At 48.4% G+C, this 93,691-nt stretch carries 63 protein-coding genes; 26 read left to right on the top strand and 37 right to left on the bottom strand.

What is annotated here, in order from left to right:
- Positions 1 to 95: 95 nt before the first annotated feature.
- The 6 genes from DWU89_RS09075 to DWU89_RS09050 form a co-directional block, all read right to left on the bottom strand.
- On the bottom strand, positions 96 to 650 hold the full coding sequence (locus tag DWU89_RS09075; protein WP_115499335.1) for an RNA polymerase sigma-70 factor: 555 nt from the start codon (positions 648 to 650) through the stop codon (positions 96 to 98).
- Positions 651 to 832: 182 nt separating this feature from the next.
- Complete coding sequence (locus DWU89_RS09070; protein WP_115499329.1) at positions 833 to 1,807, bottom strand: family 43 glycosylhydrolase; 975 nt, start codon at positions 1,805 to 1,807, stop codon at positions 833 to 835.
- Positions 1,808 to 1,829: 22 nt separating this feature from the next.
- Positions 1,830 to 3,560 (bottom strand): RagB/SusD family nutrient uptake outer membrane protein, encoded by a 1,731-nt coding sequence (locus DWU89_RS09065; protein WP_115499328.1) that lies wholly within the window; start codon positions 3,558 to 3,560, stop codon positions 1,830 to 1,832.
- 23 nt (positions 3,561 to 3,583) lie between these two features.
- Positions 3,584 to 6,805 carry a TonB-dependent receptor gene (locus DWU89_RS09060; protein WP_115499327.1) on the bottom strand — a complete coding sequence of 1,074 codons (3,222 nt, stop codon included), beginning with the start codon at positions 6,803 to 6,805 and terminating at the stop codon, positions 3,584 to 3,586.
- Between the two features lie 48 nt (positions 6,806 to 6,853).
- Entirely contained in the window at positions 6,854 to 7,852 is a 999-nt protein-coding gene (locus tag DWU89_RS09055; protein WP_115499326.1) for a FecR family protein, read from the bottom strand.
- 135 nt (positions 7,853 to 7,987) lie between these two features.
- Positions 7,988 to 8,602: an RNA polymerase sigma-70 factor gene (locus DWU89_RS09050; RefSeq protein WP_115499325.1), complete on the bottom strand. Its 615-nt coding sequence runs from the start codon at positions 8,600 to 8,602 to the stop codon at positions 7,988 to 7,990.
- A gap of 139 nt (positions 8,603 to 8,741) precedes the next feature.
- On the opposite strand from DWU89_RS09050, the gene DWU89_RS09045 reads away from it, so the two are divergent.
- Positions 8,742 to 9,536, top strand: a complete 795-nt coding sequence (locus tag DWU89_RS09045; protein ID WP_115499324.1) for a phosphatidylinositol-specific phospholipase C/glycerophosphodiester phosphodiesterase family protein — start codon at positions 8,742 to 8,744, stop codon at positions 9,534 to 9,536.
- Positions 9,537 to 10,133: 597 nt separating this feature from the next.
- Here the strand turns inward: DWU89_RS09045 and DWU89_RS09040 are convergent.
- From DWU89_RS09040 to DWU89_RS08975, 14 genes are all read right to left on the bottom strand, one after another.
- Positions 10,134 to 11,723 (bottom strand): glycoside hydrolase family 43 protein, encoded by a 1,590-nt coding sequence (locus DWU89_RS09040; RefSeq protein WP_115499323.1) that lies wholly within the window; start codon positions 11,721 to 11,723, stop codon positions 10,134 to 10,136.
- A 201-nt stretch (positions 11,724 to 11,924) separates the two neighbouring features.
- Positions 11,925 to 13,610 carry a RagB/SusD family nutrient uptake outer membrane protein gene (locus DWU89_RS09035; protein ID WP_115499322.1) on the bottom strand — a complete coding sequence of 562 codons (1,686 nt, stop codon included), beginning with the start codon at positions 13,608 to 13,610 and terminating at the stop codon, positions 11,925 to 11,927.
- A gap of 15 nt (positions 13,611 to 13,625) precedes the next feature.
- Entirely contained in the window at positions 13,626 to 16,886 is a 3,261-nt protein-coding gene (locus tag DWU89_RS09030) for a TonB-dependent receptor (protein ID WP_244205883.1), read from the bottom strand.
- Positions 16,887 to 17,108: 222 nt separating this feature from the next.
- Positions 17,109 to 18,053, bottom strand: a complete 945-nt coding sequence (locus tag DWU89_RS09025) for a FecR family protein (RefSeq protein WP_115499320.1) — start codon at positions 18,051 to 18,053, stop codon at positions 17,109 to 17,111.
- Between the two features lie 31 nt (positions 18,054 to 18,084).
- Entirely contained in the window at positions 18,085 to 20,082 is a 1,998-nt protein-coding gene (locus DWU89_RS09020; protein ID WP_115499319.1) for a glucosidase family protein, read from the bottom strand.
- 111 nt (positions 20,083 to 20,193) lie between these two features.
- Positions 20,194 to 20,751: an RNA polymerase sigma-70 factor gene (locus tag DWU89_RS09015; protein ID WP_115499318.1), complete on the bottom strand. Its 558-nt coding sequence runs from the start codon at positions 20,749 to 20,751 to the stop codon at positions 20,194 to 20,196.
- A gap of 352 nt (positions 20,752 to 21,103) precedes the next feature.
- Positions 21,104 to 22,699 carry a glycoside hydrolase family 31 protein gene (locus tag DWU89_RS09010; protein WP_115499317.1) on the bottom strand — a complete coding sequence of 532 codons (1,596 nt, stop codon included), beginning with the start codon at positions 22,697 to 22,699 and terminating at the stop codon, positions 21,104 to 21,106.
- A gap of 10 nt (positions 22,700 to 22,709) precedes the next feature.
- On the bottom strand, positions 22,710 to 24,863 hold the full coding sequence (locus DWU89_RS09005) for an alpha-N-acetylglucosaminidase (protein ID WP_115499316.1): 2,154 nt from the start codon (positions 24,861 to 24,863) through the stop codon (positions 22,710 to 22,712).
- 63 nt (positions 24,864 to 24,926) lie between these two features.
- Positions 24,927 to 25,838: a glutaminase gene (locus DWU89_RS09000; RefSeq protein ID WP_115499315.1), complete on the bottom strand. Its 912-nt coding sequence runs from the start codon at positions 25,836 to 25,838 to the stop codon at positions 24,927 to 24,929.
- A gap of 51 nt (positions 25,839 to 25,889) precedes the next feature.
- The gene (locus tag DWU89_RS08995) at positions 25,890 to 27,461 is read right to left on the bottom strand and encodes a DUF4832 domain-containing protein (protein ID WP_115499314.1); all 1,572 of its coding nucleotides are present in this window, start codon (positions 27,459 to 27,461) and stop codon (positions 25,890 to 25,892) included.
- Position 27,462: 1 nt separating this feature from the next.
- The gene (locus DWU89_RS08990; RefSeq protein WP_115499313.1) at positions 27,463 to 28,647 is read right to left on the bottom strand and encodes a family 16 glycosylhydrolase; all 1,185 of its coding nucleotides are present in this window, start codon (positions 28,645 to 28,647) and stop codon (positions 27,463 to 27,465) included.
- Between the two features lie 88 nt (positions 28,648 to 28,735).
- On the bottom strand, positions 28,736 to 30,208 hold the full coding sequence (locus tag DWU89_RS08985) for a RagB/SusD family nutrient uptake outer membrane protein (RefSeq protein WP_115499312.1): 1,473 nt from the start codon (positions 30,206 to 30,208) through the stop codon (positions 28,736 to 28,738).
- Between the two features lie 34 nt (positions 30,209 to 30,242).
- Complete coding sequence (locus DWU89_RS08980) at positions 30,243 to 33,722, bottom strand: TonB-dependent receptor (RefSeq protein WP_115499311.1); 3,480 nt, start codon at positions 33,720 to 33,722, stop codon at positions 30,243 to 30,245.
- A gap of 156 nt (positions 33,723 to 33,878) precedes the next feature.
- Entirely contained in the window at positions 33,879 to 34,859 is a 981-nt protein-coding gene (locus DWU89_RS08975) for a FecR family protein (RefSeq protein ID WP_115499310.1), read from the bottom strand.
- Between the two features lie 432 nt (positions 34,860 to 35,291).
- On the opposite strand from DWU89_RS08975, the gene DWU89_RS08970 reads away from it, so the two are divergent.
- From DWU89_RS08970 to DWU89_RS08925, 10 genes are all read left to right on the top strand, one after another.
- On the top strand, positions 35,292 to 36,686 hold the full coding sequence (locus DWU89_RS08970) for a TolC family protein (protein ID WP_115499309.1): 1,395 nt from the start codon (positions 35,292 to 35,294) through the stop codon (positions 36,684 to 36,686).
- A gap of 2 nt (positions 36,687 to 36,688) precedes the next feature.
- A complete protein-coding gene (locus tag DWU89_RS08965) occupies positions 36,689 to 37,717 on the top strand; it encodes an HlyD family secretion protein (protein WP_115499308.1) in 1,029 nt (342 codons plus the stop codon).
- A 6-nt stretch (positions 37,718 to 37,723) separates the two neighbouring features.
- The gene (locus DWU89_RS08960) at positions 37,724 to 39,349 is read left to right on the top strand and encodes a hypothetical protein (protein ID WP_115499307.1); all 1,626 of its coding nucleotides are present in this window, start codon (positions 37,724 to 37,726) and stop codon (positions 39,347 to 39,349) included.
- A 346-nt stretch (positions 39,350 to 39,695) separates the two neighbouring features.
- Positions 39,696 to 40,313 (top strand): SIS domain-containing protein, encoded by a 618-nt coding sequence (locus DWU89_RS08955; protein ID WP_115499306.1) that lies wholly within the window; start codon positions 39,696 to 39,698, stop codon positions 40,311 to 40,313.
- A gap of 4 nt (positions 40,314 to 40,317) precedes the next feature.
- Positions 40,318 to 41,247 carry a carbohydrate kinase family protein gene (locus DWU89_RS08950; RefSeq protein WP_115499305.1) on the top strand — a complete coding sequence of 310 codons (930 nt, stop codon included), beginning with the start codon at positions 40,318 to 40,320 and terminating at the stop codon, positions 41,245 to 41,247.
- 68 nt (positions 41,248 to 41,315) lie between these two features.
- Complete coding sequence (locus tag DWU89_RS08945) at positions 41,316 to 42,380, top strand: tyrosine-protein phosphatase (protein WP_115499334.1); 1,065 nt, start codon at positions 41,316 to 41,318, stop codon at positions 42,378 to 42,380.
- A 125-nt stretch (positions 42,381 to 42,505) separates the two neighbouring features.
- The gene (locus DWU89_RS08940; RefSeq protein WP_115499304.1) at positions 42,506 to 44,278 is read left to right on the top strand and encodes a DEAD/DEAH box helicase; all 1,773 of its coding nucleotides are present in this window, start codon (positions 42,506 to 42,508) and stop codon (positions 44,276 to 44,278) included.
- A gap of 374 nt (positions 44,279 to 44,652) precedes the next feature.
- Positions 44,653 to 46,158, top strand: coding sequence for a M20/M25/M40 family metallo-hydrolase (locus tag DWU89_RS08935; RefSeq protein WP_115499303.1), 1,506 nt, complete (start codon positions 44,653 to 44,655; stop codon positions 46,156 to 46,158).
- An 89-nt stretch (positions 46,159 to 46,247) separates the two neighbouring features.
- Complete coding sequence (locus tag DWU89_RS08930) at positions 46,248 to 49,400, top strand: SusC/RagA family TonB-linked outer membrane protein (RefSeq protein ID WP_244205882.1); 3,153 nt, start codon at positions 46,248 to 46,250, stop codon at positions 49,398 to 49,400.
- 37 nt (positions 49,401 to 49,437) lie between these two features.
- Positions 49,438 to 50,829, top strand: coding sequence for a RagB/SusD family nutrient uptake outer membrane protein (locus DWU89_RS08925; RefSeq protein ID WP_115499302.1), 1,392 nt, complete (start codon positions 49,438 to 49,440; stop codon positions 50,827 to 50,829).
- Between the two features lie 28 nt (positions 50,830 to 50,857).
- On the opposite strand, the gene DWU89_RS08920 is transcribed toward DWU89_RS08925, so the two are convergent.
- A complete protein-coding gene (locus DWU89_RS08920) occupies positions 50,858 to 52,141 on the bottom strand; it encodes a DUF2851 family protein (protein ID WP_115499301.1) in 1,284 nt (427 codons plus the stop codon).
- Positions 52,142 to 52,252: 111 nt separating this feature from the next.
- Between DWU89_RS08920 and dapB the strand changes: the two genes are divergently transcribed.
- Genes dapB through DWU89_RS08900 form a run of 4 tightly spaced genes read left to right on the top strand, consistent with a single transcriptional unit; the run spans position 52,253 to position 55,874 of the window.
- The gene (gene dapB / locus DWU89_RS08915; RefSeq protein WP_115499332.1) at positions 52,253 to 52,969 is read left to right on the top strand and encodes a 4-hydroxy-tetrahydrodipicolinate reductase; all 717 of its coding nucleotides are present in this window, start codon (positions 52,253 to 52,255) and stop codon (positions 52,967 to 52,969) included.
- Positions 52,970 to 52,985: 16 nt separating this feature from the next.
- Positions 52,986 to 54,383 (top strand): signal peptidase I, encoded by a 1,398-nt coding sequence (gene lepB / locus DWU89_RS08910; RefSeq protein WP_115499300.1) that lies wholly within the window; start codon positions 52,986 to 52,988, stop codon positions 54,381 to 54,383.
- 4 nt (positions 54,384 to 54,387) lie between these two features.
- On the top strand, positions 54,388 to 55,242 hold the full coding sequence (gene lepB / locus DWU89_RS08905) for a signal peptidase I (protein WP_115499299.1): 855 nt from the start codon (positions 54,388 to 54,390) through the stop codon (positions 55,240 to 55,242).
- On the top strand, positions 55,242 to 55,874 hold the full coding sequence (locus tag DWU89_RS08900) for a WbqC family protein (protein WP_115499298.1): 633 nt from the start codon (positions 55,242 to 55,244) through the stop codon (positions 55,872 to 55,874). Before lepB (DWU89_RS08905) ends, DWU89_RS08900 begins: the two co-directional genes overlap by 1 nt.
- On the opposite strand, the gene DWU89_RS08895 is transcribed toward DWU89_RS08900, so the two are convergent.
- Positions 55,875 to 57,044, bottom strand: a complete 1,170-nt coding sequence (locus tag DWU89_RS08895) for an ATP-binding protein (protein ID WP_115499331.1) — start codon at positions 57,042 to 57,044, stop codon at positions 55,875 to 55,877.
- A gap of 273 nt (positions 57,045 to 57,317) precedes the next feature.
- On the opposite strand from DWU89_RS08895, the gene DWU89_RS08890 reads away from it, so the two are divergent.
- From DWU89_RS08890 to DWU89_RS08860, 7 genes are all read left to right on the top strand, one after another.
- A complete protein-coding gene (locus DWU89_RS08890; protein ID WP_115499297.1) occupies positions 57,318 to 59,033 on the top strand; it encodes a DUF6377 domain-containing protein in 1,716 nt (571 codons plus the stop codon).
- A 206-nt stretch (positions 59,034 to 59,239) separates the two neighbouring features.
- Entirely contained in the window at positions 59,240 to 62,455 is a 3,216-nt protein-coding gene (locus DWU89_RS08885; RefSeq protein ID WP_115499296.1) for a SusC/RagA family TonB-linked outer membrane protein, read from the top strand.
- Between the two features lie 22 nt (positions 62,456 to 62,477).
- Positions 62,478 to 64,193 carry a RagB/SusD family nutrient uptake outer membrane protein gene (locus DWU89_RS08880; RefSeq protein ID WP_115499295.1) on the top strand — a complete coding sequence of 572 codons (1,716 nt, stop codon included), beginning with the start codon at positions 62,478 to 62,480 and terminating at the stop codon, positions 64,191 to 64,193.
- Positions 64,194 to 64,261: 68 nt separating this feature from the next.
- Positions 64,262 to 65,065, top strand: a complete 804-nt coding sequence (locus tag DWU89_RS08875; protein ID WP_115499294.1) for a glycoside hydrolase family 16 protein — start codon at positions 64,262 to 64,264, stop codon at positions 65,063 to 65,065.
- A 4-nt stretch (positions 65,066 to 65,069) separates the two neighbouring features.
- On the top strand, positions 65,070 to 67,313 hold the full coding sequence (gene bglX / locus DWU89_RS08870) for a beta-glucosidase BglX (protein WP_115499330.1): 2,244 nt from the start codon (positions 65,070 to 65,072) through the stop codon (positions 67,311 to 67,313).
- A gap of 16 nt (positions 67,314 to 67,329) precedes the next feature.
- A complete protein-coding gene (locus DWU89_RS08865) occupies positions 67,330 to 68,583 on the top strand; it encodes a glycoside hydrolase family 5 protein (protein ID WP_115499293.1) in 1,254 nt (417 codons plus the stop codon).
- 4 nt (positions 68,584 to 68,587) lie between these two features.
- Positions 68,588 to 70,828: a glycoside hydrolase family 3 C-terminal domain-containing protein gene (locus DWU89_RS08860; protein ID WP_115499292.1), complete on the top strand. Its 2,241-nt coding sequence runs from the start codon at positions 68,588 to 68,590 to the stop codon at positions 70,826 to 70,828.
- Positions 70,829 to 71,040: 212 nt separating this feature from the next.
- Here DWU89_RS08860 and DWU89_RS08855 read toward each other — a convergent pair whose 3' ends face one another.
- A complete protein-coding gene (locus DWU89_RS08855) occupies positions 71,041 to 72,558 on the bottom strand; it encodes a potassium/proton antiporter (protein WP_115499291.1) in 1,518 nt (505 codons plus the stop codon).
- A gap of 146 nt (positions 72,559 to 72,704) precedes the next feature.
- On the opposite strand from DWU89_RS08855, the gene DWU89_RS08850 reads away from it, so the two are divergent.
- The 3 genes from DWU89_RS08850 to DWU89_RS08840 all read left to right on the top strand — a co-directional run bounded on the left by DWU89_RS08850 (position 72,705) and on the right by DWU89_RS08840 (position 76,065).
- Positions 72,705 to 75,362, top strand: coding sequence for a transglutaminase domain-containing protein (locus tag DWU89_RS08850; RefSeq protein ID WP_187574928.1), 2,658 nt, complete (start codon positions 72,705 to 72,707; stop codon positions 75,360 to 75,362).
- A 128-nt stretch (positions 75,363 to 75,490) separates the two neighbouring features.
- Positions 75,491 to 75,754: a hypothetical protein gene (locus DWU89_RS08845; protein ID WP_115499289.1), complete on the top strand. Its 264-nt coding sequence runs from the start codon at positions 75,491 to 75,493 to the stop codon at positions 75,752 to 75,754.
- Complete coding sequence (locus DWU89_RS08840) at positions 75,751 to 76,065, top strand: type II toxin-antitoxin system RelE/ParE family toxin (protein ID WP_115499288.1); 315 nt, start codon at positions 75,751 to 75,753, stop codon at positions 76,063 to 76,065. Before DWU89_RS08845 ends, DWU89_RS08840 begins: the two co-directional genes overlap by 4 nt.
- 14 nt (positions 76,066 to 76,079) lie before the next feature.
- On the opposite strand, the gene DWU89_RS08835 is transcribed toward DWU89_RS08840, so the two are convergent.
- The 4 genes from DWU89_RS08835 to DWU89_RS21260 all read right to left on the bottom strand — a co-directional run bounded on the left by DWU89_RS08835 (position 76,080) and on the right by DWU89_RS21260 (position 80,958).
- Entirely contained in the window at positions 76,080 to 76,322 is a 243-nt protein-coding gene (locus DWU89_RS08835; RefSeq protein WP_115499287.1) for a hypothetical protein, read from the bottom strand.
- On the bottom strand, positions 76,319 to 76,627 hold the full coding sequence (locus DWU89_RS08830; protein ID WP_115499286.1) for a nucleotidyltransferase domain-containing protein: 309 nt from the start codon (positions 76,625 to 76,627) through the stop codon (positions 76,319 to 76,321). The genes DWU89_RS08835 and DWU89_RS08830 overlap by 4 nt, the downstream gene beginning before the upstream one ends.
- Positions 76,628 to 76,903: 276 nt before the next feature.
- A complete protein-coding gene (locus DWU89_RS08825; protein ID WP_115499285.1) occupies positions 76,904 to 80,356 on the bottom strand; it encodes a GLUG motif-containing protein in 3,453 nt (1,150 codons plus the stop codon).
- A 209-nt stretch (positions 80,357 to 80,565) separates the two neighbouring features.
- The gene (locus tag DWU89_RS21260; protein WP_115499284.1) at positions 80,566 to 80,958 is read right to left on the bottom strand and encodes an endonuclease domain-containing protein; all 393 of its coding nucleotides are present in this window, start codon (positions 80,956 to 80,958) and stop codon (positions 80,566 to 80,568) included.
- Between the two features lie 944 nt (positions 80,959 to 81,902).
- Here DWU89_RS21260 and DWU89_RS08815 point away from each other — a divergent pair.
- Positions 81,903 to 83,873, top strand: a complete 1,971-nt coding sequence (locus DWU89_RS08815) for a helix-turn-helix transcriptional regulator (protein ID WP_147292110.1) — start codon at positions 81,903 to 81,905, stop codon at positions 83,871 to 83,873.
- Between the two features lie 3 nt (positions 83,874 to 83,876).
- Here DWU89_RS08815 and porN read toward each other — a convergent pair whose 3' ends face one another.
- The 10 genes from porN to DWU89_RS08765 all read right to left on the bottom strand — a co-directional run bounded on the left by porN (position 83,877) and on the right by DWU89_RS08765 (position 93,396).
- Positions 83,877 to 84,968, bottom strand: coding sequence for a type IX secretion system ring subunit PorN/GldN (gene porN / locus DWU89_RS08810; protein ID WP_115499282.1), 1,092 nt, complete (start codon positions 84,966 to 84,968; stop codon positions 83,877 to 83,879).
- A gap of 46 nt (positions 84,969 to 85,014) precedes the next feature.
- Complete coding sequence (porM, locus tag DWU89_RS08805) at positions 85,015 to 86,583, bottom strand: type IX secretion system motor protein PorM/GldM (protein WP_115499281.1); 1,569 nt, start codon at positions 86,581 to 86,583, stop codon at positions 85,015 to 85,017.
- Between the two features lie 6 nt (positions 86,584 to 86,589).
- Positions 86,590 to 87,654, bottom strand: coding sequence for a type IX secretion system motor protein PorL/GldL (gene porL / locus DWU89_RS08800; protein ID WP_244205880.1), 1,065 nt, complete (start codon positions 87,652 to 87,654; stop codon positions 86,590 to 86,592).
- 17 nt (positions 87,655 to 87,671) lie between these two features.
- Positions 87,672 to 89,099, bottom strand: coding sequence for a T9SS ring complex lipoprotein PorK/GldK (gene porK, locus DWU89_RS08795; protein WP_115499279.1), 1,428 nt, complete (start codon positions 89,097 to 89,099; stop codon positions 87,672 to 87,674).
- Positions 89,100 to 89,102: 3 nt separating this feature from the next.
- A complete protein-coding gene (locus DWU89_RS08790; protein ID WP_115499278.1) occupies positions 89,103 to 90,047 on the bottom strand; it encodes a PorP/SprF family type IX secretion system membrane protein in 945 nt (314 codons plus the stop codon).
- 42 nt (positions 90,048 to 90,089) lie between these two features.
- Positions 90,090 to 90,506, bottom strand: a complete 417-nt coding sequence (locus DWU89_RS08785) for a type II toxin-antitoxin system VapC family toxin (RefSeq protein ID WP_115499277.1) — start codon at positions 90,504 to 90,506, stop codon at positions 90,090 to 90,092.
- 4 nt (positions 90,507 to 90,510) lie between these two features.
- On the bottom strand, positions 90,511 to 90,762 hold the full coding sequence (locus DWU89_RS08780; protein ID WP_115499276.1) for a hypothetical protein: 252 nt from the start codon (positions 90,760 to 90,762) through the stop codon (positions 90,511 to 90,513).
- 264 nt (positions 90,763 to 91,026) lie between these two features.
- Entirely contained in the window at positions 91,027 to 91,248 is a 222-nt protein-coding gene (locus DWU89_RS08775) for a DUF2795 domain-containing protein (RefSeq protein ID WP_005633363.1), read from the bottom strand.
- A gap of 71 nt (positions 91,249 to 91,319) precedes the next feature.
- Complete coding sequence (locus DWU89_RS08770) at positions 91,320 to 91,883, bottom strand: cob(I)yrinic acid a,c-diamide adenosyltransferase (RefSeq protein ID WP_115499275.1); 564 nt, start codon at positions 91,881 to 91,883, stop codon at positions 91,320 to 91,322.
- Positions 91,884 to 92,604: 721 nt separating this feature from the next.
- Positions 92,605 to 93,396 carry an O-methyltransferase gene (locus tag DWU89_RS08765; RefSeq protein WP_115499274.1) on the bottom strand — a complete coding sequence of 264 codons (792 nt, stop codon included), beginning with the start codon at positions 93,394 to 93,396 and terminating at the stop codon, positions 92,605 to 92,607.
- Positions 93,397 to 93,691 lie beyond the last annotated feature (295 nt).

Genomic DNA, 93,691 nt, shown 5'->3' with positions numbered 1-93,691 from the left:
GCTTTTCTTTACACATTTTTATTTTCTAATTGTGTAAACTTTTTTCCGTACAAGTCAAACATGCAATAGAGGACCGATGTTTATCCGTTATTTATTCAAATATTCATAACAAAGAATAGATAAAGGACTTTGCGAAGAATGGCAAGGGCGGCGGTCAGGTGGTTTTCCACTGTCCGTTTACTGATATCGAGGCGCATAGCGATTTCGTCATTAGACAAACCTTCCTCACGGCTCATCCGATAGATTTTGCTTCGCTGGGGAGACATTCGATCGACCGTACGGTTGATGATCGATTGCAGTTCGCGAACGAACAAGGCTTCTTCCTCTGATTCGGCCGGAGAGGCTTCCTGCAGGTATTCGTTCGTATATTTTTCCGATACAATGAGACGGTCGAAGTAGTCGTACACGGTAAAACGCGCCATCTGGAAAAGGTAGGAGGAGAAAGAGCGGACATGTTTAAGTTTTTCGCGGTCTTTCCATAAAGAGCAAAACAAGTCCTGCGCCATATCGCGGCTGGCTTCCTTGTCGTGCGTCAAGCCGATAAGAAAATTCACCAACCTCGGCTGGTATCGGAAAAATAACCGCTCAAATGCAGCTACGTTTCCGGCTGCAATCTTCTTCAAGTCGTTTTGCTCTTCCGGTAATTTCATAATAAATGCGAAGTAGCGAAAAATATCAGAATAATCAAAACAAAAGGCCGAAAGCTTATCTGTCGCTGTTCCGGTTTTACTACGGGATCGTGAGAAAAACAAGTGTATAAAACAGATAAAGCCTATTATTCCTATGCTTCGAGAATTAGGAATAATAGGCCGAAAATACAATCTTTATTTACTTACTTCAGATAGGGTTTTCCATCTTTCCAGAAAACCTCTTCCTGTGTGATATACCAAGTTTTTCCATTATCGTTATTTCCCTGATAAAACAGATATGTCCGCCCATCCAGATCGGTAAATAAATGTGGATGTCCGGATTCACTGGAGTTCCATTCACCCGGTTTGCCATTCCGCAGAAAAGGTTCTTTCGAAAGGCGCTTCCAAACAATACCGTCTTCGCTTTCCGCAACACCTATTTGTTGGGGAGCGTTATTATAAGCTCCGGCATAGAACATAAACAGTTTGCCGTCTTTTTTTGCAATCGAAGCACCTTCGATACATTTGCCTTCCCACGGATATACCGGATACAGAATGGAGGAGTCTGCCGCCTGTGTCCAGTCTTCCCGGTTGAAACCGGTGTTAGCCGGTGCGACAGCGACACCCTGCATCTGGATGTCATAATCCTTATCCCGGGTTGCAAAGTAAAGAAAGTAACGGCCTTTAAATTCACACACTTCCGCATCTATGGCACGCCCGCAGGTCCAGTCTCCGGAAGGATGAAAGATCGGGTTCGTCGGATTTCTTTTAAAATGTACGCCATCATCCGAAACTGCGTGGCAAATGGCATCATTCTTTCCATTTCCATACGTCTGGTAAAACAGATGCACCTGTCCATCCTTCACCAATGCACCGGGAGCACATAGTCCTTTTTTCTCATAATCGGCACCGGGAGCAGGCGTTATCTCACCAGCCTTTGTCCAGTTAACCAGATCTTTGCTCTCCGCAATCCCAATATTCCAGCCGGAAGCCTCATCTCCCTTTTTAGGAGGAATGGAATGATACATCAAATACCGTCCTTTAAAGTTTACCACATGCGGATCTTTCGAGTAGGGAACCCCGACTCGGGAAGTATCGCCGTACATCATGCGAGGATGTTGAGCCTGCCCCCAAAGGGGCAGACAAAGTGCTAACAAAAATAATAAACGTCCAATCATTTATTTCGTTTTTAATGAATAATCAATTACCATAACCCGGATTCTGTGTAAACTCTTCCGGATTTGATACATTTGTGAGCTGATCACGAGGTATAGGCCGCAAAACATGATATTCTTTGAATTTTCCGGCTGTAGCCGGGCTCATCTCCGGGTTATTCATTCGTTCATATAACTTTCCTGTACGTTTCAAGTCATACCAACGATGCATTTCCCCCATCAACTCACGAGCCCGCTCATCCAAGATAAAGTCAATTGTTACATCAGCCGGTTTTATTTCCATCTCTGCCTCATGCCCCGGAATAGCCGCACGATGGCGTATTACGTTAATATAGCCAGCTGCTTTCTGAGAGTTCCCAGACAAAAATGCCGCCTCCGCCGCCAATAAATAAGTATCCGCCAGACGGAAAACAAACACATCACGGGAACCGGGGGTCCAGTTAACCTCCGGGCGTAAAGGATCCAAATGCTTTACCAGATAGGCATACATCTTATAATTGGTAAAGCGTGTATTCGACGGCCATTCCGCATCTGGATTGTCTACAGACTGAACATCCTTTTGAGGATCGATCTGTTCACGCATATATTCCGGCTGGAATACAAGCACAGGCCATACCTCTTTGATCTGTTCTTTTGTCCAGGGACGTTTAGGATCAATCATTGCCAATTCTCCTTTTGTCCAAACTTTTTCTTCCATCTTTTTCGTGAATGGGCTAAAGATACTTTCTTTTACCGAATTTTCGGTTACATTCCAACGTGATATAAAGCAATCCTCCCAACGCTTGTCAATTGTTTCATCAAATAAATTCAATGCATAATCGGTCGAGCGTTCACGGCTCCAGGGCCTGCCATATTCAATAACACGTTTCACTGCCGGATGCTCTTCCGAATATGCGGAGCAGAAATACATATGTGCGGTATTTCCATCCCCATTTAATTCTGCATTTTGCGTATATAAAACAGGGAAAATAACTTCTGAATTACGTTTATTATTAATATCCCACAATTCAGCATGGGACTTCACCAATGCATATTTTCCCGAATTGATTACCTGTTCTGCATAATCCAATGCTTTTTTCAAATCATCATCACTCCGTTTTACTGTAAGTAAGACTCTTGACAAATGATGCATTGCTGCATATTTGGTAATATGTCCGTATTCAGACACGGGATATGACTCAGGCAAATTGTCAATGGCAAATTCCAAATCCGAAATAATCTGTTTCCAAACTTCATCCGCATTTGTCTTATGTGCTTCCGTTTCAACAGATTCAGTGGGCTTCAACGGCATAGGAATATCATTAAACTGTTGAACCAGGTGATAATAATAATGCGCTCTGATAAACAGGGCTTCTGCCTGATAACGAATCCTTAAACTCTTATCCAAGCCGGGAATCTCATTATTCTCAAGAGCATCTAAAACAGAGTTGCACTGGTTGATAGACTTATAGCCATTATACCATAGGCTCCTAACATTACCATTTGTTGCATCTATCGTCCAGTTTCTCCATTGGTCACCACCATTATAAGCGTTCCAGATATCCGAAGGACCTTCACATAAATAGATCAAATATTCATTGATATACACATTCCTCAATGTAGAATACAATCCGTTCACACCATTTGTAACTCCCTCTTTGGTTGTGTAAAAATTACCGACTGTTACCTTGTTATATGCTGTCTCGTCCAAAAAATCACAAGCAGACAAAGCCAATAAAGATAACGAACCAATTAAAATCTTATTTAGTATTTTCATATTCTATATTCCTCATTAGATGATTAAAAAGTTGCATTCACACCAAAAACAAATGATGTCAGCGGGCGATGGTCCGTATAAGCATTACAGTTTTCCGGGTCAAGCCCAACATAATCACTCTTTGTCCATGTATAAGGATTCTCAACCATGAAATACATCCTGAATTTCTCACTGTAGAATTTCCGGGAGATATCCTTAGGCAGTGTATATCCTAAATTGATATTCTTTAAACGGATGAATGACAAATCCCGATAGGCATAATCACTGGAAGTCAATAAATCCTGCGGATTTGTAATGGCAGGCTTCGGACATTCATTTGCGGGATTATCCGGAGTCCAGAAATCAACATTCAAGTGATTATAACGGGTAGAGCCCGCCTCATCAGTCAAGATACCTAAAACCTGTCCGTATTTCTGACGCGTATAAAAATAGATATTCAAATCGAAATTCTTGTAGTAAAAGCCTGTAGATAAACCGGCTGTCCATTTCGGTATTTTATTATATGTAAATAAATCATCCTGATCATAGCTTCCATTATTATTTACATCTTCCACCTTGGGAGCTCCGGGTTCACGTCCATATCTTGCCGCCTCTTCTTCCTCGCCATACTGCCAAACTCCTGCATATTTATACAGGCGTTCCACATAAAGAGGTTCTCCGATAAACCATTTATTCCCCGGACTGTCTTCTTTTCCATTAAACAGTTCAACTATTTCATTCTTATTATAGCCGAAAGTAAGATCAACAGTCCATCTGAAATCTTTAGTCACGACAGGAACAGTGTTCAAGGCTATTTCTATACCGGAATTACGCGTTTTACCAACATTCTGCCAGGTAAATTCATAGCCAGTGTTGACCGGTAAATTACGTTTCATCAACAAATCGCTTGTATTCCGGATATATCCGTCAATCGAACCGCTAATCCGATTATTCAGGAATCCGAAATCTATACCGACATTATATTCTTCCGTACGTTCCCATCCTAATTGATTATTAGCCAATTCGGTAGGAAGATAGCCCATTGCCGATTGTTCCGTCGTTCCAAAATAATACACATATTTACCTAATGCACCCTGAGTTGCATATTCGGATATTGCCGTATTGCCGGAATTACCCCAGCTTAAGCGCAGCTTCAGGTTCGAAAGCCAATCGACCTCTTTAAGGAAAGCTTCATCATTCATACGCCAAGCCAATGCAGCAGAGGGGAAAAAGTCCCATTTATTACCTTTTGCCAAACGCGAAGAGCCATCATAACGGCCGGTCAAGGTCAACAAATAACGATCCTTAAACGTATAATTAATTCTTCCCATAAATGAAAGAAGCGCCCATTTTTTGATAGAAGAAAGACGCGTATAGACATCCGGTGCTTCATTTACATTATACCAAGAGCCAAAATACGGCATATCTTGTCCGGTCAGGCCCACCAACTCATTTCTGGATGTCTGCATATCGTGTACCAATGAGACATCAAACGCATGTTTATCCAGCACTTTCTTATAATTCAATACATTGGTGAAAGTAATCTGTTGCTCATTCGTCTTTTTAAATTCAGCAGAAGATGAAGCTAATTGCCGGGATTGCGAAGTAGAGCTCTTATAAACCCCATTCTCAATAGAGGATAAACCATACGTCAAACTCGTGCGAAATTTCAATCCTTTGATTATCTCCCAGTCCGCATACAGGTTTAAAAGGACACGACTACGTTTTTCTTTATTATCCACATTGTTCTTATCAGTATCGAACATAGGATTTGAGTGTAATACAGTCTGATACCAACCGCTATTATAAAAACGCAAATCTCCGTTCTCATCATAAACCTGCGTCAATGGATCGAGTACGGTACCGTATTTCCATACACTATTGTCCCCGTTATTGCGCGTCGTTAATGCCAACAATGAAGAATATCCGACCGTCAAATTCTTAGCCAATTCCATGTCACCATTGATACGGGCCGAGAAACGTTCATATCCCATATTATCAATAATACTCTGATCTTTATTATAACCTAATACCAACATATTACGGTTACGCCCATTTGACTGGTTAATGCTAACATTATGATCCGTCTTATATCCCGTACCGCTAAACATCAAGTCCTGCCAATCTACGAACTGCCCTGTATTCAATGCATTCAACTGAATATCGTCAAATATTTCCTTATCGGTCTTCCCGTAATTTGCCGCTCTTTTCCAGTCCGCATACTTTTCACCACTCATCATATCGTAATTCTTGAATGATTTGGATACACCGACATAACCATCATAGCTAACAGACAATTTAGCATCTTTACGTGCACGTTTAGTTGTAATGATAACAACACCGTTTGCTCCACGCGAACCGTAGATGGCAGTAGAAGAAGCATCTTTTAAAACGTCGATAGACTCAATTTCTGCCGGATTAATCTCATCTATTTTTCCGCCGAACGGCGCATCATCTACTACGATTAACGGATCATTACCCGCATTGATCGAATTATATCCACGAATCACAATCGTAGAAGACGATCCCGGAGAATTTCCCATCGTAATATCCGCCCCTGCAATCTTACCCTGCAAAGCCTGCATCGGGTCCTTCATTACAGCCTGGTTCTGAATCGATGAAGATGATATTTGCGAGACAGACCCTGTTAAGTCACGTTTTTTGACAGAACCGTAACCAACCACAACCACCTCATCCAACGCCTGCGTGTCTTCTTTTAGCTGCACATTCAAGGATGTTTGGTTTTTACCTATTGTGACGTCTTGATTCAGGTAACCGATATACGTCACACTCAACTTTGCACCTGCGGATACAGACAAAGAAAAGCCGCCGTCCATATCCGTAATCGTGCCGTTAGTCGTTCCTTTTTCCACCACATTCGCACCGGCGACAGGATCGCCGTTTTCGTCTTTCACGATACCTTTTACGATGATCTGTTTTTGCTGGGAAACGGAGGGTTCAGCATTTCCTTTCCTGGATATAACGATCATCTTATCCTGAATGGAATAGGTCAATCCGTTGTCCAATATGGCAGACAGCACTTCTTCCAACGACGCGTCGTTAAAATTGTGCGTGATCTGTTTTCGCTCATTTACTTCGTCTGTCTTATAAATGATGGAGTACTGTAGTTCTTTCTCTACTTCTGCCAATACAGCTTTTAAAGGAACATTCTTAAACTGCCGGGTGATCCGCTGTGCATTCATGGAGGTAGCTCCAGAAAGCATCAAGGCAAGGATCAAAGCCCTTCCTACATGTTTTCTATACATAAACCAATAAATTAAAGAATTAGATTTAATAATATATTAACAATTGCGCTATTGTTTCTTGATATAAATATCCCTGCCCCGCCGTTCGTAGCGGATCGGAATGATCTCCGAGAGAGCCTGGAAGACATCTCCGACAGTTTCTTCATTCCTAAGCGAGACACGGAAAGCGACCTCTTTCTCCAAGTTGTCATCCAGATGAATCCGAACGTCGTACTTACGGGATAAGCGGATTGCCAGTTCGTTGAGTGTGATTTTATCATATTCAACTCTTCCCTCCGTCCACGATTTATATTGGGACGCCTGCACTTTCTGACGGGAAAAGCTACCGTTCTGCTTATCGAGACTCAGTAATTCACCCGGTGCAACCGGTATATGTTTACCTTGATATAAGATATCGACCGCGCCTTCCAGTAAAGCCGTCTTTGCCTGCATATCTTCGGGATAAGACGACACATTAAATTTGGTTCCTTTCACCAATACACTATAATGATCGGTATTCACCGTAAAAGGCGTGCCATCCGACTGCTTCATTACCTCGAAATAGGCTTCACCGATTAAAAAGACTTCGCGGTTTTTCGTATTGAAATTACCGGCATAACGTAAAGAAGAACCGGCATTCAGCCATACGACTGTGCCGTCTGCCAGAATCAGCTTGCTTTTCTCGCCATAGGCAGTTTCCATTGCAAAGAGATTGCCGGCTACGTCTGTGGCCCGGTACTGGTAGAGACCGTATGTTCCTCCCAACAATAGGAGAAAAGCAATTGCAGCGACTGCGATAAATCGCTGCAATTGCTTGTGTTTAGTCCTAAACACACTGCTTAATGACTGACGTACCTGCATCCGGCGTTGTAACTGTCTCCATTCATTGGAAACTTCCGGGATAAGTTTACTGGAAAGCATCCATTCTTCTTCCCATCTGCGAAAAACATTCTTATTTTCAGGAACGGCATTTACAAACCGGAAAAGAATTTCTTCTTCGGAAGGAGAAATACGTCCTTCAAAATAACGTATTGCCAACTGATGATTATCGATCTCCTGTTCTTTCATTACTTTTGCTTTCTATATGATGTAACAACTCAATTAAATTCTACCCAACCTATGAGGTTTGAATTTTACAAAAAAAATTCCATACCAAGATAAATGTCTAATTATCCTGATATGAAAACGATGACTTCACCCGCATTAATCAGCAAGAAGCCAGGCCAATATCGCAATATATATATCCAATGGATATTTTTCCTTGAAATGTACGGAAAAGCGGGCTAAAGCTTTGGCTATATGTTTTTCGACTGCCGTAGTCGATATCTGGAGAGCATCCGCAATCTCCCGGTTTTTCATTTTCCTGAAGCGGCTCATCTCGAAAACTTCGCGGCAACGCGACGGCAGGTCATTCATTACGATCTTGACCTGTTCTTGCAGTTCTTTATACAGAAGGGTATGTTCAGGTCCCAGATTAAAATCCCAATAATAAAGTTCTTCCTGCCCGGCCACCGCATCCAAATGTTCCAGGCTATGTTGCTCGACCAGCCGCAGATGTTTCAAATAATTGAGACAGGCATTCCGCACCATTGCAAAAAGAAGGGACGAGACGGAGACTGCTTCTATCAGATCGCGTTTCTCCCAGAACTTCAGAAAACTTTCCTGGATAATATCCCGGACAGCTTCGTCGTCATTCACAAAACGAGCGGCATATCCCCGCAATCGAGGATAATAACTGTTGAACAGGAACTCGAATGCTTCGCCGTTTCCGTCTTTTATCTCCTGCAATAATATTTTCTCGTCTGTGAAGTTCTTCATATCAGAATTTCTGCTTATCCCATGAGCGATACCTTATCTCCCTGTTCATGGTTTATTCGATTGATCAAGGCAAATGTAAACAATATTCTTAGAAAACAAATAAAACTGTTTATCTTTACCCGCATAAATAATCAGCCATATGAAACATAGAATCATCTTACTATTCATCAGCCTGCTCTCTTATTCGTTGCAGGCCCAGACAGTCCATTACAATGCATTCTCCCACAATGATTACGAACGTACTCATCCGCTATTCGACGCTCTTTCGTTTAACTTCAACTGCGTGGAAGCGGACTTGTGGCTCATAGACGGGGAATTGTATGTATCGCACGACACGGTCGCCCCCAACCCGGATATCACATTTGATAAACTATATCTGCTGCCTTTGGTAGAACGGATCAAAAAGAACAATGGGAAAGTGTATCCCGGCAGCGACCGTCCGTTCTATCTGATGGTGGACTGCAAGACAGACGGCGAAGCGATGTATCCTGTCCTGAAAAAGAAACTGGAAGCATACGAATCCCTGTTTTGCCACGAAAAAGAGGGAAAATTGCAGGAGGCGGCTATCCTGTTCTACCTGTCGGGCAGAAGCCCGCGTAAAGCAATTGCCGCCGAAACCAACCGTTTCATCTTCCTCGACGGCACGATCGACGATCTGGGAAAAGGGATCCCGGCTGCATTAATGCCTGTTATCAGCGATAACTATTCAAAGTATATCAATTGGAAAGGCGATGGAGAAATACCGGCCGACAAACTCGAAAAAATGCGCGAATACATCCGCCAGACCCATGCAGAAGGAAAGCTCTTCCGCTGGTGGGGAGCGCCGGACAAACCTCTGTTCAAAAAACTCTTCATACAGGAAGGCGTAGACCTGATCGGAGCGGATGACCTGAAAGCGCTGGATGAGATACTTCAGCAAACTTCACGACAATAACGTTAGCTTATTGTATAAAACGTGTTTTTCAGGGTAAAAAAACATCCGAAACCAAACAAATGTTAATCCACTTTTCAGCCGTCAAAAAGGAGCTTTTTCTTATGATCCGGAACCTTATCACAGCGAAGAGGGACTTTATTGCTCTGATCCGGAACTTTATTGCCCTGAAGTCGGACTTCATATAGTACGAAGTCAACCTTCAGAGCGATGAAGTGCCGGGTCAAGGCAATTTTCTGCGCACCTCACGGCTACAAGTCCCTAAAATTTCCTTGGGATATTTGGAACGCAGTTCGTCTTCGTTCGCAAATATTCGATTCTCCGAGAGTTAAGGTTTATCACTTTGCTGGTGTTTCCGGCTTCCGGCAATCAAATTGCATGCTTTTCGGGACAGTCCCGGCACTTCATTCCTCCTATTGTCAGACGAGATGGCTAAAACCACAAAAAAAGTCAATCCAAAATCGATCAAGATTTCGGATGAAATAGAAAAATGGCAGAAATAGGGGTTATTGTCTATTTTTCAATTTGCAGAAGGTCTAAACATAAGAAGTTTTTAACCATAAATGATGATTTAGCGGTCTGTGCCCTGCTCGCATATCGCTATTTCGTCAACCCTTCAACGTGGAAATAATCCACATCAACAAATCCTTTTCCATCCGTAATGTCCGGGTTAATACAGAAAAGTCCGACCTTTGCACCAATCCATTGCCCTTTATCTATCTTCAATGTAAAATCGAGCGGAACGTATTCAAGGCTGTTTACGCTATATGAGTATCTACAGGTCGCGTTCGGAAATACATCGACCTTCAACCACAGACTTTCGGCATCATGCTCTACAGCTTCCAACTCCTTCGGAGGAAAGCCACAGGTCTCCTGCTTCCCTTCATACAACACGATCTCTTTTTTACCGCCTTGGTTCCGGGCACAAAGGTAAGTATGATAATTTCCCATCATGACGATCCCCGCTCTTTCTCCGTCCTGCAAAGCCGATATGTTCATTTTGGCCGTAGCGCTGAATTCAGGAGCCGGTAGTTTTTGCAATAGAAGATTACCGGAATAGTAGAGGTTACCCTCTTCCGTCGGAGAGGAAACCGCATACAAACGGATATTTCCTTTAGAAGCGGAAAGAGAATACCATTGGCTTTGCTCCATAGCTTGCCATTGCCATTGCAATCCCAACGACACGCCGTCAAATTCGTCAGAAGTCTGAGGCGTTTCGACCGGGCAAGTCACACCCACGTCCGGTTTCTTATGTCTGAGGGCCGGAATTCCACACCCTTCCCCCTTTTCGTCCAACCCGATTACAGGCCAATCATCGACCCATCGTGCCGGCTGTAAATGGACGATCCTACCGTAAGCGTTTTTATCCTGGAAATGAATGAACCACCATTCCCCTGTTTGCGTATCAACCAATCCTCCCTGATGAGGACCGTTGATCCCGTTGCCTTCTTTCAACACTTTCCTGGATTCATAAGGGCCTTCTATGCTTTTAGACCGTAACACGGTCTGCCATCCCGTAGAAACGCCTCCTGCCGGTGCCAAAATATAATACCAGCCGTTCCGTTTCATCATTTTCAATCCTTCTAAGACCGGATTCTCCTCATTATCCCAATATACAATCTTCCCGTTGTCCAGCAAACTAAGCCCATCTTCCGCCATCCGGTGAAGATAGGCCGGTCCCCCGCAAAGTTTACTCCTGATCAGATAAGCGTTCCCGTTATCATCCCAGAAAGGACACGGATCTTCCCATTGCGAGACTTTCAATATATTCTTTAAATTCCACTCCCCTGCCGGATCATCCGTACGGGCAACGAACAAACCTTCTTCCGGTGTGCAGAAATAGACATAAAACACTCTGTTATGATAACGTATCGAAGGAGCCCAGGAGCCTTGCCCGTGTGCCGGATATTTGTAACGGTCAAAGGGCAATCCTGAATATACATGATTGATAATCGTCCAGTTGACCAAATCTTTAGAATGCAACACAGGTATTCCGGGAGCACAGGTAAAACTGGATGCGACCATATAATAATCATCATTTACACGAATCACATCAGGATCGGAATAGTCCGCATGAATAATCGGGTTCGTGTACGTGCCATCGCCATTGTCAGGCAACCAAACCTGAGCACTCACACAAAAGGATCTCACCAGCAAAAGGCTTATTAACAACACTATTTTATTTCTCATGATCTGACTTTATATAAGGTATTTGCCAATAAAAAAGGGCTGCCGGAACTATCTGCGGATGTTCCGACATGCCCTTCCTCACAATTCAGGAATGCCGTATGTTTTCGTCAACCCGCAACACGTAATCATTTTGAACTTAGGATCGACACAGAATATTCTTTCGGGCACACCTTAAATTTGTAGTTTCTTATTCTTCCTCCATTATTCATATCCGGGATTCTGTCCCCAGCTGGAATTCGTTTCCAATGTATTCTTGGCGATAGGGAAGATACGGCGGAACTTCTCCTTCAACTCTTTTTGTGCATAAAGAGCGCGGAAAGGAGTCGGATCTTCGAACTTGCCAAAACGGATCAGGTCGTTGCGACGCCAAGGTTCGTCGAGCAATTCTCGTGCACGCTCGTCAAGGATATCATTCAAAGAAGGATTCTCCGTTGCTTGCGGTGCATTCACATAAGAACGTATCTGGTTCAACAGAGATTTTGGAGTATCGCCATTAGTACTCATCCCGCCACGCAGGATGGCTTCTGCTTTCATCAGCAGAATATCGGCATAACGGAATACAGGTGCATCCTGGCTCTGATTGTGGCCATCATCGGCTGTCATGTTCTTGTCGGGAAAGAACTTAATGGAGCGATAGCCCATTTCACGACCGATAAGGTCATTGCCTACATTAAGCTGGGCAACACCATTGGACAGTCCGTCGCGGATGTAAACATCACGTGTGAAGTTTACGCGATGGTCTACTTTTGCATCGGGATCCGAACCGGTGTAAAGTTCGTCCTCGTCGATCTTTGTAGTAGACTTGATGAACGGCTGGTCGGTCACATAGCCATCGATGCAGTATAAGTTCTGTTCTCCGCGCAGGATGACCTGATTACGTTCATCACCCTCCAAGTTGAACTTGTCTGCATATTCCGGATTCATACGCATAAGCCCACCAGGATTTGAAGGATACTTCCATCCCAATACTGCGCTGAACTGCTCATGGCCGTTTCTATAGCTCCAGTAACGCATAACTTTATTTCCCTGGAAGAGTTTGTGGTCGAAAGGAACGGCGAAAATGAAATCCTTTACTTGCGGACCATTGTCCGGCATGAACTTTCTGACGTAACCGGTAGCAAGGTTGAACTGGCCGCTGCTAATGATGTCATCGCACATCGCGATACATTCGTTCAACTTCGGATTAGCTTCCGTCGGTTCATACTTGGTTACGTCGTCATTCATATAAACCTGCCAGTTCAGATAGATCTTGGCAAGCAAGGCGTCAGCCACATAACGTGTAGCCTTGCCGTAAGTACTAGCATCAATTTCGCTCGGAAGCAAGTCACGAACGGCAAGAAGTTCTTTCTCGCAGAACTTTATCATCTCCGAACGTGGGGTACGGGTGTCAGGCACGTCGCCGAATTTTTCCATCAAAGGAACTGCACCAAAGTTATCAGTAAGGAAGTAATAGAAGTAAGCGCGCATGCATCGTGCAGCAGCTCCCAATTTACCATTGCGGTCTGCCTCATCTAATTGGGCAAGCACGGTGTTACACGAAACAATACCACCGAAGGCATCGTCCCATATCCCTTTCAAGTGTCCGGCATCCCCTTCCTGGTTCCACTGGTGCAGGGTTTCACGCACATAGATACCACCATCATACCAGTTACCATCCATAGACACACACATGGCAACATCGGAGCTGATGTTGTTAAGGACAAACCAGCCTTCACCAACTGCTACAGTGCGGGTATAAATGGAACCGGAGATAGCATCTACAGCTTGCTGTCCTGTCGGCAGTCCGGTATATTGCGACTTAATGTCGACATCAAGGTCTGTACAGCCACCCAAAATGAGAAAAACGCCGGCAGCAGCCGTTATTGTCTTTATATTGAAAGTTTTCATCTTATGTATTTCAATTTAGAAGTTAATATTTACACCAAACATAAAGGTACGTGTACGCGGATAAGTCATACGGTTATCGATGCCGGGAGCGCGTCCACTCAGTGATACTTCCGGATCTATGCCATCATAACCGGTTATGGTGAATACATTATTAGCCGTCACAGTCAGGCGCAGGTCATTAACCCAAGAGCCCACATTTCCAAAATCATACCCAAGGGAGAGACTTTGCAAACGAATATAGCTTCCGTTCTCGATATAACGGTTACTGATAATAGCTGAATTACCGTCGGTAACCTTCTCCGTAGAGCGGACGCTGCTAAGGAAGTTACGCGAACCGACTTCAGACATATTGGAAAGGCTTGCTTTCGACGCATTCAGGATATCGTTGCCGAATACGCCTGTGAAGAATGTGGTAAGACTCCACTTTTTGAATGAAACGGTGTTATTCCAACCCACTGTCAGGTCAGGCTGTGCATTACCGACAACGGCACGGTCTTTCTCCTGTGGAGAGGCAGTGGTCTCGTAAGAGCCATCTGCGTTAACCAGACGCTCACCAGTTTTGCCGTCATGTGCGTAGAAGACAGAACGGCCTTCATCGTTGTAGCCTGCCCATTCGTAAATGAAGAATGTACCGATAGGTTTGCCTTCGATAATACGCTGAGCACGATAGCCTGACTGGCCGCGAAGGTGCATTTCCGAATCGTCAAACTCGATAAAGTCACGCGAGAACTCATCATTGGATATCCTCTTGACATTGTTCTTGTTGTGAGAAAGGTTTAATGTCGTATTCCAGCGCCAGTCCTTTGTCTGAACAGGAACAGCATTAACAGTAAGTTCTACGCCTTTATTGGTGATCTCGCCTACATTGGCAGTCATCGTACCATAAAGATACTTGGCCGTAGAGACATTATAGTCAGCAATAAGATCTTTTGTATCCTTGCTGTAGTACTCGATAGTACCGTTCAAGCGATTCTTGAAGAAACCGAAGTCAACACCAACGTTGAACATACTGGTCTTTTCCCACTTCAAATCAGGGTTAGCATTACGTGCAGGAGCAAGTGCCTGGATTTGTTTGCCGCTGGAATCGGTAGTCCAGCCATTCGTTCCATACAGCTGTAAAGCGGAGAATACATCGAATCCTAAAGAGTTACCACTAACACCATAGCCTACCCGAAACTTCAAATCGTCGAATATATTGAGATTCTTGATGAAATCTTCTTCGCTTAAACGCCATGCCACACTACCGGAGGGAAATGTCGCCCAACGGTTGTTCTTACCGAAGGCTGAAGAGCCGTCACGACGTACAGAGGCCTGAAGCAGGTATTTACCGGCATAAGAATAGTTGAAACGTCCATAGTAAGAAATCATACGAAGTGTAGAAAGCAGCTGGTTCCCATAGTCATTACGTTCATTGTAATTAGACATTCCGAGGTTATGATAACTTAGCTGGTCGTCATAGAATCCGCGTGCCATTGCCTGAAAACCGTCATTGTCGTTGCTCTCTTCCCAAGAGTAACCGACCATAGCGCCTACTGTATGAACATCCCTGAATGTTCTATTGAAGTTCAGATATGTCTCGAACACTTTACGAGTATCTTCCATATTCTGGCGCAGGGCATACCCATTGTCTCCACGGTTACCAATGTATTTGCTGGAAGCGTAACGGTTGTAGGAATTGTTACTGTTCTGATAAGAAAGGCTTGCATGGTAGTCCAAACCGTCGATAATGTTCAACTGGGCTGTTCCGGTAGCAAGAATGCGCTTCGTCTTGTAGAAGTTCGTCTGCTCTTTGATCATAGAAACCGGGTTATAATACTGGTCGATAGCCAAGTTTTCAAACCAGGAACCATCCTCATTTCTCACCGGAGACGTCGGCATGTAATAAGCCATGGCGTCATAAGCGCTCTTTCCGTCGAATTCAGCCTTAATATCGTTACGTTGAGTCAAGCTCGCATTCAGGTTAAGCGAAAGGATCAAATGGTCTTTCAACGTTTTTGTCTGTACGAAAGAACGGCCGATGAAACGCTCGAGATCCGTATCCATTATGACACCCGAATTCTTCATGTAGTTGAAACTGGTCTGGAAAGTTGTCTTCTCATTTCCCCCTGACACCGACAGGGCATGATTATGACTAAAGCCTGTACGTTCCACTTCGTCCTGCCAGTTGGTATTGACCCCAAGGTCCTGCCCGCCGGCAATGTTCATATTGTTTTCTTTCATCCATGCGCGATATTCGTCGGCGTCCATCACATCATATTTCTTTGCCACTGTGCTTGCTGCCACATAGCCGGAATAGGTTACATTGGTACGTCCTTCCTTCCCTTTCTTCGTCGTCACTATAATTACGCCGTTGGCTGCTTTAGAACCATAGATGGCAGTAGCCGAAGCATCACGGAGCACATCGATATTCTCAATATCATCAGGAGAGACAAGAGAAAGATCGACGCCCGGAACACCGTCGACGATGTAGTACGGTTCTTGTGCCGCGCCTGAACGGAATGTGGAGGCACCACGCAGAGTAAGATGGACATTTTGCGCATTAGGGTTGGCATCTTGTGTGACCACAAGCCCCGGGACCTTACCTTGCAACAATTCACCCGGAGTCGTGTAGACACCCACATTCAGATCTTCGGAGGAAATTGTCGTGATCGAGCTGACCACATCCTTGCGCCGCATCGTTCCGTAACCAACGACTACGATTTCGTTCAAAGTCTGCATATCTTCAGTCAACTTAAAAGTCAGTGTAGACTGATTACCCACTTTCACTTCCTGTGTGTTATACCCGAGATATGAAACCTGAACAATTGCACCAGGGGCTACTTCCAACGCAAACTTACCATTTATATCGGTAATAATACCATTCGTTGTACCTTTCTCTATCACATTGGCACCGATAATCGGTTCACCCAGATAATCTGTTACAATACCGGTGATTTTCTTCTTCTGCTGAGTGACTTCGGCAACAGCAGGTACTTCTTTTACTTTATAACTGGACAAAACAACATAGGTACCTTTCTGCGAATAACTCAATCCTAACTGTGTAGAAAGGTTATCCAGTACCTCCTTTATGGATTTGCCAACTAAATTCACGGAAATCTTCTTGTTCACATTGACGCCGGCATCGTAAATAAACAAATACTCCGTCTGCTTTTCAATGGTGTTCAAATAATCTTTCAATGAAAGATTATCACCTTGTAAGGTGATCTTTTGCGATATCGCATTCTCCGCATGCAAGCAGAAAATGGCTGCAAATAAGAACATATAGGTTATTCTCATTATCCTAAATAAATGTTTATGCCGTGATTTTAGTGCAAGACAAAACCCCGACAAAGGAATTTTATTCATAACTTTGTAATATTAAAGATTAATACTTGTTTAAAAACATGTGTTAGTTGTAAGGCGATGAATGTGCGAGATTCATCGCCTTTTACATTACTCTCTCTTTCTGTTTATTCTTCATTCCATAGGCTTTTTCAGTTTTAAATTTAAGATTTACATTTACTTTATATAAATAACCGTATTATCGTCGTTGCGGGAAAAAGTAAAATGAGTACTACGTTGCAATACCTGCAAAATGAAATCCACACCATCCGAGATACGGCATTTACCACTGCATTTATAGTCATTCAGCTTTTTATTCTGAATGATGATACGGATATCATAAGTTCTCTCAAAACGCTCCATCAAATCAGCAAAACGAATATTCTCGAAACAGATCAATCCCTCCTTCCAGCGATAGTCATCCAGATTACGAATCGAATCGATCACCATCTCCCCATTCTTCCACTCGGCCTTTGTCATCGGAGAAAGCTGAATTTTAGCATCCGGCTTTATTTTATCCGTCAATTCAATAGAGCCTTCTAACAAAGCCGCCGAAAACTCATTATCCTGTTCATCTGCCTGAACATTGAATTTCGTACCCAAAACCTTTATATCACATTTCTTTGTCTGCACGACAAAAGGATGTTTGGCATCCTTGGATACATCAAAATAGGCTTCCCCTTTCAAAGACACATTACGCGACTCCTGAGTAAAAGAACCTGGATAGATCATTTCACTACAAGCATTCAGCCAAACATTCGTGCCGTCGGATAATATGATGTTCACCCGCTGCCCCGGAGGAACAACGATCTTATTCATGGCAATCGGAGGTGCCGTTTTCACTGCATTATTATATATATACAAAGTAGAGACTACCAGTATGGAAATCGCAACTGCAATCTTCAAGGATTCCCTGATAACAGAAAACAGACGGAAACGACGTACAGACGATGCCATATCGCTCTCCCCTGTCCTACGCAGCAACAAGATGTCAAAATACTTCCGTTCCCGGATCAGCTCTTCCCTGTTTTCATCGGAAGCATCCACCCAGTTACAAACAGCCTCTTCCTCTTCAAAAGAGGCTGTTCCTGCAAAAAAACGTTGTAAAACTTTTCTGTCCATATATTAATAAGCACCTCAGAAAAGAGACCCCCTAAAATTTTATACGAATATTTTCACCTTCTCTTATTTTCCGGTTACTGATGACTTTTCCATCGGTAGCAACGACGACTTGTAACTTGCCGTCAATACGCTTCACTTCAATATCGAATACTTTATCGAAAGCGCAGATCTTCCGCAAATTCATATGATCCCATTCCTGCGGAAGACGCGGAGTAAAGACGAACGAATTCAGGCCGGTCGGACGAATACCGAACATTCCTTCCGTGATAATCCGGCAATACAAACCGCTTTCGGCAGACAGATGTCGCTGACTTCCTTCCGGCCATGCCTCGATTGCATACGGAACATGTTCGCCCAGCAGGCGTTGATTCGAATAAAATTTCAGATAATCGGTTGCCTTTTCCGTTTCACCGCAAGCATACACACCCCGCAGGGCATACAGAGTCGAACGGTCCCAGAACGTTTCACTTCCGGCCTGTGTCAGCAAGCCGTTTTCCGTCCAAAGACGCGGAGAAAACAGAGCTTGTATGGTTGCATCTTTCCGGTCGTAAATTCCGACAGTCAACGGAATGCAAATCCAGGAACGCAGCACATCGTTACCTTCATAGTATTGATATGTATTGAAGCCTTCAACCGTTCCGCCAAAATAGCGATCGATATTCTTCTTCAAGATCTCCGCCTGCTTGGTATATCCAGCCAGCTGTGAAGCCTGTTTGCCCAGATCCTTACCCAGATAAACGGCCGAACGCAGCGCATCATAATAGAGGGAAGAGGTGCAAAGGTTCGCTTTCCCTGCCGGAAAACGTCCCTCCAATTCGTCGGCATCGGAAGCCACGACACCGCCTTCATTCAGGTTACGCCGGCAATATTCGAGTGTCCATTCAATCAAAGGCCAAAGTTTCTCTGCTTCGGCTTTATCCCCACGCGACAGCGCATAACGCGAAGCGCCGTAGGCAACCATGGCAGCATCACCGCGATCACCTGCTCCGGCCCAGATATCCGTGCCCTCGGCAATAATCGAACTGGGCAACGGCTTATATTCCGGATTCATAAAGCGGGCAAAATGTTCGTAAGAACACAACGCCGAACGATTCCCGATCTCATATCCCAGATAAGGGAAGAACGGATTGATATATTCCGCCTGGTCGTTTGCCCAGATAGCGGCATAGTAAGATTCTCCGCCGGGACCATGCATCAGGCCTCCCTTCGTATCATAAATACTTTCGGCCCCGCGTATCTTGGCAAAGGCAAACATGGTATTAATCACAGGATCGGGTGTTTCCAGTATCAGGTTATCCCAGAATCCGGCAATCAAACTTTGGCGTGCCTTCAATTCCCGGTCTATATCAAACACCTGTTCGTTTTCATTCTTTTTATACCCGGCAAAAGTAGCACTAAAAGAAAGCTCTTCACCCGGCTGTAGCTGACAGGCGGTCTGGCCTGCAATCGTAGCAACCAGTTTATAACTCCCGTCCACCCCTTTCGCCGCATCCGTTTCGACAACAGAACGGGAAGAAGGGATCTCGACCGATACCGCGGATTCGCCGACATTCCGCAATATATACTTTTCACAAAAAGCAGGACTTGCGACAGAAGGGAACAAAATACGGGTCAGTTCGAGTTTACCTTTACGGGGAAGCTGATATTCGCTTTGCACGACCATCGTTCCATTCAAGGTAATATCTTTCACTTTTTCATTTAAAAGAGACTGCCCGTTCACCTCGACCATATCCGTCACATTCCAGGCAAAACGGCGCATCAGGCTGGCATGCGTATTATTCGGAATCGTACGCAGCATCGGCCAGACCATGCTACGGTTCAACATAAAAGCCCCGTTTGCATCGACTCCGTAACGGAGGACGGTCGACACTTTCAACCCACTCATTTCGATATGATCTTCATGCGGTATTTTTTCATCCACCTGCCAAGTGATGCCACCGGCAGAATTAATCGTCCAACGGTCAGCGGCCGAAATGGAAATACAGCTAATCCACAGAAGGGACAAAAGGCAATAGATTCGTTTTCTCATATTATTTACAAATATTGGTGATGTGTTTTTCAAGTTCCATATATTTATAAGCACCTCAACAAAGATACCCCCTAAATAAACAGATTGTTTTTCCCGGAAAACGATTTTCTCTTACAGAAACAAGATTATTGTCATATAATCTTTCAGCTTCACCTTCAGTATCTTCAAGGCTTTGGATATATGAAATTCGACACTTTTGACCGACAGGGAGAAATGGGCGGCAATTTCCGGATAAGTCTTATTCTCATAGCGGCTCATGATAAAGATTTGCCGGGTTTTATCGGACATCATCGCCAAAGCCTCGTCCACCAGGCGTTGGGCCTCGTCACTGAAAATTTCCTGCGGGTCGCAGGCTTCGAGGGTGACAATACGCAGGTTAGTCACACGTTGCTGATGCTCCCGAAGACGTTGTTCCACATCTTCACGGACACGAAGGTGGCGGAGATAATTCAGACATTTATGTTTGATCGTTTCCAGGATATAGGCCGGAATATTCGAGTCGGAAGCAAGCGTATGGCGGTTTTCCCAATAGTACATAATTCCCTCGACAGCAATATCCTCAGCTGCCGCATCATCTTGAATATACGTGTTGGCGAAACGCACAAACAATCCATGATAATCAGCAAACAACTTATTAAAAGCTTTTATATCCGAGGTTGTTGTCTCCATGGCTTTTCTTTTGATCGATAAAGATATGACAATTTTTTGTAATTAAACATATTGCCCAAAAATCCATCATCAATTGCACCGCTCCAATCAAAGCCCCAGCCCCGAATGTAACATTTTGTTATTTTTTATCTAAGATGGCTTCCATCTGATTACAAACGGTGACATTCTGCACAAGAAGGGTTCCATCTGATTACAAAAAGATTTTTTCAAGATCAGAAGGTTTCCATCTATCTGTAATTTTTTCATTTTACAACAAGAAGGGCTCCGTCCAAGTACAAATTTTTCATTTTGTCCTTAGACGGAACCCTTCCGGTCGCAAATTTTTCATTTTGCAGTAAGAAGGCTACCCTCCCTACTTTATTTTCTCAAACCAGGATAAACGTTCCAGCGGTACCGTTACTTCGATTGTTTTCGGTCCCTTGAACTTTTTGCCTGTATCGTCCAGCCATACGCCTTTTGGCAACATGACTGTGCGGGTATGTTCTTTCGTCAGGACGGGAGCAACCAGATATTTGTCGCCCAACATAAACTGGTCCTTGCAATCGATGAAACCCTGATGCGGGAATACATATTCCATATGGCGGATGATCGGCTCACCGGTCTCGGCGGCATGATGGGCCAGTTCGAGGATATAGGTCCCCATCTTTTCGTGCAGATGCGCATAGTCGCGACAGATAGCCAAATGCTTCTCGTCGAGGATGCGCCAGGGGGCTACCGAGAATTGCATCATCGGCATCAACGCATGCACCTGGCAGGAACGGACGATCAGTTCCTGATCGAGCTTCGTCTGGTCCACACCTAAGAAAGAGCCGAACTGTCCTCCGCCGATCATATCCGGGCAAGCATACGCATAGCCCAGCAATCCGGCGGCAATCATATCCGGCACAAGGAGACCGACAGCCTTCCAGGAATAGTCTTTATCACCTAAGCGTTGCACCAATGCCTCACCGCCCATCTTCCATCCGGCACGATATTCATTGAACGGGAAGTCCAAACCGATCTTCGCCCAGTATTGGCACATATCTACCGAAGTGGCCGACTTATCGTAAAACTCCAGCTCCGGATCATTATAGTGCCCGATATCGCCGGCATCGAACTTGAATCCGTCCACACCGTATTTTTCCTGCATACCGCGCAACTGTTGTTTCAGATGTTCGGCCGCAGCCGGATTGCTCAGGTCATAGCAAGCACTGTATCCGTTCCACCAGGGAATGATCGCTGCGGCATTCGTCCCTTTCTTCTTGATCAGATACCCTTTCTGCTGAAGTTCGCGAAACTCGGGACTGTCCGGGCTGACAAACGGGCAAATCCAGAACATGATCTTGAAACCCTGACGGTGCAAACGGTCGATCATCCCTTTCGGATCGGGAAACCGTTCGGGCTTGAAGTCGAAATTACCGTAGTATTTCTGCCAGTTATCATCCACCATAAAGACGCCTACCGGGAATTTGTTCTCCAACACGTTATCCGCATATTTCAGGATATCCTCCTGATTCTGGTTGTACATCAGCTCGATCCAGGTATTATACTGCGGCATGGAGAAAAACAGCGGGTCCGGCAACTGTCCCGAAGGCGGGAAATATTTTGTAGAGGCCGCCATATAAGCATCCCGTAATGTCCGCCCCGCCAGGACCGGCTCCATTTTCTCATAATCGGAATAGAGACGCAGCTCCCCATTCTCCACCTTAAAAGAAAAAGGCTTGTCGCTCCAGATATACCGTCCTTCGGAAGAAAGCAGCAGCGGCACATTCTGGTTATTCAGGTTCTCGGCAGAGAGGTCGAACAGGCGCAAGTCCCCTTCAAAAGGCATCTTCGAGCCTAAGGCGACCATGCCGCCCCACCACTTTTCTCCGGCAAGAGAAGATATTTTCGATTCATACTTGCTTCCGGCAAAGCAGGGCAATGTCAAAAGAGCCAGTAAAAGAAGATAAATTGTTTTTTGATTCATGATATAATGATTAGTCAAATATTTCTGCAAATATACGTTTTACCGTCGGAATACAATCGCCTTCCGGTTCGCTCGGATAGGCATTTGTCGCTTTTGTCCAGGGTTCTTCGATTGCATAAAAATCGATTTCGGCAGGATTCTTGCCTTCCAACCGCAGCATCTGATAGTCGAACCAGGTTTTCCAGCGCATATAATAAAAGTCTTTCAAGATACCGTTCCATTCCCGATGAGCATAGTCGCGCAGGCCTCCGTCGTCGGCAGCATTGCGGTTCCCCCAGGTAGTTATCTGTACACGGGCATTCCATTCATACAGGTCCTTTTCTCCGGCAGTATTTCCAAGACTGCGGGCACGGCCGATCCAAGTTCCGACCTTAAACTCGGAACGTGTTCCCAACAGTTCATCCTGTAGAAGGATCAGCCGCAGGAAGCGGTCGGCAGCTTCTTTATACAGCACTTTGTCACCGGCGGCATAGGCCGCTTCCGCCACCTTTTCCGTCAGGCGTCCCCGCTCGGCGATCGCCTGGCGGACAATATCGACCAGATCATATTCGAAATTATTATTTCCTTTGAACTGATCGGCAACGGATACCATCAGGGCAGCAGCGCGGATCACATCGCTCGGATCATAATAATCCTTCATTTCCGACCAACTCGAAACCTCATACGGGTGTTCGGTTGGACGGGCACAAAATACGGATTCATGCGTTCCCTGCTGCGTATTTGCATCCGGACAGTTATAAATGGAATTGCTCAACAAGATCCAGGCCTCCTGCACGGTCGGATTACTTTTCCCATAACGGGCTGCCGTGTACTCCTTCAACCACTGGTCCTTGTCGAAATGCTGCGGCCGCCAAGGCAGCTCGGTCAACAGTTCGAACATAACCGGGTTGTTCTCGCTTCCTTCCATCGTCATGCCGACACCTTTCAAAGTCTTGCCGAACGGACTTTCCTTTGCTTTGTAGAACTCGTCGATCACATGTTTCATCTTCCCGTGCAATCCGACGTTACCGCCGTAGTTCAGCAACATACAGTAAATCCAATCGTGCTGCCCGAAACCGTCTTTCCGGTACCAGGTCGATTCGGGATCGCCCCACTGGGGACGGCTCTCGGCAAACAAATCCAACGCGATCAAATCGCCGGCTTCCAGATTCCCGATCATTTTCGGGCGAGGGTTCGCCTGCCATGCCTGGGCCACCCAGACAGCTTTCGGATTATTCTTCTTCATCGCCTGCATAATCGCTTTTCCGGCGGCGTCCAGATCCACACCGGCTACACTTCCGCCTTCATGGAACGGGTCCATGCTATAATAGTTCGCTTTGCCGTACAGTTTGTTCATCTCCTTATAATATAAGGAAGCGATCTCCTGGAAACGCGGATCTGTCGGTTGCAGGAATGCGGGACGGCGATATCCGTTCCACAGCCCCGGGTCCGAAACATTCAGCCCTAATTTTTCCTTTGCATTGTGGGGAACCATGCCGGAATAGCCCGGTAAGACAGGCTCGATGCCATATTCGCGCATCCGTCCGATGATACGTTTCTGAAGGGCTATCTGCTGCTTATACCAGCTGTCGGGATTCGGCCCGCCCCAACCTTCGAGGTTGTTCATCAGCCACCAGGCCTGAAAACCCGGACCGGCCACGAACTCGTTGATCTCCTCTTTCGTATAGCCCAGTTTGCTCAGCACATTCTGCCAGACGCCGTCTGTCCCGACCATTGCCAACGGCAGGTTTATACCGTGCAAGGCCATCCAGTCGATCTCTTTCTCCCACCGTTCCCAATCCCAGAACGCCATCGTATAGGAAAAGGTACAATAGTTAAAATCATACCGGTACTTCATATCCGTTTCACGACGTTCCTTCTGTTTCACAGCAGGCAGTACTTCAGGCAGTTTTGCCTGCATACCGTTCCAGGAAAGATGGACTCCGGCATAATATTTCAGATACCAGTTCAACCCGGAAGCGATACTCACATAGTTATTCCCTCGGATCACCACCTTGTCGCCTTTCTGGTCAAGTTCAAAAAAATCAACAGGCGATTTCACCTGTTCAATCACAAATTTACGCGACGCACCTTTATCAATGCGTTCCAACAGCCCTTCGATAGGAGAAGCGGCTTTCACGGCAAGCGCAATCAGCAACATGCCGAGGATATGAATAATTCTCATTCGAATATGTTTAGACAATCAATTATTATTACTACTTACAAGCCATTATTCCACTTTTATTTATCAGAAAATCGAATCCTCCGTCTCCGTAGTCAACAATTCCAGCGCCTTGATTCCCATCACCGAGTTCCCTTTCTGATTCAACCGGGGACTCCATACTGCAACCGAATAACGCTGCGGATAAATAGCGGCAATGCCTCCGCCCACACCGCTCTTACCCGGCAATCCGACCAGATAGGAAAACTCACCCGCTTCGTCATAAAAGCCGCATGTTTGCATAATGGCATTCATACGTTTGACTTGTGAAGAAGTTAGCTTAATTTCCCCATACTCAAAAGGAGAATAATGTGCGAAAGCTAAAAACGCATTGGACAAATCATGACAACTCATCTCTATGGAGCACTGCAAGAAATAGAAATGAAGTACTTCTTCTATCTCCCCCTCTATATTGTGATGGTATTTCAGCAGATTGGCAATCGCTGCATTCAAATAACTTTTCTCCCGTTCAGACCGGGCCACTTCCTCATTGTAGGAAATAGAGTCATTCCCACACAGGTTCCGGACAAAACGAAGGAAATCTTCTTTCGGATGCTTCAAATGCTTCAGCAATACATCGGCCAGTACGATAGCGCCGGCATTAATAAACGGGTTACGGGGAATCCCCTTCTCCACTTCCAATTGGACTAACGAATTGAAGGCTGTACCGGAAGGCTCTTTTCCTACCCTCCGCCACAGTTCTTCCCCTTCGAAACTAAGGCACATGGCCAATAAAAACACTTTCGATATACTCTGGATAGAGAAGCGGGTCGTCGCATTTCCTTGCATAAAGACCTCTCCCTGTACTGTGTTAATACACATACCGAATTGATCCGGATCGACGTTTGCCAATGCCGGGATATAATCTGCCTGCTTGCCAACCTGTGCATAAGGCTGTATCTTCAGATAGATATTCTCAAGAATTTGTTGGTAATCCATGTCTTAGTCTGATGTTATTAAAGTTATCCGCCGATTTTCAGGAAATACTGTTTATTGGATCGAGATATTATCCAACAATATGTTGACGCCATATTTTCCGTCAGGCGATACCCACCATTGCGTATCGCCATTCGCACAACGGATCGCAAAACGGTTATCATACAACAAACGGCCGGAACCGTCCGGAATCCAGAGGCCGAGGCGATACGTCCCTTTTTCCAGGCCGGCCGGGATTTGCAGATCGGTCGAAATCGTATGTATCAACGGAGTGCATGCGCTATTATCCGGTTCATACGGCTGCCAATCGTTCACATTCGCATCTGTCAAGGCCGTATGACAGACCTTGCCGGACATATCGACCAGAACCAAATAGACCGGATGCTCGTTAAACAAAGTCGAGAATCCCCGGTTAACCAGTGAGATCTCTACCGGATTCGCCTGGCCGGAAGCCAAAGCGGCAGGTGCTGTCATTTCCTGCAATTCGATACGATACCCAAGATGGTCACGAATATAATCGAACACATTCCGTTCTACTGCGGAACCATCTTTCTTTGTGAAATATCCATCCGATACCGGCATCTTGTTTTCTTCCAGGAATGTCCTGGAAACCGGAGTCTCCTTCCAGTACATCATAGAATATTTATCCTTCGTGTCCTTCTCTTTATAATTATGGATCGCGCTAAGCGAAGTGAAATGTTGCAGGAACAGGCGGCGCGCTGTCTGTAATCCGTCGATCACCCATCCGGCTTCGGGATTATCGGGGTCCTCGTTCATGCTCCAGGTTCCCCAGGGCAGTTCCCCGTCGACCGGCAGAAAAGGAGACTGCCGTACAATCTGCTCGTAAGCCGGTGTTCCCTCGGACATTCCGCCATCCCACTGGTGCTTCTTGATCACAATAAAATCGTCGTGGAAAGAGACACGCTTATAATCAGCCAAAGCCGGGTCCAGCAGGTTTTTATATTCAGGCACACGAATCTGCACGGCACGTCCTTCGGGTGTCATCCGGCAAATATGCTGCAATATGGTCCGTTTCGTATCGTCCGATTTCTCCAGGCCATGAAAAGAACTGTGCCATTCTCCCCAAGCACCGATCATGCCGGCTTGTACGACCTGGATCACATCTTTGTTCTTTTCGAGGAAAGGTTGGAGCTGCTCGGTATGACGGACGATATCTTCCAACGTCGGCCCTGTTGCCGCCCTTCCCATAAATTGGGTTTCGTAGGCAAAACGGAGTACTGCTTTTTTTCCAAGTTCACGCAATTTATCAAAGAAAACGTCCATCGTCCGGAAATCCGCCTCTGTCAAATCTTTCCCGACAGCACCTGTCAGATAGAAATAGGTTTGCACCAAAGAGACGCTGTCGGATGCATAAATATCAGACTGTTCTTCCAGATAAGAGGTGATATCCGGATATTTTTCCGGAGCCCAGACATAGTTCTTTTCCGTCACATCCAATGCCACTTCGAGCCGGAACCCTCTTTCGGGATTATATAGCCCTTCCATACCCGCCGGATCATCCGCATAAATGCCCCGGAAAGTACGATGCCGGACATCGGAACCGCAAGAGGCAAAGCTCCCAAACGTCCATATAGCTGCCAGCATCAGGGTTGTTATGTTTTTCATATCAATCGTTTTTAGTCGTTGTTATTATTAATGTAGCCTCCCGTCCTTTCAGCAAAACATCCGGCAGGCCGGTAATCTTGCCATTTACGATGACTGTTCCGGCTTCCTGCACCCGGCGAAAGGCTGTATCGCTCAACGGTTCCCATTCGACAAACTGCTGTGTAACCGTACCGTCGTTATAATGAACATTCACAAAAGAAGGCGTGTACAACAATTCACGTGTCACATGTCCGTCAATGTCGCGCAAGGTAGCTTTTCCTTCGGACACCTGCAAGCGTGCCGGCTCAATGGATGTGATTTGCAATTCATTTTCCGGTACAGCCCGGTAACCTTCAGGGATCTTCTTGTACATACGGATATAATCGATGTCGAAACTTTTCGGATACGGAACAGATGGATCATAAGTTCCGGTCCAACCGTTCTTTGCTTTCCGGTTATCATAGAAAGAGATAATCTGGATCAGCGGATAGGTTATCGCCGCTTTATGCGTCATCACCTGAATGCCATCCACATAGACGGTTACACCTTCAGGTGTCCAGTCAAAGCCATAGATATGAAATTCTTCCGCCAGTTTCTTATTAGCAAACCAGGGATGTTCCGTATGATACTTTATCGTCGAATCTTTCCAACTATGCACCGTTGACCAGATACGATCCACATCAGTTCCTAATATCTCGAAGATATCGATTTCGCAACTCTGGTTCGGATCATCTTCGAATCCGATCAACCACCAAGCGCAATGGACACCGCCTCCCGCCTGCATCTTGGCTCGCATCTCATAATATCCATACTGATTGATTTGCGTAGCTTCTGTTTTAATTTGATGAAGTGCTTTCCGCTTCGGATCATAGTGGTGCATACCGGTACGGCTGGCACTCATAAAACCGGAGATATACATACCTTTATCAAACTCATTTTTTGAGTTCTTATCGATTGTCAACCGGATTATGCCATCCTTCATTTCGTATGTCGGAGTACACACAGATCGGTCTTTCGGCCAAGAAGGCAAATATTCGGGAATCCATTTTGTCCGGTCGATCTCCTTACCGTCGAATTCATCATGGAAGATCAGCCGGTATCCCTCTTTTTCCAACGGGTTGGCCGGATAATCCTGTGCCTGTATGTGTAATAAGCCCAGCAAGAAAAAGCAGGTCAGAAATGTTCTGAATAGATATTTGTTACTCATGATATTTACTTGTTAGCAGAGAGAAAAAAGGCCGCAAATGAAGCGGCCCTTTCCCTAAAATTAAATATAGACACCAAAGAGAATCGGATTAATAACCCGGATTCTGAATGATCTTTCCTTTACCTTCGTTGATAACGGCCTGAGGCAACGGGAAGAGAACGAACTCGTCTTTCGTTGTCGTACAACCACGATCTCTTGCGTTCTGGATAAACTGTCCGTGACGGATCAAGTCGGAACGGCGAACACCTTCAAACCAAAGTTCATGTCCTCTTTCATCCAACACCTTCTGCAGGAAATCATCTACGCCTTTCACATCGCCCATTGCATACGGATTCAGTTTAGCACGAACACGAACCTGATTCAACAGATCCAACGCTTCGGAAGTGACAGCATTCCCTTTACGAACAATGGCTTCGGAAAGCAAAGTCAAAACGTCTGCATAACGATAGACAACTAAGTCGATCTGACTACCGTCACCTGTAGATTCGGGATCTTCGCCATACTTTACTGGAACTGCACCAGAATAAAGAGTACCATGTTTAGCAATATCTGATTCTTCATTAAAAAGAACACCGTCAGTACCTACATATTCGCCAACCAATACAGTCAGACGATCATCACCTTTTTCAAATGTATGATAGAAAGGCCAAGGCACCTTATAACCATCCCATTTCTGAATAGAGGTATTCTGAGTCGGATAGTTACCAGGCAGAGCATGGTCATGCCACAACTGCAGATTTGTACCTCTCGCTTCCGTGCAAGCAAAGATAATTTCTTTGTTTCCTTCATTTTCAAGCGTAAAGATATCAGCATAATTATCCATCAAACCGTAACCATATTCAGCCTTCATCAGCTCACGGCCACACTCTTCAGCTTTCGCCCAGTTCTTCTCATGCATATAATACTTCATCAAGACCGTATATGCCAAACCTTTATCGAAACGCCCGAACTCTGTTGTACGAGTCGGCAGGCCTTTCAATGATTCTGTCAATTCTGTTTCGATGAAGTTTGTCATTTCTTCCTGAGTTGCTCTCGGTTCTATGATCTCATCCAATGGGTTCTGTAAATCTTCCAATGTAGGAATTGGAATCGGACCATAGAAATCATACAACATGAAAGCTAACCAACCACGTCCCATATGAGTTTCAGCAACTAACAAGGCCTTCTTTGCATCGTCCATTTCCACATTCGAAATACGATCCAATGTCAGCGTCATTGTTCCCAAATATTTCGCATAATCCGTATAGTTGATAGTCGTATAAGAATGGTTGGGAGTCCAATTGTGAGTTGTCAGCGGAATCCAGCTATCATTTACCCAACAGCAGACAGCAATATCGGTTGACATATCTCCAATAACCTGGAAACTGTGAGCCGTACTGAACACACCGCTATATTCCGCACTACGGAAAGGAGCATAGACGCCTCCAACAACAAGTGCTTCCGCATCTTTCTCATTTGTTGGGAAAAAGTCCGGATTGATAGCATCGTATCTCTCCGAATCCAAATTAGTACATGAGGCTAATGCGCAACAGCACATTACTGTATATAATAATTTTTTCATGACTTTATCTTTATATTTTTATCTGTTTATACTATTAGAATGTGATATCCAAACCGAAACTATATGTACGAACATTCGGATAAGCCCACTGCAACTGTGACGGAGTGCTGTTGGCACTTGAGATATCTGTTTCAGGGTCAAGACCTGTATACGGAGTGATAATAAACGGGTTGTTTACATCGAAGTACACACGTACGTTTGACAAAATATGTTTGCTGGTCTTTATCGGAATGTTATATCCTAACGTAATATTACGGCAACGGATGAACCAAGTCTTTTCGTAATAATAGTCACCTGTTCCATAAGCGCTCTCTGTCTGGAAATAACCGGGCAGCGTTCCGCTTGTATTTACCGATGACCAAACATCACTGACAGAAGTCGGCTGGTTATAACCACGGCGCAAGTCATTTACGTTATTGCTAACCCAAGTTTTTTTGTAGCTACCGGCAGATAATTTATCAAACTGTCCGTAGAAATAGATATTAAAATCAAAGTGTTTATAACGGAAAGTATTGTTAAAACCGAACAGATAACCCGGGTCTGCAGAGCCATAAATTACTTTATCCGCATCGTCCAGTTTGCCGTCAGGTTTGCCGGTCTTCATCGGAATACCATGTTTGTCAACCTTGATAGAACCATCAGCTTCATATACATACCCATCGATATCTTTGATCTTTACCTGTCCTGGCAGTGCACCTGGCATATGATCGATTGTTTCACCCGGCTGAACCAGACCATCAGACAAATAACCGGAATAATAACGCATCCAGCCATTATATTCATCATAAGCACTCGGCTTCCAGTTCGGATCACGTTCTTTCCACTTATCACGATACAAAGAGAATGTCAAGTCAGAAGTCCATTCAAAATCTTTGTTGCGAATGTTAGTCGTGTTGATTGTCAACTCAAAACCCTGGCTCTGTGTCTTACCTACGTTAGCAATAATCTTGTTTACTTCATTATAAGAAAGAAGTTTACGCTCATTCAGCAAGTCAGAAATATTTTTATGATAATACTCAGCCGTTACATTGATGCGTCCGTCCAGGAAGCCCAAATCTAAACCGACATTCCATTCACGTGATGTTTCCCAAGTCAAAGCATTGTTACCCAGCTGATCCAGATAAACACCGTTAATCATGGAGCCACCGAAGATATTGTTGCGTTCTCCCAATTTGTAATAACTATATGCAACATCACCCACATTAGAGTTACCGGTTTCACCATAGCTTAAGCGCAACTTACCGTTAGACAAAACACTTTTCAACGGAGCCATAAAATCTTCTTCCAGGAATCTCCAGCCGGCAGCAACTGACGGAAAAACACCCCAACGGTTTCCCTCTGCAAAGTTTGAAGAACCGTCCGTACGGATAGTAGCTGTTAACAGATAACGATCCTTAAATGAATAATTCACACGACCGAAGAAAGAAGCCATACGAGATTTCGTTGCGCTTGAACCGACAGTCGGACGTTTTGCATTACCTGCTCCTAAGTTGTTATATAAGAAACCATCTGTAATAAAGTCATTACTTTTACCTGACAGCATTTCATATGTAAACAATTGATAGGAATGGCCTGCCAATACGCCAAAGTTATGATCGCCGATCTGCTTTGTATAGCTTGCCGTCAATTCCATCAAGTAGTCGGAGTTATCAGCCTGAGCCACATAAGCAGAACCATTTTCACGAGCTCCATATAAAGTGGTAGTCGGCATATACTGTTTACGTTTCTGATAGTTACGGTCGATACCGAAATTTGCTTTCAGCAGCAAATCCTGGATCGGACGAACTTCAAAGAAGACGTTTCCTAACAGACGTTCTTTCGTTGTCTTGTCTGTAATATCCAGCAGAGATACTGGGTTCGGAAGGAAAGAGGCATCCGAGTTCATGGAGAAATCACCATTCTCATCACGGATTGGCAGAGCCGGATTGAACTGGGCAGCAGAAACCAGGATACCCGAGTTTTCATTCTGTCCGTCTCCTAAAGGAATGTTATCATACTCATTACGTGAAACATTCAAGTTTACACCCATCTTCACATATTTACTCAATTTCTGGTCCAAATTAACACGAGCAGAATAGCGTTCCATCGCATTATTTTTGATTACACCGTCTTGTTTGAAATAATTGCCGGAAACCAAATATTTCGTATTGTCGTTACCACCGGTAACAGACAAGTTGTGAGAAGTCTGGAAACCTAAACGGGAAATTTCATCAAACCAGTTTGTATTGTTTGCCGGATTAGCAATCTGCGCGTCTGTATAAGTCGGAACAAAAGAAGTTCCAATCTCCGATTCAGACTTTCCACCATAAATGCCCACCTTATTCGTACGCAACCACAATTCACGGTTATAGTCATTGGTAGCCTTCATAAATTCGGAAGCATCCAGCATTTCATAAGACTTAGCGATGTCCTGTACGGAAACAGAACCTGAGTACTGTACTTTGGCAGCACCGCTCTTACCGCGCTTTGTCGTTACAATGATCACACCATTACCGGCACGCGCACCGTAGATAGCCGTAGAACTTGCATCCTTCAAGACTTCGATTGATTCGATATCGTTCGGGTTGATAGAACCCAGGATGTTATCTTTGTTTCCATCTTTATACTGGTTACCGCTACTCAAACCATCCGGTGCGCTTACCGGGAAACCGTCGATAATGATCAACGGATCGTTACCTGCCTTATCGGAAGAAGCGGCACCACGAACGCGGAAAGTAGACTGACCGCCCGGCTGTGCACTGATCGTGCTTACCTGCAAGCCGGCTGCCTTACCAGCCAATGCATGGCTGACAGTAGAAACAGTACCAACTGGCGTATCATCCATCTTAACGGAAGCAACAGCACCGGTCAAGTCTTTCTTCTTCATCGTACCATAACCGACAACAACAACCTCTTCCAATGCCTGCGTATCTTCCTTCAACAGAACGTTGATCACGCTTTGATTCTTTACAGCTACTTCCTGCGGAATATATCCGATAAAAGAAATCTGCAAAGTAGCGTTGGCTGAAACTTCAATGGAGAAGTTACCGTCTATATCGGTAGTCGTACCGTTAGTCGTACCTTTCTGGACAACGTTTGCACCGGCAACAGGACCGAACGCATCGCTTACAGTACCGGTCACTTTGCGATCCTGCTGTGCAGAAGCGGCAGAAGCCGGAGCCGTTTCGGAAGTCAGGACAATGTGACGGTCCTTAATTGTGTATTTCAAACCCGTTTTGGCGGCAATAGCATCCAATACAGTCTGAATGTTAGCGTTCTTTTCATTAATAGAAATCTTTTCATTCTTATTGATCTCTTCCAGATTATAGAAAAACAGGAACTCGGACTGCTTTTCAATCTGTTTCAACACTTTTTCCAATGTCTCATTCTTAGCTGAAACATTTAGGGTGGCAGTTTGTGCATAGGTGGAAGCAACCACGCTCGACAGACAAAGTGCCAGCATTAACACGGTTAATTTCATGATTTTTATAGTTCTTTTCAGATTAAGAGAAACAACTATACGTTGATTATTCATATTTTTGAATGTTTGTTAAGATTAAACATATTCCCACGGCAATGGGAGTTTAATTGATTCACACTTTTAGAAGAGAAGATCCGGCAAGATTTTCTCTTCTTTTTTGTTTAAGACTAACTGGTGTTCATTTTTTCTAAGATTAGCAATTGTTTTTATTTAGATTTCAGATATTGTGACATGATGATCGTCTATCTTATAGCGGATCGGGATGGACAGGTGGATGATTTCCATTATATCCTTGATGCTCTGCCCACGATAGAAAGTACCTGTAAACGTACGATGGTTCAGTTCTTCAGACTTGACCGTGAACTGGACGCCATAAACATGGCTTAGCCTGTAAAGGATTGCTTGCAAGCTCTGTTCAGGAAAATAATAATACCCTGTTGTCCACGAAACATACTGGCTGGCGTCTACAGGTTGCAGGGAGAAGGCTTGTGTTTTCCGATTATAAATAAATTGTTCGTTCGGTTTCAATACCGCCTGCTGAGCAAGGGCCGAAGTTGTCAATCGCACGGAACCTTCAAGCAGTGTCGTTGTCAAAAGCGAATCAGCAGGATAAGCTGTCACATTAAATTTCGTTCCGAGCGCTTCTATATCTTGTTCCTTTGTCTTGACAACAAACGGTTTATCCTTCTGTTTAGCGACTTCAAAATAGGCTTCGCCCTCCAGATAGACAACACGACGGGACTTCCCGTACTGAGCATCATAAGAAAAAGTGGTATGCGACCCCAAAGAAACACGCGACCCGTCCGGTAATTCCACGACATCCGCATTCAAACCGTCACCGCCTATATATCGGGTCGCCATAGTCTTCTCCTGCGAAGAAGACCACAAAAATAAAGATGAAGTGATCGCTGTTGCAATGATTGCAACAGCCGCATAAGTACTTATGCGCAGCCAGAAGGATTGTTTTTTATGCTGGCGTGACGTTCTCTTTTCAAGAAGTCGAAGCCAGCTATCTTGTATTTCAGATTTTTCACGGGATGGCGTACAGGCTTCATAAAGCGCTTTCGTTTCGAAAAACAGCTTTTTGTTGTCTGCGCTTTCGTTCACCCAGACATAGAAATTGTCTAAGTCCCGACCGTGCAGCCGTCCTTGCAGATATCCGATGATTAATTCTGAATGTTCGTTTTCCATTTTTACTTATTTATTAGACGCAGATACAAAGTCGACACATGGTTAACTTGGTTCTTACATTTATACAACGAACGGGAAAAGAAAAGTACTCACAAGAAAAACCACTTTTTTAAAATAATAAGAACAAAACATTACATGAAAATTATATTGATACATCCTATTCCTATTTTAAGTTTGTATATACAATTATTCCGACTTCCTCAATCCTATTTTGAATTTTTATTTGTAAATTCGCGCCGGACTTCTTAATCAATAGTGCTTGATATTCGGTTTCTCATCTTTTTGTATTCCCTGATGAGACTGTTTGTAGAGCATTGTGGCAGATGTAATGCTGTCCGAACTCTTAAGTTCATTATTAGCATTTCCAAGGGAATGATAAAGGTTAACAGTTAAAGGGAAAATAATGAACAACAATACATCTATTTTTATTTCATGAACAAACTTATGGTTTATTCTGCTTTGGCTGTCGCTCTGATGGCCAAAGGGACTTTTTTTGTGCCTATATGTGCGCAAGATAGGGCTGTGCAGTCAATGACACTCACAACACTTTACAACCTTGCTGACCAGCAGAGTCAAAAGGTGAGAGTGAGTGAGGTAGCTCTGCGGGCAGCCGATGAAGGGGTGGCAGCAGCCAAATCGGCTTTGCTGCCGAGTGTGGATTTGAGCCTTCAGGGCAGTTATACGGGCAATGCATTCATGCTGTCGCGAGGCTTTTCGACCAATGGGACGACTGATTACATCGTGCCGGGTGTGGGAGTTGTTCCCGTGGCAAACGGCAAACAGGACACTCCCCACTGGGGAAACAGTTTTACAGCTCAAGTGTCGCAGGTCGTATATGCGGGTGGTGCTATCCGTTCGGGTATCCGCATGGCGGAACTGGGCAAGGAAATGGCAGAACTCGATGTCGAGAAGAACCGCCAGGAGGTACGCTTCTTGTTGACGGGTTACTACCTTGACCTCTGCAAGCTGAACAATCAGATAGAAGTGGTTCGCCAGAATATCGCACTGACGCAGAAGGAGATTGAGCAAATGAAAGCCCGTCGTGAGCAAGGCACCGTCTTGCAGAACGACATCACTCGCTATGAATTTCAGCTGCAGGGGCTTGAACTCACTTTGACAAAGCTTACCGATGCTTCTACTGTCATCAACTATCAGTTGATGACAACACTTCATTTACCGGAGCAGACGGTTATAGTACCCGATAAGAATGAACTTGACACAGAAATAAATGCAATCTCGGCAATCGCTGCTCAAGATATATGGCAGCAGACAGCAGCGGACAACAACTTTGGCATCCGTCAGGCAACAGTTGCCACAAATCTTGCGGAGCAGAAAGTGAAGCAGGCAAAAGCGGAATCATTGCCTTCGGTAGCTGTTGTGGCAGAGAATCAGTTCTTTGGTCCATATACGCAAGACCTCATCCCGAAAGATTGTAATGTAAACGTGTGGTTCGTCGGGATAGGCGTAAAATTCAAACTTGGCAATCTTTGGAAGAACAAACACCACATCCGCAAGGCGCGTATAGAGCATCAGCAGTCGCAGGAAGCACTCGCCTTGGCGCATGAGGGAGTGGATAATGGTGTACAGGCAAGCTACACCAACCTTCTGACATCCTACACCGAGGTGAAGACGCAGCAGAAGCAGGTGGAACTTGCCAATCAGAACTACTCCGTGGTGCAAAATCGTTATCAGAATGACCTTGCGCTCCTTACTGATATGGTTGATGCCTCTAACATGAAACTCTCTGCCGAAATGGCACTGGTCAATGCCCGCATCGGTATGCTTTATAATTTCTATAAACTCAAATACGTAACAAATACTTTATAATAATGGAAAAGAACAAAATATGCACTTATATATATAATGCGCTCATCGTGCTTTGCCTTTTGGGCGGAGCTGTTTATGTGGCAAGTCAGTTCATACACTTCGGCAGTGGAGAATTTACCGACAATGCCCGTGTTCGTCAGAATGTCGTGCCTCAAAGCAGCCGTGTACAAGGCTTCATCCGTGAAGTACGCTTTACCGATTTTCAGCAGGTAAAAAAGGGGGACACACTCGTCATCATTGAGGATGCTGAATTTCGCTTGCGGCTGGCTCAAGCCGAAACAGACCTTATCCGTGCCGAACAGGGCTCGAAGGGAACGGCAAGCAGCATCGTTACCACCAAGACAAGCATGACCGTTACCGAGGCAGGCATCGAATCGGCACGTGCGCAGATGGAGAATGCCATGCGTGAGGATAACCGTTTCAAGAACCTCCTCAGCCAAGATGCCGTCACCCAACAACAGTATGATAAAGTACATACGGGTTATCTGAGTGCCAAGGCAGCCTATGAACAGGCAGTTCGTTCACGCCAGATGCAGTCGGCTGTTGTAGCCGAGCAGGGACATCATCTTTCTGCTTCGGAGCAGGGCATAGAACTGGCTCGTCGTGCTGTCGACCTCGCCCGCCTTAATCTTTCTTATTGCTACATCATTGCCACCTGCGACGGTACTGTCGGCACGAAGGACATTCATGTAGGACAGCTTGTCAATCCGGGGCAGACACTGGTGAGTATCGTTGACAAGGATGAACGTTGGATTGAGGCGAACTATAAGGAAAGCCAGTTGCCTCACATCAAGGTGGGCAATAAGGTGGAGATTACAGCTGACGCCGTTCCGGATGTGGAATATACGGGTACGGTGGAACGCATCTCCGATGCTACTGGCAGTGCCTTCTCACTCATTCCCATCGACAATGCCACCGGCAATTTTGTGAAGGTTGAACAGCGTGTTACCGTGCGCATCAAGCTCGACACGAACAGTGATGTTGCCAAGCTAAAGGGCGGTTATAATGTGGAATGTATCGTTAAGGAGTAATGCGTAATGGGACAATTAACAGAATTCTTTATGAAAAGTGCCGGCGGTCCTCCCCCCAGCATGGGCTTTTCCATGCCGATGATGAAGGAGTGGGTGCCTCGCCGTATCCAGCCCTGGCTGTACGTGCTGACCGCCCTTTGCTTTCAGTTCAGCGGAGGCATCTACCTCGGTGCACTGGATGGCATCCGTGGCACCACCAACTTCATGATTGAGGACGTACTCTTCCTGCTTTATGCCACCCTTGCGGGCATGGCTGTGTATTTCCCTATGCTCTTCCGCATGAAGTTCCGTTTCACCAACCGGCAGTTGCTTTGCGGTTCCGCCATTGTCCTTGGCGTATGCAACATGCTGACAATGTATTGCCAGTCGATGCCTGTACTCACGGTGGTGTGCTTCATTGCCGGAATGGCCAAGATACAAGGCACGTTCGAGTGTATGAGCAACATCCAGCTTTGGATTACCCCCCGACGCGATTTTGCCGTCTTCTTTCCCGTGCTACACATCATCCTGCTCACCGCTATAGAGGGCAGCGGATGGCTTGCTGCTTGGTTCGGTCATCATTTCACCTGGCAGATGATGCACGTCTTTACTATCGGCACCATGCTGTTCGTACTACTCACGCAAGTCATCTTCTGCCGCCCGTTCTGTCCCATGCCCCAGCGCCTGTCACTCAAAGGGATTGACTTTCAGGGAGCGTTGTTCATCTGTGGACTGATGCTCGTGGTATCTTACATCGTGGTGTATGGTGACTATTTCATGTGGTTCGACACGCTCCGCATGCGCCTTCTGCTCGGTGCAGCCATTGTACTTTCCGGCATTGTGCTCTACCGCCTTCGCTATTACCGTTACCCTTACGTCGAACTCAGTCTTTTCACACGTCGCAACGTTGTTCCCATTCTCATCGTTACCCTCTTTGCCGAACTTGCTTTCGGTGCTGAACACACAATGGAAGAGATACTTTACAGCGAAGTCATCCGACTGGAGGAGCTGACCAAAGAGGCGCAGTATATGTGGGCACTTCCCGGTATGTACGTTGGCATCTTGCTTGACCTCTTTTGGCTAAAAGTAAAAAAGTGGAAGGTATGGAAACTCTTCGGCATAGCTTTCATCTGCATTGCGTTATATGGTATGTTGATGTACTTTACGCTGGACATGAATGTCAATATCGAGCAGTATCGCCTTGCCATATTCTTGCGGGGATTTGCTTATGCCATACTTGCCCCCACATTGATGTGGGCTTTAGACGAATCAGTGCCCAGCCTTGAACAGTTTTTCATGGGCCTGTTCGTGTTCAATATCCTCCATATGTATCTGGCAGGAGCGGCAGGTTATGGCATTTATACCACCATCTTCTCGCACTTTATGAACGATGATATGATAAGTTACGGACAGCAACTTACTCTCACTCACTTGGATATGGCTCACTTTAACTTCGGCGAGTACGTTGGGCACGACTTCCTGCACTCCATGATGATGGTGGCAATGAAACAGGTATACGGCTATGTTATCTGGTTCGCCTTAGCTCTTGCAGCCCTCTTCCTGCTGTGCGACATTCCGGCAGTCCGTACAAATATCCGAAAAGTTCCCCGCTGGCCGGTTTATGCTATCGAGTATCTTGCAAGAAGGAAATAGAGATGTAATCCCTGCTCATTGTAGTGTGTGCTACATCAAAAATGAAACTGACTCTGATTGAAAGCCGAGTCAAGTCAAAATTTTAGCCTCAACGGCTGAAACAAAAGTCTCAACGGTCGAAACTAAAGTTTCAGCCGAGGAAACTAAAATTTCAGCCGATGAAACTAAAGTTCCACAGGCATGAAACTAAAGTTTCAATAGCACGAAACTTCTGAAACTTTAGTTTCAAACTTTCGAGCGGTTGAAACTTAGTATAAAAAATAAGAGGGGGACTGTGTACATATGATTAAAATAGATACTTTTGTACTTTCATATTACATATATAATAGTAACGATTTTAAAAGCTATGATAAACGAAGCAATCTCGTCCATCCTGCAGCAAGAAGCTGAAGCAGTACGCAACATTCCGATAACAGACGGCTATGAAGAGGCTGTGACGCTCATCGTGAAACACGTGCACGAACTCGGTGGCAACCTGATCACCAGTGGAATGGGTAAAGCAGGGCAAATCGCCATGAATATCGCCACCACTTTCTGTTCAACCGGTACGCCCGCCTACTTCCTGCATCCCAGCGAAGCGCAGCATGGCGACCTCGGCATCGTCCGTAAGAACGATGTCATGTTGCTTATCTCCAACTCCGGCAAGACGCGCGAGCTGCTCGAGCTGGTGGAACTGACACGCGGCCTTGTCCCCGAAATGCAGTTCATCGTTATCACCGGCAACCCCGACAGCCCGTTAGCAGCCGAAGCGACCATCTGTTTGCCGACCGGCGCCCCGAAAGAAGTTTGTCCGCTGGGACTGACTCCCACCACCTCGACAACCGTCATGACCGTGATCGGCGACCTGCTGGTAGTGGGAACCATGAAACGGATTAACTTCAGCTACGCCGACTATGCCAAACGGCATCACGGAGGCTACTTAGGTTCCAAAAGCCGCGAACAGTGCAAAACCGTAAACAAATAACAACATGAGAAAGGTAATCGGCATCGGAGAAACCATCCTGGATATCATCTTCAAGAACAACCGGCCCCATGCGGCTGTGCCCGGCGGCTCGACCTTCAACGGCCTGATATCTTTAGGACGCCTCGAAGTTCCCGTCTCCTTCATCAGCGAATTGGGGAACGACCGCGTCGGCGACTTTATCCGCGATTTCATGGTGGAGAACAACCTCTCCACCGAGTTCGTAGACCGTTTCCCCGACGGGAAAAGCCCTGTCTCGCTCGCTTTCCTGGATGACGACAACAATGCCAGCTACACTTTCTACAAAGACTACCCGAAGCAACGCCTCGACGTGCCTCTGCCGGAGATTAACGAAGACGACATCTTCGTCTACGGCTCCTACTATTCGCTGAACCCCGTCCTGCGCAAACGGATGGTGGAGTTTCTCGACTATGCACGCGAGCGCAAAGCGATCCTCTACTACGATCCGAATTTCCGCAAGGCGCATGCCGACGAAGCGATACGCCTCAGACCGACGCTGCTCGAGAACTTCGAATATGCCGATATCGTGCGCGGGTCCGACGAGGACTTTCTCAACATCTTCGGACAGGCAGACACAGAAAAGGTCTACACCGACCATATCCGCTTCTACTGCGACCGCTTCATCACTACGCACGGAGCCGACGGCGTCAACCTCTACTGCGGAGACTGCCGCCAGCACTACGATTCGCCCTCCATCCGCCCTGTCAGCACGATCGGAGCCGGAGACAACTTTAATGCAGGCATCATCTATGGTCTGTTAAAATATAATGTCCGCTACCGCGACCTCGCCAACCTCCCGAAAGAGACGTGGGCCAATATCATCCGATGCGGGATAGACCTGGCGACGGAAGTCTGCCAAAGTTATGACAATTACATTTCTAAAGAATTTGCTACCTCCTACCTCCGGCAGTCTTAAATATCATTAACCCGGGGTAGAAAGAAACTTGTTTTTCATTATCTTTGTAAGGTATGAGTAGTAGTAATATGATATTAGAACGATTTCTTTTCCTGTTTACCAGTGTGACCTTATTGGCAGGATGCAGCTCCGGCAGGGCACCTGAGATACACGCGCTCTGTCTGCGTGACGACATCGGTAACTACATTATTAAATGGGAAACCGATCCTCACACCGACGGGGCGATGAAACTGTATGTTTCCGACACTCCCGACTCTTTCGATATGTCCAATCCGTGCGGCTATGCCAACATCAACGACGGAAGGCTGACATATATCACCAACGACAACATCACCCGCAAATACTTCCTCCTGTCGTTCAACGACAAATATTACCGGACTGTCGGTGCCCGTTCCGTCCAGATGGACAGCGTGCAGAACCTGCGCGATATCGGCGGCTACTTCGATGAACACGGCAAGCGGAAGACACAGTGGGGCAAGGTATTCCGTTCCGGCGAACTCAAATCGCTGAGCCGCAACGACACGACCCGGCTGCAAAACCTGGGGATCAGGACTGTCATCGACCTCCGGGGAGAAGACGAGATAGCTCTCGCCCCTGAGAAATATGCCGGAGCAAACATCATCTCCATTCCTATTCCCGTAAGGGACAAGGAGCTTGTCCGCCACCGCCTGGAAGAAGGACGGATGCGCAAGGGAGACGGCCTTGTCTTCATGCAGGACACTTACCTGCGCTACGTGACGGAAGACAGCGAACAGTTCGGCAAAGCCTTGAAAGTTTTTCTCGATAAGGACAACTATCCGATCCTGGTGAACTGTTCATTGGGGAAAGACCGTGTCGGTTTCCTGACCGCGATGCTCCTGTCCGCCCTCGACGTGCCGGAAGAAACGATTATGAAGGATTATATGGTTTCCAACAGCAATATAAACATCGGACAGCTTGCCTGCATGGCACGCGATCTCAATACGGATGCCCAGGAAACGATTACAGTCCTGCTCAACGCAAACGAGACATGGCTCGACCTGGCTTTCAATAAGATTAAAAAAGAGTATGGCTCGACCGATAAATATCTGTCGCAAGGGCTGCATCTTTCGGAAAAAGAGCGTAATACACTAAAAGATATTATCCTATACTGAAAAGTATCCGAATTATTTGCGTACCTTTGTGCCCACTCTGAATTTATTATATATACATATATCACATTTTGAAAACATTTGAAGAATTAGGAGTTGCCGCACCAATACTGAAGGCAATTCAAGAAATGGGCTATGAATCGCCCATGCCGGTACAGGAGGAAGTGATTCCATTCTTACTGGGAGACGACAACGACGTAATTGCATTAGCGCAGACAGGTACAGGTAAAACAGCCGCATTCGGCCTTCCTATCCTGCAAAAAATCGATGTAGCGACATATCAGCCCCAAGCACTTGTACTTTGTCCCACCCGTGAGCTCTGTCTGCAGATTGCCGACGACTTGAACGACTATTCCAAGTATATCGACAACCTGAAAGTACTTCCCGTCTACGGAGGTTCGAGTATCGAGAGCCAGATCAAGACGTTGAAACGCGGCGTGCACGTAGTAGTCGCCACTCCGGGACGCCTCCTCGACCTGATGAACCGCAAGACGGTCGACCTTCGCCTGGTGAAGAACGTCATCATGGACGAAGCCGACGAGATGCTCAACATGGGCTTTACCGACAGCATCAACGCGATCCTCGCCGAGGTTCCGGAAAACCGTAATATGTTGCTCTTCTCAGCCACCATGCCGAAGGAGATCGCCAACATCACGAAGAAATACATGAAGAACCCGAAGGAAATCGTAATCGGGAACAAGAACGAAGGGAACAAGAATATCCGCGATATCTATTATATGGTACAGGCACGCGACAAATACCTCGCCCTGAAACGTATCGCCGACTTTTACCCGAATATCTACGGTATCGTCTTCTGCCGCACCCGCAAGGAAACACAGGAGATTGCCGACAAACTGATACAGGACGGCTACAACGCCGACTCGCTGCACGGCGAATTGAGCCAGGCGCAGCGCGACTATGTGATGCAGAAGTTCCGCGTCAAGAATATCCAGTTGCTGGTCGCCACCGATGTAGCAGCCCGAGGCTTGGACGTAGACGACCTGACACACGTCATCAACTACGGTCTGCCCGATGAAGTAGAATCCTATACGCACCGCCGCGGCCGTACCGGTCGTGCCGGAAAGACAGGTATCTCCATCTCCATCTGCCACGTCAAGGAGAAAGGCAAGATCCGCGAGATAGAACGTATCATCAACAAGAAATTTGAAAAAGGCGAAATGCCTACCGGACACGCGATCTGCGAAAAGCAGCTGTTCAACCTCGTAGACCAGATCGAAAAGGTGAAGGTGAACGAAGAAGAAATCGCATCCCTGATGCCCCAGATCTTCCGTAAGCTGGAATGGCTGGACAAGGAAGACATCATCAAGCGTGTCGTCTCTCTCGAGTTCAACCGCATGATCGACTATTACAAGGATGCCGATGAAATCCAGCAGGTAGACGAACGCGCCGCCCGCGGCGAAAGAGGCGAACGTGGCGAACGCCGTTCCTTTGCCGCCGAAGAAGGCTATTCGCGCTTCTTCCTCAACTTCGGTAAGGCAGACGGCCTCTATCCGAACCAGCTGATCGAACTGGTCAACAAATGCGTCACCGGAAAAGTGCGCATCGGCAAGATCGATCTGCGCGAAAACTTCTCGTTCTTCGAAGTGGACGAACACGAAGCACAACGCGTCATGGACAGCATGAACGGATTCGAAATCGACGGACGCCGTATCTCCGTCGAACCCGCACAGGGCAAAAAGGGAGAAGGCGAAGGTCGTGGCGGTAAACGCAGCTATGGCCGTAGCGAAGGCGGTTACAAAGGCAGACGTGACGGAGCCAAAGAAGGCGGACGCCGCTACGAACGCTCAGACCGCACCTTCCGCAAGGACGAACGCGACAGCGACCGCCCCTGGAAACGGACACCGGCAGCACGCGATGCCCGCAAGAAGAAACGTTTCTAAGAAGAGCCGCCGTTCTTTTATTGCAAATAGAAAGCAAAACACTCTTTTTGACAAGCAAAAAGAAAGAATATATCTCGCACAACAAAGACTTTTGATGCAAATACGATAATATTTACATCAAAAGTCTTTGCTTGTTTAACCGAAAACATCTTACAATTAGACATGAATTAGCCTATATTTTATTACATTTTAATACGAATTAAATGAAATCTAAAACAAATAGCAACAACTATTCATTTTACACCACACAAATTCATCTTTCCTTACTCTATATAAATACCTATTCATATATTTGCATCGTGTAGGTATTGAGAAGGTTTTAGGTTGCATTTTATCAGGCAATTAGATTTATAGTTATCAAAAACGTTTCAGTTATGAATAAAGTTATACTTTCTATTACAGCTCTACTTCTTCTGAATATGACCGTAAAGGCTCAGAATACGGAAACAATCAATCCTGAAATAAAGGCTCTGTATACTACTACAGAAACAGACCTCCGCGACTGGATGTCCTACTTAGTCTCTCCCGAATGCCGGGGAAGGCTGACCGGTGATCCCGGTTTCTTCCGGGCAGTAAACTACACTGCAAATCTGTTCAAAGAATGGGGATTGGAACCGGGAGGAGACAACGGAACCTATTTCCAGAACTTTCCCCATCCCTATACAGAAGTAAAAGAAGGGGGATATTTCAACCTGTATATACCGGTAAACAAAGACTGGATAGCCAAAGACTATCCTTACCCCGACCACTACATGGTTGGAGGTACATCCGACTCCGGTGAGCTGAAAAAGCTCGACCTCGTTTATATCGGTTATGGAATCACCGCTCCCGAATTGAATTACGACGATTATAAAGGCATTGACGTAAAAGGTAAGATCGTAGTCTGCGAGCGCGACGTCCCTTATCAGGGAAAAGACCCGAAATTGCAGAAAAGCTGGACTCCCTACCAATATCATAACCGGAAAATGACAAACGCCGTCGAACACGGCGCCGCAGGCATGTTGTATGTAACCGTGACCGGTAACCCCAATCCCGGCTGGAACAAAGACTTCATCTATGCTTGCATCAGCGACAGTGTTGCCGCCGACATCTTTGCCGGTACGGGGAAAGATCACCTGACAGTAAAAGCGAATATCGACAAAACACTCAAGCCGAATTCGTTCCCGATCAATAAGAAAGCCGATATCAAGGCTGTCACGGAATACCACCCCGACGGAAAAGGCTGTAACGTAATCGGCATACTGAGAGGCAGCGATCCCACGCTCGCCCCGCAGGTGATCGTAGCCGGCGGACACATCGACCACATCGGTATGATGCCTGTCCTGATGCCGGGTGCGCTCGACAATGCATCCGGTACGGTGATCGTAATGGGAGCCGCCAAGGCGCTGGCCCAATCCGGCTACAAGCCCAAACGCACTCTTATGTTTGTGCTCTTCGGCGGTGAAGAAACCGGACTGATCGGCAGCGAATACCTCGCCTCGCACCCGGTCGTGCCGAACGAGAACATCAAGGCACTCATCAACATCGACTGCTTAGGGACGGGTTACGGACTGGGAGCCAGGATCGCACCGAAACACAGTACCTTGTTCAACTATCTCGAAAAGGCTAACGATACCTACGTGAGACGTCCGTTCAAGGCAGTCCCCGGACGCGACGAAATCATCACCCGTCCGCGAACCGACGATGCCAACTTCTTTGTAAAAGGAGTCCCCACCATCAGCCTGTTCTCTTTCGGAGCTACCGAACGGACTCCCTATCATCCTCCCGGCGATGTGATAGAACTCATTCACTTCGACATCGTAAAAGATGCCGTCAAACTGCTTTCGGAAACAATGATAGAAATGGGCGACGCACCAGAGATCGAGGCGACCGCCCGCTAAGTACATATATCGCTTCAGAAGCGAGCCTATGCCTTCTTTAGATTAAATACCTACACACTTCATGTTTAATCTAAAAAGAAAAGAACGACATGGCTACAAAAAGAAGCATATTCTCAATTCTCGTTTTCTTCCTGATGACAACCGCTGTCGCGTTTGCACAGAAGAAAATCACAGTGACCGGTACAGTAAACGAACCCGGTATGGGCCCTATCCCCGGCGCCACAGTTATCATACAGGGGACGTCGATAGGATGCGTAACAGACTTCGAAGGAAAATACTCGTTGGAGAGCCCGGCTGACGGCGTCCTCGAATTTCGCTTCATCGGTATGGAGACAAAAGTCGTACCGGTCGGAGGCAAGACAGTAATCGACGTGGATATGGAAAGCAACACCGTCGCAATGGATGAAGTGGTGGTGGTAGGCTACGGCACGCAATCGCGCAGGACCGTCACCGCCTCCATCTCCACCGTACGGGCCGATGCGATCAAGGACATCCCCGCGGCCAGCGTAGACCAGGCCCTGCAGGGACGTGCCACCGGTATCAGCATCATCAACCCTTCGGGCGAAGTCGGACAGGCGCCGATCGTCCGTATCCGGGGTGTCGGCTCCATCACGTCGGGCACGCAACCCTTGTATATCGTAGACGGGATGCCGATCCAGACCGGCAACCTCTCTTACGGGGGTAACGTGAACGCGCTGGCAGACATCAACCCCTCCGACATCCTGTCCATGGAAGTGCTGAAAGACGCAGCCGCAGCCGCGATGTACGGTTCGCGTGCCGCCAACGGAGTCATCCTGATCACCACCAAGAAAGGATCCAGCGAGAAGACCAAAGTATCGTACGACGGCTGGTTCGGCGTCACGACCCGTTCCAAATTCTTCGATGTGATGAACGCGCAGGAATACGTGGACTTCAAGAACCAGGCCGTCCGTAACCGCTACGGGACGGACGAGATGTCGCTGACCGAAGGTTACACGTCGCCCTACGGCAACAAAGCCTTCAACATGTGGCAGCTCTCCGACGGCAGCTATGTGGACAGCGACTGGAAATCGGCCGCCTTCCAGACCGGTCTGCAGCACAACCACACCGTCTCCGTACAGGGCGGCTCCGAGAAGACACAGTTCTACCTCTCCGGCAACTATACCGACCAGAAAGGAATGGTAAAAGGCGACAAGTACAACCGCCTCGGAACCAATGCCAGCGTATCCAGCCAGGCAACCGAATGGCTGAAAGTGGGAGCCAACGTCAATGCCTCCACCTCCCAGACCAAATATACCGACCGGTCGCGCAAAGGCGGTACGTTTGCCACCGAAGGTTTCACCCGTATGGCGATCATCAACCCGCCCAACGTCCCTATCTATAACGAAGACGGGACACCTTATTTAGGTGAAGGCGGTTACTTAGGCATGAGCCCGAACACGGTCAAGAACGGCTACACCAATCCCGCCGCCCTGCTGACCTACGGCAGCGGCGTACAGTCCGAGATCACCCGTATCCTAACCAGCGTATTCGCCGACATAAGTCCGATCGAGGGGTTGACGCTCCGTACACAATACGGCATCGACCACTCGCGCGTGGAAGATAATATCTTCAATACAGCCATGATGTTCGGCGATACCGAGAACGGCCATGCAGCCAACTATGCAGCCAAGAGTACACAGGCAACCTGGACCAACACTGCGACCTACACTTTCAGCCTGGACGAACACCACTTCGACATCCTGGCCGGTATCGAATCATTCGAAAAGAAGCTGGATCGCTGGGGAGCCGCGCGCGACATCCTTTTAGACGATAAATACGAAGTCTTCCAGGGTCCCTTCGCCACGATCTCGGCAGACGGGAACGCCATTTCCGAAAGCAGCCTGCTCTCCTATCTCGGACGTGTCAACTACGACTACCAGGCCCGCTACATGCTTTCCGTCAACTTCCGCCGCGACGGTTATTCAGCCCTGAGCAAAGATCACCGCTGGGGTAACTTCGGTGGAGCTTCGGCAGCCTGGCGTATCTCGTCCGAAAAATTCTTCGAACCGCTATCTAAGGTGATAACCGACCTGAAGATCAAGGGCAGCTGGGGTATCGTCGGTAACACCAACGTGGCCGACTATGCCTCCAAATCCTACTATTCGAACGGTTACTACGGTGACAACGGGAGCTACCTGTTGGGACAGATCGCCGACTCGAAGAACCTGAAATGGGAGTCGAGCACGAAATACGACGTCGGTTTCTCCGCCCAGCTACTGAACAATATCACGGTGGACTTCGATTACTACAAAACCGTCTCGTCCGACCTGATCCTGAACGTCCCGGTATCTCCCTCGAAAGGTATCCCCAACAACTACATCACCACCAATGCCGGCAAGATGAACAACACAGGTATCGAGCTGAACATCGGGGCGGACATCATCAAGACTAATGATTTCACCTGGAACAGCAGCTTCAACATCACCACGACGAACAATAAAGTGACGAAGCTTGCAGACGGCATCGACCAGCTGGTATCCGGAAGTTCCACTGAAACGACCAACATCACCGTGCCGGGCAAATCTATCGGCCAACTCTACGTCTATCCGACCGGCGGTATCGACCGCGAAACGGGACGCCGTATCTTCTACGGAAAAGACGGGACGAAGGTACTGCTCATGTACGAAAAAGACGGACGCTTCTTCACCGAGGACGGACAGCCGTATGCCGAGAGCGACATCGAGCCGGTCATCTGCGGCAATACGCTACCTACCTTCTACGGCGGGTGGACCAACAACTTCCGCTACAAGGACTTCGACCTCTCCATCCTCTTCCAGTATTCCGGCGGGAACTACATCTACAACGGGACAACGGCCACCAACAGCGACATGCGTTATTGGAACAACACCACCGACGTACTGGAGAACTACTGGACACCGGAACGCAAGGATGCCAAATATGCCTATCCTATCTATGGCGACAACTATTCCAACGGTTCCGCCAAGCCCATCTCCGACTGGGTGGAGAAAGGCGACTACCTGCGTCTGAAGAACATCTCGCTGGGCTATACGTTCAGCACGAAGAAATGGCCGAAGAAGTTAGGCATAAGCTCGCTCCGCGTCTACGCACAGGCGCAGAACCTGCTCGTCATCACCGGCTACAGCGGCCTGGACCCGGAAGCCCTGACCAACAACACGAATGCCAACCTGCGCGGCGGTACGGACAAAAACACCCTGCCCCAGGCCAAGGTCTATACATTCGGTATGAACGTCACTTTCTGACAATCCCTAATATGTTTAACGATAAAACACAGGAAATATGAAAACAACATTGATATATACCCTATCGCTCGGCCTGCTGGTGGCCACAACCGGATGCAGTGACTTTTTGGAAAAAGAACCTCCACTGAACATTACGGAACAAGACGTCTTCTCCTCCCCCGAACGTTTGGACGGAGCCGTACTCGGCTTGTACGGCAAGATTAAAAACCCGTTCATGGGAGCCAAGACATACGTCTGCATCGAGAATATCGGCGACGACATGGTCAACGTCTCCGGCAACGGATACGAGGCGCTGGCCTCCTACGAGATGAACGTCGGCATGTCTACACAGGACAACGTAGACACCTGGAACGCCGCCTACCAGGCCATCAACAGCGCGAACACCTTCCTTAGCAGCCTCGAAAATGCCAAAGAAACGGCCGGAAACAAGTACGACCAGTATGTGCAGGAAGCCAAATTCGTACGGGCTTTCTGCTATTACTACCTGAATATGCTATATGCGAAACCTTATAAACTGGACAACAATGCCAAATCGGTCCCACTCCGTCTGAAAGCGGAAAACGACCTGTCGGGCAATGATTGCCCGCAGTCGTCCGTCAAAGAGATATTCGAACAGGTACTACGCGACCTAAGCGACATTTCCGCCCTGCCGGCAACGGGAAACACCTACGCCACTGTTACCCGCGCCTCGCAAGCGGCAGCCTGTATGCTCCGGATGCGCTGCTACATGGCTATGGAAGACTGGGACAAAGCGATCGCGGCCGGAGAAGCCATCAGCGGATATGCTTTGAGCCCGGACATCGCAACCGTTTTCTCGGCCCCTTACTATTGTGAAGAGACGATCTTCACCTTCCCTATGGCCAGCACCAACCAAGCCGGTATGCAGGCTGCCGTCCCTTATTTCCACTACAGTGGTTCGTCACTGGTGCTCGATGTCAAAAGCGGCATACAGGGCAAAGCGGGTTACGGATTGGAAAGCGATGCCCGTATCTCTAAGTTGACGGGCACGGCCAACTCGCAACCGATACTAAAGAAGTTCACCGACGGGGCGAGCTATCTGGACTGGGTGCCTATCTTCCGCTATGCGGAGACGCTGCTCAACCTGGCGGAATGCTACGCGATGACAGGCAATGAGGAGAAAGCCAAAAGCGCACTTGCCCAGGTACGCCATCGCTCCGTTCCCGCCGCTTCCGACCCTCTGGATATCGCTTCCCTCAGTGGCGAACGCCTGAAAGAGGCAATCTACAACGAACGGCGGGCCGAGCTTATCGGCGAAGCCATCCGCGCACTTGACATCCACCGGCGGGCCGAGAACTTCGTCAAAGGACAAGGCACTCCCAAAGCCTTCACCGTAACCCCGACCACTAACGGTTACATCTGGCCGATACCGACAATCGAACGGGCGGTAAACAAACTGATCACGGATTAGTCTAACCAACGGTACAAGCCGGCAGCCCTCACCCGACAAAGGTGGGGGCTTGTTGTTTCAACATCCTGAACCCGATCCGGCAATACAGGCATTTCTTCTTCTCACAATATTCGCGCTTCAACTGAATCAGCGCCTGGCTGTCGCCCGCATGGCGGACAGTGATGCCGGCATGGCAGAAGGAGGAAACAATGCTGTTCTTTTCCGGCGGAATGCTTTCCAGAAGACGGGTGGCCCGTTCGCAATATTCGGGCTGTTTGTTGCGGAGTCCATAAGCAAAAAGCATCGGGACAACCGTATTGATCAGCAGGATATTCAAGGCATTCTCACCCATCGGCTTCTCTTTCCGGGGAGAGGCATAGCGGAAATGGTAGTGCGTTTTCCAATAGTCCGAAGGGGAAACACGGAAATACTTCTTGATTTCCCCGGTACTGCCCGCTTCCAAGATTGCGGAAAAAAGGGTGTCGTGCTGTACCCAGAGAGTCGCTAACTGGGCCACTTTGAGATAGGGAAAGTTCACGGGCCGGGTACGCAAGCTCTTAAACACAAAATCATCCATTGGCGAAAGGCCGAACTTATGGCGCAGGAACTCATATTCGCGTTGCAACAACCGGTAATAATGATCTTCATTCTCTTCCGCTAACATACCCGCCTGCCCGAAAAGCATCGCCTCCACCTGCGAAGAGCTGCTCCTCTGTTTCCGGATACAACGGAGCGGAAGGCTCTTTGCTAATCTTTCGAACGCATCGTTATTCACGCCAAAACCGAAATTACGGGTTAAAGTAATATAAAAGACTTCATTCCAATCGTTGTTATAGGCATCCAGAAGGGTAAAGATGTCATGTGTCTTCCGTTCCAGCCGCTCGCTCAGCAACGCTTCCAGCCAGCAGTCTATGTGCAATGGCTCGATCTGCCGGATATAATCGAGGCACGGAAGGGAAGCCTCGCGGTAAAGCAGCCAGTCTATGCTCCGGGCGACAGTGTCGGGGACAGCCAAGACCAACTGCGGAATCGGTTCGCCATTCGTCCGGACAGGCAGGAAGTCATTCACACCGGTGACGTGCAGGACCACGCTGTCGTAAGCCTTGTCCGTATCATGATGATGCAGTAGCCAGTCGGAAGCTTTATCATGTATTTCCACACTTCCGGCCCATAACGTTTCGTCGATTTTTATTTTTGCATTGAAGAAGTCCGGTCCCGCATCCGTATTCTGCATTCCGGGGTCAATCACCTGGACAGGGCGTCCGTCTGTAGTAGCCAAAGAAGCGGCTGCGTAAAGTTTGTATTTCCAAACATAATGTAATAAACGTTCCATCTTTTTTCAGAGTTAAGATTTATGTCCCAAATCTAAGCATTATTCTTTATATTTGCAGCACGTTATCAATGGAAAGTTGAAAGTTAAAATTTGAAAGTTAAATATATAGAGATGAAGATTGCACTTATCGGTTACGGAAAGATGGGAAAGACCATCGAACAGATTGCACTTGGCAGAGGACACCAGATCGTGTCTATCGTAGATATAAACAACCCGGAAGAGATACATTCCGACAATTTCAAGAGCGCCGACGTCGCCATCGAATTCACCACCCCGGCTACGGCATTCAACAACTATATGCAGTGTTTTGCTGCCGGCGTCCCGGTCGTATCGGGCACGACAGGCTGGCTTGACCGGGTCGGCGAGATTAAGGAAATGTGCGAGAAAGAGGGAAAGACCTTCTTCTATGCCTCCAACTTCAGCATCGGCGTCAACATCTTCTTCGCCCTCAACAAATATCTGGCAAAGATCATGAACAATTTCCCCGCCTACGACGTCAAGATGATGGAAACACATCATATCCACAAACTGGATGCACCGAGCGGAACAGCTATCACACTGGCCGAAGGAATCCTTGAAAACGTCGACCGGAAAGAACGCTGGACGCTGGAAACAGCCGAAAAGGCGACCGACATCCCCATCCATGCCATCCGCGAAGGAGAAGTGCCGGGCATTCACGAAATCACATACGAATCGGATGTCGACACGATCAGCATCAAGCACGATGCCAAGAGCCGTGCCGGTTTTGCCTTGGGAGCCGTCGTTGCCGCCGAATTTACCGCCGGCAAGAAAGGGTTCCTCGGTATGGACGATATGCTTAAATTCTAATTAACAAAAAGGACACATGAAGAAGTTTTCAAAAAAACAATGGATTAAATTCAGCATAGCAGCCATCCTCTATCTGCTTTTTACGCTCTGGATGCAAAATGCCTGGTTGCTGCTCGGCCTGATCGTGCTGGTCGATATCTTCCTTACCCAATATATTCCTTGGGGAGCCTGGAAACGGACTAAGAACCCGCAAGTGCGCAACGTACTGGAATGGGTGGACGACATCCTGTTTGCACTGGTTGCTGTCTACTTTATCAATATTTTCATCTTCCAGAACTACCAGATCCCCAGTTCGTCACTGGAGAAGTCGCTCCTGGTAGGCGATTACCTGTTTGTCAGCAAGCTGAGCTACGGACCGCGCGTGCCGAACACGCCGATCGCTTTTCCGCTGGTACAGAACACTCTGCCGTTCTTCAACTGCAAGTCTTACCTGGACTGGCCGGAATGGGATTACAAGCGGGTGAAAGGTTTCGGACATGTGAAACGGAACGATATCGTCGTGTTCAACTTTCCGGCAGGCGATACGATTGCCATGAAGGTACAGAACCCGGACTATTATTCATTAGTGAAAGATTACGGGCGGGAAGCGATCCTGCTGGACAAAGCTACATTCGGCGACGTTATCTACCGCCCTGTCGACAAGCGTGAGAACTATGTTAAGCGCTGTATCGGTATGCCGGGCGATACGCTCGAAGTCCGCAACAACCAAGTCTACATCGACGGCGTTGCCGCCAAGAACCCGGAAAAGATGCAGCTCAAATATCTGTTGGAGACAAACGGTTCGATGTTGAGCGAAGAACAATTCCGCTTGTTGGACATCAGCAAGGCCGACCGCGCGATGATCGACGGCAACAACAATACGTCCCTGATGGCATTCTTGGGAATCAAGCCGAATGAGAACGGACAATACAATCCGGTTTATCACATCCCGTTGACCAAGAAAGCGTTAGAGACCGCAAAAAAACTTCCGATTGTCAAAAGCGTATTTGTAGAACCGGACACATTCGGCGGCGATACCTATTATCCGGTAGGCTACGAAACCGGCTGGAGCCGCGACAACTACGGACCGATATGGATACCGAAGAAGGGCGCAACAATCCCGCTGACAGAGCGAAATCTGGCTCTCTATAAACGTTGTATTGTCAACTACGAGCATAACAACCTCGAAGTAAAAGACGGAAAAGTCTATATCAACGGCAAGCCGGAGACATCCTATACATTCAAATACGACTATTACTGGATGATGGGCGACAACCGCCACAACAGCGCCGACAGCCGCTCGTGGGGCTTTGTTCCGGAAGACCATATCGTTGGAAAACCGATTATGATCTGGCTGTCTTTGGATAAAGACCGCAGTCTGTTCGACGGTGGCATCCGCTGGAACCGTATGTTCCGCTGGGTACATCCTGACTAAAAATATGAAACAATTCCTGATATCCGCAATCAAATGGTTGGCAATGATCCTCGTCATTGCAGGAATTGTCATGTCCGTCCGCCACTTCTGCGTCGAGTCTTACCGGATATCGACAAATGCGATGGAAGAGGCTTTACACCAGGGCGATTACATCCTGGTAAACAAGTTGCCGGTCGAAGGAAATCCCGGGCGGAACAGGGTGGTCCTGTTTACCAGCCCGCTGTTGAAAGACACCGTAAGCAGTCCCCTCTTCCTGAGCCGTTGTATCGGCATGCCGGGCGACACGATCCTTATCAGCAGCGACGGCTACGAGGTGAACGGAAAACGGCTGCCTCACTCGCCCCGTTCCCTCAGCACCTATTTCATTACCCAAAAGAGCGCGGCCGATTTCCTGAAAGCATTGCAAAAGCTGAATATTCCCGTAAGAGACTGGAAAAGCGAGACGTTCGGCTATTCCCTTTCGCTCACCTCCTTCGAAGAATACCAGCTGCGTGAAGAGCTGACGGAAGAGATGAATATCCATTTCATCCGGAACCAAGTAGCGCCCTATAAACTGGTTGTCCCACGAAAAGACCGGGCTTATCGCCTGGACGAAGCAGCCCTCACCGCCTGCAAGGAAGCGATCCGGGCACAGGTCGGCGACAAAGCTGTCTTTCGCGACGGCAAGCTCTATCTGGACGGACGGGAGACGACGTTCTTCTTCTTCGACCAGGATTATTACTGGATGCTTTCCGACAACGTGAACGAATCGGTAGACTCCCGGCATCTGGGCTTTATCCCCCGCGACCATATCATCGGAAACGCCTGGTTCTGCTGGTTCAGTGCCGATAAACAACGAATCTTTAAACCCGTACATTGATGCAATCCGCGTATATTTCAACGACCTATCTGGGTCCTGTCCAACAATATTGCAAGCTGCTCCAATACCCGGAGATACGGCTGGAGACTGCTGAGAACTATCTGAAGCAGACCTATCGTAACCGCTGCACCATCGCTGCCGCCAACGGGCCTCTCGCCCTGTCCGTCCCCATCGTAAAGCCGGACAGCCTGAAATGTCCGACCAAAGATATCCGCATCTCGGACCACGGCAACTGGCGCCACCTGCACTGGAACGCGCTGGTATCGGCCTACAACATGAGCCCCTTCTTCGAATATTACGAAGAAGACTTCGCCCCTTTTTACCAAAAGAAATACGACTTCCTGTTCGATTACAACGAAGAGCTGCGCGGATTGATTTGCCGCCTGTTAGACATACAGCCGAACATCATCTACACGGAAGAATACCTGCCGGACGTCGAGCACGACTTCCGCGAAACAATCCGCCCCAAACACGAAGGAGAAGACCCCGAGTTCCGCCCGCAACCTTACTATCAGGTATTCCAGGACAAACACGGCTTTCTGCCGAACATGAGCATCGTAGACTTGCTGTTCAACATGGGACCGGAAGGATTATTAGTGTTGCGGGATTCGATCGAGACAAATATATTGTAGTCAATAATTCAAACCGAACCACCAAAGCGGAAGAATGTTACCGGCCGAAAATTCTATTTGGTCTTTTACGACATATCCTTCCTCTGCATTTTCAATCTGTTTCTTGCCTTTGGATTTTCCTCCGACCTCGAATGTCCTCCGACCGATCTGGAAATCCGAAATAGAAGACGATATGACAGGATTCTTCACTCTAACCTGATTCAAAAAAAATGTCTCACGCAGATTTCCAACATTCACCTCATTCTCTGCAAGAGCATAAATCAAATTCGTGTTGTCAAGATATACCTTTTCTATTTTGCCGAGACCTCTGACTCCTCCTGTATCATCCCGCAATTGGGCTATCATCCCGGCATCTTCGATATAGAGGAAATAGTCGGACATTTGATTACGACCAGCTCCAATCATTTCAGCCAATTTACTCATATTAGGCTTGAAAGGAACGCTTTTAGCTATTATAGCGAGCAGTTTTTTAAACTTACGCCCCATAGAAGCCGGCATATCTGCAAATATCGGGATATCGTTTTCCAGCGTCAAGTTGATAATCTGCCGCAGCTTTTCTTCAAAACTGTTTTCTTTTGCAAAAGGATAATAGCCGCGTTTCAGATAGTCTTCGAAGTAGAGTAGCGGTGTTTTCAAGTTTGTTTCCTCCGGCAACCTGTTGACTATTTCATCCAATGAAAAAGCCGGAACCAGAATATGTTGAAAAAGTGCAAGGTATTCACGGAAAGAAAGTCCATACAAGTGATAGACAACAGCTCTCCGGCTCAAGTCGGAAGCTCCCTTGTTCAAATCCAATACAGAAGAACCGGAAAAGACTACCTTCAATTCGCTATAATAATCATATATGAGCTTCAGTTCTTTTGACCAATCTTTATATTTATGTATCTCGTCAATGAACAAGTAATGCATTCCCCTCTGCACCAATTTTTCAGCAAGATCCAACAGTTTGTGTTCACTGAAATAAATATCATCAGCATTCACATAAAGCACATCGTCTGCCTCCAACTCTTTTTTAATATACTGCAGCATCAAAGTCGTTTTACCGACACCTCGCGGTCCTCTGATACCGACAATACGGTTATTCCAGTCTATCTCATGATAAAGATAGCGGTAAAAACTTGTATCCGTTTCGCGGAGTAATTTCTTGTAAATTCTGATTAGATTGTCCATATAATTATGCTTTGTGACAAAGATAACAAAAAATGCACTTACCAAGTGCATTTTAGTATTATATTTGCACTTACGAAGTGCAGGGCCAGGGAACAGGAGGTTCAAAACTTTTTATCATTGACTTGTACGGAAAAAAGATCGCAAGGAAAGGTAATGCTTACTTTTGTACAACAAACCTTATTTATTACCTTGATATGAACTATTTGTACTTGATCGATTTGCTCTTCCAGGATTAATCTTTATCTTTGTATCGAAGACCTTAGAATTAATATTATGCATTTCAAAGCAATCTTATCAATAACAATAATTTGTCTTATTACCATCTCAAGGAGTGGCATCGCACAACCGGTATCTGCCAACATCGAGACAATGTTGAACCAGCTGGATTCCCTTCTGGCTCAAAAAGATAAGTTCGTCGCTATGAAAGCCAATAAGATAGAAGAGTTGAGAAAGATGAAGAGGAAGGCGATAACCGAAGAAGAAGAATTCTGGCTCAACAAACTTTTTTATGACGAATACATGGTTTATGACAGCGATTCCGCCCTGGCTTACATTTATAAAAACTTAGAAATAGCCTCTCATTTAAACAACCCGAAATGGGCTGCGCAATGGAAAATAGAACAGGCATTTATCTATACGGCCACCGGTTTCCTGAAAGAAGCGCTGGACGTCCTGCAGGAGATAAAAGCGGATGAACTACCGCCCCTTTTGAGAACCGATTATTACGGACAAATGATGTATCTTTATTCCCACTATGGACAATATTCAGGAGATAACTCACAACAAAGCGAATCATATTACGCCAAGGAGAGATCGTACCGCGACTCTGTCTTCATCCATACGACCGATAATCACCCGCTCTACTTATGGTACAAAGGATGGCAATATTACGGGACACCCGAGGCCGGTAAAGTGATCGAACTTTTAAAACAGACACTGGCCACGTCTCCGTTCGACACAAGAAGGGATGCAATGAACGCTTATATCCTGTCTCTGTTATACCGGGAGAACAGTAACGAAGAAGAGTATCTTCGTTACCTCATTTTATCAGCAGTCGCTGATATCCGGTCGGCCAATCATGACATCGCTTCATTAGAGGAATTGGGCAAGATTCTATATGAAAAAGGAGACATAGACCGCGCCTATTCTTACCTTAACTATTGCTTAGGATGCGTACAACTGTACAAAAACAGGATACGCATGATCAGCCTTTCTTCCGTACTGGATACGATCCATAAAACATATGAACAACGCAACAAGATACAAGAGGCCAAACTGCACCAATATCTGTTTTTGGTAAGTCTGCTTTCCCTAATCTTACTGGCCGCCATCCTGTTCATCCGCATTCAGATCAGAAAAATCAAAGAATCAAGGAGAAATCTGAACGAAATGAATCAAGTTCTAAACAAGCATGTGATAGAACTGGAAGAAGCCCAAAAGCAATTGGCCGATGCGAACCGGCAGCTCCAGCTGTTAAACTACCAGCTTCAAGAAACCAATACCGAGCTGACGGAATCGAACTATGTCAAAGAAGAATATATCGGTTATATATTTAATATCTGTTCCAACTATATCAGCAAACTGGATGAATATAGAAAGAACATAAACCGGAAAGTTAAAACCGGAATGGTAGACGAAGTGAAGAAGATGACGGACGTACCTTCTTTCATCTCCAATGAACTGAAAGAGTTTTATCGCAATTTCGACGCTATCTTCCTTCATATTTATCCCGACTTTGTATCCGATTTCAACTCTTTGCTGCAACCGGACAAACAAATCGTTTTGAAAGAAGGGGAATTGCTGAACACCGAACTGCGGATTTATGCCTTGGTCCGTCTTGGAATCAGCGACAGCGTGAAGATTGCCGAGTTTCTCCACTGTTCTCCGCAAACGGTGTACAACAGCCGGTTAAAAACACGCAGTAAATCGATTATTCCTAAAGAACAATTTGCAGAAACCGTAAAAGCATTAGGAAAAATAAAGAATTGAGCATCATCAAACATTCCTTTTAGCCTGTTGAATACTTACTTTTTTCATTCGCATAAAAACCGCATATAATTAATTATCAATAATATACCACACGCGCCAACTTACTTTTTTTACTTACCGACATATTGAAGCCGGCAAGAGTCATTTTACTTTTGCCAACACAAAACAATATTAATTTAGTTCGTTAACTTTAAAATGTATTCAGCATGAAAAACATTTTTTTAAGTAAAGGATTTCATAGAGGAATAGTGCCTCTATTGTTCCTCTTGTTATTCCCCGCATTCATATATGCGCAGAAAGTAACGGTCAGTGGCCAGGTAAAAGACGTGCAAGGGGAACCGATCATCGGTGCCAATGTAGTTATTAAAGGGACAACCATTGGCGTAATCACAGACCTGGACGGCATGTTCAGTATTCCCGATGTGGAAACCGGTGCAACAATCGATATTTCCTATATCGGTTACCTGCCGCAATCATTCGTTGTGAAAGACATGAAACCGCTGTCTGTCACCTTAAAAGAAGATACACAAGCTCTTGAAGAGGTTGTCGTTATCGGTTACGGTGTCCAGAAAAAGAGCGTGGTAACGGCTTCCATCGCCAAAGTTGGTTCTGAAGAACTGGCTCAGACGGCTCCCGTCCGCGTGGATAACGCATTGAAAGGTTTGGCTGCCGGTGTACAGGTAACCACACAAAACGGCCAGCCGGGTACAGGTTCAGTCATCCGTGTTCGCGGAACAGGAACCATCAACACGGCCGATCCTCTTTATATCGTAGACGGCATGCCGATCAGTGGTGGCATCGATAACATTAATCCTGCCGACATAGCTTCTATAGAAGTATTGAAAGATGCCGCTTCGGCTGCCGTGTATGGTTCCCGTGCCGCCAACGGCGTAGTTTTGGTTACAACCAAGCAAGGCTCGATCGGTAAAGTGAGAGTTTCTTACGATTTCTCTTATGGCTGGCAGTCCGCCTGGAAAAAACGCAGTATGCTGAATGCCTCCGAATATGCGACGCTGATGAACGAAGCACAGCAGTATTCCAACGGTACCGACCGTTTTGCAGACACAAATCTGGGCGTAGGCACAAACTGGCAGGATGTATTGTTTAACGACGGAGCTCCCGTGCAGAACCATCAGTTAAGCGTCAGCGGTGCAAACGAAAAAGTAAGCTACTATTTTTCAGCCGGCTATTATAACCAGGAAGGTATTATCGGTGGAAACTACGACCGCTCCAACTACGAACGTCTTTCATTCCGCAGCAATACCCTTTATAACCTGTTCGACGAGACGAAAAACCGTAACTGGTTGAACAAAATGACTATCGGAGTCAATATGTCTTATTCCCGCATAAACAGCATCGGGGTCAGCGCCGGTAACCTGACAGGCTCTCCGTTGGGAGACGCTCTTTTCATGGATCCGACAATGGAAGTCTACGCACAGGATGAAGACCATGTAAACGGCTATACGGCAGATATCCGTAGCAAGTATGGCGATCCCGTACGTGACCAACTCACCGGACAGGTATTGCAGATTCCGGAAAACTTCAACGAAATCACAAACCCGCTGGGCCGTATGTCCGCACAACCCGGAACAAAAAACAATTCGGATAAGATCATCGCCAACCTGACCGCCGAACTGGGAATCTGGGATAATCTGAAGTATAAGTTCTCTTGGGGTTCGGACCTCGCATTCTGGGGAGCCGACAGTTGGAATCATCCTTATTATTTAGGCAGGAACTGTAATCAATCCATTGCCGACGGACGTTCCAGCGTTACATCCGAGATGAATCGCGGTTATACCTGGCAGATTGAAAATGTGTTGACTTACGACAAAACAATCAGCCAGCATACTTTTAATGTGGTATTGGGACAATCGGCCGAACGCAACGCAGGCCGCCGGCTGTACGGGATGGCAAAAGATTTGATTGCCTACATGGACGACAAGGCCAATATCGACTTTACCACCTCCCTGCCGAATAACGGGAACCGGAATACGGAAGGCGGATTGACCGACCCTCACTCTTTGGCTTCCTATTTCGGACGTTTAAGCTACAACTTCGCAGAACGTTATATGTTGCAGCTGACTGTACGCCGGGATGGTTCATCACGCTTCGGTGAAAACAACAAGTGGGGTACTTTCCCTTCTGTTTCTTTAGGATGGAATTTAACAAACGAGCCGTTTATGGAAAAGCGTCCTGATTGGCTGACGAGTACGAAGGTACGTCTCTCCTGGGGTAAGAATGGTAATGAAGCCATCGGTAACTTCCGCTACACAGCCAACGTGTCGATGAACAACAACTATCCTTTCGGTGCTTACGGCAGAGGTGAACAGATCATAATGGGTTCCAAGCCTTCAGGCACCCCCAATGCGGATCTGATGTGGGAAGAATCGGAACAATATGATGCCGGTATCGATTTCGGCTTCCTCGGTAATGCGCTGACCTTTACGGTCGACTACTACCAAAAGAAGACCAACGGTATGCTGAAAGAAATGGCAATCCCTAACTATCTGGGTGAATCGAAGCCTTGGGGTAATGTCGGTTCAATGAAAAACGAAGGTGTAGAATTTGAAGTCGGTTACAAATACAGCCACAAGGACTTCCGCTTCGGAGTCAGCGCCAATGTTTCTTATCTGAAGAACAAACTGGTAGACTTAGGAACGGCTGACGGTTTCGAAATGATGGACCAGGTACACATCCTGGGGAATGTCGGCCGTGCTGAAAACGGTATGCCTTATCCTTACTTCTACGGTTATAAGACAGCCGGCATTTTCCAGAACCAGGCAGAAATCGATGCTTACACGAACAGTAAGGGAGAAAAATTGCAGCCGCTTGCCGTCCCCGGTGATGTGAAATTTGTAGACTTGGACGGAAACGGTACGATCGACGATGAAGATAAAACCATGATCGGTAAAGGTACTCCGGACTGGACCTTCGGTTTGAATCTGACTGCTGCTTATAAGGATATTGACTTTTCAATGTTATTTTCCGGCTCATTGGGACAGGATATTATGGACGTAACCCGTCGTCTGGATGTATCTGCCGTAAATGTACCTCAGGAATTTATGGATCGTTGGCACGGAGAAGGTACTTCCAATATGATGCCTCGCTTCTGTTATCCGGGCGACGACATGAACGGTAACTGGAAAAAAGTATCTGATTTATATGTGCACAACGGCAGTTTCGCCCGTATCAAGAATATGCAGATCGGCTACACGCTGCCGAAGAACCTGACACGCAAATTCTTTGTCGACAGACTTCGTTTGTATGTCGCTGCCGAGAACCTGTTGACATTGACTTCCTATAAGGGCTTGGATCCGGAAATAAATGCCAAAGACGCTGCCGGAGACAAATCAAACGGTATCGACCGCGGCTACTATCCGCAAGCCCGTACATTTACAGTTGGCTTGAATCTTAATTTCTAATAATTTAAAAAATAGAATCGATATGAAAAAGAATAAATTATATACTTTTGTTGCTACCACAATACTTGCAACGGGACTTGTTTCGTGTGGAGACAGTTTCTTAACCGAAGAACCGGCAAGCAGCGTACCCATCACTGGCTATTATACCGATGATGCAAAAATGGTCGAAGCAATGGCGGCCGCTTATGATCCGATGCAGTGGTTCGACTACTACAATGGTTGGTTTCCTTTGAATCTGGCCTGGGACGCAGGAAGCGATGATATTTATCCGGGTGGAGGCGACACTTCCGACCAAGGTTATCTTCATGAAATTTCCTGGTATGGCTGTAGCCCTACCAATGATATAAAGGGAGCATGGACCGTAGCCTACTCCGGCATAAACCGCTCCATCCGTTTAATGGATAATGCGGAAGCCGCGAATATTTCCGAAGCAGACAAAAAAGCTTACAATGCGGAAGGACGGGTATTGCGCGATTGGTACTATCTGGTATTGTGGAAAACGTGGGGAAATGTTCCTTTCTATACAGAGAACCTGACATTCCCGTATATCGCAGAACAGTTGAAAGCCGATGAGGTATATAATAATATGGTAACCGACCTGGAAGACGTATTGGCATCCAACATCCTCCCGATGAAACGCGATCTCGCGTGGGCAGGCCGGATGACTCAGGCTGCCGCTGCCATGATTTATGCCGATTATGTTATGTATCAGAAAGATGAAAGCCGTTATTCAAAGGCATTGGGCTATATGAAAGATATCATTGCTTCCGGCCAGTATAAACTGGTTACGGACTACGATGACCTGTTCGCCTATGCAACGGAATGGTCCGATGAAATCATCCTTGATATCAACTACATCTCTGCCGGCGGTAAACGCGGCTGGGGCAATGCCGGTGCTTGCGGCGGTACTGTCATTCCTGCCATGATCGGTGTGGATGGATTGAATTATGTCGGCGGTTTGGATACGGGACATGGTCCGCACACCGAGTTTGAAGGCGGCTGGGGCTTCTGTGTCATCACAAAGGATGCCTATGATGCTTTCGAGCCGGGAGATATCCGCCGTGATGTTGCAGTATTGAATATTGACACTTACCAGGAAGAAATGATGAACAAAGGAATTGCAGTGAACTATACGGGCCGTTACCAGAATACCGGTTATTTCCTGCGCAAATATTTAGGCCGTCCGGGTGGTAAAGCCGACCAGGCAGGCGATGCAGACTTGAACTGGGAAAACAATTTCCACCTGTACCGATATGCAGAAACACTGTTGAATGCAGCAGAACTGGCATGGCGTACAAATTCGGGAGAAGCGCAAAGCTATTTCGATCAGGTACGCGACCGTGCAGGTTTAGGTTCCAAGGCTATTTCCGAAGAAGCTATCATGCAGGAACGCCGTGTAGAATTGCTCGGTGAAGGTAAGCGATACTTCGACTTGATCCGTTTCGGCAAGGCATCGACAGTCTTAACACCGGGTGGCGGCGCCATCTATGAGACAAAAGACGAACACCGTTATGTTTATACAGACGGGACCATCACGGATGAAAAGAAGAAAGGTGAAGTCAAAACGGATGAAAACGGCAAACCGATAAATCTCGCGATTGGCGGAACACTGAAATGGACGGAAAGAGGCAAGGCTATTCCACAGCGCCCGCAATGGACGGAAAACAAGAAATACCTGCCGATTCCCCAGATTGAAATAGAATCTTCGCATGGAGCAACCGTACAGAATCCATATTAATTGATTAAACAACATGGGGATATCCACAGAATAAATTCTTAGGATATCCCCTTTTATTATATGATACCATGAATAAAGTTTGGATTTCATTTTTATGCATCTTCTGCACTTGCGGACTATTTGCCGCACCGGAAGAAACAGAGAAAGTTCCGCAGGGCTACACCTTAATTTGGCAAGACGAGTTCAACGACGCTTCTTCATTGCCGGATCCTGCGAAATGGTGGTATGAAAGCGGCGGTCACGGTTGGGGCAACCACGAACTGCAAACCTATGTGGAAGGTTTCCGGGGTACTGATACCTGCGCGGTGGTAAGCGACGGCACGCTAAAGATAATCCTCAAAAAAGCAGGTGATGACGTTTATTCTATCCGTATGAATACGTACGAAAGCTGGACATACGGCTATTTCGAAGCCCGTATGAAGCTTCCGGCAGGGAAAGGCACCTGGCCCGCTTTCTGGATGATGCCAAAGAACGGCAAGACGTGGCCCGGTGACGGTGAAATAGACATCATGGAGGAAGTAGGATACGACCCCAACGTCGTACATTCCACCATCCACTGCGAAGCCTACAACCACCGGAAAAATACGCAAAAAGGCAAGAACATACTTGTACCTGCAGCCCAGTCGGATTTCCATGTCTATGCTGTCGAATGGACGGAAGACATCATCAAAGGCTATGTCGACGGAGAATGTTACTTTACTTTTGAAAACGACAAAACCGGCAACAAAGACACCTGGCCTTTCAACACGCCTTTCTACCTGAAACTGAATCTGGCCTGGGGTGGCGACTGGGGAGGTGCGAAGGGTATAGACGAAACAGCGCTTCCCACCGTCTTTGAAATAGATTACGTACGTGTATATCAAAAAAAATAATGCCATGAATATAAAACGATTATCTGCCTGCTTGTTGCTTTTGCCTCTTTTATCGTGCGCAGAACCTCAAGAGGCTAAAGAAGGAGATGTTGAAAGTCGGGTAAACGCTTTGCTAAAGCAAATGACCCTGCAGGAAAAGATCGGCCAGATGAACCAGTTAAGTCCTTTTGGCGGCATCGAAGAAATGGCAGGGCTGATCAAGGAAGGAAAAGTCGGTTCGTTGCTGAACCTGACCGATCCTGAATTGGTGAATAAGGCACAGGAAATAGCCGTAAAAGAATCCCGCTTAGGAATACCTCTTTTGATGTCGCGGGATGTCATCCATGGCTATAAAACAATCTTCCCGATTCCTTTGGGACAAGCGGCCACTTTCAATCCCCAAATAGCAGAAGACGGAGCCAGGGTAGCGGCTATCGAAGCATCGGCCGACGGAATCCGTTGGACATTTGCCCCAATGATCGACGTATCGAGGGATGCACGCTGGGGACGTATGGCGGAAAGTTGCGGGGAAGATCCCTACCTGTCTGCCGTGATGGGAACTGCAATGGTAATGGGGTTCCAGGGCAATTCCTTGAATGACCCCACATCCATGGCTGCCTGTGCCAAGCATTTTGTCGGCTATGGAGCTGTAGAAAGTGGAAAAGACTATAACTCGACATTCATCCCGGAACGTGTGTTGCGCAATGTTTACTTTCCACCGTTCGAGGCGGCGGCGCGTGCAGGCTGTGCAACCTTTATGACCTCGTTCAACGATAACGACGGAGTTCCTTCCACGGCAAACAAATTCATTTTAAAAGATGTACTCCGGAAAGAATGGAACTACGACGGCATGGTGGTGACAGACTGGGCCTCAGCAGCAGAAATGATCGCACACGGCTTCTGCAAAGATGAGAAAGAAGCAGCTGAAAAAGCGATCAATGCCGGCGTAGATATGGATATGGTAAGCAGCGTCTTCATTCATAACATGGAGGCATTGGTGAAAGAGAAGAAGGTTTCGGAAGCCACAATAGACGATGCTGTCCGCAACATCCTGCGGTTGAAATTCAGGTTAGGGTTATTTGAGAACCCATATGTGGACGCCGACCAATCGGTAAAATATGCAGAAGACCATTTGGCTAAGGCCAAGGAAGCCGCCATCCAATCGGCTATCCTGTTGAAAAACGACAAACAGACTTTGCCTCTGACAGATAAGATCCGCACGATCGTCGTAACAGGCCCGCTGGCGGATGCCCCGCATGACCAGCTGGGAACATGGGTTTTCGACGGGGAAAAGGAACATACCCAGACACCGTTGAAAGCATTGCAGGAAATGTATGGCGACAAAATACGGATTGTCTACGAACCGGGACTCGCCTACAGCCGCGACAAACAGCGCGAAGGCATCACGAAAGCAGTTGCCGCCGTCCGGAACGCCGATATCGTATTGGCCTTCGTTGGCGAAGAAGCCATCCTTTCAGGAGAAGCGCATTCTTTAGCCGATTTGAATTTGCAGGGAGCACAGGCTGACCTAATCTCCGCCCTGTCACAAACCGGCAAACCCGTCGTGACAATCGTCATGGCCGGTCGGCCACTGACGATTGGAAAGCAGGTGGAAGAATCAACTGCCGTCCTCTACTCGTTCCACCCCGGCACAATGGGTGGTCCGGCCTTGGTCGACCTGCTGTTCGGAACTGCCGTCCCAAGCGGAAAAACTCCGGTTACCTTCCCTAAAATGACAGGACAGTCACCTATATATTACGCACATCATCACACAGGACGCGCTCCGAGCGGGCAGGAAATCCTGATAGACGAAATACCTTTGGAGGCCGGACAAACATCGTTAGGCTGTACCTCTTTCTATATAGATGCCGGTTTCGGCCCTTTATTCCCGTTCGGATACGGACTGAGTTATACGACTTTCCAATACAACCGGATAAACATCTCCGCAGATAAGCTGAAGACAACCGATACGCTGATTGCCAGCGTCGACATTACAAACACCGGGAAATATGCCGGAACGGAAGTCGTACAGCTTTACATACAGGATAAAGTCGGTTCCGTCACCCGTCCGGTTAAAGAGCTGAAAGGGTTCAAGCGTGTCGACCTGCAACCCGGGGAAAAACAGACTGTCACGTTTTCTCTTCCTGTCAGCGAACTGGCATTCTGGAATATCGATATGCAAAAAGTCGTCGAACCGGGCGATTTCACCATTTGGTTAGGCACGAACAGCCAGGAAGGGCTTTCTGCCGATTTCGAAGTTATTAATTAAGTAATCAGAGATGAACATGAGAAATATAATTTACGCATTACTGATCATAGGATGTTTAGTTGCGTGCCAACAGCAAACACAGCAAGAGTCGGCAATTACGCCTGCGCCCGAATCCTTCATCCGCATAGACGGACAGAACCTCATCCTTCCGAATGGAAGCAAGTTCCTGATAAAAGGGACGAACTTAGGCAACTGGCTGAATCCGGAAGGATATATGTTCGGATTCAACAAAACCAATTCTCCGGGCCGGATCAACCAGATGCTTTGCGAAATGGTCGGACCGGACTTTGTCGCCGAATTCTGGAAACAGTTCAAGGACAACTACATCACCCGGGAAGACATCGAGTTCATTGCTTCCACAGGCGCAAACACCATACGCCTGCCGTTCCACTATAAACTGTTCACGGATGAAGACTATATGGGACTGACCGCAGCGCAAGACGGCTTTGCCCGCATAGACAGTGTCGTCGGCTGGTGCCGGGACAACCATCTTTACCTGATACTGGATATGCACGATGCACCGGGCGGACAGACCGGCGATAACATCGACGACAGCTACGGTTACCCCTGGCTGTTCGACAGCGAACCAAGTCAACAACTGTTTTGCGACATTTGGCGCAAAATAGCCGACTACTATAAGAATGAACCGGTAATCTTAGGATACGAACTGATCAACGAACCGATCGCCCCTTATTTTGAAAACATGGAAGAGCTGAATGCCAAGCTGGAACCACTCCACAAACGGGCGGTCGCAGCCATCCGTGAGGTAGACCGCAACCACATCATCCTGTTGGGAGGCGCCCAGTGGAACGGCAATTTCCGTCCCTTCACCGATTCGACTTACGACGACAAGATCATGTACACCTGCCACCGTTACGGAGGAGAAGCGACTCAAGCCGCCATCCAGGAAATCATCGACTTCCGCGACCGGGTGAACCTGCCGATGTATATGGGCGAAATAGGTCACAACCGGGAAGCCTGGATGAACGCTTTCTGCCATGTCATGGAAGAGAACAATATCGGATGGACCTTCTGGCCTTACAAGAAAATAGACAATTCCGCATTTGCCGGCATCAAGGCACCGGAGGGCTGGGAAAGTATAGTCGCTTTCTCCGAAGCTCCCCGAAGCACTTACAAAGAAATCCGGGATGCACGACCGGAACAGGAAAAGGCCAAAGCGGCCTTGCTTGAGTTTATCCGGAACAGCCGGATCGAGCAGTGCATCATCCAAAAAGAATATATTCAATCACTCAATCTAAAAGTACGATAACAATATGGATATCATCAAAAGTATAGCTTGTGCGTTCTTATTCCTGCCGACTCTGGCTAACGCACAGCGACAGGAAGTCCCGGTTTATCTGGACAACAGTAAACCGGTGGAAGAACGGGTGGAAGACGCTCTTTCGCGGCTGACACTCGAAGAAAAGGTTGCGCTGACGCACGCCCAGTCCAAATTCAGTTCGGCCGGCGTTCCCCGTCTGGGAATCCCCGAATGCTGGACCACCGACGGCCCGCACGGTATTCGTCCGGAAGTGCTTTGGGACGAATGGGATCAGGCAGGATGGACCAACGACTCGTGTGTGGCCTTCCCGGCCCTCACCTGCCTGGCAGCCTCCTGGGATACGGAAATTGCCCGCCTTTACGGAAAAAGTATCGGTGAAGAGGCCCGTTACCGCAATAAAAATATGCTGCTCGGACCGGGTGTCAACATCTATCGGACTCCGTTGAACGGCCGTAACTTCGAATACATGGGTGAAGACCCTTATCTGGCCGGCCGGATGGTCGTCCCTTACATCCAGGGCGTACAGGCGAACGGCGTTGCTGCCTGTGTCAAGCACTATGCACTGAACAACCACGAAGTGAACCGTCATACTACAAACGTCATCGTCGATGACCGGACTTTATATGAAATCTATCTGCCTGCGTTCAAAGCGGCCGTCACCGAAGGCAAAGCATGGGCCATCATGGGGGCGTACAACCTGTATAAGGACGAGCACAACTGCCATAATCAGTTCTTGCTAAACAACATCCTGAAAGGGGAATGGAAATTCGACGGCGTGGTTGTCTCAGACTGGGGCGGCACGCATGATACCGGGGAAGCCATCCGGAACGGACTGGACATGGAATTCGGAAGCTGGACAAACGGGCTTTCGAACGGTTCCAGCAATGCCTATGACAACTATTACCTTGCATTGCCCTATCTGCAACTTATCCGTGAAGGGAAAGTTGGAACCGAAGAGCTGGACAACAAAGTCCGTCGCATTCTCCGTCTGGCTTTCCGCACCAACATGAACCCCCAACGTCCCTATGGCGCCCTTTGCTCGGACGAACACTTCGATGCGGCCCGCCGGATCGGCGAAGCAGGGATCGTCCTCTTGCAGAACCGCGACAACGTATTGCCTATCGACACCGATCAAGCCAAACGTATCCTGGTCGTAGGTGAAAACGCCATCAAGATGATGACCGTCGGAGGCGGTAGTTCATCGCTCAAAGCCAAATATGAACTCTCGCCCCTCGACGGACTAAAGAAACGTATCAACGGCCGTACGGAAGTACTTTACGCTCGCGGCTATGTAGGGGATCCGACCGGCGAATACAACGGAGTTGTCACCGGCCAGAATCTTCGGGATGACCGGTCGCCCGAAGCCCTGATCGACGAAGCTGTCGAAATGGCCCGCACAGCCGACTATGTCATCTTTATCGGCGGACTAAACAAAAGCACGGGACAGGATTGCGAAGATTCCGACCGCGCCGGCCTCGCCCTGCCTTACGACCAGGACCGGGTAATCCGCGCCCTTGCCGCAGCCAATAAGAAACTCATTGTCGTAAACATCTCCGGGAATGCCGTTGCCATGCCCTGGCTCAAGGAAGTGTCGGCAGTCGTACAAGCCTGGTATCTCGGAAGCGAAGCCGGAAATGCTCTCGCCTCTATCCTGCTGGGTGATGTCAATCCTTCCGGCAAATTGCCTTTCACCTTCCCCAACGCATTAGAGGAAGTACCTGCTCATAAATTAAACACCTATCCGGGCAAGCCTCGTGAAGACGGCAGCCATATCGTCGACGTGGAATATAACGAAGGACTCTTTGTCGGTTACCGCTGGACGGACAAGGAAAAGATCCGTCCCCTCTTCCCCTTCGGACACGGATTGAGCTATACGACATTCGAATATGGAAAAGCGACGACAGACAAGAAAGTGATCAAAGCCGGCGAACCGGTCACCTTCACCGTCAACGTCCGGAATACGGGAAAACGGGAAGGCTCGGAAATCGTGCAACTCTACATCAGCGATAAGAAATCATCCTTGCCCCGTCCGGTAAAAGAGTTGAAGGGTTTCAGCAAAGTACGCCTGCAACCCGGCGAAGCGAAACAGGTCTCCATCACTGTCAACACCGATGCTTTGAGCTTCTTTGACGACAGCAAGCACGAATGGGTAGCCGAACCGGGAGAGTTCGAAGCGCTGATAGGAGCCTCCTCCACTGATATACGCGACCGGATTAAGTTCGAGTTGAAATAAATCGACCAAGGCATTCCACAAATACCGTTTGTGCCGTACAGGAGTGAACAACCCGGCAAACAGAACGGTTTATGCGGAATGCCTTGTGTTTTTATAAACACCCGTTATTCATGTCACAGCTGTAAAACAAAAGAATGACAACCGTAACACAGAAGGAAGACAGTTGTAACATGAAAAGAATACGGCTGTAACATGCAATAGAAGAGGGGGAATCAGTTCTTCTTCAACGTATAATCCGTCACACCCAACGACTCGTATGCCTGGAGCAACGCCTCGTCGTTGTCGGATATCATCAGGAGTTTATCGTTCTCTTTCAGTTCCGTGTTGCCTTTCGGGATGAAATAGAGGCCGTCGCGTTTCACCATAACGGCCAGCGTATGGTCGGGCAAGGTAAGCTCCATCAGCCTGTTGCCATGTGCAAGGACGGCCGGGGTAATATCTATTTCGCTCATGGCACTCTTGATCTCTTCCGGCAATTCGATTCCAAACTCGTTTTTTCGCTCCGGCTCGTCCACCAGCCCAAGCCATTTGGCCGCCTGCGTAACGGTTGTGCCCTGTATCAGGAGGGAAAGGATTGTGATAAAGAAAACCACATTGAAGATCGTGCCGGCATGCTCGATCCCAGCAATCATCGGATAAGTAGCAAAGATGATCGGCACGGCTCCGCGAAGCCCCACCCACGAGATATACAGCTTGCCTTTCACCGAAAAATTCTTGAACGGCAGCAGGCAAAGGAAAACACTCAGCGGACGGGCCACCACAATCATAAAGAAACCCACCGTCAACCCGATCGGCGCTACCGGAAGCAACTCGTGCGGATTAACCAGCAAGCCCAGCGTAAGGAACATCACTATCTGCCACAGCCAGGTGAAGCCATCGAAAAACGTCCTCATACTCTTCTTATGCACAATCTTAGCATTCCCGACCACCAGTCCGGCAATATAAACGGCCAGGTAGCCGTTGCCCTTGCACAGGGTCGTCACCGAGAAGGTGAAAAACGCCGTTGTCAACAACAGGATCGGATACAACGACTCATTGTCGATATCGATATGATTGATAATATACACAGCTAACTTCCCTAACAGGAAACCGGCGACAGCCCCGACGGAAAGCTGGATAATCAGTTGCAACACGGCGTCTTGTAAGTTCATGCCTCCCACCTGGATATAAGCGATCAGAAGAAGCGTCAGCATATAGGCCATCGGGTCGTTACTACCACTCTCCAACTCGAGCGTCGGCCGCAACCGTTCTTTCAGGTAGACGCCTTTGCTACGCAGGATCGAGAAGACGGAAGCCGAATCGGTTGACGACATGACCGCCGCCAACAGCAAAGACTCTGCAAACGGTAGCGCCTCATATCCGGTCGCAAGGATGGAAATATAGTAGATAAAGCCGCCCGTAATAAACGTCGTAGCCAACACCCCCACCGTCGCCAGGATGATACCCTGCGTCGCAATCGGTTTCACTTCGGACACCTTCGTGTCCATACCACCCGAAAACAGGATGATACTCAACGCCAGCATACCGATGAACTGGGCGATATTCGGATTACTGAATTGTATCCCTAACCCGTCGCTGCCGAACAGCATACCGACACCTAAAAACAATAACAAAGCGGGAAGCCCGAAACGGAAACCGGCCTTACCGGCAAAAATACTGAAGAAAAGAATGACAGAAGCAATCAGCAAGATTCCTTCCGCACTGTGAAACAATTCGAATTCGTGGAACATAGGCTTATAACGGTTTACTCTTGTAATTTATCACTTCAAAGTAAAGAAAAAATAACGATATGCACAACAGGTTAACACTTAAAAGCCAGTCTTACCGGCTGACTAATAAATATATTCCGTATATTTGTGCTGATAAAATTAACGCTATGATTAAAACAAATCTATTCCTGCTATTGTTCGTTCTCCTCGTGGGAACTTCATGCAACAGACAACGACATTTCATTTCGGACGATACGTTTCGTGCCGAAGTAGAACAGGACTTCCAGGCCAAGAAGGCCGCCCTGCCGAACGGGGACCTGTTTTCCGTCTTCAACCAATCGATGACACCCGACGAGAAGGAGGCGCTGACCTTCCTTTATGCCTATATGCCCATCGGGGATATTACGGATTACAACGGACAACTCTATCTCGACAATATCCGCAGCTCGTTCCGGGCGCGGGTGGAAATGCCGTGGGGCGACAGTATCCCGGAAGATATCTTCCGCCATTTCGTGCTTCCCGTACGTGTCAACAACGAGAACCTCGATGAGAGCCGCATGGTCTTCTACGAAGAGCTGAAAGACCGGGTGAAAGGCCTGTCGCTCTATGACGCCGTGCTTGAGGTGAACCACTGGTGTCACGAGAAAGTGATCTATACGCCTTCCGACGCCCGCACAAGCTCGCCGTTAGCCTCCGTCAAGACGGCCTACGGACGTTGCGGCGAAGAGTCGACCTTCACGGTGGCCGCCCTCCGCTCCGTCGGTATTCCGGCACGCCAGGTCTATACGCCGCGTTGGGCGCATACCGACGATAACCATGCCTGGGTGGAAGCCTGGGTAAACGGCAAATGGTACTTCATGGGGGCTTGCGAACCGGAACCGGTGCTCAACTTAGGCTGGTTCAACGGACCGGCCTACCGGGGTATGCTGATGCACACGAAGGTATTCGGCAAATATAACGGTCCGGAAGAGGTCATGGACGTGACCGACGGCTACACCGAAATCAACGTGATCGACAACTACGCCCCGACCGCCAAAGCGACCATTACGGTTGTCGACGCGGATGGCAAACCAGCCGCCGGAGCCGACGTTGAATTCAAGATATACAACTATGCCGAGTTCTACTCCGTAGCCAACAAGAAGGCGGACGCGCAAGGCAAGACCTTCCTCTCCGCCGGTAAAGGCGATATGCTGGTATGGGCGACCAAAGACGGCAAGTTCGGCTACAGCAAAGTATCATTCGGAAAAGACAACGACGTGACCATCACCCTCGACAAGAAGCCGGGCGACATCGAATCCGTCACCCTGGACATCATTCCTCCGGTAGACGGCTCCATCGCAGCGGAAGTCACGGACGAGCAGAAAGAGGCCAACGCCAAACGCCTGCACGAAGAGGATGTGATCCGCAATAAATATGTAGCGACCTTCTACACCGAAGAGAAGGCGGAAGCCCTCGCCAAAGAGTTAGGCATCGACCCGCTGAAGACGGCGGATTTCCTGATCGGTAGCCGCGGTAACTGGCGCGAAATCGAGAAGTTCCTGCGCGAAGCCCCGGCAGACAAGCGTCCTATGGCAATGGACCTGCTGAAAGCAATCTCGTCCAAGGACCTGCGCGACACGCCGGCATCCGTACTGGCCGACCACCTGAACAACACGCCGGCGGTGCAAAGCTCCCTCTTCACCGAGTATATCCTCAACCCGCGTGTGGCAAACGAGTTCCTGACTCCGTACAAGCGGTTCTTCGCCTCCAACATCGAACCCGAGCAGGTGCGAAAGGCAAAAGCCGACCCACAGGTATTGGTCGACTGGGTGAAGCAGAATATCACGATCAACGACAGCCTGAACCCGCAACGCATCCCTATCATGCCGATGGGCGTATGGAAAGCACGTGTGGCTGACAAAGGCTCCCGCAATATATTCTTCGTCGCCGTCTGCCGCAGCTTAGGTATCCCGGCACGCATCGAGCCGGTAGCGGGGAAAGTGCAGTATGCCAAAGGCGTGAACTGGGTGGATGTGGACTTTGAAGCAGCCGAACAGACGACAGCCCGGCAGGGTAAAGTGATCGCCTCCTACCAGCCGATCAAGGCCCTCCAGGACCCGAAATACTACAGCCACTTCACCATCGCGAAAGTATTGCCGACCGGCAAGCTGCAAACCCTGAACTTCGAGTCGGGCGACGTGGACATGGGCGGTGGCGACACCTGGAGCGCCTTGCTGAAGAAGCCGCTCTCATTAGACGAAGGCAACTATATGCTCGTAACCGGTACGCGTATGGCAAACGGCAGCGTGCTGGCGGAAATAACTTTCTTCAACGTAGAACCGGGCCAGACAAGCAACATCAAATTAGAGATGCGTGAAAGCGAAGACGACATCCAGGTGATCGGTAACTTCAACTCCGAAAACACCTTCAAGCGCGCCGACACGGGCGAAGAGACGAGCCTATTGGCCACCACCGGCCGCGGCTACTACATCGTCGCCATCCTCGGCTCCCGCCAGGAACCGACCAACCACGCCATGCGCGACATCGCCGCCGTCAAGAAGGACCTCGAAGAATGGGGACGCGGCATGGTCCTACTCTTCCCTGACGAGAAAGGCTTCCAGAACTTCGACCCGAAAGAGTTCGGCGACCTGCCCGGCACGATCACATACGGCATCGACACCGACAAGACGATCCAGAAAGAGATCGCCGCCGCCATGAAACTGCCGAACGCCAACACCCTCCCGATCTTCATCATCGCCGACACCTTCAACCGTGTCGTCTTCGTCTCCCAAGGCTACACCATCGGCCTGGGCGACCAGTTGATGAAGGTGATACATAAGTTGTAAGAGAAGATAACAAACGTAAGGGCGAGCAAACCTCGCCCTTACTTATAACTGGAAATGATATAGCAATAATCCGAGATATCCGCTTAAATCACTATCTTTGCAATCATCATCCATTAACCGGAAGTAATATGACAGCATTAGAGTTACAAACCAGCAAACAAAGCCTTATTGAATCCATTCTTTCCATAGAGGATGCCGAGACGATCGAGAAGGTTAAGAAATACGTTCACCGTATATGCAAGTCGGGGGCGGCAAAAACAGAAGACCGTCCAGGCCCTTTAGTCATGACCGATGAAGCATTCAGGGAAACCGTTATCCGCTCGACCCAAGAGTTCCGCAACGGAGGCAAAACCTATACACAAGAAGAGATGCGTAAAATAGCAGAACAATGACCTACACCGTTATCTGGCTCGAAAAGGCAAAGGCCGCTTTCGAGCAACAAAAGAACTGGTACCTTAACACTATGGGCAGACATGCCGCAAAAAAGTTTACAGATGCCATATTGAAAGACGCGGACCGCTTGGCGAAATCCCCTCACCTCGGTCAAATCGAGCCTATATTGGAAGACCTGCCCGAACATTACCGTTCGTTAGTCTGCGGTAAACACTTCAAGCTTGTATATTTCATAGAAGAGACAACTATCTACATCGTCGCAATACGGGATTGCAGACAATCACCTGGCAAGTTAAGAGAAATCATTTAAGGAGGGCGACCCCTTTATTCTTTGCACAGGAAAGGAAACTTTTCTTCCATCCGCCGATGCACTTCGGCTGAAGTATAAACACGTCCGGCTTGCCTGTCTTCTTCCGATCTCTGGAGTGCAGCTATCAGCTCTTCCCTGGTGAATTGCAGGGCTGGGACACCACCGGGCATCAGGTCTTCCTCTTCCTCCTCCGGTTCAGAGACGCGCTGTGGTTCACGGGCGTCGTCTTCATCATATTTATAAGGCTTTGTTGTCATATCCGCACCCCTTCCTTCATCACGTTCTCATAGAAAGGGGAGAAACGCTTGCCCCATTCCTTCAAGGCCTCGACAAACGGATTAATCTGGATACCGGTTTCCAGCTCGATGTCATAAAGAGGCTCTGCAAGCTTCATCTTGTCTTCCAACGTTATCCGTTCTTTATCCATTAGTATCAATAAATCGATGTCACTGTCCGGACGGGCATCGCCACGGGCTTCACTGCCGTAGAGAATGGCTTGGGAGCCAGGAGCTACACGGCGAAGAGCTTCGCGAATGCGGTTGACTATTTCGGGACGGGTCATACAGAACTCCTTTCTTCTTTAGTTAGTAAATACGTACTGCACACAAAGATATAGTAATAATCCGAGATATCCGCAATCTCTATGAAAGATTGCGGGCCGCCCACCGCCGCAGTTTCTCTTTTGCCGGCCGTTTCAACGGACGGGGGAAAAGGACATGAGGCAAAGCCTCTTCCTCTGCGGGCTTTAGCCCCTTTCATGCAAAGCGAGGTTGCAGGTATTTGAAAGGAGGTTGAAACCCACAGAGGAATCCGGCAAGGCCGGGTGTTTATCCACCCATCAATCCCCCACCTTGAACGACTCGCCGCCGAGGACTACGATGCACGGCCCGGCCGGTTTCGGCAGCGTGCTACTGCCTGCCGGCAGGAGGGCAGTGCGGAGGAGGCGGCCGTGGAAGTCGTAGAGGCGGGCGGACGTCGGGGCAGGGACGGTGATGTGGAGGAGGTTGCCGAAGGAACGGACACAGACGTCGGCAGCGGGCACGGAGCCCGTGGCCGTCGGGTCGTCATTGCGGACGATGCCGGTGATCGAGACCGTGAGGTCCTGCTCCACATCGCGGATGCGGTATTTGAGCGAGCCGTCCGCCAGCACCTCCGGCGTGAGCGTCTCAGTGCCGCGGCGGTCGATGGTAACGACAGGCTGGGACCGGTCGTAGTCGGCGTCGAGCGTCAGGCGGAAAGGGAAGCTGTAGCCCTCCTCGACCGTATGGCTGCCCGTCTTGTCCAGCCGTGCGCCTTCGACCTCCGGCAGGGTGACCGTGTAGTAGCTGACGACAGGCGGGATGTAGGGAGGCGCGCTCTTCTCGGTCACTTCGACGGGGAGGGAGCAAAGGGCGGTATAGGCAGAAGAGGTTTCGCCGGCATCCTTCAGCTGATAAGCGACCTTGCAACGGTACTTGCCTTTCCCCACTTCTAAAGAAGCAGAACCTCCAAAGCTCACAAAAGTCCAGCCTGTGTCTTCTTTCCATTCCTGCCAATCGTAAACATACGTGAGGTCAGGAGTGTTGTTCGCCCCCTGTTGCTCCGAGACGCCGGCAACCGTCAGCGTAGTCTTGCCGCCGGGAGCGACCTCCGCCGTCCCGCTAACGGACGGGCGGGAGATGAGAAGGGTGTCGCCAGAGGTAACGGAGGCTTTGACCCGGTCGACCAGGCCGATCCGATCGATAAAAGTACCGCTGTTCGCAAAAGTAGTCGACGCGAGTGTACCGTTGCCGCCTATATTCAAAGTTAAAGAGCCGCCATGCTCCACCCGGACATTCCCGAGCATATTAACGGTATTGTCTAACAAATAGAAGAAAGCGTCCTCCTTCACCAACAGGCTGTCGGTGATGGTAACACCTTTCAGTAGGACATGGTTAGTCCCTCTCGTCGTTATACACAACTTCTTCACCTTACAGGAAAGCACGTTGTCGAAGTGCGTATCTTTATCCACCTTCCCTACTCGATATGTGTATTGGTTGGTCAGGGTTATGCTATCCGGGGGAGTAGTAAACTCCTCCATTGGCAGCCCCACATAGCCATAATACTGCAACCCGCTACTTTCCGGTGCAGTAAACTCGTTTGTATAGGTAGTTGCATATTGTCCGTTTATCGACACACGACCGTTAAACGGTGTAGCGCTCCCCTCCTGATATAAGTTATAGACGGTGGTATTGCCCTCTACATTGGCGGCGAACGATTCTGCCTCGGTGAAATAGGAACCGAACACCTTCTCGGAGAAGGTGGCGGCAACCTCGTTGCCGCCGTTCTTCTTTAGTGTCAGTCTGGCGTCGTCAAGAAAAGAGTAGTAGAACTCCCATTTTATTGCCGGGAAAGAGAGAGAACTGCTGCTTCCGATATATAAAGCGTCCAAACCTCCTGCTGCCCGCAGGATGCCGCCGTCTTCAATCACTACTTGTGAGTTACTAAACAGGTTACATCCCCGGTCTGATCCATAAGCATAGACAACCCCTTTGCTTCCGATCGTGAGCTTGGAAGAGGATTGGGTATAGATGCCATAGCCGCCGGACACATACGCCCTCAACGTATCATTCACCGTCACGCTGCCGCCGTCGATATAGAGACTGCTATACTGCCAGTAGTTCCCACTCGACCCTTTTGCCTTCGGCATCTCGAGCACCACCGGCACCTCCATCGTCAGCGTGCCGCCTCTGACCTGGCAGGATTTGGAGCGGAGGCTGTCGCCCTGGATGATGCAGGCGGTGCCTGCCGGGACGAGGAGGGTGTCGAGGGCGCAACCGGCTTGGGCGTAGAGGTGGTAGGGTTTCGACAGGTCATTTGGCGTACCGGTCTCCGGCGTAAGGGTCAGGGTGCGGACGTTGCTGCTGTTTTTACCCTTAATGAGATAGCAGGAGTCGGGCTTCAGGAGGGTGATGAGGCCGTTGGAATAGTTGTACTGGTTCTTACTATCCCCCGAAGAAACCGACGAGATGTCTATCACATACGGATTCCCCTCTTTACCAAGAGGAAGCTCTTCCAGATACTCAGCCTTGGCAAGCGCGGGTTGACCGGGGTTGCCAGCTGAGGCAACAGCACTGAAGGTGCTGAGTTTCGGCAGGTTGTCGGGGGGCGTGCCGGTGCCGCTGGTTGTCCAGACGGCACCTTCACCGCCGGTCGGGAAGAGGAAAAGGTCGGTGGTGAGGCCGGCGTCGATGCCGTCGAAGTAACTGCCATCAGGTGTAGACGTTATATTAATCTTGGTAGAGGCGTAGCACTGCGAGAAGGAGGAAGAAGAGCCTTTATAACCGGATATACGTCCGAGGTAAGGCTGATTACCAGAACCGGAAGTACTCCCCGACAGTCCCTTCTTGTTCAAGGCGAGGGCTTTGGAGAGAGTGCCGTAGTTAGTGCCGGTGATACCGCCGACATAGTAGTTAGAGGAGGTGTTTGTCCCCTCAACCTTTCCTGTGGCATACACGGAAGTGATAGAGTGACCTAGTTCATTAGTACCGGCTATTCCACCGGCATAAATACTTTTACTACCCGACGCAGATACATCGACGGTTGCATAACAGTTCTCCACTGTCCCATAATTATCCCCGACGATACCGCCAACCGAACATGAACCTTCCCCCGTTATAGTAGCACCGGCATCACCAGAGACGAAGCAGTTGCGGATAGTGCTGTTTCCGCTATAACCGGCTATGCCACCGGCATAGCAATTAGGTGCGTTGCCTTTTATCCCTTCCGCCGCAACCCAAACACCGACGTTGCTGACCAAAGCATTTTTTATAGACCCGAACAGGCCGACGTTGACAAAAGCACCTTGCGTTGTTACCGTCGTATCCGCCTTCAGCCCCGCCACAAGCTTATGGTTGCCGTCGAAGGCGCCTTTGAAAGGTTTACTGAGGTTGTCCCCTATCGGCGTCCAGTAGTGGTCGCGGAGGGAGAGGCTGTCGTCGGTTAAAGAACCGTACAGCTCGACCGTGCAGCCCTCGAAGCCGGGGCGGTGGGGGTAGTTGGCGGTGTTAGTTTCGTCATCTGCCTTATAGAAGAGGCCGTCGTTTGTGACTTTGGCAATCCAGGCGAGGCCTTTCGCGGTTTTGACGGTGTAGGTGGTGTCGTTGTCGGTGACGGACAAGGCGACGTCGGTCGGGCTGTCGGAACTACTGCCGACGCTTACGTCTGTGAGCTGGTCGTGCCAGAAGGTTTTCTCGGGGTCTGTTCCACCGCCTTGCGCCTTTGCCGGGAGGGAAAGGAGGAGGAGGGAGAGGAGGAAGAGGGTTGTTTTCATGATGATGTTGTGTTTAGTTACTCCCTCCCCCGCCTGCGGCGGGTACTCCCTCTATAAACAGAGGGAGAGCTAAAGGATGTAACAGTTAATAATCAGTTGATGTAACAGTTTATACTTAGTTTATTATAGTGTCTGACATAGCATCTAAAACTATCTCAAGTTTGTGTGTCAAGCATAGCATCTAAAACTATCTAAAGCTCTCCCTCTATTCATAGAGGGAGTACCCGCGCGAGCGGGGGAGGGAGTTGTAACATCTCCCCCCGTATCTCCCCCAGCACCCCTTCTATATGCTCGAACACCTCCCTATTCTCAAACCTGATCACCCGTATCCCGTGCAGCTGCCCGAGATACTCAGTCCGTGCCTCGTCATAGATGCGCCCCTCTTCCGTGAAATGCCCCGCCCCGTCCAGCTCGACGGCCAGGCGGCATTCGGGACAATAGAAATCGAGTATGAAGCAGTCTACGCTGAACTGCCGGCGGAAACGCATTCCGTTCATCTGCCGCCCTTTGAGTCGGGTCCAGAGGAAGGCTTCGGCCGGCGTTCCGGCGGTACGGAGTTCGCGGCGGAAGGTGAGAAGAGTGGGGCGGTTGGAGTGTTGCATGGTGTATGTGTTGTTTATATTATATAATATGTATACTCCCTCCCCCGCTTTCGCGGGTACTCCCTCTATAAATAGAGGGAGAGCTGTAGGATGTATTAGTTTATAATTAGTTTATGTATTAGTAACAGTTTATAATCAGTTTATATAGTGTCTGCCATAGCATCTAAAACTATCTCAAGCTCTCCCTCTGTTTATAGAGGGAGTACCCGCGAAAGCGGGGGAGGGAGTTTTAGCTATTTATTCACAGCCCGTGACCTTACCACTTCATGCTCTATGAACTTACCACTTCACAGTCCATGAACTTACCGCTTCACGCTCTATGAACTTACCACATCTGGCTCTGCTATGTTACCACATCGTCGTCCGTGATGTTACCACCTCACCATCTCCAACCTTACCACCTCACCATCGGTGACCTTATAACCTCACCACCGGTGAGAAACCGCCCCTACACATACGGGCACAAAAAAAGCGTGAGTTACTGTTTACGCTTATCTTGCCAATCAGGTCTTCGCATTACCTTTACTGAAGATAAGCAACAGCACTCACGCCATTATCCTATATATACGGCCGAGGGGGCCACCTATATACAAACAATGCACGTGAGCGTTTGTTGCTACCATCTCTCCAGTAATGAATCAAAGTTGCGAAGTTCGATTGGCAAGAGATGATATCTTAAAACGCTTTCCGAAATCAATATATGCCGAGGGCGGACAGAGGGAAGCACCGGCGCTCCGGGCTTGCGGGTCTTCTGCTGCACTCGCACGGCAAATATAGGGAAAGGTTTCAGGTTTACCAACATTCAGGCAGGTAATTGTTTCACCCGACCGCTGCAAAAGTATGGTTTACTTTGCTTACCGCCATAAAAAGCCGTGGGACAAACCGTGGGACAAATGCATGAAATACCTATCTTTACCCCCGAAAACGACATAAAACGCGGTATCATGAAACACCTGCTCCTCTTTTTGCTCCTTATCCTCCCCTGCTACGCCTTCGCACAAGACGAACTCACTGAGGCGGCCCGTACCGCCACGCGGCTGTATGAGACACGCCAATATGACTCGGCGATCGTCCTCTCGCGCCGCGTGCTCCGCGAGCTACCCGAACATCCGGCGGGCAATCCGGACACGTTGAAGGAGGCCGTCTCCAACCTCTGCCTCGCCCTGCTGCGTTCGGGTAACGACAGTCGCCGGCCGGAGACGCTGACGGCTTTCTTCGACAGCCTGCGCACCTCGGATCATCCGTTCCTCGCGCGCTATATGCATCCGCTCCTGCCTGCCGTCTCGGCGCTCAACCACAGCACGGCAAACGACGGCGAGGAAGCCCTCCGCCTGGCAGATGCCTTTGCCGGCACCCCGCCGGCCGCCGACTTAGCGCAGGAGCTTTTCGCCGCCGACGCCATGGCGCGTGTCTACAACTATTGGAGCCGGACGCCGCAGGCCGCCATTGCGATGCAGGAACGCGCCGTCGAGGCGCTGCGCCGGGGCGGACGGACGAAGGATGCGCCGTACGTGCTAAGTTTCCTCGGCTACTACTACCGCCGCAACGGGGAGTATGAAAAGGCGGCACAGCTCTTTATCGAAGCAATCGAGCGCGGACGGTGGACGAGCGGCAAGGCGGGACATCATGAGCCTGCCGCCCGCCCGACACAGGGGACGGTCTATGCCTACGCCAACCTGGCGGCGCTCTACAGCTCGTTCAGCCTCAACGACAAGGCGCTTGAGACGACGGCCGACGCGTTGGAGTGTTCCTTAGCGGCGGACAGTTTCCTGTTGAGCGACCTTTGCCGCTTCCGCTCGTTGGCTTTCTCGGAACTGCACCGATGGGACTCGGCCTTCTTCTACAACAGCAAGGCGGAGGAGGTAGCCCGACGGACGGGCGACCGGACGCGGGTTTACATCTGCCGGCGTACGGCTATTGAGCTGCAACTCTCGGCTGCCGGCGAAGCCGATGGCGGACCGTACACGGGCCTCGCCCCGGAACTGCTCCGGGAGGCGGCCGCGCTTTATGCTGACAGTACGGCGGCACGCTTGGTGGACAAGGTGCCGGCGCGATTCCTCTACGGACAGGTGTTGGCTGCCTCGGGATCAACGGGCGAAGGTATCCGGCTGATGGAGCAGGCGGTGGGCGAGTTGGCGCAGATGGATTGGCAAGAGCAGTATGCCGCCTCGTCGCACGTCTTGCTCGACTGGTATGTACGGGAAGGACGGTTGCGCGAAATGGCGGCGTTATATCCTGCTGCCATGGCGGCGGCGGATTCGCTGAACCGGGAAGAGAAACTGAACGCCGCTATCGGTGCGAACGTGCGCTACGAGACGGGGCGCAAGGAGCAGGAGAACCGGGCGTTGACGGCGGAGGTGGCGTTGAAAGGGCGTACGCTGACGTTAGCATGGGTGTCGACGGGGGCATTAGCGTTCCTTCTCCTGGCGGGCGGACTTTATTTCCGGCAACGGCAACGGCTGTTACGCCGGGTCAGCGAAGCGCGCCTGGCACAGATTACTTCTCTCTTGGACGGGGTGCATACGCGGGATGAGCAATATGCCAAGCTCTCGCAGGTCTTGGGCGAACGGGAACAGGAACTCAAGGAGGCTTCGCGCCGGCGGGATATCAGCGAGCTGCATGCGAAACTGTCGAAACCGCTCTCGGGTCCCAGCGAGGTGGCGAACTTCCGGCAGAGCTTCCAGTCGGTTTGCCCGGACTATCTTCCGGCCCTGCACAGCCGGTGTGCCGACCTGACCCGCATGGACGAACTGATCGCCATGCTCCTGTTCCTGAAACTGAACAACGATGAAATCGCCCTTACTTTAGGCATCTCCCGCTCCGGCGTCAACAAAGCCCGTAGCCGCATGCGCAAACGGTTGGGACTGGTCGAGACGGGGGTGGTGTTGGAGGAGTTTTTGCAGGGGTTAGTATAACAACTACCGACGCCGGCGTACACTCCGGACCGGGGCGCTCTTCTGGGCTTTGGGGGCTTTTACTTTGACTTCCTTCTGCTTGCTTTCTTTGACGGCTTCTGTTTTCTGGCCGCGGGCGGAGACGGTTGCGCTCTTGGTCTTTTTGCCTTTTGTGTCGGCGGCAAGCTGGGCGGTGTCGGGTTGCAGGTAGAGAGACTTCTCGAAGGTGACGAGCTGGTTCTCGATGCGTTCCTGTTCGCGTTTCAACGAGTCGGGTGTCGGGCAATAGGCTTGCAGAGGCTGGTTCATCAGGTTCTGCGTCTTGAAGATATCGCCCTGGAACATGCGGCGGCGGAAGTAGTCGTCGAGCGTGAAGGTCATGGCGTTGTTGATGTTAGACGTCATGATATAGGCGGTGTTGATGTAGGGACGGAGGTCTTCGTACGGAATCCAGAACATCGGCATCGTGTTCTGTCCCATATCGTCCACGATCGTCAGGATCGGGCAGATCGCCAGTGTCTTGACATCGAACACGGAGTTGTTCTGGTCGAAGTACCAGGCTTCCTTCACATAGTAGGAACGCACATCGCCGGAAGGGATGTCGCTTTCGTTCACGACGAAGCTGGCCGGTTCGTTATTAGCACCCGCCGTCTCTTCGTAGTAGATGCGGCAGCGGTCGAGCATGACTTTCAGGTCGAGCTTGCGGTTGTCGCTGAAGTCCTCGTAGCCGTCCAGGTATTCGTAGGCGGAGAGCTTACCCTCGCAGACCAGCTGGAAGATGATGGAGAACAGGTTCATCTGTCCGTTCATCGGCTGGGTGGGATAGTAAAGGGGCGCATTCTGCTCCTTCGTCAGGTCTATCTGGCGGTAGATGACACGCATCCAACGGGCGTTGCCGACGTGCTGCGTCATCCGTTCGTTCATATCCTGTGCACGCACGGTCAACTCGGGCATGCCGCCTTCTTTATTCTCGTCGGCACGGGCGCCACGACTCGCTTCGGGACCGCGCCGTCTCTGCTGTTGCTGCTGCGCGTTGCCGGCTTCCTCCTGCGCCTGCATGGAGAGGGAGGCGAACAGGGCGGCAACGAGGGTTGCTATGTAATAAAAACGTTTCATATCTTTATCTATTTGGGGGCGGGTTTGGAACCTGCCCCTACGTTCGTTAATTTACGATTACTTCGACGGTCGGAATGGTTCGTTCCTTATTGTCCGGACCTAACACTTTCACATGGGTGATGTAGAAGCGTTTGCCTCTTGCCAGACGGCGGATATAGTCTTTCTGGCGTTGTGAGAACTGGCTGCCTTGCGTGACTTCCGGGATGATGTTACCCATCGAGTCGTAGAAGGTAAGCTCGAAGCTCAACACCTTGAACGGCACGTTCAGCAGGTCGTCGTCGATAGCGGCCTGGATGCCGTCGGCTTCCAGCAGGCTCCGTTTGGAGAACTGGCCGCCGCGGAATTTGCGGACGTTGCCGTTCTGGTCCTTATACTCGATAAAAGGCATCGGGTCCGGCAGGGGACGGACACGGAAAGTCGTCTTCGCCATCTCTACGCTGCGCCCGTCCGCCATCTTGGCATGGACAGAGACGATAGCGTCTGTTCCGACTGTTGCAGGACGCGCTTCCCAGAGGTCGCCTTTACGCGTCAATGTTCCGTTTGTCATCGTGGCCGTCACATTGCTGCTCGGTACACCCGGCACAGCGATACGGATCGGGTTGACATATCCTGCATACAATACATTCATCAAGACCGGTGCAACCGTCGCACTCGGCTCGGTCACGAAATATTCGCTTTCGAACTCACGGCGCATGACGCTTCCGTCACTGCCCGGCATTTCGATATATCCTTTCACCGGATAAGTGCCCGGCGTACCGGCTACGGCCGTAAACATGCCGTTCGCGTCGTAAGGCAGTTCCTTACCGTTCACAAAGACGGAAGGACGCTTGGTCGAGTCGACGGCAGAGAGAACGATATTGGCTCTATACTGGCTGCCGCGCATCACGATCTGGCTTTCCGGAATCACCTGGGCGGTAATCTGGTTCACACGATAGTCGCGCACGTCGACACTGCTCAACAGGTTCGACAAGACTTCACCTTCGGCATAGCGGATGTCGCTCTGCATCTTCGTCAACAAGGTGACGGCTGCCGCTACCGGCATATTCTCGAACAAGGCTTCCTCCCACGTACGGGTATTGATTCCCGGCTTATGAGGCGCCGTCGTCGACAGGCTCGCTTCGATAATGCGGGTCTTGGCGGAGTCTTCCACCATCTCGCCCAACATCATGCGATAGGCCTCGATGCTTTTACGCAGGTTCTTCCCTTCACCCGAGACAGGCGAGAGCATCACGCGGGAAGCGGCTTCGAGGTCGTCCTTATGGTCGATGTTATTGACATTGGCATTCTTACCGTCGGCAATCTGTGCGATACGCACCTTCAGGTCCTGCACATAGTTGTACAGGCTGTCGGAAGCTTCTTTCACCTTCATACCCTTTTCGTACCATTCGCGCACCTTTTCGGGGTTGCTCTGATAATAGTCTTTCAGCTCATTAGTGACAATATCGTTGCGGCTGGAAGTATTATCGATAGAGGTTCGCAAGCTGTCTTCCACCAGTTCGAAACCGTCGAGCACCTCCGACGACACGTTGAGTGCCATCATAGCGATGAACACCAGATACATCAGGTTGATCATCTTCTGACGGGGCGAATTGGGATTATTTGCTATTCCTGACATATTCGATTACTTCATTGGGTTGTTTGAATACGGAGCCTGCTGTTGGTATCCGTACGGCTGCTGATACGGCTGCTGGTAATTCTGCTGTTGCGGCTGTTGTTGCTGCGGCTGCTGTTGGTAAACAGGTTGCTGCGGCTGTGCAGGTTGTTGATAGCCCATGTTGACTGTCATGGCCTGCAACAGGCGGCTGTAGACCTGGTTCAGTTCAGCCAGCTGACGCGTCATCTTTTCCGTTTCGTTGCGGAAGACAGAGCTGTCGACTACAGAGCCGTCGTACATTTCGCGGATGCGGTTCAGGCCGCCGTTGATATGTTCGATCGATTCGATCTGAGAACTGATGCTCTTCAGCTGTATTTCGTAGATTGTGTTCAGACCGGAGATATTGCGGTTCAGCATCTCCATCTGCTGCACATAACCGCGTGAATTCTGGTTGATGCCGTCGGAATTGTCCGTGATGCTCTTATAGGAATTAAGCAGCGTGTCGGACACGTTGGTCAGCGAACTGGTCACCTGGCTGAAACGCTCCATGTGTTCGGACATGCCGGAGAGTTGTTCCAGATATTTCTGGGTGGCTTCCGTCAGTTCTGCCATTTTGGAGATCTGTTCGGCTGCACCACTCAGCTTCTTGATGCTGTCGGAGAGATTCTTGGTGTCTTCTTCGCTCACATCCAGGCCGAGGTTACCCAAACCAGAGGCAGGCTTGCCACCCAGGCTGATGTTCAGACCGCTACCGGTCTCATCCTCTTCCGCCGCATTCATCATGCCCGAGATCGTACTATTGGCAAAGTCCGGACGGTCCAGCGGGTTTTTAGACTTCAAGACGGGGAACACTTCTTCCCAGTGGTATTCCTTGTTCGGACGTTCGAATGCAGAGATAAAGAATACCAACGCTTCGACCGTCATGGCGATAAAAAGGATCTGGTTACCATACGGCAAGTGTAATAATTTGAACAGGGCGCCGATAATTACGATGGAAGCACCCCAGCTATAACAGAAGTTCAGCACCCGCTTACCCTTTTCGCTGGCGAGGTACATTTCGACTCTGTTCTTATATCTTCTATATTTTCCCATGATTGTATATTTCTTTGTTATTTCTTGCTTTTACCTCTCGAGAAACCGATCTGTGTACGGGCGCAACGGAAACCGATGTAAGAACGTGTTTCGTTCTGGTACTCGAAGGTGCGCATATCCGAACGGATGAACTGTGCCACGTCTTTCCAGGAACCGCCGCGAACGACTTTCTTCTTCATTGCGTACGGGTCTTCCTTAGCCGCGTTATAGCGCAGGTCGGGGTTCATATCGCTCATCTGGCTCGGGCCGGACTCGGAATAAGAGGTCGAGGTCCATTCCGCCACGTTACCCGCCATGTCAAACAGGCCGAATTCGTTCGGGGCGAAGGAACCGACGCGCGAAGTGATCAGATGTCCGTCTTCCGTATAATTGCCTTTTCCGGGCTTGAAGTTACCGAGGAAGCAGCCTTTACTGTTCATCAAGTCGTCACCGGCCCAGGGATATTTGTTTTCGTTCTTGCCTGTACGGGCTGCATATTCCCACTCGCCTTCGGTCGGCAGGCGGAACGGTTCGATCGCCTGTCCGCTGGGGAAATTGAGAGATTGCTTGAACAAGTCGGTACGCCATACGCAGAAAGCGGTAGCCTGTTCCCAGGAAACACCCACTACAGGATAATCGTCGTAGCCGGGATGCGAGAAATACATACGCATATAAGGCTCGTTGTAAGCATTGTTGAAGTCGTTCACCCAGCAGCTTTCATCCGGATAGACATTCACGATGCGGGTATGCAGGAAATCCCAGGGACCGCTCAGCTGGCGGGTAATGGTTTCGTTCACGATCTCACCTTCTTCCGTAATGTATGCCGTATCTTTGGAGATCATGATCACCTCGTTCGGGTCGACCTGTATATCGGTATTGCGCACACGGGCGGCGGGGTCCAGATTATGCTTGCGCAGGGCGGCCGATGTGTAGTCGTACCACTCATATTTATAGACCATCTGCTTCGGGTCCAACGTCTTCTCGCCCGTCACCGGATTTACGGTGTAGACGCTCTCGATCGCCCGGATCTCGTCTTCATTGGCACGTTTCCAAGGGATCGGACGGCTCCAGTCCAGATGCGGAGTAACCGGTTCTCCGTATTTGTCTTCGGTAATCTTAAACAGGTCGTTGCCGCCATAGGCAGGATCGGCCAGGCGTTCGCGGATGATGGAGTCGCGCACCCAATACACAAACTGGCGGTATTTGGCATTCGTCACCTCCGTCTCGTCCATCCAGAAAGCATCGAAAGAGACGCCTTTCGTTTCCGGGTTGATCCCCCACAGGGAATCCTTATCGGCGGGTCCCATTTCGAACGAGCCTCTTTTGATCAGAACCATCCCGTAAGGGGCCGGTTCGTTAAACGCAACCGATCGTACCCCTGTCACTTCACCCCCGCCGCCGGAGAGGGTTCTGCCACATGAGGTAAACAAGGCTACTGCCGCAAGTACTAACAATACTTTTTTCATATACTATAATATACGTACACTTTTGTGTCTATTCTTTCCTGACTTCGATTTCTTCAACTTTAATTTGTAGCTCACCACAACCTCGTGGCTTCCACTCGTCCCTTTAAAGATAGGTGTGGTTGGAAAATCATAAGCGTATCCCACTTGAAAACTTCCGATCTTCGCCCCTAACAACAGGATCACCGACTCATTCACACGCCAGGAAAAACCTCCGTTAAACATCTTATTATATACCAGCCGGGCGGTAATATCCGCCTGAAAGCTCTGCATGTCCGTTTTCAGGAATACAGACGGCTGTAATTCATACAACGGGTTTCGAAACTGAATATTGTATCCGCCCGTGAAATTATATGTGCTGGTGAGATACATAGAGGAATAATCGTCCAAGGCGATCTCCGTTTTGTTCAGGTGCGTGACGCCCAAGCCGGCATAAAACTTCTTATGCGTGTAATAAAGGCCGACATTCATATCGAACCCCATACCGTTCACCTGTTTCTGTGGGATCGCTTCGTCCTGTTGCTGGTGGAACTGGCTGGTCGGATAAAAGACCTTTTCGCCGTCGAACGACTGGTTCACGAACCCGAACTGGATACCGGCGCTCAACGTCCCCCCGAACAACTTCTGTTTGTAGGCATACTGCAAGTTCAGATGCGTATTCTGGAACAGACCGATCCCTTCGGTAAAGATAACCACTCCCACCCCGTTATTGGTCTTACCTAACTTCAAAGGCATATCCGCATTGATAAAAAACGATTTTGGAGCTCCCTCTATCCCGATCCACTGAAGGCGTGAGAGAGCCAGCATGTTCAAATCTCCCGAAACACCTGCATACGCCGGGTTATAGTATCCCATCGCCATGAAATACTGGCTTAGCTGCGAGTCGTATTGCGCCCGCACCCCCGTGACACTGGTAACTAAAAGAATAATAAGCAGGAGATATTTCTTCATATATCATGAAACGGAACAAAAAAGAATAAATTGTATATTCATTTATCCATTCTTTTCTCTAATTACCCAATTTTCTACATTTATACCTTTCAGACGAGACAAATGCTTGACATTTTCTGTTACCATAACAAGATTGTAACCAATGGCTGTACAACCAATAAACAAATCCATATCATCAATCAAGGTACCTTGCTTTTTCAATAAAGACTTTTGGTTTGCATACAGAGATATAATATTAGAAATAGGAAGAACCTCCATATCCGAACAGAAAGAGTTGACTAACTGAACATTTCGCTCCGGATTATCACTATTCTCCGCTCCATACAAAAGTTCTGCAACCGTTATTTCAGAGATACAGCAATTACCCCATCCCTCCCTCATAATCCTTTGCATCACTCCGTATTTATTACGTAGCAGATAAATACAAATATTACTATCAAGTAAATATTTACGTTTCATATATTTAGAATTGTAACGGCTCCTTACCGGAAGAGTGACGCCCGTCATATATATCTTTTACGATCTGGTCCGCATCACGGCTATCACTCCATGCACCACTATATTTATCCAGCATCTCTTCCGTAAGATCTTTAACGGATTCTTCCGAATGAATCACAGATTCGGTCAAGCGGGCAGCCAGACGCAATTTAACTTCATTGCTGAGTGACTTCAACATATTCCAATATGAATTTGTCAAGCTTAAAGCATCATCCATAATATTCGTCCTTAAATTATTAACTCTACAAAAATAAGTATTTAAGCCGAGAAAAACAAACGAGGCGTTCAATACAAACACGGCTCACCCGAACATTCCAGTTAATCCGATCGTACGAATATAAAGAAACACTTTTAGAAAAGCGAATTTCACCCAAATATTCACCTTTCCAAAAGTGCCACATAGTATAAAACATCAGCGCGACAAACCAATCCTAATTGTTCATCGCGCTGATATTTAATGTTCTAATTTATTTTCGAGAATCTAATATTCTTCTTCGTTGAAGAAAAAGTCTTCTTTACTTGGATAGTCGGGCCAAATGTCTTCCATACATTCGTAAATTTCACCCTCATCTTCCATTTCCTGCAAATTTTCAATCACTTCCAGTGGAGCGCCTGAACGTTGTGCATAGTCAATCAATTCATCCTTGGTTGCAGGCCAGGGTGCGTCTTCCAATTTTGAAGCTAACTCTAATGTCCAATACATAGCTGTCAAGTATTAATAACCACCTCGGTGGTTAGGTTCTCAAATTTTCCGCAAAAATAAAACAATATTCTTTAGATGCAAGTATAATCCCAAATAATTTCTTTGCCATTATTCCGCAGACATTCCTTGCGCGCCAGAACAAACAGATAATCAGACAGTCTGTTCATAAAAACGAGAACAGGTTCTTCAACAGGTATCGTCTCCGCCAAGCGGTAAATCTGGCGTTCGGCACGCCGGCAGACCGTACGGCAGACATGCGCCAGTGATGCCGAGCGGCTTCCTCCGGGCAAAACGAAGTTGCGCATCTTAGGCAGTTCATTGTCGAGGCGGTCTATCTCCTTCTCGATGCGGGTGATCGTTTCCGGTGTCACCCAGCTTTCCACCTTCAGCTCGGTGTTTTCCTGGTCGGTTGCCAGATAGGAGCCGATTGTAAACAGTTTGTGCTGGACGAACAGCAAGAAATCCTGGTCGGCCTGTTCTTCCAAAGAAGTGATCAACAAACCGATGAACGAATTCAGTTCGTCGACCGTACCGTAACTCTCAATACGCTGGTGTGCCTTCGATACGCGCTGTCCACCCACCAGGGAAGTGGTCCCCTTATCACCGGTACCGGTGTATATTATGCTCTTTTTCATATGACAATAACTTGGTTCTTTATTATATAAGCGTACATCCTCGCCGGATGTTGCAAAAAAGGAGTACAATATTCGCCAGAATCTATGAGCTGTGCAAGGATTCGGATTATTTATTTCGATGGGAAAGGCGATTTAGAAATAAAAAGGCTTGTATTAATAAAAAAGAAATATACAATAACCCCCTTTTCAGCCGTTTTTCTATTTCGCCCGAAATCTTGATCGATTTTGAATTGACTCTTTTCATGGTTTTAGCCTTCCCGGCCGACACTCTATAAAAAAAGGTGCCGAGCCCATTCCAAAAAGTGTGCAATTTGATTGTCGAAAAGGCGAAAACACCGACAATGTGATAAACCTTAACTCCCGGAGAATCGAATATTTCAAAACAAAACGGACGGCGTTCCAAATATCCAAAGAAAATTTTGGAAGCTTGTTGCCGTGAAGTGCGCAGAAAATTGCCTTGACCCGGCACTTCATCGCTTTAAAGATTGACTTCGTGCTATATGAAGTCCGACTTCAGGGCAATAAAGTTCCGGATCAGAGCGATAAAGTCCCTCTTCATGGCGATAAGGTTCCGGATCATAAGAAAAAGTCCCTTTTTGACGGCTGAAAAGTGGGTTGACATTTATTGAATTTCGGATGTCTTTCGAGACTGAAAAATCCGTTTTATACAATAAGCCCCCTAAAATAGTTGCAAGTTAAGAGTTATTACCCCAATTTTATATCAGAAGTAAACAATATAATCCCTCTTATGCAGCCTCTTGTTAAAGAAAACGATCCCCATCGAATAGAGGTCGATCGTCACGGTCACTTCCGGATGCCGGCAGATTTCCTGCCAGAAGTCGCGCATCTTGCGGCTTGCCTTGATGCCTTCGAAGACGAAGACCGTATCGCCGTGCACATGCTTCAGGCATTCTTCGAACAGCCAACGGTTATTTTGCTGCTCATACAGGGTATTGAAAAACACGAAATCGAGCTGCGGCATCTCCTTCAGCGCTTCGGGCAGTAAATCCTTATAGCTGCCGACACGCAAGTCGATCGGGCTGCGCGCCGCTTTGTCGAAAGCGATACGGGCGATAGAGGCAAACTCGGGGACAGTCTCCAAAGCGATACACCGCACATCCGGCGAGTAGGAAGTCAGATACAAGGTAGACAGGCCCATAGAAGGGCCGAACTGAAGGATATGCCGGGACTTGAAATAGTTGGCCAGGCGAAAGAGCAAAGCGCCGTGTTTCGCCTGGATCGCTTCCCGCTCGACGATCTGCCCGATCGTACGGCTGCGCAACCGGCCTTTCTGCCGGCGATCGGGATAAGTGATCCGATTGTCGCGGAAAAGAAGCTGCTTACGGATCAGTTCGATATCGTAGAAGCTGTAATAGGGACAACGTTCCTCGATCACTTTCGTAATCAGGTTGAAGACAAAAGGGGAATGGACGCCGAAACCCTTGCGGTAACGGATGCCTCGATAAAGAAGTATGCCTTTTCTTAGTGTATTAGCTTTGGGGATTATCTGCATGAATTATTAATTATAGGTTTTACCTTCGGGGGTAAATGATGATTTAGCGACGTTGTCTTAGGGCTGTAAGCCCGGCAGATCTCAGCCCAAGGCGTGAGCCTTGGGTTAAGGAAACGTATCTCTCCCCCTTCTCTTAGCCCTGTAAGGGCGGCACCGGTAACATCCTGTGTCACAAGGTATCGCCCTTACAGGGCTCGAAGACGGGAGATGGTCGTGTGTAAACCCAAGGCTCACGCCTTGGGCTATGATCTGTCGCCCTTACAGGGCTTTGGGCGGTTCGCGAACCGCCCCTACG

The organism is Parabacteroides acidifaciens, from assembly GCF_003363715.1.
GTDB classification, from domain to species: domain Bacteria; phylum Bacteroidota; class Bacteroidia; order Bacteroidales; family Tannerellaceae; genus Parabacteroides; species Parabacteroides acidifaciens.
Note: the sequence above shows the minus strand (reverse complement) of the source record. Positions and strands in the feature narration are given on the sequence as shown.

Excerpts from the sequence above, each read along its gene's own strand:
- DWU89_RS09000 (WP_115499315.1), bottom strand. The coding sequence starts at position 25,838 with ATGGATTACCAACAAATTCTTGAGAATATCTATCTGAAGATACAGCCT.
- DWU89_RS08790 (WP_115499278.1), bottom strand. The coding sequence starts at position 90,047 with ATGAAGAAATATCTCCTGCTTATTATTCTTTTAGTTACCAGTGTCACG.
- DWU89_RS09050 (WP_115499325.1), bottom strand. The coding sequence starts at position 8,602 with ATGAAGAACTTCACAGACGAGAAAATATTATTGCAGGAGATAAAAGAC.
- DWU89_RS08940 (WP_115499304.1), top strand. The coding sequence starts at position 42,506 with ATGGGCTATGAATCGCCCATGCCGGTACAGGAGGAAGTGATTCCATTC.
- DWU89_RS09060 (WP_115499327.1), bottom strand. The coding sequence starts at position 6,805 with ATGTATAGAAAACATGTAGGAAGGGCTTTGATCCTTGCCTTGATGCTT.
- DWU89_RS08955 (WP_115499306.1), top strand. The coding sequence starts at position 39,696 with ATGATAAACGAAGCAATCTCGTCCATCCTGCAGCAAGAAGCTGAAGCA.
- DWU89_RS08770 (WP_115499275.1), bottom strand. The coding sequence starts at position 91,883 with ATGAAAAAGAGCATAATATACACCGGTACCGGTGATAAGGGGACCACT.
- DWU89_RS08950 (WP_115499305.1), top strand. The coding sequence starts at position 40,318 with ATGAGAAAGGTAATCGGCATCGGAGAAACCATCCTGGATATCATCTTC.
- DWU89_RS09065 (WP_115499328.1), bottom strand. The coding sequence starts at position 3,560 with ATGAAAATACTAAATAAGATTTTAATTGGTTCGTTATCTTTATTGGCT.
- DWU89_RS08855 (WP_115499291.1), bottom strand. The coding sequence starts at position 72,558 with ATGTTCCACGAATTCGAATTGTTTCACAGTGCGGAAGGAATCTTGCTG.
- DWU89_RS08960 (WP_115499307.1), top strand. The coding sequence starts at position 37,724 with ATGGGACAATTAACAGAATTCTTTATGAAAAGTGCCGGCGGTCCTCCC.
- DWU89_RS08945 (WP_115499334.1), top strand. The coding sequence starts at position 41,316 with ATGATATTAGAACGATTTCTTTTCCTGTTTACCAGTGTGACCTTATTG.
- DWU89_RS09040 (WP_115499323.1), bottom strand. The coding sequence starts at position 11,723 with ATGAGAAATAAAATAGTGTTGTTAATAAGCCTTTTGCTGGTGAGATCC.
- DWU89_RS21260 (WP_115499284.1), bottom strand. The coding sequence starts at position 80,958 with ATGCAACACTCCAACCGCCCCACTCTTCTCACCTTCCGCCGCGAACTC.
- DWU89_RS08815 (WP_147292110.1), top strand. The coding sequence starts at position 81,903 with ATGAAACACCTGCTCCTCTTTTTGCTCCTTATCCTCCCCTGCTACGCC.
- DWU89_RS09055 (WP_115499326.1), bottom strand. The coding sequence starts at position 7,852 with ATGAAAGAACAGGAGATCGATAATCATCAGTTGGCAATACGTTATTTT.
- DWU89_RS09075 (WP_115499335.1), bottom strand. The coding sequence starts at position 650 with ATGAAATTACCGGAAGAGCAAAACGACTTGAAGAAGATTGCAGCCGGA.
- DWU89_RS08970 (WP_115499309.1), top strand. The coding sequence starts at position 35,292 with ATGAACAAACTTATGGTTTATTCTGCTTTGGCTGTCGCTCTGATGGCC.
- DWU89_RS08995 (WP_115499314.1), bottom strand. The coding sequence starts at position 27,461 with ATGAAAAACATAACAACCCTGATGCTGGCAGCTATATGGACGTTTGGG.
- DWU89_RS09035 (WP_115499322.1), bottom strand. The coding sequence starts at position 13,610 with ATGAAAACTTTCAATATAAAGACAATAACGGCTGCTGCCGGCGTTTTT.
- porM (WP_115499281.1), bottom strand. The coding sequence starts at position 86,583 with ATGTCAGGAATAGCAAATAATCCCAATTCGCCCCGTCAGAAGATGATC.
- DWU89_RS08830 (WP_115499286.1), bottom strand. The coding sequence starts at position 76,627 with ATGACCCGTCCCGAAATAGTCAACCGCATTCGCGAAGCTCTTCGCCGT.
- DWU89_RS09025 (WP_115499320.1), bottom strand. The coding sequence starts at position 18,053 with ATGGACAGAAAAGTTTTACAACGTTTTTTTGCAGGAACAGCCTCTTTT.
- porL (WP_244205880.1), bottom strand. The coding sequence starts at position 87,654 with ATGGGAAAATATAGAAGATATAAGAACAGAGTCGAAATGTACCTCGCC.
- DWU89_RS08975 (WP_115499310.1), bottom strand. The coding sequence starts at position 34,859 with ATGGAAAACGAACATTCAGAATTAATCATCGGATATCTGCAAGGACGG.
- DWU89_RS08965 (WP_115499308.1), top strand. The coding sequence starts at position 36,689 with ATGGAAAAGAACAAAATATGCACTTATATATATAATGCGCTCATCGTG.
- DWU89_RS08895 (WP_115499331.1), bottom strand. The coding sequence starts at position 57,044 with ATGGACAATCTAATCAGAATTTACAAGAAATTACTCCGCGAAACGGAT.
- DWU89_RS08890 (WP_115499297.1), top strand. The coding sequence starts at position 57,318 with ATGCATTTCAAAGCAATCTTATCAATAACAATAATTTGTCTTATTACC.
- DWU89_RS08765 (WP_115499274.1), bottom strand. The coding sequence starts at position 93,396 with ATGCAGATAATCCCCAAAGCTAATACACTAAGAAAAGGCATACTTCTT.
- DWU89_RS08985 (WP_115499312.1), bottom strand. The coding sequence starts at position 30,208 with ATGAAAAAATTATTATATACAGTAATGTGCTGTTGCGCATTAGCCTCA.
- DWU89_RS08920 (WP_115499301.1), bottom strand. The coding sequence starts at position 52,141 with ATGGAACGTTTATTACATTATGTTTGGAAATACAAACTTTACGCAGCC.
- DWU89_RS08935 (WP_115499303.1), top strand. The coding sequence starts at position 44,653 with ATGAATAAAGTTATACTTTCTATTACAGCTCTACTTCTTCTGAATATG.
- DWU89_RS08885 (WP_115499296.1), top strand. The coding sequence starts at position 59,240 with ATGAAAAACATTTTTTTAAGTAAAGGATTTCATAGAGGAATAGTGCCT.
- DWU89_RS08825 (WP_115499285.1), bottom strand. The coding sequence starts at position 80,356 with ATGAAAACAACCCTCTTCCTCCTCTCCCTCCTCCTCCTTTCCCTCCCG.
- porN (WP_115499282.1), bottom strand. The coding sequence starts at position 84,968 with ATGAAACGTTTTTATTACATAGCAACCCTCGTTGCCGCCCTGTTCGCC.
- DWU89_RS08980 (WP_115499311.1), bottom strand. The coding sequence starts at position 33,722 with ATGAATAATCAACGTATAGTTGTTTCTCTTAATCTGAAAAGAACTATA.
- DWU89_RS08900 (WP_115499298.1), top strand. The coding sequence starts at position 55,242 with ATGCAATCCGCGTATATTTCAACGACCTATCTGGGTCCTGTCCAACAA.
- DWU89_RS09005 (WP_115499316.1), bottom strand. The coding sequence starts at position 24,863 with ATGAGAATTATTCATATCCTCGGCATGTTGCTGATTGCGCTTGCCGTG.
- DWU89_RS09015 (WP_115499318.1), bottom strand. The coding sequence starts at position 20,751 with ATGGAGACAACAACCTCGGATATAAAAGCTTTTAATAAGTTGTTTGCT.
- lepB (WP_115499300.1), top strand. The coding sequence starts at position 52,986 with ATGAAGAAGTTTTCAAAAAAACAATGGATTAAATTCAGCATAGCAGCC.
- DWU89_RS08865 (WP_115499293.1), top strand. The coding sequence starts at position 67,330 with ATGAGAAATATAATTTACGCATTACTGATCATAGGATGTTTAGTTGCG.
- DWU89_RS09070 (WP_115499329.1), bottom strand. The coding sequence starts at position 1,807 with ATGATTGGACGTTTATTATTTTTGTTAGCACTTTGTCTGCCCCTTTGG.
- DWU89_RS08860 (WP_115499292.1), top strand. The coding sequence starts at position 68,588 with ATGGATATCATCAAAAGTATAGCTTGTGCGTTCTTATTCCTGCCGACT.
- DWU89_RS09010 (WP_115499317.1), bottom strand. The coding sequence starts at position 22,699 with ATGAATCAAAAAACAATTTATCTTCTTTTACTGGCTCTTTTGACATTG.
- DWU89_RS08835 (WP_115499287.1), bottom strand. The coding sequence starts at position 76,322 with ATGACAACAAAGCCTTATAAATATGATGAAGACGACGCCCGTGAACCA.
- dapB (WP_115499332.1), top strand. The coding sequence starts at position 52,253 with ATGAAGATTGCACTTATCGGTTACGGAAAGATGGGAAAGACCATCGAA.
- DWU89_RS08880 (WP_115499295.1), top strand. The coding sequence starts at position 62,478 with ATGAAAAAGAATAAATTATATACTTTTGTTGCTACCACAATACTTGCA.
- DWU89_RS08785 (WP_115499277.1), bottom strand. The coding sequence starts at position 90,506 with ATGAAACGTAAATATTTACTTGATAGTAATATTTGTATTTATCTGCTA.
- DWU89_RS09030 (WP_244205883.1), bottom strand. The coding sequence starts at position 16,886 with ATGAGAATAACCTATATGTTCTTATTTGCAGCCATTTTCTGCTTGCAT.
- porK (WP_115499279.1), bottom strand. The coding sequence starts at position 89,099 with ATGAAAAAAGTATTGTTAGTACTTGCGGCAGTAGCCTTGTTTACCTCA.
- DWU89_RS08850 (WP_187574928.1), top strand. The coding sequence starts at position 72,705 with ATGATTAAAACAAATCTATTCCTGCTATTGTTCGTTCTCCTCGTGGGA.
- DWU89_RS08990 (WP_115499313.1), bottom strand. The coding sequence starts at position 28,647 with ATGAGTAACAAATATCTATTCAGAACATTTCTGACCTGCTTTTTCTTG.
- DWU89_RS08925 (WP_115499302.1), top strand. The coding sequence starts at position 49,438 with ATGAAAACAACATTGATATATACCCTATCGCTCGGCCTGCTGGTGGCC.
- DWU89_RS08780 (WP_115499276.1), bottom strand. The coding sequence starts at position 90,762 with ATGGATGATGCTTTAAGCTTGACAAATTCATATTGGAATATGTTGAAG.
- DWU89_RS08930 (WP_244205882.1), top strand. The coding sequence starts at position 46,248 with ATGGCTACAAAAAGAAGCATATTCTCAATTCTCGTTTTCTTCCTGATG.
- lepB (WP_115499299.1), top strand. The coding sequence starts at position 54,388 with ATGAAACAATTCCTGATATCCGCAATCAAATGGTTGGCAATGATCCTC.
- DWU89_RS08845 (WP_115499289.1), top strand. The coding sequence starts at position 75,491 with ATGACAGCATTAGAGTTACAAACCAGCAAACAAAGCCTTATTGAATCC.
- DWU89_RS09045 (WP_115499324.1), top strand. The coding sequence starts at position 8,742 with ATGAAACATAGAATCATCTTACTATTCATCAGCCTGCTCTCTTATTCG.
- DWU89_RS08875 (WP_115499294.1), top strand. The coding sequence starts at position 64,262 with ATGAATAAAGTTTGGATTTCATTTTTATGCATCTTCTGCACTTGCGGA.
- DWU89_RS08775 (WP_005633363.1), bottom strand. The coding sequence starts at position 91,248 with ATGTATTGGACATTAGAGTTAGCTTCAAAATTGGAAGACGCACCCTGG.
- DWU89_RS08840 (WP_115499288.1), top strand. The coding sequence starts at position 75,751 with ATGACCTACACCGTTATCTGGCTCGAAAAGGCAAAGGCCGCTTTCGAG.
- DWU89_RS09020 (WP_115499319.1), bottom strand. The coding sequence starts at position 20,082 with ATGAGAAAACGAATCTATTGCCTTTTGTCCCTTCTGTGGATTAGCTGT.
- bglX (WP_115499330.1), top strand. The coding sequence starts at position 65,070 with ATGAATATAAAACGATTATCTGCCTGCTTGTTGCTTTTGCCTCTTTTA.